Raw genomic sequence first — 113,175 nt, 5'->3', positions numbered from 1 at the left:
ACGACGCGGAACGCCGCCCGGTGGGCGCCTGGGTCCTGGACTGGACCCGCGCCCAGATCGGCGTCCTCCGCGGCGACCCCAAGTCGGGCGCGTTGCGGGGGGTGGTGGCGGATCTGCTGTCCACCCGCGACGGGACTACGTACGCGGTGAAGCAGATCGCGGGCATGACGCAACGGCTCCCCTTGCCGGGGGATCACCCGTGGACGGGCCGCCACGTCCCCGACCTGGTTCTGAGCAACGGCACCCGCCTGGCCGACCACGCCCACGGCGGCGGCTTCCTGCTCCTGGACCGCACCCCGGACGCGCTGTTCGCCAACCTGGCGAAGGACCGGACGAGGGTGATCCGGGACGACGGCACCGGTGTCGTGGGCGCACTGATCCGGCCGGACGGGGTGGTGGCGTGGGCCTCCGACACCACCGACCCCGCCGGCCTGGAACCCGCCCTCCGCCAGTGGGCCGGGGAAGGGTTCTGACCCGGTCAGGCTGACGTCGTGTACTCGTCCGCCGTGGCCAGCGCCGCGTCCAGTGCGGCCAGACCCTCCTTCAGCTCCGGCTCCGTGATGTTGCACGGCGGGACCACGTGGGTGCGGTTCATGTTGACGAAGGGCCAGAGGCCGTTCTTTTTCGCGGTGGCGGCGAAGGCTGCCATGGGGGCGTTGGCCTCGCCGGCGGCGTTGTAGGGGACCAGGGGCTCGCGGGTTTCGCGGTTCCTGACCAGTTCCAGGGCCCAGAACATGCCCGTACCGCGGACCTCGCCCACGCTGGGGTGGCGCTCGGCGAGGGTGGCGAGGGCGGGGCCGAGTACCGTCTCGCCGAGGTGCTTGGCGTTCTCCACGATGCCCTCGCGGGCCATGACGTCGATCGTGGCGACGGCCGCCCCGCAGGCCAGGGGGTGGCCCGAGTACGTCAGCCCGCCGGGGTACGGACGCTTGGCGAAGGTCTCCGCGATGGCACCGGAGATCGCGACACCCCCCAGGGGCACGTACCCCGAGTTCACGCCCTTGGCGAAGGTCATCAGGTCCGGGACGACCCCCGAGAGGTCCGCCGCGAACCACTCACCGGTCCGACCGAACCCGGCCATCACCTCGTCCAGGATGAAGACGATGCCGTGGCGGTCGCAGATCTCCCGGACCCCGGCGAGGTAACCCGGCGGGGGCACCATGATCCCGGCCGTACCGGGGATCGTCTCCAGGATGACCGCCGCGATCGTGCCGGGCCCCTCGAAGGCGATCGTCGTCTCCAGGTGCTCCAGCGCCCGCGCGCACTCCTGCTCCTCCGTCTCCGCGTAGAAACGGGACCGGTACAGGAACGGCGCCCAGAAGTGCACCACGCCCGCGCTGCCGTTGTCCGACGGCCAGCGGCGCGGGTCACCCGTCAGGTTCACCGCCTGCTGGGTGCCGCCGTGGTACGACCGGTACGCCGACAGCACCTTCGGCCGCCCGGTGTGCAGCCGCGCCATCCGCGTCGCGTGCTCCACCGCGTCCGCGCCCGCGTTGGTGAAGAAGATCTTGTCCAGGTCGCCCGGCGTACGCTCCGCGATCAGCCGCGCCGCCTCCGAGCGTGCCTCCACCGCGAAGGCCGGCGCGAACGTCGTCATCTTCGCCGCCTGCTCCTGGATCGCGGCGACGACCTCCGGGTGCTGGTAGCCGATGTTCGTGAACACCAGCCCGCTGGTGAAGTCCAGGTACCGCTTGCCGTCGTAGTCCCAGAAGTACGAGCCCTCCGCGCCCGCGACGGCCAACGGGTCGATCAGGTCCTGCGCGGACCAGGAGTGGAACACGTGCGCCCGGTCGGCGGCCTTCACGGCGGCACCGGTCTCGGGGTCGGGGGTGGGGGTGGGGGTCTGCTCCGGGTTCGGCTGAGGCGTCATGCGGGTGAGGGTAGGCGGTGGGGGCGTCGCCGCGACATCGGCGGACTGTTGCGGGCGGGGGCGGGATGCGCGACAGGTTGTCGTGAGTGGGGACGCTTTTCGCCGGGTGTCAGGCGGGAGGCAGCCCTGTCCCCTATGCCCGCACTATCCTCGGGCCGTTGGCACGCTTCGGGGGAAGGCGGTTGTGTCATGCGGGAGTTGGGGCCGGAGGAGGACTGGGACTGGGTGTTCGGTGCGGGTTCGGGTTCCGGGGCGGGCACCCGGCCTTCGGCCGGGTCCGGGTTACCACCCGCACCACCCGTACAACTTTCGTCGTCGGGGGCGGGTGGCCCCTGTGGGGCGGATTCGCCGTCGGCGGGTGCGGATGCGGGTTCGGGTGTCGGCGGGGCTGGGTTTCTGTCCGCGCCGCCCGGACAGCCTTCGGTGGGTGCTGGTGGGGGGCGGGAGCACACGGCTGTAGGGGATGGGCGGGGGTGGGCCGTAGCCGCGTACGGGCATCCGGAGGTGGAGGGGTGTACGCGGGACCGGCGGTCGACGTGGTTGCTCGTCATGGTCGCGCTGATCGTCGTCCTGGGGGCCGGGGGGACCCTGTTCACGTTGTTACGGGGTGGCGGGGTGTCGGACACGGCGACCGTGGTGCCCGCCTCCGCCGGCGGGGACGTTCCGGAGCGCTACCTCGGCAGGTGGGAATCCCGTGTCGACGGGGCGGGCACGCACCAGCTCACCCTGACCCAGGGGCGGGTCGGCGAGCGCGTACTCACCCTGGTCGCGGACGGGGCCGACCAGCACTGCGTGTTCGCCGCGTCCCTGGCCCGGAAGCCGGGCGCCGAGGGCACCTTGCGGCTCACCGCCGCGACGGTGACCTCCGGAGCCCCCCTCTCCTCCTGCGCACCGGGCACCCCCACCACCCTCACCCTCTCCCCGGACGGCCACCTGAAGCGGACGGGGCCGACCGGTGCGGAAGCCCTGACGTACAGCCGGGTCAGCCCAGTTGGAAGCAGGACTGAATGACGCCGTACTCCGTGTGCTTGACGGCTCGCGGGGCAGCGGTCTCCTGCCGGGATGTCCCAGCACAGCTTCGCCGAACCGGTGGGCCGCACGACCCGCACCCGCCGATGGCGAATCCGCCCCACCGGGGCCACCCGCCCCCCGGCGGAGCCGTCAGCGGGGGTCCGGGGGGCGTTGGCGGGGCATGTTGGGGCGGGCGCCCGGGGGTGAGGAGAGGTAGCGGGAGACGGGGGTGGGCTCGGCGGGCCGGGATGGAGGGGCGGGAGGCGTCACCGGCGGACGCCCGCCGCGGAACTCCTGCATCCAGTCCGACGTCTCCGTACGGACCAGCTCCGTCACGTCCTCCGAGAAGCGGCGCAGAATCCCGAGGCAACGTTCCGCCGCCTCCCCCGCCGTGCCCTCCGCAGGACCCAGCACCTCACGCGCACTCTCCGACGCCCAGTCGAACTGGAGGGCCTGCAAACGCCGTTGGACCGCCTGGGCGGTGGCGAGGGCTCGCATCCACCCCGAGGTCAGCCCGAAGCACCGGTCCACCCCGGCGCACGCGGCCCCCAGCAGCAACGCCAGGTATCCCCACGGCGCACAGCCCGACACCGCCCCGGTCGCGTCCAGCAACGGCAGGGCCGCCCCGACCACCACCCCCGCCGCCGTACCGCCCCGCAACCCCCGCGCGGCCCGCCGTCGCCACACCCGGTCCGCGAGATACCACTCCGCCGTGCGCAGCGCCCCCCGCTCCACCCACCGGTACAGCTCGTCCAGCCGCTGCGCGGGCTCCCCCCAGTCCCCGAGCGGCAACGCCCGCCCCACCAGGTCCCCGGGCAGCGGGCCGGCCGCGTTCCGCCCGGTGCGCCGGGACACGTCCTCACCCGGCTCGTCCGGCCCTGCGGCGTCCGTCCCCCGGTCTTCCGGCCGAGTCCCGCTCACGTCCAGATCACAGGATCGCGCCCCGTCCGCACCTCGGTTCTCCCGCGGTGACCCGTCCGTACCGGGGCCGCCCGACCACGGCCCGTCGGCACCCGAGCCACCCTGCCGCGCCCCGTCCGTACTCCGGTCACCCCGCCACACCCCGTCCCCTCCCGGCCCGCCCGCCGAAGGCCCCTCCGTGCCCGGGCCGCCGCCTGGACCGTCCCGCCGCGCCCCCTGAGCGGATGCGGGATCGTCGGGTTGCTGCTCCGGCTGACCCACCCGGCACTCCCTACTGAACATGAACACCGATCGCGCGGCCGTCACACCCTGGCGGCGCGAAGTCCCCTTCCTACCGCTCAACGGGTGGCGGAGGGCCCCGATCGCGGGGTGGTACGCCCGGAAGAGGGGTTTGATCAGGTAGGGGGCCGGAGGCGATCTCACCCGAAAGAGTGGCAGCGCGGGGGCCGCTCGGACCACGTAGGCTCGTGCCGAGCAGTGAAGCGGCGAAGACAGACAGGAGACACCCCGTGATTCCCGGTGGCGGCCAGCCGAACATGCAGCAGTTGCTCCAGCAGGCCCAGAAGATGCAGCAGGACCTCCAGCGGGCCCAGGAGGAGCTGGCGAACACGGAGGTCGAGGGCCAGGCGGGCGGCGGTCTGGTCAAGGCGACCGTGACCGGCTCCGGCGACCTGCGCGCGCTGAAGATCGACCCGAAGGCCGTGGACCCGGAGGACACCGAGACCCTCGCGGACCTCGTCGTCGCGGCCGTACAGGCGGCGAACGAGAACGCGCAGGCCCTCCAGCAGCAGAAGCTCGGCCCGCTGGCCGAGGGACTCGGCGGCGGCGGCATCCCCGGTCTGCCTTTCTGACGCCGGGGCAACTACCGTACGTATCGCAAGGTCGTGAAGGAAAGGCAGTCCGTTGTACGAAGGCGTGGTCCAGGACCTCATCGACGAGCTGGGGCGGCTCCCCGGCGTCGGTCCCAAGAGCGCGCAGCGGATCGCCTTCCACGTCCTGCAGGCCGAGCCGACGGACGTGAAACGGCTCGCGCACGCCCTGCTGGAGGTCAAGGCCAAGGTCCGCTTCTGCGCGGCCTGCGGCAACGTGGCGCAGGAAGAGCTGTGCAACATCTGCCGCGACCCGCGCCGCGACCTCTCGGTCATCTGTGTGGTCGAGGAGCCCAAGGACGTCGTGGCCATCGAGCGCACCCGTGAGTTCCGGGGCAAGTACCACGTCCTCGGCGGCGCCATCAGCCCCATCGAGGGCGTCGGCCCGGACGACCTGCGGATCAGGGAACTCCTGGCCCGCCTCGCCGACGGCACCGTCACGGAGCTGATCCTGGCCACCGACCCCAATCTCGAAGGCGAGGCCACGGCGACGTACCTCGCCCGCATGATCAAGCCCATGGGTCTGAAGGTCACCCGCCTGGCCAGCGGCCTCCCGGTCGGCGGGGACCTGGAATACGCGGACGAGGTCACCCTCGGCCGCGCCTTCGAGGGGAGACGACTCCTAGATGTCTGACGCCACGCTGCACGCCACCGCGCAGAACCCGGACGACTTCGCGGTCCAGATCGCCGACCAGGTCGAGAGCTTCCTGGTCGCCGTCACCGAGGTCGCCAAGGGCGACGAGCCCGGTTCCACCGTGCCCTTCCTGCTGCTGGAGGTCTCCCAGCTCCTGCTGGCCGGCGGCCGCCTCGGCGCGCACGAGGACTTCCTCCCCGACGAGCGGTACGAGCCCGACCCCGGCCCGGAGCCGGACGCGGACGGCCTGCGCGAGAACCTGGCCCGCCTGCTGGAGCCGGTCGACGTCTACTCCGAGGTCTTCGACCCGTACGCGCCCCGCACCGCGCCGGTCGCCGCCCGGATCTCCGACGACCTGGCGGGCATCATCACCGACCTGCGCCACGGCATGGCCCACTACCGGGCCGGCCGCACCGCCGAGGCGTTGTGGTGGTGGCAGTTCTCCTACTTCTCCAACTGGGGCTCCACCGCCTCCGCCGTACTGCGCGCCCTCCAGTCCGTCCTGATCCACGTCCGCCTCAACCAGCCGCTGGAGGAGCTGGACGGCCTCGACACCGACCAGGACCTGGGCGACGAGGCGCTGGAGGTGGAGGCCGGGCGGGTCATGGCCGAGGAGATCGGCACCCCACTCGGCATCCGCCAGGTGCACTAGCGGCGCCTCTGTGACGCGGGGCACTTTCCGCGTGGCCCGCGTACCGCTGGGCAGGTTCGGGACCGGGCGGACGACGTCTCACCATGCGGGAGCGCGATGGTGGATTTCGGACGCTCGATAGACTGAGCCGACACAAACGAACCGAGCGAGGAGCGCACGTGGGCCTTGTCGTGCAGAAGTACGGAGGCTCCTCCGTAGCCGATGCCGAGGGCATCAAGCGCGTCGCCAAGCGGATCGTGGAAGCCAAGAAGAACGGCAACCAGGTGGTTGTCGTGGTCTCCGCGATGGGCGACACGACGGACGAGCTGATCGATCTCGCCGAGCAGGTGTCTCCGATGCCTGCCGGACGTGAATTCGACATGCTGCTGACCGCCGGAGAGCGTATCTCCATGGCCCTGCTGGCGATGGCGATCAAAAAGCTGGGCCACGAGGCCCAGTCGTTCACGGGCAGCCAGGCAGGTGTCATCACCGACTCGGTCCACAACAAAGCCCGCATCATCGACGTCACGCCGGGCCGCATCCGCACCGCGCTGGACGAGGGCAACATCGCCATCGTCGCCGGTTTCCAGGGTGTGAGCCAGGACAAGAAGGACATCACCACGCTGGGCCGCGGCGGCTCCGACACCACCGCCGTCGCGCTCGCCGCCGCGCTCGACGCCGAGGTCTGCGAGATCTACACCGACGTGGACGGCGTGTTCACCGCCGACCCGCGCGTGGTGAAGAAGGCCCGGAAGATCGACTGGATCTCCTTCGAGGACATGCTGGAGCTGGCCGCGTCCGGCTCCAAGGTGCTGCTCCACCGCTGCGTGGAGTACGCCCGCCGGTACAACATTCCGATCCACGTCCGCTCCTCCTTCAGCGGGCTGCGCGGCACGTGGGTCAGCAGCGAGCCGATCGAGCAAGGGGAACAGCAGGTGGAGCAGGCCATCATCTCCGGTGTCGCGCACGACACCTCCGAGGCCAAGATCACCGTCGTCGGCGTGCCGGACAAGCCGGGCGAGGCCGCGGCCATCTTCCGGACCATCGCGGACGCCGAGATCAACATCGACATGGTCGTGCAGAACGTGTCGGCCGCCTCCACGGGCCTGACCGACATCTCCTTCACCCTGCCGAAGACCGAGGGCCGCAAGGCCATCGACGCCCTGGAGCGCAACCGCCCCGGCATCGGCTTCGAGTCCCTGCGCTACGACGACCAGATCGGCAAGATCTCCCTGGTCGGCGCCGGGATGAAGACCAACCCGGGCGTCACGGCCTCCTTCTTCGAGGCGCTCAGCGACGCGGGCGTGAACATCGAGCTGATCTCGACCTCCGAGATCCGCATCTCGGTCGTCACCCGCGCCGACGAGGTCCCCGAGGCCGTCCGCGCCGTGCACACCGCCTTCGGGCTCGACTCCGACACCGACGAGGCCGTCGTCTACGGGGGCACGGGCCGCTGATGGCACGCACCGGTCGCCCGACACTGGCGGTCGTGGGGGCGACCGGAGCCGTAGGAGCGGTGATGCTCCAGATCCTGTCCCAACGGGCGGACATCTGGGGCGAGATCCGTCTGCTCGCCTCCCCGCGCTCGGCCGGCCGCAAGCTGGCCGTGCGCGGCGAGGAGGTCGAGGTCGCCGCCCTCACCGAGGACGCCCTCGACGGCGTCGACGTCGCCATGTTCGACGTGCCCGACGAGGTCGCCGCCCAGTGGGCGCCGCTGGCCGCCGCGCGCGGCGCGGTCGTGGTCGACAACTCCGGCGCCTTCCGGATGGACCCCGAGGTGCCGCTCGTGGTCCCGGAGGTCAACCCGCACATGGCCCGGATGCGGCCGCGCGGGATCGTCTCCAACCCCAACTGCACGACCCTGTCGATGATCGTCGCGCTCGGCGCGCTGCATGCCGAGTTCGGGCTGCGCGAGCTGGTGGTCTCCTCGTACCAGGCGGTCAGCGGGGCCGGGCGGGCCGGGATCGAGACGCTGCGCGCCCAGTTGTCCCTGGTCGCGGGCACCGACCTGGGCACCGCGCCCGGTGACGTACGCCGTGCGGTGGGCGAGCTGACCGGGCCGTTCCCCGAGCCCGTCGCGCTCAACGTGGTGCCCTGGGCCGGGTCGCTGCGCGAGGACGGCTGGTCCTCGGAGGAGATGAAGGTCCGCGACGAGACCCGCAAGATCCTCGGCCTGCCCGCCCTGCCGGTCGCCGTGACCTGCGTACGGGTCCCGGTCGTCACCACCCACTCCCTCACCGTCCACGCCCGCTTCCAGGACGAGGTCACCGTGGACGGCGCCCGCGAGATCCTCGCCACCGCCCCCGGCGTGGTCCTGTGCGACGACCCGGCCGCCGGGGAGTACCCCACCCCGGCCGACGTCGTGGGCACCGATCCCACCTGGGTGGGCCGGGTGCGCAGGGCGCTGGACGACCCGACCGCGCTCGAACTCTTCGTCTGCGGCGACAACCTGCGCAAGGGCGCCGCCCTCAACACCGCCCAGATCGCCGAGCTGGTGGCCGCTGAAATGATGTGAGAATCCCGCGGTGTTCATGGGATTCTCCTGGGGAATGTGGCCGGAACCATGGTCCAAACCACTTGTACCCGGCCTTCGTCACGACAGAGGATTTCCCTCCCAGTTCTCCGCAACCGCGCGAGCACGGGGAGCGTCTTTGCCCTCACCCTGGTGCGGCGGGACGTGGATTCCGGGCGCGGGGCGTCGCGGTGGGGCGTGGTGACGCCCTTTCAACTAGGCGTAGGGGAAGAGCGGGACGCATGGCGGCACTTGAGGAACTGTCGGTCGTCGTGAATGTGACGCCCGGCACGTACAACCCTGTCGGGGGTACGCGTGTCCAACTGGCGTGGCAGAGGTACTCGAACTCGCACCGACTCTCTTCGAGCCGGGCGTATCCCCAGCAGCCCGCGGCGCGGCGGCGCTCCGGCCGCCCCGTGCGGCACTCCGGCCGCGTGTGCCCGGCGGCATGCCGGTGATCGCGCCGATGCCCGCCGCGCGCCCCACCCGCATACCCGGCCAGCGCGACGGTGCCGACGACACCGCTGGTGACGCGGCCGCCGGCACGACCGTCGACCACCTCACCGAGACCTACCGGGCGCACTACCGCTCCCTGCTCGGTCTCGCGGCCCTGCTCCTGGACGACACCGCCTCTTGCGAGGATGTCGTGCAGGAGGCGTTCATCCGCGTCCACTCGGCCCGCAAACGCGTCCGGGACAAGGAGAAGACCCTGGCCTACCTGCGTCAGACGGTCGTCAACCTCTCCCGGTCCGCGCTGCGCCGCCGCATCATCGGCCTGAAGCTGCTCTCCAAGCCGATGCCGGACATGGCGAGCGCGGAGGAGGGGGCGTACGACCAGCTCGAACGGGACTCGCTCATCAAGGCGATGAAGGGCCTTCAGCGCCGCCAGCGCGAGGTGCTCGTGCTGCGCTACTTCGCGGACATGACGGAGGCCCAGGTCGCCGAGACGCTCGGCATCTCGCTGGGCTCGGTGAAGGCGTACGGCTCACGGGGCATCGCCGCGCTGCGGGTGTCCATGGGGGCGAAGACGTGAGCGAGCACGACGAGCCTGCCGACGAGTCAGCCACGGGGGCCGACCGACACGACAAGCCGACGCACGCTGGGAACGAAACTGTGAACGACGGCATTCGCGGGGAGGAGTCCGCCCGTCCGGACGCCTCCGCCGACGCGGAGACACGGAAGCTCGACGGGCTCGACGGGTTCGAACGGCTGCTGGAGCTGGGCGGCGCGTCCTCCGGCTCCGGGCGGGGCGGCCGGGGCATCGAGGCCGACGGCCTGGACGACGGGCTCGGGGCGGACGAGCAGGCGCTGCGACGGCTGCTGCACTCCGCCGTGGAGGACGTGGAGCCCCGTACCGGCTCGCTGGAGCATCTGCGGCGGGCCGTTCCCGCGCGGCGGGCCCGCAAGCGGCACGCGGCGGTCGGCATGGCGGCGGCCGCGCTGCTGCTCGGCACCGCGATCCCGGCCCTGGTGCACGTCTCCAACGCGAACGGCGCCGACCCCAACACCGCGATGGCCGGCCAGTCCGAGTCGACGCAGGGCACCGAGGGCAAGGGCCGCACCTCCGACGGCGCCACCGGCGACACCCGCGGCACCACGGGCGACACGCCCGGCACCGGCAAGGACAGCGGGGAGAAGGACGAGCCCGGCAAGAAGGGCGGCGGCGAGTCCGGGGCGCCCGGCGCCGTGGACCCCTCGGCGAGCCTCGCCTCCGGCACGCCGAGCTGCACCCCGGCCCAGTTGGGCGTCACGGGCAGCGCGAGCGGGCCCGACTCCGGTGGCGTGGTCTACGGCACCTTCCGCGTCTCCAACGTCTCCGGCACCGCCTGCACGGTCACCGGCGCGGGCCAGGTCGGCGCGGTGGCGGTGGGCGCGGCCGACCAGGCCAAGCTGAGCGTGGCCGCGCATGTGTCCGGCGACGCGGCGAGCGGGCTGCCCGACCCGTCGCTGTCGGTGTCCTCGCTGATGCTGCGGCCGGGCGGCGCGTACGCGGAGAAGTTCGCCTTCGTGCCCTCCGAGACCTGCCCGGTGCCGGGCGGCGGGACCACCACCACCGGCGGCGGCTCGGCCACCGGCGGGCCCTCCCCCGACCCCTCGCCCAGCGGCGACACGGGCACGACCGGCACCACGGACACCGGCGGCACGGTCGGCGCGGCCCCGCAGCTCCTCACCGTCGACGGCCCGGCCGACGGCAGCGTGCAGGTCACCTACAGCGCGGCGTCCGGTGCGGCGGCCACGGCGGCCGTACCCGACGCGTGCGCGGGGACGGTGTACTACACCGGGATGCAGTCCGAGGGGTAGGGGCTCAGACGGTGGTCGGCGTGCCGGCGTCCTCGGGGGCGTCGGCTCCGTCCGTCACCAGGCCCAGCTCGGCGTCGCGGGCGGCCTCGGCCTCGCGGCGCAGCAGGCGGAACCACATGAAGACCACGAAGCCGGCGAAGACGAACCACTCGCCGGTGTAGCCGAGGTTCTGGAACGCCTTCAGGTCGAGACCGGTCCCGACGGGCGCGGTCGCGGGGACGGCCTTCATCCCGGCGTCGCCCCGGTCGAGCGTCACCCAGGCCGCGTACAGCTTGTCCGGCACCAGGTTGACCAGGGAGGCCGGGGCGATGGCGTTGGTCTGCCCGGCGGGCAGACCGCCGGTCGCGGGGACACCGTTGCTGCCCGGCGACTCGGGGGCCTGGAGCGCGCCGGTGACGGTGACCTTCCCGGCCGGGGGCTTCGGCGCCTTCGCCGGGTCCGCCGCACCGGGCAGCCAGCCCCGGACCACGGGGAGGGACTCGCCGGCCGGGGTGCGCAGCAGGGTCACGACGTAGAAGCCGGTCTTCCCGTCCAGCTCACGGCCGGGCGAGAGCAACTGCCTGCCGTACTCGCCGCTGACCACGACCCGGCGTCCCGAGGTGGCCTTGTCCACGGGCAGCATCCGCGCGAGCGGCACCGCCTCCTCGTGGCGCGAGTCCGCCGCCTGTTCGGTGGCGGTGCGATGATCCTGCACCCGCCCCTCGAACCGGCTGAGCTGCCACGACCCCATGAACACGCAGAACGGGATGGCGAGCAGCACGAAGACGTTGATGCCCCACCAGCGGGGTGTCAGCAGAAACCGGTACACACCCCAAAGGTACGGCGCCCCCTTTGTCACCTTCACGGGGGGCCCGGGGCCCCGCCTGCTTCGAACCTCGTTGCCCAGCTCAGGGGTGTCCCGTAGGGCGTCGCGCGGGAGATCCTAGGGGGCATGGACAAAGCTGACGAAGCTGTGGAGATGCCCGACTGGGAGAAGCGGTTCCGCGCGCCGAGGGTCTCGCTGCCGGACTGGGCCGAGGACGCGCCCGACCGCTCGCTGTTCGTGTCGAACGCGACCGGCACCTACGAGCTGTACGCGTGGGACCGAGCGAGCGGTGCGCAGCGGCAGGCCACGGACCGGCCGAACGGCACGACGGACGGCGTGCTCTCGCCGGACGGGGCGTGGATCTGGTGGTTCGACGACAAGGACGGGGACGAGTTCGGGGTCTGGCGCCGCCAGCCCTTCGGGGGCGGCCCCGACGAGACGGCCGTACCGGGCCTCGCGCCCTCCTACCCGGCCGGGCTGGCCCTCGGCCGGGACGGGCGGACGGCCGTGGTCGGCCGGTCGACGGACGAGGACGGTACGACGATCCACCTCGCGCGCGCCGGTGAGGCGCCGGTGGAGATCTACCGGCACCGTGAGTCCGCCGGCGTCGGCGACCTCTCGCACGACGGCACGCTGATCGCGATCGAGCACACCGAGCACGGCGACGCCATGCACAGCGCCCTGCGCGTGCTGCGCCCGGACGGCACGGCCGTCGCCGACCTGGACGACACCCGCGGCGGCACCGAGGAGCTGGGCCTGGAGGTGCTGGGCTTCGCCCCCGTCGACGGCGACACCCGCCTCCTCATCGGCCACCAGCGCCGGGGCCGCTGGGAGCCCCTGGTCTGGGACGTGGCGAGCGGCGCGGAGACGGACCTCCCGCTGGACCTGCCCGGCGACGTGGCCGCCGAGTGGTACCCGGACGGCTCCGCCCTGCTGATCGCGCACGGCTTCGAGGCCCGCAGCGAGCTGTTCCGCTACGACCTCGCCACCCGCGAGCTGGACCGTATCCCCACCCCGCCCGGCACCGTCTCCGGGGCGACCGCCCGCCCCGACGGCAGCGTGGAGTACCTGTGGTCCTCGGCCGCCGAGCCGTCGGTGGTCCGTTCCACCAGCGGGCAGATCGTGCTGGACCCGCCCGGTCTGAAGAGCCCGCCGTCGGTCGCGGTGGAGGACGTGTGGGTGGACGGCCCCGGCGGCCGTATCCACGCCCTCGTCCAGAAGCCCGCCGGGGCCACCGGCCCCCTCCCGACCGTGTTCGACCTGCACGGCGGGCCCACCTGGCACGACAGCGACTCCTTCGCCGCCGGCCCGGCGGCCTGGGTGGACCAGGGGTACGCCGTGGTCCGCGTCAACTACCGGGGTTCCACCGGGTACGGGCGTGCCTGGACCGACGCGCTCAAGCACCGGGTCGGCCTGATCGAGCTGGAGGACGTGGCCGCGGTGCGCGAGTGGGCCGTCTCCTCCGGCCTCGCCGACCCCGAGCGCCTCGTCCTCACCGGCGGCTCCTGGGGCGGCTACCTCACCCTCCTCGGCATCGGCACCCAGCCGGAGGCGTGGACGGTGGGCATCGCCGTGGTGCCGGTCGCGGACTACGTCACCGCGTACCACGACGAGATGGAGGCGCTGAAGGCCATGGACCGCACCCTCCTGGGCGGCACCCCGGAGGAGGTCCCGGACCGCTTCGCCGCGTCCTCCCCGCTGACCTACGTCGACCAGGTCAAGGCCCCCGTCTACATCTCCGCCGGCGTCAACGACCCCCGCTGCCCCATCCGCCAGATCGACAACTACGTCGACCGCCTCCGCGACCGCGGCGCCCCCCACGAGGTCTACCGCTACGACGCGGGCCACGGCTCCCTGGTGGTCGACGAACGCATCAAGCAGGTCCGCCTGGAAATGGACTTCGCCCGGCGGCACCTGGGGGGCTCGGAGCAGTAGGACGGTTCAGCCCAGTTCCGCCAGCCCCCGGCGGGTCGCCGCGATCACCACCCGGTCCTCCTTCGTGAGGAGGTGGTCGGGTGGGGTGTCGGGTGCGTTCTCGACGGCGAGGGCGCGCCAGACGCCGGGTTCGAAGGCGGACGCCAGGGTGCGGCCCTCCAGTTGGGGGCGGTTCGCCACGTCCACCGAGGCGAAGACGAGTACCCGGCGTTCCACCGGGACCGCGCCCAGGACGCGGCGGCCCAGCATGGCTCCGGCGAAGGCGGGGGCCGAGAGGTAGGAGACGCTGCGGCTGCGGGTGGTGGCCAGCGGGTGGGCGACGCGCAGGGTGCGGTAGACGGCGGTGGCGAAGTCGTCGTCGTACAGGCGCAGTACCGCGCGGAGGTCGGGACGGACCCCCCGCGCGTACAGCACGGCCTCCAGGTTGGTGGTGTCCGCGCTGGTCACCGCGAGGAGGGCGTGCGCCCGGTGGATCTTGGCCGCCTCCAGTACGCCCTCCTGCGTGACGTCCCCGATCACCACCGGCACCCGCAGCCGCCGCGCCACCGCGAGCCCGCGCGCCTCCGGGTTGCCCTCCACGCACACCACCGGGACGTGCAGCTCGCGCAGCCGGATCAGCACCCGCGTACCGATCTTCCCCAGCCCCAGCAGGACCACGTGTCCACCGAGCCCACGCGGTGGCTTGCGCAAGGCGGACTGTGTACGGAAGGTGCCCAACCCCTCCAGTACGGCGGCCAGTAGTACGGGGAGCAGCAGCAACCCGACCAGGCCGGACAGGAGTTGCAGGATCTGACGCCCCAACGACTCGCCCAGCGCGGGGTCGTCGATGGCGAAGAGGTCCAGCAGGGTCAGGTAGAAGGCCCGCACGGGATGGATGCCGGTCACGATCGACAGGGCCACCGCGAGCGCGATCACGCAGCCCGCCAGTACCGCCAGCGACCACCTCAACTGCTTGGAGAACAGGGAGGAGAGGGGCGGGACACCGCCCACGCCGAGCCCGTTCCCCGGCGCCGTGCCCTCCGCCGCCGAGAACCGCTCCAGCATCACCCGGGACCGGCCTTCGGCGCGCCGTACCTCCTCGTCGCCGGGCAGCAGCACCGGCCCCTCGTCGCTCCCGTCGGCGGACAGCAGCGCGAGTGTGCACAGGCCGCGCGGCGCGGGGCTCCCGTCCGGGGGCGCGACCCGCTCCACCGCGCGCAGCAGCAGCCCCTCCGCCTGGATCACCTTGCCGGTACCGGCGACGGCGGTCGCCGCGAGCGCGGGCGCGGCGGTGTCGGCGTCGGAGAGCACGGAGGTGGCCGCGTCCCGTACCGCCTCCTCGGACTCGCCCACCAACACGGCGGCCTGATCGAGGAGTTCCTCGATGTGCTGGCCCAATCGCCGGTTGTAGAGCCGAAGTACGAGCCGGAGCCGCGGGTTGAGCCGCCGGGCGGTCAGCGCGGCCCGGATGTTGGTCTCGTCGTCCTCGTACACCAGCGCCAGCGCGGCCGCCCGCTCCACTCCAGCCTCGGCGAGCACCTGCTCGGTGAGGAACTCGGCCTCCAGCACCCGTTCCCCGCCCCGGCGTTGGCCGGCAGCACCGGGCTCACCCCCGCCCGGCACGGGCCCGCCCCGGCCGACCGCCACCGACACCACCCGGTCGAAGAGCGCCGCCGGAGCCGACCGGGGCCGCCCGACCACCGGCCGCCGCGCGGTACGGGCGTTCGGCGGCACGACGAGGACGACCTGCTCGCCGTAGACTCCGCGCAACTCGGCGGACAGCCGGTGCGCGAGACCGTCGTCCCCGCACACCACCATCGGCGCCGACGTGCCACCGGGACCGCCCTGATACGGAACGCTGTTCGCCACGAGGGAAAAGACTGCCCCAAGAAGGCGGCCGGTTCCAGCGATCACCTGAACGGCCCCACCCGCGGCCGCGTACCGCACAGCAGCCGCACCCAGCCGGAGGTACCCCACCCGTGGCCATCACCGAAGACGCCCCGCCCGGCGCGGAACCGGGTACCGAGCCGCCCGGCGAACGGCCCGGAGGCGTCCGGCTCAGCTCCCCCCTCGTCCTGACCCTGGTGCTGCTGCTCGCCGTCCTCGCCCAGGCGCCGATCCGGGGCGCGCTCGGCACCCCGGTGATGCAGAGCTGGACCACGGTGTTCGTCGCCGTCACCGTGCAGGCGCTCCCCTTCCTGGTCCTCGGGGTGCTGCTGTCGGCCGCCATCGCCGTCTTCGTACCGCCCGCCTTCTTCGCCCGCGCCCTGCCCGGCCGGCCCGCGCTCGCCGTACCGGTCGCGGGGCTGGCCGGCGCGGTGCTGCCGGGGTGCGAGTGCGCGTCGGTGCCGGTGGCGGGCGCGCTGGTGCGGCGGGGCGTGACCCCGGCGGCCGCGCTGGCGTTCCTGCTGTCCGCGCCCGCGATCAACCCGATCGTGCTCACCGCCACGGCCGTCGCCTTCCCGAACAACCCCGAGATGGTCCTCGCCCGGTTCGCCGCGAGCCTCCTGGTGGCCTGCGCGATGGGCTGGCTGTGGCAGCGGCTCGGCCGCGCCGACTGGCTGCGGCCGCCCGCGCACGGCGCCCACGAGGGCGAGACGAAGGCGGAGACCTTCTGGAACTCCGTACGCCACGACACCATGCACGCGGGCGGCTTCCTGGTGGTCGGCGCGATGGCCGCGGCCACCCTGAAGGCGGTCGCCCCGGCGGAGTGGCTGCGCACGGCCGCGGGCAACCCGTTCCTCGCGGTGCTCGCCCTCGCCGTGCTCGCCGTGGTGCTGTCCATCTGCTCGGAGGCGGACGCGTTCGTCGCCGCCTCGCTGACCGACTTCTCCCCGACGGCCAAGCTGGTGTTCCTGGTGGTGGGCCCGATGATCGACCTCAAGCTGTTCGCCATGCAGGCCGGCACCTTCGGCCGCGGCTTCGCGCTGCGCTTCGCCCCGGCCACGTTCGCGCTGGCCGTCACGGGCGCGCTGGTCACCGGGGCGGTACTGCTGTGAACCGCCAGGCGCAGGCCGCCGTCATGTTCCTGCTCGGCGGGGCGCTGCTGCACGCGGGGACGACCGATCTGTACCTCCGGTACGTCAAGTCCGGCTTGCGGCCGATGCTGTTGGCGGCGGGGGTGGTCCTCGTGACGGCCGCCCTGGCCACGGTCTGGTACGAGCGGAAACGGGCTGTTGTGGGTCACGCGCACCCCGATCCCGGCGTGGCCTGGCTCCTGGTGCTGCCCGTCCTCGCCCTCATCCTCATCGCCCCGCCCGCCCTCGGCTCCTACAGCGCGGTCCGCACCGGCACGGCACTCCAACCCCCGTACGGCCTGGACCCGTTGCCCGCCTCCGACCCCGTCCGGCTGAGCGTCGTCGACTACGCCTCCCGCGCCGCCTACAGCCACACCCTGCGCGGCCGCACCGTGCGCGTCACCGGCTTCCTCGCCCTCGACGCCCACGGCACCCCCTACCTCGTCCGCATGGCCCTCAACTGCTGCGCCGCCGACGCCCAGCCGGTGAAGATCGGCCTCACCGGCCAGCTCCCGCCGGTCCTAAGGCCGGACGCGTGGATGGAGGTGACGGGGGTGTACGCGCCGCGTGTGACGCGGGACCCGGTGAACAACGGCGTGATCCCGTATCTGCGGGTGACGTCGGCGCGGCCGGTGGCTACGCCGGCCGACCCTTACGACGAGACGTGGAACAAGTGAGGGATGTCTGGCCTGGCTCGGCCGGGAGCGACCGGCTGCGGCGTGCAGGTTCCCTCCCGGTCGTCCGTCCTGGGCCGGGTTGAATCCATGCTCAGCCGAGGCTGCTCCACCGGAAACGGCTGGTGCCCGGCCGAGCCCGCTCACCCCTTGACCGTCGGCTCCGGCTTCAGCCCCAGCGGTCGCCGACCTCGCCGCGTGCTCAGCTCAGGCAGATGACCAGGAGACAGACGTGGGAGGGGGAGGCGGACGGTGATGCGGTGGGGGTGGGGGACTGCGAGGTCGGGGGTGTGGTCGACGGGGCGGGGGTCGACGGGGCCCCGGTGGGCGCGGTGCGCTCGGTGGGGGTGTCCGTCGTGGGGGCGGGGGACTGCTGCGGCGGGGTGAGGGGGGAGGTGGGGGTGGTGGAGACCGGGGCCGGGTCGTGGGGGAGGGGGAGCAGGGAGCGGGAGTGGGGGTGCGTCGAGGAGGACGCGGTGGGGGACGGCTTGGTGGCCTTCGGGGTGGCCTTGTGCCGGGTGGGGGTGCTGGAGCGGGGGTCCGCCGGGGCCTTGGGCTTGGCGCTCGTGCGGGGCGGGGCGCTCGGGGCAGCGGTGGGGCGCCCGGTCGGGGACGCCGTCGGTACCGGGAGGCCGGCCGTGGCCTCGGGGCCCGTACCGCCCATCGGCTGCTCGCCCTGGGCGGCGGTGGGGCGGGTGCGGTCGCCCGGCTGGTGGTTCAGGGCGGCGGCCAGGGTGAGGCCACCGCCGACCAGGGCGACGGCGGTCGCCAGGGCGGCCCTGCGGCGCGTCTTCCTCCAACGGGACTGCTCACGGCGCCGGGCCGCGCGGCCACTGCCCGAGGGCACCTCGGCCGGGCGGTGCGGGGCGGCCGGCGGGGGCACCGACCTGCCGTGGCGGGACGCGGGGACGTCCTCGTCGCCGGGCTGCCGGACGGCGTACGGGCTCGTGCGGACCGGCATCGGGGCCAGGTCCGGGGCGGCGCAGACGCCGCAGCCCGGGCAGACCAGGGCGCCGTTCAGATGCCGACGGCAGGCGGAGCAGTAGTCCATTCGCGGTCTTCCTGGGTCGACGGGCGCGGGTGAGCGCCCGCCACCGTAACGGGACCATCAGCAGACTGTGTGCGCCCCATGTGGCTCTCCTGCACACATTCGCAGCGGATTCCGGGTGGCTGGAACCTGTGTGGCCGGAAGTCGTGTGGGTGGGCCCTCTGGGGTCCCACGCCATGTGGCCGGAAGCCATGTGGTCGCACGCCGTGTGGCCGCACGTCATGTGGCCCGGACCCGTGTCGTCGCACCCCAGGTGCCCACACTCCGCGTGCCCCAGTGACCCAGGTCACACCCCCACATGTCACACCCCCACCGCCCCGCCCGTCGTAACCGTGAATCCAACGGAACCGGCCCACAGGAGCACACCCATGGACGCCCGCCTCAACCCCTTCGCCATCCCCGCCACCGCCAAGATCGTCAAGCACATCAACGCGGCCGGAAAGGTCGTCTCGGACTCCACCCTCCCCGCCGCCACCCAGGAGCTGGTGAAGATCCGCGCCAGCCAGATCAACGGCTGCGGCTTCTGCCTCGACATGCACACCAAGGAGGCCGCGCACGCGGGCGAGACCCAGCTCCGGCTGAACATGGTCGCCGCCTGGCGCGAGGCCACCGTCTTCACCGACGCCGAGCGCGCCGCCCTCGAACTGGCCGAACAGGGCACCCGCCTGGCCGACACCCCGGGCGCCGTCACCGACGAGGCGTGGGCGAACGCGGCCAAGCACTACGACGAGGAGCAGCTCGCCGCCCTGGTCTTCCTCATCGGCCTCATCAACGCCTACAACCGCATGAACGTCATGATCCGCATGCCCGCCGGCGACTACCAGGTCGGCCAGTTCGCCTGAGCCGTAACCTCCTCAGGCATCCGGAGGCGAGACGGCGTGTGCGCCCCGCCGCGCGCACGCCCCTCGCTTATCGTCGGCCAAACACCGACATCCGGAGTGAAAATGGGAAAAACGGATGAGCTGGTGGGAGTGGTCGACAGGGCGGCGCCGGTCGTCACCCCCACCGCTCCACCGGCCCGCCCCAGCCCCGTGCGCCCCCTGCTCGCCTTCACCGCCGCGGCGGCCGTCGGGATCACGGTGCTGCTGCTCGCCCGCGCCGGGGTGCTGGACCGGCCCGCCGTCCAGGCGTGGCGCACGGTCTGCCTGGCGATCACCGTGCAGGCGCTGCCGTTCCTGATCCTGGGTACCGTGCTGTCCGGCGCGATCAACGCCTTCGTCCCGGCCGACCTGTTCACCCGCGTGCTGCCCAAGCGGGCCGCGCTCGCCGTGCCGGTCGCGGGGGTCGCGGGCGCGGTGCTGCCGGGGTGCGAGTGCGCGTCCGTACCGGTCGCGAACAGTCTGATCCGGCGGGGCGTCACCCCGGCCGCCGCCTTCGCCTTCCTGCTGTCCGCGCCCGCGATCAACCCGATCGTGCTCACCGCCACGGCGGTCGCCTTCCCCGGCAACCCCGCGATGGTCGCCGCCCGGCTGGTCGCCTCGCTGGCCACCGCCGCCGTCATGGGCTGGCTGTGGCTCTGCTTCGGCAAGGAGAAGTGGCTGCGCCCGGCCGTACGGCACACCGGCCACCAGCACGGACACAGGCGCTGGGCCGAGTTCCGCCAGGGCTTCCAGCACGACTTCCTGCACGCCGGGGGCTTCCTGGTGCTCGGCGCGATGGCCGCGGCCACCTTCAACGTCGCCGTACCGCGCACCGTGCTCGACACCTTCTCCGGCTCGCCCTGGCTCTCCGTCCTGTTCCTCGCCGGACTCGCCGTCCTGCTCGCGGTCTGCTCGGAGGCGGACGCCTTTGTGGCGGCGTCACTCACAGGCTTCTCCCCTACAGCCCGGCTCGCTTTCATGGTGGTCGGCCCCATGGTGGACCTGAAGCTGATCGCCCTTCAGGCGGGCACCTTCGGCCGTGCCTTCGCCGTACGGTTCTCCGCCGCGACCACGGTCGTCGCCGTCGCCGCCAGCGCCCTGATCGGAGGCGCGCTGCTGTGAGACGCCTCGCCCAGACCGCCCTGCTCGCCCTCATCGGCGCCGGCCTGCTGCACACGGCCCTCTTCACCGACCTCTACCTGCGCTATGTCAAGGAGGGCCTGCGCCCCGTCCTGATCGCCTCCGGCGTCGTCCTGCTGCTCCTCGGCGCGGTGAACGCCTGCCTCGACCTGCGCCGAAGCCAGGAGCCCCACGAGCCTCGCGACCCCCATGCGGACGCCCATTCCCATGGCCACGACCACTCCACCGCCCCCAAGGTCGCCTGGCTCCTCGCTCTCCCCGCCCTGAGCCTCCTCCTCTACGCCCCGCCCGCCCTCGGCGCGTACACGGCGGCGCACTCCAACGGGAAACCGGTGTCCACCACCCTGAAGGAACGTTTCCCCGCCCTCCCCCCGACCTCCCCGCTCCCCCTGACCCTCACCGGCTTCACCCAGCGCGTCCAGCAGGACCCCACGCTGGCGATCAAGGGCCGGCCGGTCCAGCTCACCGGGTTCGTCACCCCGGCCGGGTCCGGCGGCGGCTGGTACCTGACCCGGATCATCTTCACCTGCTGCGCCGCCGACTCCCAGACCGTCAAGGTCCGCGTCCACGGCCCCGATGCCCCGCCCGCCAACACCTGGCTCGCGGTCACCGGCACCTGGCACCCCGCGGGCCGCCTCGGCACGAAGACCGCCGAGGCCGCGCTCGACGTCCAGGAGACTCACCCGATCCCCCAGCCGGTCAACGCGTACACGGACGACCTCCCGCTGACCCCGTCGTAGCCGGACCGCCGCACTGCGCCCCATCCCGCCCCCGCGATACCCTGGTGACCGGCCGCGCCTCACCCGCGCGGCGCGGCGGTGGGGCTCGCCGTACCCGAACCGCGGCATCGACGCCGCCAACAGTCCCTACTTGCGATGGAGTGCGCCCGCGTGCGCGGGCCCCGGCGAGTAGGAGACGTACGCCCATGACAGCATCACGACCCACGGCGAACGAACCCGTCGACCCCGACATCGACCTGCGCTCCCCCGCCCAGTGGCAGGAAGCGTGGCGCGGTCAGGGCCCGGTCGTGGCGGTGGTCGCGGGCGGCGGCGCGATCGGGGCGGCGGCCCGGTACGCGGCGTCGCTGCTGTGGCCCGTGGCGGACCCCGGCTTCCCCTGGACCACCCTGCTGGTCAACGTGACCGGCTGCGCGGTCATCGGCGTCTTCATGGTGCTGATCAGCGAGGTGTGGACGGCGCACCGGCTGGTCCGGCCGTTCTTCGGCACGGGTGTGCTGGGGGGCTTCACCACGTTCTCCACGTACGCCGTCGAGATCGAACGGCTGGTGAACGCCGGTGCTGCGCGCACCGCCCTCGCCTATCTGGCCGCGACCCTGCTGGCGGCCCTCGGCTCGGTCGGACTCGCGGTCGCGCTCACGCGCCGCGTCCTGGCCTGGAGGCAGCGATGACCACGACACGGCTGACCGGTGACGCCCTGCGGGTGACGATCTTCATCGGCGAGCACGACACCTACCGCCACAAGCCGCTCTACAGCGAGATCGTGCACCGCGCGCACGCGGCCGGTCTCGCGGGGGCCAGCGTGTTCCGGGGCATCGAGGGCTTCGGCGCGTCCTCTCTGATCCACACCGCCCGGCTGCTCTCCCTGAACGAGGAACTGCCGGTGGCGATCGTCATCGTCGACACTCCGGAGCGCGTACGGGCGTTCCTCCCGCAACTGGACGAGCTGGTGGAGTCGGGGCTGGTGATCCTGGACGACTGCCAGGTCATCCGCTACGCCGGCAGCCGCTCGGGCCGCCACTCCCGCAAGGAGAAGAAGGCGTGAACTGGCTCCTCGTGATCCTCGGCGGCATGGCCGGAGCCCCCCTGCGCTACCTCACCGACCGCGCCGTCCAGAAACGCCACGACGCGGTCTTCCCCTGGGGCACCTTCACGGTCAACGTCCTAGGCTGCTTCATCCTCGGCCTGTTGACCGGCGCGGTGGTAGCGGGCGCAGCCTCTTCCCACATCCAACTCCTCCTGGGCACCGGCTTCTGCGGCGCCCTCACCACGTACTCCACCTTCTCCTACGAAACCCTCCGCCTCACGGAGGACGGAGCGAGATTCCTGGCAGCGGCCAACGTGGTGGCGAGCGTGGTGGCGGGCCTGGGCGCGGCTTTCGTGGGCACGGCGTTCGCCGAGGCGATCTGGGCTTGACCTCAACTTCCAAGGCATGCAGGTGCCTTACGACACGCCCCCCATCCCGAGTGACCTCCCGTGACAAGGGTGTGACGGGCATGAACTTGTCCGCTCTCGTCGCAGTCGTGATGATGGCGGCATGTCTGAGAACGGGGACCGGGGGGCGGGTTCGGGCATCGCGCCCGCGCAGGCGGCGGAAGTGGCGGCCCGGAGAAGGGAGTTCGCCGAGCTGCTCGGTGAGTTTCGCCGTACTCCCGTTCTCGTGCCGCTGGGCGGTGATCCGGGTGGTGAACAGGCGCTTCTGACCGCCGACTTCAACGGCATCCGCTTCATCCTGGCCTTCTCCGACGAGCAGGCGCTCGCCCGGTACGCCACCGCGCGTGGGGAGTCGGCGCGGGAGTGGGCGTATCAACGCATTCTGGGTGCACGCCTGTTGGATGTGGCGGTGCCCGCCGCGGGCGTGCCGTGCGGGGTGGCGCTGGACTGTGCGGACGGGTCGGACGGGATGGTGTTCCCGCCGGTGGCGGGGATCGTGCCGGACGGCGCGGCGGTGGATCTGGACGACGAGACGCGGCACGGGGGTGCGGTATGAGCGGCGAGGGCGGGATGGATCTCCAGGCGCAGGGCCTGGAGGAGATCGCCAAGGGCCTGACGGAGGCGCTGGGTGAACTGGGCGAGCTGGGCATGGTCGGCCAGGCCGGCGCGGGCCGGGGCTTCTCCGGAATCGCCCTGTCGGGGCTGGAGTTGGGTCATGAGGGCCTCACCGGCGAGCTGAAGACGTTCTGCGAACGCTGGGAGTGGGGCGTACGTGCCCTGATCGCGGAGGGCAACGCCTTCGCGCAGAAGACCAACCTGTCGGCGGGCACGTACTACGAGACCGAGCAGTACCTCAAGGGCAGCGTGAAGGTCGTCGCGAACTCGGCGGTGGGCAACCCGTACGCCTCCGAGGAGGACGTGGAGAAGATGGGCTGGGGCGACATCGCCAAGTCCGGTCGTACGGTGGACTATTCGCAGGAGTCCTTCGAGCAGGCGTGGGAGAACAGCAAGCAGGGCTGGAAGGACGCCGGCCGGGACGCGATGACCGCGCCCCTGATCGGCACGGTCCCCGTCACGCCGGAGAACCTCCACGGCGCGGTGGGCATGTCGGACAAGGAGTACGACCAGTTCCTCGACGACACCTTCGGCCCGTCCCCGGAGGCCCGCGCGAAGGCAGCCGAGCAGCAGGGCGGTGAGGGCTGATGGGGCTGGGGGACATGGGCCCACGCGGCGGAGGCGTGCGGGGCGGCGGCGGCCGTCGAGCTGTACAGGAAGGGCACGAAGGCGTTCGACGACGCGGCGGACGACTTCGAGCGGAAGGCCGCCGCGTACAAGGCCAAGGCTGACGTGGGCGAGGACCCCGGCACGGCCCCGAAGCAGGACATGCAGGCGGGCAAGTCCGACCGCGACGCCGCCGCCACCAAGCTGAACGAGGCCCGCAAGCAGCGCAACACCGCCGCCGACGCCCAGGGGAAGATCAAGGCCGCCCTCGCCCACGCCCCCCCAGAACCCCCGCCTCTCGAACGCCTCGGCCACGACTTCACCGACGGCATTCGGTTAAGCAGTAAGGAACGGAGAGAGTCCCACATGTGGCGAGAGCTCACCTCGGAATTCCCCGAAGTGGAACTCCAGGAGCCGGCGGATCCTCGCGATCTGGCGCTGATCGAGGAGCGACTGGGTCAGCCGCTGCCCGAGCCGTTGCGGGAGCTCCTCCTGGAGACGAACGGGATCGAAGACAGCTACGGAACCGAATTCGTCTGGACCGCCGAAAAGATTCTGGAAGAGAACGAGTCCTTCCGGACCAACGCGCAGTTCCGTGAGCTGTATATGCCGTTCGACGCCCTGATGTTCTTCGGTGACAACGGCGGCGGCGATCAGTTCGCCGTCGTGCGCACTCCGCCCCGCGACGACATCTTCGTATGGGATCACGAAACGGACAGCCGAACCTGGATCGCCCCGTCGCTCGAGAACTATCTGCGGGGCGCGCTCGGCAGCGACGGTGAGGACTGGTACCGCTGGCGGACCCCGAACTAGCCGAGCCCACCGATCCCCTGGAGACCGCGTAGCGCCTCGTGCGGGTCGTCGTAAGGCGTCGTTGTCGGGGCTGGGGTGGTTGGGCTCGGCTCACCATTGCCGTCGTTCTCGCCCCCGGGCCGTTACACAGCCCGAGTCCTGAGGGTGCCTTGGGCCGTGTCAGTCGCTGTCCTTCTCCTCGGTCTCCATGATCTGGATCCCCTTGTGCGTCAGGGTGACCATCGCGGGTGTGTTTCCTCGCGCCCATTCGACCTGGACCAGTTCCTCGGCCGCCAGGTACGTGCAGGCGGCGGCCAGGTCCTCCTCGGGCATGGCGAGATCCTCACGCATCTGCTCTCCGGTGAGGCCGAGGAGACGATTGCCTTCGACGGCCTCGTACAGGGCCTTCATGATCGCCTCGCGGTTGTGCTCCCGCTCGTGCAGTGTCGCCATGGTCGCCCGCCTCTCGTGCGGCACCGACGGAAACCCGTACGTCTGAGGCAGCGTCGCTTCACGCTCACCCCGGCTCGAAGCAGGGCTGGGGCATCAGCGGTTCCCCTGTCGCTGCTCACGACGTGTGGTGCCGGCCGGAGGACTGTTCGACACGGTGGCACGTCTGCTCTTACGGGTCCGCCGACCGATTCCCGGTAGGGCGTCGCTGTAGCGGAACGCCCCGATTCTTTCGGCGTGTTGCACGTTGAGCCGGTGGATCAGGAACATGCCCGCGATGATCACGGCGAGGATCACGGCGATGGTGACGGTCGTCTGCACGTCCTCACCTCCTCAGGGTGGAGGTGGAGATCCCGGTCGCGGCTCCTGCCGTCGAAGCGGCTCCGCCGTCGGTCTCCCATTCCTCTTCCCGGCCCTGAGTATCTGTCATGTCGTGCCTGATGGCCTCATCGGCCATCAGACCGCTGGCGGTGCGGAGCCCTGGCGGAACGGTTGCCGCTGCCATCAGCCGGGCGGCGGCGGCAGGGTCCGTCTCCGGAGGGATCACCAGCAGGTCCAGGCGGCCCACCGTGTAGGACAGGAGGATCACCTTGTTCGGGTCCTGCTCGGCGGCGAACCAGCCGACATGCACCGTGTGGCCCGTGACGGGGACCTTGCGCGGGATGACGGGCCAGTGGGTCGGGTTCACGGTGACGTGGGTGATCCGGCCCCAGCACGCGTCCAGTGCGTCCGTCAGAGTGGGGATCTCGCGCAGGAGATCACGGGAGCGGGGCCACCAGGCGCCGTCCAGGAGACCTGGAGCCGAGCCGGTGGGGGTCAGCGACAGTCTGGCCGGGACCGACAGCGGGCGCTCTTGGATGATCGTGGGTTCGATGGTCGCGGTCATGACGCGGACCTGTCCCCGAGCCTCCTCGCGGAGGCCGGTGTTGTTGCTCGCCGAGAACGAGACCGACATGGCGGCCGGTGTGCGGAGTACTCCCGGTGCTTTCACTCTACGCCGCTGCGGAGGTCCCGGGACGTGTGCGTGAGCAGGCATTTCACCGACAGGCAACGAGGCCCGGAACCGTCGGCGCGGATGCTGTGGCGAGGCACGGCTTACGGTGAGAGGACGAGGTCCCGCGTCCGGCGGCGGCACCGTCTCCCGCAGACAGGCGGACACACCATGAACGAATCCGATACCTCTCGCGCTCCCGGTCTTCTGCCGGACGAGGTCCATCAGGCCGCGAAACCCGGGACGGTCCTTCTACGGCTGGAGACGACACGATCCCGGGAGGGGAACCTCGACGGTGCGTGGTGGCCGCGTTCCCGCGACATCGGTGCCGAGCTGCCCGACCTCGTCCACGCGCTGACCGTGCATCTCGGCCCCATCTTGCGCGTCGGTCTGGACGCCACCGCTTGGGACGAACTTCCCACGCGGCTGGTGATCGGCGGCCAGGTCGTCCGGATCGACTCCTTTCCGGTGGGTGACGACACCGTCCTGATCACTCGGGGCGACCAGGACCACTTCTCCCTTCTCGTGGTCCCGCCGCACGCGACAGTCGAGGCCGCCCATGCCGCGATGGCCAGGGCCGTCCGGGCCGACAACGTCACCGATGCCGCACAGATCCTCATCGACACCGGCACCCGCCAGGCATACACGATTCCCGCGGAGGGCCCGCGGAGCGGCGAGGAACGCCACGAGCTCGAGGAATGACTTCTGGAGCTCCGGCCACCCGTAGGGATGTACGTGCCGGGCGGCGCCTGCAAAGCGATTGAGGCGGTGCCCATCCGTCGGGGTGGATGCCCGGTGGTGTCCGCCGAAGCTCCGCGGGTGCCGTCAGGGTGCGCGTTCACGGGGGTGGGCGAGGAACTCGGTCTGCACGAGCCGGCTCTCGAGGGTATCGACGGCATCAACACCGGGGAGTGGACGCCGCGGGAGCTTCGGCACAGCTTCGTCTCCCGGTTGTCCGACCGGGGCGTGCCGCTGGAGGAGATCTCGCGTCTCGGCGGGCACTCGGGGACCGCCGTGACCGAGGAGGTTCTAACGGAAACAGATCCGGCCCGTGATCAGACCGGAGCCGTGGTCATGGACGGCATTCGGCACGCAGGAACGGCGGCCGTAGGCACGCGGGAAGCGGTAGTCACGCAGATAGACACGCAGACAGAAACAAGAAGACCACCTAGGAACGTTCCTAGGTGGTCTACCTGCTGTCTCGGCTGTCGGGGTGGCGGGATTTGAACCCACGACCTCTTCGTCCCGAACTCTCGGCTGAGTGGTCATTGAGGTCTGTTGGGCTGGTCAATCAGCCGTAGACGGCTGCTGACCTTCGCCTGCGGCCGTTGAGGTTGCTGTACTCCTCTGCTGTACAGCTTGGTCGGCTTGGCGAGCACGAGCGAGGTTGTTGCGGCTGGCCAGGGTCTGGGGGTGGGTGTCGCCCAGGACTTGCTCACGCTGGGCGAGGGTGGCCTCGTACAGGGGGATGGCCCGCCTCAAGTTCCCTGCCGACTCGTGGGCGTAGGCGAAGTTGTTGCGGCTGGCCAGGGTGTCGGGGTGGGCGTCGCCCAAGACTTGCTCACGCTGGGCGAGGGTGGCCTCGTACAGGGGGATGGCCCGCTCCAGTTTCCCTGCCGCCTGGTAGGCGCCGGCGAGGTTGTTGCGGCTGGTCAGGGTCTGGGGGTGGGTGTCGCCCAGGACTTGCTCACGCTGGGCGAGGGTGGCCTCGTACAGGGGGATGGCCCGCTCCAGTTTCCCTGCCGCCTGGTAGGCGCCGGCGAGGTTGTTGCGGCTGGTCAGGGTCTGGGGGTGGGTGTCGCCCAGGACTTGCTCACGCTGGGCGAGGGTGGCCTCGTGCAGGGGGATGGCCCGTCCCGGGTCCCCTGCCGCGTGGTAGGCGCCGGCGAGGTTGTTGCGGCTGGCCAGGGTGTCGGGGTGGGTGTCACCCAGGATCTGCTCACGCTGGGCGAGGGTGGCCTCGTACAGGGGGATGGCCCGCCTCAGGTTCCCTGCCGCCTGGTAGGCGTAGGCGAGGTTGTTGCGGCTGGTCAGGGTGTCGGGGTGGGTGTCACCCAGGATCTGCTCGCACTGGGCGAGGGTGGCCTCGTACAGGGGGATGGCCCGCCTCAGGTTCCCTGCCGCCTGGTAGGCGTAGGCGAGGTTGTTGCGGCTGGTCAGGGTGTCGGGGTGGGTGTCGCCCAAGACCTGCTCACGCTGGGCGAGGGTGGCCTCGTGCAGGGGGATGGCCCGCCTCAGGTCTCCCGCCGACTCGTAGGCGCCAGCGAGGTTGTTGCGGCTGGCCAGGGTGTCGGGGTGGCTGTCACCCAAGACCTGCTCGCACTGGGCGAGGGTGGCCTCGTGCAGGGGGATGGCCCGCCTCAGGTCTCCCGCCGACTCGTAGGCACCAGCGAGGTTGTTGCGGCTGGCCAGGGTGTCGGGATGGGTATCACCCAAGACCTGCTCACGCTTTGCGAGGGTGGCCTCGTACAGGGGGATGGCCCGCCCCAGGTCCCCCGCCGCCCGGTAGGCGCCGGCAAGGTCGTTGCGGCTGGTCAGGGTGTCGGGGTGGGCGTCGCCCAAGACCTGCTCACGCTGGGCGAGGACGGCTGTGCGCAGGGGGATGGTGTGGGCGTCGCGTCCCTGGTGGTGCAGGTACTGGGCGGCGGCGTGGTAGGCGTTGGCGGTGTCAGGCGACGCCGGGCTATGGAACGGTGTGGAGTCGGCGACTGCGACGACGTGAGGCAGGAGCTTTTCCCACTGAAAGGTGTCCGTGTTTTCGCTTGACGTGGCGTGTTGGATGAGGTGTTCGGCGTCTCGCCGGCCGGGCAGGTAGCTGTCGGAGTCGGCGGGCTGGTGGCGCAGGACGGTTTGCACGAGGCGGTGGACGCTGATGGCTTGGCGGTCGGCGCTGTAGGCGATCATGTTGTAGGCGTACAGCGTGCCCAGGGCCTCGCCGAGGGCGAGCGGGTCGGGGCAGAGCGGGGCAAGCAGAGTGCGGGGGATGCCCTCGGGTGCCAGCCAGGCCATGGCGTGCAGCAGGGTGACGGCCTGCGGGTTGCGGCGTTCGACGGCGGTCAGGGTGTGGTGCCAGATGCGGGCGATGGTGCGTTCGGGGTCGATCCCGCCCGCGGCCGCATCCATGACGCGTCCCAGCATCCTCCGGTAGTCGGCCAGCGAGGTCCCGGTCTCGAACAGGTAGGCACCCGCCTGCTCCAGCGCCAGCGGCAGATGGCCGAGGTCAGCGGCAAGGTCCGCCGCGTCCCCGCGCTGTGCCGGCGTGGGGACATGCTCTGGTCCGAAGGCGAGGTTGCACAGCAGGTCCACGGCCGCCTCGGCATCGAGCAGGCCCAGGGGCATGGTGGGGGCGATGGTGTGCCAGCCGGTCGCGGTGCGGCTGGTGGCCAGGTGATGCCCGTCCGGGAGTGTGCCGAGGTAGTGGCGCATGTCGGCGGGATCTTCGACGTTGTCGAAGACGAGCAGCCAGCCGGGATGCCACTGCAGCCACAGCATCGCCCACGCCGCCCGCTCCTGCACCCCTGCCGATGTCGCCCACTGCGGGCACAACCGCACGGCCAGAATGGCCAGGCTGGTGACGATCTGCTCGGTGCTCGCGGCGTTGACCCACCCCACCAGCGTGTACGTACGCCGGTAGGTGTGGGCGTAGTGCAGAGCGAGGGTGCTCTTGCCGATCCCACCCAGGCCGTGGATCGCACGCGCCCCGGAGATCTGAGTGACCGCAGCCTCCCCCTCGGCTGTCAGCAGCCGGCGCAGCTCAGCGAGCTCACCCTTACGTCCGACGAACACTCCGGACGCGGACCCGGGCAGATTCCCGGCCCCCGGCGGTGCCTCCACCTCCCTGGCCCAGCGCACCGCCTCAGCCGGCAGCATCACCACCCGGGCCCCGTCCCCGGTGATCGCCACGCTGACATCGCCGCCCACCGCCATGGACCGGGCACCCGTCGCCTGCAGACCGCCACCCCGCGCTACCGCACCGTCTGTCATGGCCTGATCGTCGTGTGGTCTCCGGTGAAGGCAGTGCCAATGGTCTTGGCGGCGATCGACCGCTCCCCCGACGCCGTCACGGTCACCGTCTCCCCGGCCGCAGGCAGCATCCGGGCCAGCTCGGCCAGCAACTCGGCATCCTCACGCAGCGCACGCTTGACCTGCTGACGCATCGCGGCCGCAGCGTCCGCATCCTCTGGCGCCTCGGCCGCATCCTGGACCGCAGCTTCCAGCTCCGCCCGCCCCTGCGCATTGCGGCGGCGCCACACCGTCTGCAGCATCCGCCGCCCCAGATTCGCCGTGGCATCCACCGCCGCGCTCTCCGCGCGAGAGAACACCGCCACCCCGTACGCGCTCACCGCAGTCGACAGATACGGCCCCGCCTGCTCCACCAACTGCACAATCTCGGCACTCACTTGGTCCCCCAACACTCATCGGCTGCAAGTGACCCAGCGTAAGAACACAACCCCGCTCACACAGCGCAAACGTCCAAAACGCAAGAGCTGTTCCACTGACCGCCGACTGGGAGAACCCACCGGAGGCAACCGATGCCATGGACAGGACAGGCAAGCATCATCAGCTTGGGAAGCTTGGGTTCTATACCGATGGCTACTGAGCTGACCTGTGGTGGAGCGGCCAGGGGGGTCTACCTGGCCGGCGGTCTGGTCCCCGCCATTCGCCGCGGTTGCCCGCGCGAGCTGGCACGCGTCTGGCACGCGCGCGGCCCTCTGGCCTGTGCGCCCGCCACGCCAACGACCACCGATTTAGGAGTTCGATCCGCCCTCGGCCCGGTCGGGACCCGCCTCATGCACCGGCGCCACGACTGGCTGCCGTGAGTTACCGCCGTCCAGGGTCGTTGATGTCAGGGTTGGATGTCAGCCGAAGCGTTCCGACCGGACAACCCCCGAGGGATCGTCCGGTGGGTCGGCCCAGCGCCACCAGATATGCCGACCGGTACACCTCCATGGCCTGGCCCCAACTCTTGCTTGGTACTGGCTGCTTGCCCGAACTCGACTACTCGGCCGCGCCTTGCTGTATCCGCCGCTGGGCCCTTTCGTAGAACTTGTTCGCCATCGGAGTGTCGGTAGAGGTGATTCGTACGTAATCGGCGCTCAGTTCTCGGGTTCTGGCTTCGAGGACCGCCAGATCGGATGTCTCGGTCATGAGGCTGATCTCGGTATCTGCGCGGTGCTTGAGCGCAGTGTAGGCGCGGGCAGATGCGAGATGGTCAGCCGCCGTCTTCGGTGAGCCCAGGAAAGCCGCAGTGGCCGCGATGGCTCCGAAGACGGCACCGAGCCCACTGAAAAAGACTTCCGGGCCGACCTTGATAGCAACCAGAAGGCTGCACGCTGCGGTCATGCAGGCAGGAATGAATACCATCAGCCTCCCCCACCTTTCCGCACTCTTGGCCGCTTCAAAATATCCTTGAGCGGTATAAAGACAGTTGCTTCGAATGCGCGTCAGTTCGGTCGTAATATTCTCGAAGGGTGTGTCAGAAGTAGACATAGGGTCCAATCCGGGGAGGGGTTATGTGCGGTCTTGTGGCAAGGAAGTTGCATAGCCATTCCATGCCGGGGACGGAGGACCTGATCTCGTTGCGGTAACGGGTGGTGAGGTAGCGGGACTCGTACAGCGCGACGAGAATGGCGCGTCGGACGGCAGCGTTGGTTTCCCCCTCGAATCGGTGGCGGAGCATCTGAGCCTCGGTAAGGGATGAGTGCTCTCCGATGTATCGCGCGGCGAACTCGCGGGCGTACTCGGCCCGGTTACGGTCCCCAAGAATGTTCCAAGCTGCTTCTTTTGCTCGTTCATCCTTGATTCCCATGGCGATGAGGTACCGCAGGATGCGCTGCTCAATCAGCGGGTGTGTGGCGCTGTCGCTGGAGTGTAGAAAGCGGACCAGGGCGTTCTCGACCTCGGGCGCTCTTGTCTTAGCTGCGTTCAAGTATTTGAACACGTGCGTGATGGCGTGTGGAAGGCGGATGAGGTGGTCCAGGCACCAGCCGACGGCGCGATCATCTCTAATCATGCGGAGTTGGCCGAGAACGAAACGAACCTGGTTGCCGTTGAACCGACCCTCTTTGGCGATCTTTTCGAAGTAGGCTGCGAGATCTTGGCGAGCGCGTGGGCGCCCACTGCGGATGGCGCCAGCGAGCGAGTCATGACGAATGTCAGTTTCGCGTTCGCGGGCGTCCTGAGGATCGAGAATGGCGGTCTTGCTGGAAGAGATGGCGAGCCTCCTGGAGCGCAGTTGGCTGTTCACGCCGAGGAAAAGATCACGCAGTTCGCTCCAGTCGGGATGGAAGACCTTGATGTCGTCGGAGTAGCGCAGGAACCGGACGCTGTTCTGGGCTAGGTAGGAATCGACAGGGGCCAGGTAGAGATTAGCGAGTATGCCGGAGGCGTCCGGTCCTTGGGGTAGGCCCCAAGCGTGATTGATGGTCTGGAACCGGGTGAGGAAATCGATGACGTGGCCGACGGCCGAACCGTCACCACCGAGGGCCTCTAGATCGTCACCGAGCATGGCCACATCGATATGCTCATAGAAGGCTGCGATGTCGAGGTAGGCGACCTTGAGTGACGTGTCGGAGCGGATAGCCAAAAGCGACTTTTCTCGGTAGGAAGACCAGTTGGACCACCACCCGATGGGTTCGCCCTTCAAGTGGTTCCATCGGTAGCTGAATACGCCGGGGTGAAGCTGGCGGTCGATCTGCTCGGCGATGGTGAACACTAGCGCGTCGTAGATAAGGCGGTCTCGGGTGGAGAAACGGGCCAGTGGTCGCACGGTTAAATCGGTCTTGGGAAAGTCGATGATGCTGGTACCTTCCGGACCGCATGCATTGTTCTCGATCGCGCGTACCAGCATCTCGCGATAGCCGCGCTCCCACTGGTGTTGTACGTCCTGGTACCCGATGACGTCGGGAACCTCTGACTGGTGTTCGCCCGCTATGAGTAGCTCTTTGGCTTTGGTGAGCCTGTTCGGAAGGTCCACCGGTCCCCTTTGTCGAATGAAGGTGCCTTGCATGGGATGCTATGTAAGAGCAGCCGGGGCCTGGTTGCGGTCTGTCTTGTGTACGGCGAGGGCCTTGCCGGGACGACCGCGACCGCCCGCACGGGAGCGACGCGGCGGCGTAGAATCGCTCGCGGAGACGCCGGGACCTGAGCCGCAGTCGGTGCGGTGCCGCTTCAGTGGACGGAAGACCAGTTGGTGACCGAGAAGGGGATCGCCGGACACCTCCGGAGCCGCTGCAACTGGTGCGGGCCGCAGTCGAAGACGCCAACGTTGGTCCAGAGGAAGAACTGGTAGGGATTCGCGGGAAGTCCGCGCACCGCGAATCGTCCCGAAGCATTCTTGATTTCCTGCTGATGCATCCCCAACGAATCCCTGTATTCGGCTTCCAGTAGGAAGTCGCAATCCTGCACTCCGGACGAAAAGCTCGCACGCAGCCCTCCGGGCTCGGCGCCGTTGCCGAGATCGATCTTCTTGTGCGAGAAGTACGGCTTGCCGAAGTAGTCGTCGGGGCTGAGGGAGTACGGCGTCTTCGGCTCGGAGAGATTGAAATGGATTCCGTCGTAGGCGCCCCCGCCCTCGGGGCGGACCAGGATGACCGTCTTCGCGGCGGCGGGGCCGCATCTCAGGTCCTCGGCCCTCATGCCGGTGATCGTCAGGCTCGCCGATCTGTCGCTGAAGAGATCGATGAGCCACGAGGACGAGTATCCGTCGGACTTGTCCCAGCCTGGGGCCTCAAGACCGTGGCCACCGTGGGTCGCGGCCAGTTCTTCCACCTCCTCGAAGTTGGGGCCGTCGTCGGCGCCGGATTCCAGGAAGGTGGCGGCCTCCGTGCGGGTCAGTGGGCGATCCAGTACATAAGCCATGTAAAGCGGGTCCGCGTCCACGCGCGTGGCCGCCGTGAAAGCCGGACCCTCACGGTCGAGGTTCTCCTCAACGTGCTTCGAGTGGCGTGTCGTCGGCTCGGTCGCGAAGTAGTCGAGAGCGGCCGGGACGAGCCAGGCGAGAAGGCCAACGACCGCGCCGCTTGCCAGAGTCCACATGACTCTCCGTCGTCTCTGTCCCGGCGGGCTCTCCAGGATGCCCGGTACGAGAGCCCCAGCGATCAGCTCGCGCCGGCGTGGCCCGGGCAGACTCGGGTCGAGAACTGCGGCCGTGGAGGCGGAAGTCGTCGCGCTCCGGGCCGATGCGGGTGGAGTGGCCGCCGGGGCCGGGGCGGTGCCCGTGCTCTGCGGGGCTGATACGGCTCCGGAAGGCGATGCAGGCCCGGTGGGTGGTGCGGAGTGCGTGCTGCTCGTGCCGGAGGAGGGCGCTGCCGCCGGGTCCGTACTGTGCATGGCGCCCTCACGGAGAATCAGCCGATGGGAAGTGGCCCTCATGATGCCCACTGCCCGGGCCGATTCTCAACGGCCCTTCGAGTGCGCGAGTTTCCGCGAAGTTCTCCGTTCCACCTCGCCGCCCCTCCGCACCTTCATACAGGTGCCGCCGTGCCGTCGTGAAGCGGCGCAGGGCGTCGGGGAGCAGGGTGATGCCGACGCCGGGGGGCGTAGGGACCGAGAGATGGGTCCTGGAGGACGAACGACTCGGTGATGCCCTCGGCGAAGTAGCGGCTGAAGGCGGAGGTGTCGCCGGGGAGGGCGAGGTTGGGGGCGCGACCGATGCCGGCAGCGGCTTGCGGCTTAGAAACCAGCGGAAGCGCTGCACCGCCAACACGCCTTTCAACTGTGTGGGTGGGGGATGGGCTGCGTGCGGGGGCGTTCACCTGCGTTCATGGGCGGCCCGGTGCTGGTGTGGCCACGGCTTCCGGTCTCGTCTGAACGGCCGTGAACGGGCTGAATGAGACGGAAACTGAGACGGACAGGTGTTGCTGCCTCCCAGGTCACGGACGTGGTGTGGCATCGTCGAAGTAGCCAAGGAGCTGACCACACGGGAGCAGCTTCAGCCGCAGACCGCCTAAAGGGGCCATGCGGGTCGTCGAAGGGCAACGCCATCGCTACGGTAGGCACATGCGATGCCTGCTGACTGCTGATCTTGACCTTCCCAGTGAGGGCTTGAGGCGTGTGATGCGTCGCTTGGGGGTCGACATCGTTAAGGTCAGCAAACTGCCCGTCGACTGGCTAACTCAGACACCCGCGCCGCCGGTTGACTTCGTATGTGCCGTCCTTGGTGAGGGGGACAACCGCGACGCTGAAGCAGCCGTATTGGTAGACATCGGTGTTGCTCTCGGCCGCCGCATCCCAGTCTTTTTGATCTTGGAGCCCCCCCGCCGGGCACCACTTGTGCTCGCCGGCGTAACTCTGGTTGAAGCAGACCTCCGTAATGAGGATGCTCTGGAGCTTCATCTCAAACAGTTCCTTCGAACTTTGCGTAGAAAAACGGAAGCTCAGGCAGCAGCGTCAGAAATCCCGCCGCTATCGCGAGAATCAGCTATTCTGGCTCATGCACGTCTGGATGAGATCAGCCAAGCAAGTAACCCCGTCGGCGCGGCTGCACGCTTCGAAAATCTGATGCTTGAGGTATTGGATTCACATGAAGTGGAAGTTTCAGCGCTTCGTTCAACCGGCGATATGGGATACGATGCAGCGCTCTGGGCCAATGAAGCTAGCCCCATCCTTGGCGGTCCAGTGCTTGTACAACTGAAACTATGGAGAGACGCCCCACGCCATGGGCTAACGCGGGCCATAGAGAACTTCTCCGCCCAACTTGACACAAGACAAGTGCCGTTCGGCCTGCTCATTTATCATTGTATGAATAAAGAGCAAAAGACACCCCATGGCTCGGGTCTATCCAATACGCGCGTGGTTACCATTTCGGCGCATGATCTCGTGGACGCGCTCAGTAGCCGGCCACTGAGTAGTCTCCTTGTCTCTATGCGAAACGCAGTGATGCACGGAGTGCCTTACCGTGCCTAACTTCGACAGCTCGGTGCTTAAGTCGCATCTTGATCGTGCAAGCGATCCTACAAATTCGACGCATGTTCGCGGTCGGGCCTTCGAAGACGCCCTTGAGTACATCTTCGCCGCAGTACCGGGTTGTGACGTGCAGCGCAACAGCCTCAACAGGTTCACATCAGAGGAAGTGGATATCTCTGTGATGAACTTTCGGGAGAATAATGGCTTAAGAGCACTGCCAGAGATCTTCCTCGTTGAGTGTAAGAACTGGAGTGATCCAGTTGATTCAGCTACCGTGAATGAATTTGCGTCTAAGATTCGCCATCGCGGTTGTACGCTAGGAATTTTGGTCGCAGCGAATGGGGTGACAGGGAACCCTTACGAGAAAACCGCTGCTTACCAGTCGGCCGCACTTGCACTGGTTGAACGCACGCGAATGCTGCTCCTGACCACTGCGGACTTGACCGCGCTCGCATCCAGTCAGGACATTGTAAGTCTCATACATCGCCGCCTATTGGACCTCATTGCGGCAGGGACATTCACTCTGGGCTAATCAGATTTCGTCTCTGGTAGCTGCCTGCCCAGGTAGCGCTGTGCTGGAGCGGAGTTGGCTACGCGCATGCGTACAGTCGCGCGCCCACTGTCTGCAAATTCACGTTTGGCATCTCGCAAGTTGAGCACCTTATCAACCACAAGGGTTTCAATGCATGGCCCTAGATCCACCTGATGTTCGCCAAAGCTAAGAAGCATGCCTTCATAGGCAGCTGCCAGGGCAAACGTGTCGCTCGTTGTAAGCAGCTCAATAGCCTCTTCTCGAACCACTCCAATAGACACGGTGCTTGCCGCAAGATTCACCTTCTCGCCACGCAGCAAGGAAATAGCTTCCCAGGCATCTCGTCCATCCCGGATGGTGAAATCTGCTGGTGCTGGAAAGAATTGCCCAGTCATCGCCTGAAGGGTGGCCAGAGCCTCGTAGGCATCGGCCCATCCTTCTGCTTCGTCAACATCCCAGCCGCCAGGCGTCATGCCTTGTGAGATGGGTGCGCTAAGTCGTGTTGGCGCGGGACCCTGGAATGCCACCTCCATGATCTGGCCAGCTCGGGCACGACTGATCAGTCTGAGAACGGGGACTAGCGCTTGTGGAAGTGCCTCCTCGGGTGGCGTGAAAGAAAGTGTCTGCCGCCAGGACCTATTGCGATTGTCGTAACGCATCTTTACTTGCATGAAACCCGTAAGGTCATCACCGAACAAGGTTCCACCATCGGTGCCAGTCGTCCGCTGTGTGAACTGGAGGGGCAATGATGCAGTGGGAATCCCGGACGTGGCACGCACGATGAGTTGGGCCCGGAGCGGGGGAGTTAGAGTTTCCCGGTTTGCCTCAATGCGCACCGCCTCAGGAACGAAAGATCCACTAATCCCTAGCTCCGAAGGGGCATCAATTGTCACCCCTTGGATATTTCCACCAGTGAGTTCCACCTCGCCGCCATAGCGCAAAGCGTCCTCAAAACGCCTCAGGCGCCGTTCGTCGTCCGGTTCGTTTTTCCGGAACGCGAATTTGCCAGTGAAGCGGATTGTCGAGTGGTTGCCTGAATCATTGCCCTTCGGTGATAAGTGAATGGCGGTCTCGCCACTTGAATCAAGGGAAGTGCTAATTGCATAATTAGGGGAGATTTCCTGTGCCCGAACCTGCAAAGCGCGATACCGATCGGCCAGATCGGGAATTCCGCCAATTATTAGGTCGCGCTCGGCCCGAGCTTCTGCGATCCGGTCCAGAATGTAATCTCCAGACCCCTGTAGTGCGTATCTAACCAAATCGTCATGCTGGGCAAAGTGCTGATTGAGCCAATTCAGTCCACACCAGTTACGGACGAAGGGGAACTCATCACGCAATCCCTCAAACCAACTCATTTCAGCCGGGTTCGGACTGATTGGAACGAGGAGATCCCAATGATCGGGTTGGTAGCGGGTAGTAGAGATCAGGGAGCGGCGGACTTGTTCTCTGCGGCTCGATGTCATCCGCCCCGTGAATGACTTGGCCTCGTAGTGGATTAGTTCGCCGAATTCTGTGTACTCATAGAGGTCCCGACCGCCATCTCCGCCGGTGCCGTCGACTTCCTGGGCGCGGGACCGTAGTCGCAGTACCAGCATGGTTACCAGGGCTTCGGATACCGTCGGAGTCTTTGCGATTTCCTGCCAGGGCACGCTCACCATAGCCCTAAGCCTACGGGGCCTAGGGGCGCGGAGGAGGGTGCTGAGTGGTTCCTCGCCTGCCTTCTGGCATCTGGCTTGGCCGCGAGGTCGGTGGAGCGGCTTTGGGCTGGAGCTGCTTTGGCGCGAGTGATCATGGCCCCGTAAGCTTCCGGCGCGTCGGGCAGTCTGTGGACCTGCCCGGTAAAGCACGACGTTGGGGCCATGATCTTCGAGGCTCGCGCCAAAGTGGCTGCCTAAAGCCGTGGAGCCGACCGCCCCAGCCACGACGTACCCCTTCTCTGGCATCAGGCGGCTGATTGCTCTGAGCGCGGCACCGGCGCCGGCCGGGCTGGAGCGGGGCGGAGACAGGAGCGCAGGCCCGGCCGGGGGCCGTGCCGCGTGCGGGGAGCGGAGCGAGCCGCCTTGAACCAGTAGAGAAAGTTGTAACTCACTCTGTCCGATGGGGCTTGAAGGTCTGTGCGCAGGCTGGGAGTTCGGCGCCTTGTCGGTGCATGAGTGGCAGGAAGAGCACGGGGCGGATCGTCCAGGTGATCCGCGTGCTGGCGTGGGTCACTGACACCGTGCACGGCTCGGATCGCAGCAGGGCTCGACGGGTCTCGATACGGCCCTCGTACAGCCACTCCCAAGCCTCGTCGGACGCGTCCGCGTCCAGGGCCGGTGAGATTTTCCTCAGCGTGACCGCTACCCAACGGTCGGCCTGGGGTGCGGAGTAGGCGTCGAAAGCTGCCAGCAGTGCAGGCTGCCACCCGTCGGCTAGGTCTTCGGTCCAGCACTCGCACCAGTAGCCCCACTGTGGTGGCTTCATCAGCACGGGTGGCCTCCCCGCCGTGCGTCCGCGTACAACTCCGCGGTGACCGTGTGCCCCTGGTCGCTGTCGTGGACGACGACTCGGTGGGCGATCGCGCTGACCATGCCCAGCCCCCGGCCGTGCTCGGCGTCCTGGTCCTGGTACTTGGCCTTCGGGGCTGTGCCGGTGCCGCCATCGTCCGTGACCGACAGGGCGACCACCTGCGCCGAGACAGCGACGGCCAGGTGGAAGCTGCCGTATGCCTGGCCGCTCGCCGTGTGCAGGATCGCGTTCGCGCTCAGCTCGCTCACGATCAGTTCGGCGTCCTCGGCTAAGGGGGAGCCTCGCAGGATGTCGCGGGTCCATCGGCGGGCCCGGCTCACCTCTTCCGGGAATCCTGGGCAACTCAGCCCCCAGACCCGAGCACTACTCGTATACTCGTGCATACAAGTTCCTTCATGCAGGTAGGCCGCCATGTGCAGCGGGTTCGGACTAGACGAGTTTCACGCCGTCGTGGGCGCGGATGGCCGGCGGGGTCGTCGCGTCGAGTGCGTCCAGGACGCGGATCGCGTACGCCTCGTCGGTGAGTTCGGTGACCTCATCACGGGTGGCCCAGCGAAGGGCTCGGGTCTCGTCTCCCGTGGTGGGGGTGCCGTCGATCGCTTCGCAGCGGAAGACCAGCGAGACGATCAGGCCCGTCATGTTCTTGTAGACGCCGGTGAGAGTCGCCGGAAGGGCGATCTTGATGCCGGTCTCTTCGAGGACCTCGCGCTGGAGGCCGTCGGGGATGGTCTCCTCGGGTTCGAGGACTCCGCCCGGCGGTTCCCAATGGCCGTTGTCGCGGCGCTTGATCAAGAGGGCCCGGCCGCGGTCGTCGACGATGACCCCGGCGACGCTCACGGAGTGCGGGCGTTCTGTGCTCACGTTCCTCGGCCCTCTCGGCTGGCTAGGCTCTCCACCGTAGCAACAACACTCGCCCACTCGTCTAGATACCTAAAGGAGTATCCGTGACCTCTCTACCGAGCGTTCTCGGCGCGCTTGACCCCACGAGTGATCGTGCGGTCTTCCGGCAGATCGCCGACCAGCTGCGCGAGGCCATCGACCGTGGGCGCTTCAAGGAAGGGGAGAAGCTGCCCTCCGAGGCCGAACTGGTCGAGCACTACGGCGTTTCCCGGATGACGGTCCGGAACTCCTTCTCGATCCTCACGGGCGAGGGCCTGGTGCACGCCGAGCACGGCAAGGGCGTCTTCGTCAGGCCCCGTCCGCCCGTGCGCCGGCTCGCCTCCGACCGCTTCGCCCGCCGCCACCGCGAGCAGGGCAAGTCCGCGTTCATCGTGGAGGCCGATGCCGCCGGCAGTCATCCGCAGGTCGACAGCCTGGAGGTCAAGGAGGAGAAGGCGAGCCAGGACATCTCTACGCGGCTCGGCTCGGTACGCCGTGTACTCGCCCGGCGGCGCCGGTACCTGCTGGACGGACGCCCGGTGGAGTTCGCCACGTCCTACCTGCCGCTCGACATCGCCCGCGGCACTCAGATCGCCGAGCCCAACCCCGGCCCCGGCGGCATCTACGCCCGTCTCGAAGAGCTGGGCCACCACCTCGACCACTTCGAGGAGGAGATCCGCGCCCGGATGCCTTCGCCCGCCGAGGTCAAGACGCTGCGTCTGGCCGCAGGCGTGCCGGTTATCCACCTCGTCCGCACCGCCTTCGACACCGAGGGGCGGGCCGTGGAGGTCTGCGACACGGTGATGGCGGCCGACGCCTACGTCCTCTCCTACCAGCTCCCGGCGACCTGATCGGCGGTGCGCGAGGCCACTTCTTCGGACTCGTACACGCCGACAGGCTTACTCGTATAGACGAGTGGGCAAGTTGTGTGGCAAGGTGATCTCGTTCCCGGCGATGACGGGTCCTCAGATCGCATCTTGTATAGACGAGTAGATGGGAAGAAGCCTTGCGCACCATCCGTGTGGAGACCTCGGCCGCGACGATCCTGCTGACCGAGGCACCCGAGCCCAAGGTCCGTGACCGGCAGACGGGCGAGATCGCAAAGGACGCCGTCAGCGGCGAGTCGCTGATGACGATCGGCGTCGTGTACATCGAGGAGGGAGAGTCGTCCCTGATCAAGGTGACCGTTCCGGAGAGCGGGGTGTCGGAAGGGCTCGCGCTCGGTGCGCCGGTCTCGCTGCCCGGCCTGGCCGCCCGGCCGTGGGAGAGCGTCTTCAACGGGCAGCAGCGCCACGGCATCGCCTACCGGGCCGCCGCCGTCACCCCGGCCGCCTTCCCTGCCGCCGTGGGAGCCACGGCCTGATGACCGACCTGACAACGCTCCTGGAGGTGGGTGGCCCCGTCGCAGCACTCGGCGGTGGGGCTGCCTACGCCCGGGCACGACACCCCGGCCTCTACTGGTCCACGGTCGGCTTACCGCTCTCCACAGCCCGGCTGATCGGCTCGTACGGGTCCGTCATGGAAGCCTGTGGCCTCACCGTGACCCCGTCCCGGCTACGCGTCCTGGCGGTCAAGGCCACCAGCCGCCGCGAGGTCCGGCCCGTACCGCCGCGACGCGGAATCATCCGACCCACCACGACCGGACTGCGGCTCCGTCTGCGTCTCGCCCCCGGCCAGGAGCCGGCCGACGTGGCCGCCTCCGCCGAACGACTGCGGCACGCCTGGGGAGTTCACGCCGTCTACGTCACCACGGTGAAGCCGGGCTTGGTCGACCTGCGACTCGTCGGCTTCGACGTGCTGAACCGGGTGCGCATGCCGCGCAAGACTCGGGCCGAATTCCTCCGGGTGCAGGTCGCGCTGCGCGAGGACGCCACACCCTTCCTGCGCGACTACCGCACCGTCCCGCACCAACTCACCCTCGGCGCCACTCTGTCCGGCAAGTCCATGTACCTGCGTCACCTCGTCGCCGGACTCGCCCGGCAGCCGGTCGCCCTGGTCGGCATCGACTGCAAGCGGGGCGTCGAACTTGCGCCCTTCGCCGCGCGGCTCTCGGCCCTCGCCACGAACCCGGAGCAGGCCGCCGAGCTGCTCCCCGCCCTCATCAAGGAAATGGAGGAACGGTACGACCTGATCAAGGCCCGACAGGGCGTCGCCCCCGGCACGCCGGACGAGGAGATCACCTCCGACATCTGGGGCCTGCCCGAGAGCGAACGCCCCGTACCCGTCGTGCTGTTCGTCGACGAGGTCGCCGAACTCTTCCTCGTCGCCACGAAGAAGGACGAGGAACGGCGGGACGAGATGGTCACCCAGCTCATCCGGCTCGCCCAGCTCGGCCGCGCCGCCGGGATCTACCTGGAGGTGTGCGGGCAGCGATTCGGCGCCGAGCTGGGCAAGGGAGCGACCATGCTGCGGGCCCAGTTGACCGGCCGCGTCTGCCACCGCGTCAACGACGAAGCATCCGCCAAGATGGCACTCGGCGACATCGCACCGGAAGCCGTCTTCGCCGCCTGCGCCATCGCTCCCGAACGTCCCGGCCTCGCCGTGGCCGGTGACACCTCCGGCGGCTGGTCCCGCATCCGCACGCCCTATCTGTCCCTCGGTGATGCCGCCGAGATCTGCCACGACTCGGCACATCTGGTCCCCGACCTTCCCGCGCTCAAGCGCTTCCAGCCCGACGTGCCTGTGCGGCCGGTCGGAACCGCGTCTCCGGTCGTGAAGCCACGGCCCGTGACCGACTGACCGCGCTTCCTCCTCACCTCCGGTGGGCGTGACCACCTCGCGCCGTGTCCCTACCCCCGCCATGTCTGATTCCGGAAGGAGCCGCAGCATGCGTGCCCAGCTAGCCCGCGTCGACGCGGTCCTCGTCCAAGCGGTCATCGCCGCCGCGCTGTCCTTCGCCCACCTGCACGACATCGCCTCGGCCGCCGGTCAGGACGGGTGGAAGGCATGGGCCTATCCCGTCTCCGTCGACCTGCTGCTCGTCGCCGCCTGGCGCCGACTTCGGACCAGTGACGCGAAAGCCGCCGGGTGGTGCTGGTTCGTGATCGCGCTGACCGCGTCCCTCGGAGCGAACGTCGCCACCGCCGGACTCCTCGACATCGACCAGGTGCCGGCCTGGCTGCGCATCCTCGTCGCGGGCTGGCCCGCGGTCGCCTTCCTCGGCGGCACACTCCTCGCCCATTCCACACCTGTAGCGGAGGCCCAGCCCGAGGACGCTGACGGACCACAGCCGCTCCCGGCCATCGAGAACCAGGAGAGCGAGCTCGAATCCGCACCTGAGCCCGTCCGCGCGCCGGCCACTGCACCGACTCCCGCTCCACCCCCTGTCCCCGTCCCGGTCGCCCTGATCGAGCACGCCCGCAAGGTCGCCGCCGAGCACCACACCCGAACCGGAGAGGCCATCGACACCCCGACCCTGCGCGCCCGCCTCGGCGTTCCCCTGCCCATGGCCGACGCCATCGCCGCACAGCTCTGAAGGGAGACCACCATGTCCGCCAACCGCCGCTTCCGCGCCGTCACCCGAATCGGCCCCGTCCAGGTCGGCACCTCCTACGACGGACGCGGCCGAGAGAAGCACACCGCCGCCTGCACGGCTCCGCGCTGCGGCTTCTCCGCCGACTACGACAGCCGCGCCGCCGCCGAACTGGCCGCCCGCACCCACCGCTGCCCCGTCCGCTGAAAGGACCCGCCTCCCGTGACCGTCAGCCTCCCGCTCGTCGTCGTCCTCGGCTTCTTCGCCTGGGGAGCGGTCAAGTTCCTCGGCGTCCGCACGTGGATCGTCGTCCTGATCGCCCTCTTCGGCTTCTGGCTCTCGCACACGTTCATGGCCCCGGCCATCGAGTCCGGCACGCGCTCCGGCGTCGGCATCGTCAACGGCTCACATGACTAGACGAGTAGGTAAGGAGAGCTTCGCCGTGTTCCTGCCCAAGTACCCGGACAACCCGACCCCGCCGCCCGCGCACACCCACACCACGGCCGAACCGGCACCCGTGCGACGCCCGGCACCTCAAATCTCCGTCAGCACCGGTGCGGTCGCTGCCGTCCTCGTCGGCGGCGTCGTCCTCACCGCGCTCTTGGCCGCCGTCGCCGTCACGGCCATCTCCGTGGCCGTCGCCGCCGTGGTCCTGCGCTCGATGCTCCGCGAGCAACACCGCCGCTGACGCACCAGGCCCCCGGGTCGGCCTCGATAGCGCCAAGCATCCGCCGCCCTGGGGGCCGTCTCGCCTCCCAGCCCAAGCCAGAAGGAGCAAGCCCATCATCACCCGCGCCACCCCGCCCCCGCTGACCGAACTCGGAGACCTGGCCGCCCTCGGCACCATGCCCGCCCTTCTGCGCCAGCTCTCGGGCCTCGGCGGCTGCACCCACCCGATCCGCCTCGACGGCCACCGCACCGAGTACGACGTGGACACCCGCACCGGCGAGATCGGCGGCGTCCTCCACCACCTCGACTCCGCCGACCTCCCGGCCGGACACCTCCTCGTCCGCTGCAACAACCGCCGCACGACCCGCTGCGCGGCCTGCTCCGAGGTCTACCGCCGGGACACCTTCCACCTGATCACCTCCGGCCTGCGCGGCGGCAAGGGCGTCCCCGAACGCGTCGCCGCACACCCCCGCGTCTTCGCCACCTTCACCGCCCCCGGCTTCGGCCCCGTCCACAACCGCCCCACCGGCCCGGCCGGTTCGGTCCGCCCCTGCCGCTGCGGCACCCTCCACGACCAGGACGACCCCGCCCTCGGCACCCCGCTCGACCCGGACACCTACGACTACGAAGCGGCCATCCTCTGGAACGCGCATGCCGGTCCGCTGTGGCGCCGCTTCTCGACCTACCTGCGCCGCGAGGTCGCCAAGCGCGCCGGCCTCACGCAACGGACCTTCCGCGAGTACGCCCGGGTGTCCTTCGCCAAGGTCGCCGAGTACCAGAAGCGCGGGGCCGTCCACTTCCACGCCGTGATCCGCATCGACGGTCCGGAGGGCGGCGAGACCCCGCCTCCCGCCTGGGCCACCGCCGAGCTGCTGACCGATGCCATCTATGCCGCCGCCACCGCCGCCCGCGTTGACGGGCCTGTCATCGACGGCCGGGCCCACGTCTTCACCTTCGGCCGCCAGCTCGATGTCCGCACGATCCGTTCCGCCGACTTCGACGGCGGCCAGGAGCTGACCGAGCGGGCCGTGGCCGCCTACATCGCCAAGTACGCCACCAAGGGCGCCGAGACCGCCACGGGAGCTCTCGACCGCCCGCTGAAGTTCGCCGCCGAACTCGCCCAGCTCGACATCAGCGACCACGGCCGCCGTCTCATCCGAACGGCCTGGGCCCTCGGTGCCCGCAAGGACCTCGAACACCTCCGGCTGCGGGCCTGGGCCCACATGCTCGGATTCCGCGGCCACTTCTCCACCAAGTCCCGCCGCTACTCCACCACCCTCGGCGCCCTCCGCGACGCCCGCGCCGAATGGCGCCGAGCGCAGGCACCAACCGACGAACGGCAGACGGACACGACGTACGTCCTCGCCCACTGGGTCTTCGCCGGCACCGGCCTCAGCGCCGCCGAAGCCTGGCTCACCGCATCCCTCGAACCTGCCCTCGGGACGGAAGGAGAACCAACCCGATGACTACGACCGCGATTAGTCGGAAGTGGCACACGACAGCTGAGGTCGCCGAGATGCTCGGCTTCAGCCTCTCCAAAACCAAGATGCTCGTACTGACGGGTGAGATCCGTTCCGTGAAGATCGGTCGCAACCGCCGCATCCTTCCCGCCTGGGTCGACGAGTACGTGGAGAGCTGCACAGCAGGGGCGGAGAGGTGGTCCGTGTGAGCGGGAAGCGAGGCAACGGCGAAGGGTCCATCTACCCGTACAGGAACGGCTTCGCAGCTTACGTATGGGTGACCACCCCGGACGGCAACCGCAAACGCAAGTACGTCTACGGCCCCACCCGGAAGGACGTCCACGAGAAGTGGCTCAAGCTCCACAACGAAGCCAAGAAGGGGCCAGTGGCCACCAATACGCCAACGCTCGCGAACTACCTGGCGTACTGGCTCAAGGAGGTCGTGGACCCCAACCTCAGGCCGCTCACCGCTGCCACGTATGAGACGACCGTGCGCTTGTACATCGTCCCGCTTCTCGGCCCCAAGCGGCTCGACCGGCTGACCGTTCAGGACATGCGGAGCTGGCTCAACAGGCTTGCCGAGACGTGCCAGTGCTGCGCACAGGGCAAGGACGACAGGCGGCCCGAGGAGCGGCAACGCTGCTGCGCCAAGGGGGAGTGCTGCCGGCAGACGCTGTCGAAGCGCTCGGTCAATGACGCCCGGACGGTCCTCCGCAGCGCGCTGACCAACGCCATGGTGGAGGAGCGCATCTCCAAGAACGTCGCCCAGCTCGTGAAGGTGCAGCGGGCTCGGCGCAAGCGGCCGGACCCGTGGTCGGTCGAGGAGGCGTGCTCCTTCCTGGAGAACGCGCAGACGTGGCGGGACTACCTCTACGCCGCGTACGTGCTGATCCTCGTCCTGGGCCTGCGCAAGGGTGAGGTTCTGGGACTGACCTGGTCGGACGTGAACCTCGATACAGGCGAGCTGCACGTCCGCCACCAGCTGCAGCGCGTTCGCCGACGCCTGCTCCACACCGACACGGCCAAAACGGAAGCCTCCGAGGCGGTGCTTCCACTGCCGGACATCTGCCTGGCGGCGCTTCGGCTCCGTAAGAAGGAGCAGGAGGTGGCGAGGGAGCGGGCCGCGGATCTCTGGACGGAATCGGACCTCGTCTTCACCACCCGCAACGGCACCCCGGTGGAGCCGCGGAACTTCACCCGCGAGTTCGACCGCCGCTGCGAGCGTGCCGGCGTCCGGCGGATCCGCGTGCACGACACCCGCCACACCTGTGCCTCGCTCCTGGCCGCCCTCGATGTCCACCCTCGGATCGCGATGCAGATCCTCCGCCACTCCGAGATCGCGGTGACCCTGGAGGTCTACACGCACGTCCCCTCGGCGGACACCAGGCGGGCCCTCCGGAAGCTCGGGAAGGTTCTGGGCGGCAGCAAGCAGAGGGACGGCAAGAAGAAGGGCAAACGCAAGCGGGAGGAGCGGCCGGACGGAGACGGCCTTCAAGAGCCATAGCGGTTGCTGTACTCCGCTGCTGTACAAACACTCAGAGGCCCATTCACGATCACGTGAATGGGCCTCTGACCTGTGTCGGGGTGGCGGGATTTGAACCCACGACCTCTTCGTCCCGAACGAAGCGCGCTGCCAAGCTGCGCTACACCCCGATGTCGCTGCTGTCGCGGCGACGTCGTTTACTTTAGCCCACCGGGGGCCGGAGGCGAAATCCGGTTCAGACTCGGCGGCGGACCGGGGTGGGGCGGGCGTGGTCGAGGGTGATCAGCACCAACGCGGAGGCGTAGATCGCCAGGCCCAGGAGGAGGGCGTTGGCCAGAGTATGACGGTAACCGTGGGCCGTGACGTCCAGGAAGGGGTAGAGGGAGCGGGCCCGGGTCAGCGTGAAGATCAGGTACGCCAGCGGGAACAGCAGCCACCCCGCCGCCTGGCGCAGGTGCATCCGTGACGCGGGGGTCAGCAGGAGCCAGTCCAGTACCGCCGCCAGCGGCACCAGCGTGTGCAGGACCTGGAGTGCGGCCCACTGGGCGTGCCACCGCGCCGGCGGCGCCGTCGCACCCGTCATGGTGAACGGCGGCGTCGTGTGGGCCAGCAGTACGTGGTACACCACCGCGCCGATCACCACGTACAGCAGCACGGCCCCCGTCAGCGCGGCCGGCAGGGCACGGCGCGGGCGCCAGGACCGCGAGGCCGATATCAGCATGACCACCGCCAGCAGCACCGTGCTCTGCACGCTGAAGTAGCTCAGCGCGCGGGCCGGGCCGGCCAGGTAGATCTCCAGGGCCACCCCCGCCCCCGCCAGCAGCGCGGTCAGCAGGCGGTACGCGGCCACCAGGGGGCGCCGGACCGGCGCCACCACCGCCGTCACCGGCACGAACGACGGCTTCAGTACGGGCGTGCTCTCCCAGGGGATCGCGGGCAGATCCGGGATCTCCCTGGGCACGGGCGGTATCGGTGCGGTCATGCCCTCACGCTAGGCAGGAGGGCGAAATGCGACCATTCAGAGCACTCCGGTCGGGTTACGCCCGCTCCACCAGCGTCAGCAGCGTCGCCTCCGGGGGGCAGGCGAAGCGGATCGGGGTGTAGCGGTTCGTGCCGCAGCCCGCCGAGACGTGCAGGTAGGACGTGTTGCCCTCCGCCGTATGGGTGGACAGCCCCTTCACCCGGTCGGTGTCCAGGTCGCAGTTGGTGACCAGCGCGCCGTAGAAGGGGACGCAGAGCTGGCCCCCGTGGGTGTGCCCGGCGAGGACCAGCGGGTAGCCGTCCGCCGTGAAGGCGTCCAGGGTGCGCAGGTACGGCGCGTGCACGACGCCCATCGAGAAGTCGTGACCCTCGGAGGGGCCGCCGGCCACGCGGGCATAGCGGTCGCGCTTGATGTGCGGGTCGTCCAGGCCGGTCAGCTCGATGGAGACGCCCTCGACCTTCAGCACACCCCGCTGGTTGGTCAGGTTCAGCCAGCCCGCGGTGTCGAAGCCGTCCCTGAGGTCCTCCCAGGGGTTGTGGACCACGCCGACCGCGGGCGCGTTGCCGTTCAGGCCGTGATTCCCGCTCGCCTTCTCCAGCAAGTACCGCGCGGGGTTGCGGAGTTTGGGGCCGTAGTAGTCGTTGGACCCGAAGACGTACGCGCCGGGGAACTCCATCAGCGGGCCCAGCGCGTCCAGCGTCTCGGGGACGCCCTCGGGGTCCGAGAGGTTGTCGCCGGTGTTGATCACGAAGTCAGGGCGCAGCCCGGCCAGCGACTGGAGCCAGCGCTGCTTCTTGCGCTGCCCGCCCACCATGTGGATGTCGGAGACCTGAAGCATCCGCAGCGGGCGCATGCCCGCCGGGAGGACCGGCACGGTCACTCGTCGGAGGCGGAAGGAGCGGACCTCGAAGCCCGCCGCGTACGCCACTCCGGCGGCGCCTGCCGCCATGATTCCCAGGGGTACTCCGTATCGCGCGCGCATACGCCCATCGTGTCAGACCCCGCCGGAGCCTCAAGAGCGGGCGCCCCTTAATCAAGCCCCTTTAATCAGGGGGCGTTCGGCCGCGGGCACCTGCGACAATCGGTCCATGACCACCACGCTCAAGTCGAAGCTCCACGACGACCTCAACGCCGCGATCCGCGAGCGCGACGAGCTGCGCTCCGCGACGCTCCGGCTGACCCTCGCCGCGATCACCAAGGAGGAGGTCGCGGGCAAGGAGAAGCGCGAGCTGTCCGACGACGAGGTCCTCAAGGTGATCACCAAGGAGGCGAAGAAGCGCCGCGAGGCCGCCGACGCCTTCGCCCAGGGTGGCCGTCCCGAGCAGGCGGAGCGGGAGAAGGCGGAGGGCGAGCTGCTCGCCACCTACCTGCCCAAGCAGCTCTCCGACGACGAGCTGACCACGATCGTGGCCCAGGCCGTCGAGGAGGCCAAGGCGGGCGGCGCCGAGGGGCCGCGGGCCATGGGTGCCGTCATGAAGATCGTGAACCCGAAGGTGGCCGGCCAGGCCGACGGCGGCCGCGTCGCCGCGATCGTGAAGCAGCAGCTCCAGGGCTAGAGACGTGACAGTGGGGCCGCACCTTCGGCGAAGGTGCGGCCCCACTGTCGTACCGGACTCAGTTCCGGCGTCCGCCGTTGGCGTTCCCCTGCACGAGCCCCGACTTCGTCGGCTTCGGCTGCCCGGCGCCCGGACGGCCGCCGTTGTTGCCGCCGTTCCCGCCGGTCAGCCCGCCGAAGAGGCCGCCGATCAGGCCCCCGCCCGGCGTGCCCTGACGCCCGCCGTTGTCATTGCCGTCACCCCGGCCGTTGCCCCCGCCGTCGCCCTTGTCCTGGTCGTCGGGGATGTCGATCGTGTTGAAGTCGGGCGCGTCCTTGCCCACGAGGGCGCCGGACATCGCGTCCCGCCAGATGGGGCCCGGCACGCCGCCACCGAAGACGAGGGGATGGAACGTGCCACCGATGGTGATGTTGCTCATCTGCACGTCCTGCCGGGCGCTGCCGACCCAGACGGCGCCGGACATGTTCGGGGTGTAGCCGACGAACCAGGCGTTCTTCCGCTCGTCCGTCGTACCCGTCTTGCCCGCGCTGTCCCGGTCGTTCAGGCCGGCCTCCTGGCCGGTACCGGAGTCGATCACGTCCCGGAGCAGGGTGTTGACCGTGTCCGCCGTCTTCTCGCTCATCGCCCGCGTGCACGTGGACTTCGGCACCGGCAGCGACTTCTCCTCGTCACCGGACTTCTCGGTGATCGACTCGATGGCGACCGGGGTGCAGTACATGCCGCGCGAGGCGAAGGTGGCGTACGCGTTGGCCATGGTCAGCGGGGACAGGCCGATGGCGCCGAGCGCGATGGCCGGCGTCTGCGGCAGCTTGGAGCCGTCGCCCTGCACCACGTGCAGCTTGTCGGCCATCTTGACCACCGGGCAGAGCCCGATGTCGGCGATGAGCTGCACGAAGTAGGTGTTGACCGACTTGGCCATCGCCTCCTTCATGCGGTACGGGCCCTTCTCGGACTCGTTCTCGTTCTCCGCCGTCTCCTTCTCGGTGTTGCGGTAGGGCGTGGCGCCGCACCGCTGGATGGGGCTCGGATAGTTCATCTTGTACGGCGCGGAGTACGCCTGCGTAGGCGGCTTGCCGCCCTCGATCGCGGCCGCCGCCACGAACGGCTTGAACGTCGAACCCGTCGGGAAACCGAAGTTGGAGCCGCCCAGGTCCCGGTCGACCGAGAAGTTGTACTCGGTCTCGTCCTTGGCGTAGCCGAACGGCTTCGACTGGCCCATCGCCAGCACCTTGCCGTTGCCCGGCTGCACCAGGGTCGCGGCCGCCGCCACCGAGTCGGACTTGTAGACGTGGTCCTTCAGCGAGTCCTGCACCGACTTCTGCGCCTGTGGGTCCAGCGTCGTACGGATCGTCATGCCGCCCTTGTTCCAGAGCTTGGCGCGCGCCTCGCGGGACTTGCCGAAGACCGGGTCGGTGAGGAAGACGTTCTCGACGTACTTGCAGAAGAACGCGGAGTCACGGGTCGCGGTGATGCAGCCGTTCTTGGGGCGGCTGACGTGCAGGCCCAGCGGCTCCTTGCCGGCGCGGTCGGCCTCGGCCTGGGAGATGTCGCCCAGCTCGGCCATGCGCTGGAGCACGGTGTTGCGCCGCTTGGTGGCCTCGGCCTCGTCGTTGACCGGGTCGTAGCGGCTCGGGGACTGCACGATGCCCGCCAGCAGGGCGGACTCCTGGAGGTTGAGGTCCTTGGCGTGCTTGGAGAAGTACCGCTGGGCCGCGGCCTCGACGCCGTACGCCTGCTCGCCGAAGAAGGTGATGTTGAGGTAGTTCTCCAGGATCTTCTTCTTGCCGAGCTTCTCCTCGATCTGGATCGCGTACTTCAGCTCGCGGACCTTGCGGCCGAGGGTCTGCTGGGTGGCCTGGGCGACCTTGGTCGGGTCGTCGCCGGCCTCCTCGATGAAGTAGTTCTTCACGAGCTGCTGGGTGAGGGTGGACGCGCCCTGGGCCACGCCGCCGCTCTGCGCGTTCTTGTTCAGCGCCCGGAGCACACCCTTGAGGTCGATGGCGCCGTGCTGGTAGAAGCGCGAGTCCTCGATGGCGACGATGGACTTCTGCATGTACGGCGAGATGTCCTTCAGCTCCACCACCGTGCGGTCACGGGAGTAGACGCTGGCGATCTGGTTGCCCCGGCTGTCCAGTATGGTCGTCCGCTGGCTGAGCTGGGGGCTCTTGAGGTTGGCCGGGATCTCGTCGAAGCCCTGCACCGAGCCCTTCGCGGCAAGGCCCAGCGCCCCGGCGGCCGGCAGTGCGATCCCCGCCATCACCGCCCCCGCGAGCACGCTGACACCGAGGAACTTGGCGGCCTGCTGCGTGGCCGACAGACCACCGCCCGAGCGCTTCTTTGGCATGGGGGCAGCCTAATCCGTGGTGATAAGCGTTCCGGGGGAGCGACGGGCCCCCGGGCGGTTCGGGTGCAGGATCGTGACGTCCGGTCGGGTGGTGTGACGGCGCGGCAAAGCGGTGGCCCAGGTTGGCATTCGCCGGACACACGCACAGGCATTGGCCTAAGCTGCATTCAACTGTCACAGCGGCGCGGCCAGGTAGCAATACGTCCGGCGACCCCGAATCGCTCCGGCCCCCCTCGATTTTCCGAGGGGGAAGTGTCCGAAACCGCCTCGTGTGTCACCCGGCGCCCCATGTGCCGCGTCACAACCGTCCCGCTTTGCCGGGATGATCACGCATGTCGCCAGCTCACTCCTCCGGGTGATCTGCCGCTTACCCATAGTCCGTTCGGGCCATTCAAGATTGGGCCCGAAGGGGGTGTTGCGCTGTCCGTGCCTTCCGTAACGTCCTCAACTGGCGGCGGTGAATATGCCGCTGCCGCCGTGGGGGAGCCTCGATTCGGGAGAGGACGGCGCCGGTATGGGCTGGGTTACCGACTGGAGTGCGCAGGCCGCCTGCCGCACTACCGATCCGGATGAACTGTTCGTGCAGGGAGCAGCGCAGAACAGGGCCAAGGCGGTGTGCACCGGATGCCCGGTGCGCACGGAGTGCCTGGCCGACGCGCTGGACAACCGCGTCGAGTTCGGCGTGTGGGGAGGCATGACGGAGCGCGAGCGCCGGGCGCTGCTGCGCCGGCGGCCCACCGTGAGCTCCTGGCGGCGGCTGCTGGAGACCGCCCGCTCGGAGTACGAGCGCGGCACGGGAATCGTGCCCCTCGACGACGACGAGGTGTACGAGAACTACGCGGCCGTGAGCTGACGGCTCGCCTCCGGCATAGACCGGCGGCACCGACAGTCCGCACGGGCGCTCTGCACGGGACGGTACGGCGATGGCGCGCGGGGAGCTGGGCGCTGTACGCGCCCGCGCCCGCCGCGCCGCCGTACGTATGGACGGGCGTGCCCGCCCGCGCCCGGGGCCGCTAGGACAGTTCCGTGTGCCCCGCCGCGAGGCGGTCGCCGATGTCGCGCAGGCCCGTGAGGTCGTGGACGTCGCCGGGGAGCGCAGGTACTTCCACGATGGCCACCTCGGGGTGGTGGCTGATGAAACGGTCCCGCGTGCGCCGTTCGCGCGCGAGGAGCCGCATGCGTTCGGCGTGCAGGCGCAGCAGACCCGCGGTCAGTTCGTCCACGGGCCGGTCCGGGTCCGCGGCGGGGGAGCCGTCCTCGGGAGCCGGAGCGTCGGAGTCCGCTGCGACCGAATCTGCTGGGCCGGAATCTGAACTTCCGTCTGTTTCGGGGGAGTTACGAACGTTAGCCTTCCCGTCCGTCTGATCCACAATGCCGGGCTCCGCAAGATTTTCCGCGGCGGCGAGCGCCTGGTCGGCCGACAGCCGGGTGGCGCCGCTGCCGTGGACCCGGTTGAGCACCAGGCCGACCAGCGGCATCTTCTCGGCCGCCAGCCGCTCCACGAAGTACGCGGCCTCGCGCAGCGCGTCCCGCTCGGGTGCCGCCACCACCAGGAACGCCGTCCCCGGCGCCTGCAGCAGCTTGAAGGTGGCGTCCGCGCGGGTGCGGAAGCCGCCGAAGGTGGTGTCCATGGCGGACACGAACGTCTGCGCGTCCTTGAGGAGCTGGCCGCCCAGCAGCTTGCCCAGGGTGCCGGTCATCATCGACATCCCCACGTTCAGGAACGCCATCCCCGCGCGGCCGCCCAGCTTGGCCGGCGCGGTCAGCACCCGGATCAGCTTGCTGTCCAGGAACGACCCGAGCCGCTTGGGCGCGTCCAGGAAGTCCAGCGCGTTGCGGGAGGGCGGGGTGTCGACGACGATCAGGTCCCACTCGTCCTTGGCGCGGAGCTGGCCGAGCTTCTCCATCGCCATGTACTCCTGCGTGCCCGCGAACCCGCCGGAGACCGTCTGGTAGAAGGGGTTCGCCAGGATCTGTGCCGCCCGCTCGGGGTCCGTGTGCGTCTCCACGACCTCGTCGAAGGTGCGCTTCATGTCGAGCATCATGGCGTGCAGTTCGCCGGGCTCGGCGCTCTCGCCGGGGGCCTCCTCCCGGCGGTCCTCGGTGCCCTTGACCCGGCGCGGCACGTTGTCGAGGGAGTCGATGCCCATCGACTGGGCCAGCCGCTTGGCCGGGTCGATGGTGAGGACGACCACCTTGCGGCCGCGCTCGGCGGCCCGGAGGGCGAGCGCGGCCGCCGTGGTCGTCTTGCCGACGCCGCCGGAGCCGCAGCACACCACGATCCGGGTCTCCGGATCGTCCAGCAGCGCGTCCACGTGCAGCGTCGGCGCCGGGGACCGGCCGGAGCGCGCGTCCGGGTCTGCGGCGGTCTGCGGCTCCTGGCTCATGACAACCCCTGCTTCCGCAACTCGGTGGCCAGTTCGTACAGGCCCGTCAGGTCCATGTCCTCGGCGAGCAGCGGCAGCTCGTCCACCGGCAGGTCCAGCTCACTCAGGACCGCGCGCTGCTCCTGCTCCAGGGTGTGCCGCTCGGCGTACTCGGCGGCCTGCGCCAGCAGCGGGTCGACCAGCCGCTCGGCGTGCCCGCCGCGCCGCGCTCCGCCGAGGCCCGCCGAGGACAGCGCGCGGGCGACGGCGGTGTGCGGGACGGTACGGGCCAGGTCCAGCTCGGCCGCGTCCAGCACCTCGGGGCGGACCATGTTCACGATGACGCGGCCCACCGGCAGCCCCGCCGCGCGCAGTTCGGCGATGCCGTCGGCGGTCTCCTGGACCGGCATCTCCTCCAGCAGCGTGACCAGGTGCACGGCCGTCTCCGAGGACTTCAGCACCCGCATCACGGCCTGCGCCTGATTGTGTATCGGGCCGATCTTGGCGAGGCCGGCCATCTCGTCGTTGACATTGAGGAAGCGGGTGATGCGGCCGGTGGGGGGAGCGTCCATCACGACGTGGTCGTAGAGGAACTCGCCGTTCTTGTCCTTGCGGCGCACCGCCTCGCACGCCTTGCCGGTCAGCAGGACGTCGCGTAGGCCGGGCGCGATGGTGGTGGCGAAGTCTATGGCGCCGAGTTTTCTCAGCGCGCGGCCCGCGCTGCCGAGTTTGTAGAACATCTGGAGGTAGTCCAGAAGCGCCTGTTCGGCGTCGATGGCGAGGGCGTACACCTCGCCTCCGCCGGGAGCGGTGGCGATCTTCCGCTCCTCGTAGGGCAGCGCCTCGGTCCCGAAGAGCTGCGCGATGCCTTGCCGGCCCTCGACCTCGACGAGAAGCGTCCGCTTCCCCTCGTTGGCGAGAGCCAGCGCTAGAGCGGCGGCGACCGTCGTCTTTCCGGTCCCGCCCTTGCCGCTGACGACCTGGAGCCTGCTCACGTCTTCGAGCCTAACCAGTCCGGGCGACACTCACGCGGGAGGCTGTGGATAACAGCGACTACAGTCGGCCCATGACCAAGTGGGAATACTCAACTGTGCCGCTGCTCGTCCACGCCACGAAGCAGATTCTGGACAACTGGGGCGAGGACGGCTGGGAGCTCGTCCAGGTGGTGCCCGGGCCCAACGCCGAGCAGCTCGTGGCCTACCTGAAGCGCGAGAAGCAGGCGTGAGCGGGGTCGAGGCCCGGCTCGCCGACCTCGGCCTGACGCTGCCGGAGGTCGTGCCCCCGCTGGCCGCCTACCAGCCCGCCGTGCGCTCCGGGGAGTACGTCTACACCGCGGGCCAGCTCCCGATGGTGGACGGACAGCTTCCGGTCACCGGCAAGGTCGGTGCCGAGGTCACGGCCGAGGAGGCCAAGGACCTGGCCCGGACCTGCGCGCTGAACGCGCTGGCCGCCGTCAAGTCCGTCACCGGCGACCTGGACCGGATCGCCCGCGTGGTGAAGGTCACCGGCTTCGTCGCCTCCGCCGCCGACTTCACCGGCCAGCCCGGTGTCCTCAACGGCGCCAGTGAGCTGCTAGGTGAGGTCCTCGGCGACAAGGGCGTGCACGCCCGCAGCGCGGTGGGCGTCGCGGTGCTCCCGCTGGACGCTCCGGTCGAGGTCGAGATCCTGGTCGAGCTGCTCCCGTAGCCCGCTCGGTCACCGGTCCGGTACCTCTCGAACATCTGCCCTGTTCGGGATAGCCTCCGCCCATGGCGAACGGTCAGTGGTACCCCCCGGAGTGGCCCGACCGCATCCGCGCCCTCGCGGACGGCACGCTCACCCCCGTCGCCCCCCGGCGGGCGGCGACCGTGCTGCTGCTCAAGGACACCCCGGCCGGACCGGCCGTCCACATGCTGCGCAGACGCGCCTCCATGGCCTTCGCCGGAGGCGCGTACGCGTATCCGGGCGGCGGTGTGGACCCGCGCGACGACGACCACCACGTCCGCTGGGCGGGCCCCACGCGCGCGTGGTGGGCGAACCGGCTCGGTGTCGATGAGACGGCCGCCCAGGCGATCGTCTGCGCGGCCGTGCGCGAGACGTACGAGGAGGCCGGTGTCCTGCTCGCCGGGGCCGACCCCGGCACGGTCGTCGGCGACACCAGCGGCGACGACTGGGAGGCGGACCGGCTCGCCCTGGTCGCGCACGAGCTGTCCTTCGCGGAGTTCCTGGACCGCCGGGGGCTCGTACTCCGCTCCGACCTGCTGGGCGCGTGGACCCGGTGGATCACCCCCGAGTTCGAGTCCCGGCGCTACGACACCTGGTTCTTCGTCGCCGCCCTGCCCGAGGGGCAGCGCACCCGCGACCTGTCCACCGAGGCCGACCGCACGGTGTGGACCCGGCCCGCCGAGGCCGCCGCCGGGTACGACAGGGGCGAACTGCTGATGATGCCGCCCACCATCGCCACCCTGCGCCAGCTGCTGCCCTACGGCACCGCCGCAGAGGCCCTCGCCGCCGCGCCGGACCGCGATCTCACGCCGGTGCTCGCGCGGGCCCGGCTGCTGGACGGCCGGGTGGAGCTGAGCTGGCCGGGGCACGAGGAGTTCACCAAGCACGTCCCGGCCGCTCCGGGCCCGCGGGGAGGGGCGGCATGACCGACGCCGCCGCCCTGCCCGGCCAGCCCCGCGACGCGGTCCGCTCGGGCCCGGCCACCGAGCGCGCCGTCAACGTGCTCGCGCCCAACGCCTCGCCCATGACGCTGGACGGCACCAACACCTGGATCGTCGCGGAGCCTGACTCCGACCTCGCCGTGGTCATCGACCCCGGCCCGCTGGACGACGGTCACCTGCGCCAGGTCGTCGACGCCGCAGAGAAGGCCGGCAAGCGGATAGCGCTCACCCTGCTGACCCACGGGCACGCCGACCACGCGGAGGGCGCGTCCCGGTTCGCGGAGATCACCGGCACGCGCGTGCGTGCGCTCGATCCGGCGCTGCGGCTCGGGGACGAGGGACTGGGCGCCGGGGACGTGGTCACGGTCGGCGGGCTCGAGCTGCGGGTCGTACCGACGCCCGGCCACACCGCGGACTCCCTGAGCTTCCATCTCCCGGCCGACCGGGCCGTGCTCACCGGCGACACCGTCCTCGGGCGCGGCACGACCCTGGTCGCCCATCCCGACGGGCGCCTCGGGGAGTACCTGGCCTCCCTGCGCCGGCTGCGTTCGCTGACCGTGGACGACGGCGTGCACACCGTCCTGCCGGGCCACGGGCCGGTGCTGGACGACGCCCAGGGCGCCGTCGAGTTCTACCTCGCCCACCGCGCCCACCGCCTCGCCCAGGTCGAGACGGCCGTCGAGAACGGCCACCGCACCGCCGAGGCCGTCGTCGCCCACGTCTACGCCGACGTCGACCGCTCCCTGTGGCCGGCGGCCGAACTGTCGGTACGGGCCCAGTTGGACTACCTGGGCGAGCACGGGCTCATCTAGGACGCGTTCTTCGCGCCGTGCACGCGCGCGTACTCCCCGGCCAGCCACGGGCCCAGGTCGTCCACGTAGCCGTGCAGGATCGCGGCGTCCCCGACGGGCTCGTGGCCGTAGCGGGCCGCCACGCGCATCTGGGCGGCCCGGCGGGGGTGGTAGGCGCCGAAGACCTCCGCCATCTCGGCCAGGTCGCTCGTCCAGCCGTTCCAGCGGGGCATGACCAGGGTGAAGCCGGTGCGCACCAGGTGCCGGGACATGAACCGGACCAGCGGACGCCGGGCCTCCTCCGTGTCGGCGGCGCCCGCGATCCGCTCGCGCCAGCGCGGGAGCAGATCGGCCAGGTCGCCGTTGGTCTCGCGGGCGAGCCGGGGAGTGGGCCGGTAACGGGGCAGACGCCCGGCGAGGTCCTCCCCGAGCAGCGGGGTGCACAGGCAGGCCAGGAACCAGCCCATGTCGTACCGCTCGCCCTCGCTCAGCAGCCGGGCCTCGCTGTACAGCAGCGGGCCCACGCCGTCGATCTCGGGGAACTGCCGGTCCAGGGCCGTGGCGAGGGCCGCCAGGGCGCTGCGGTCGGCGTCGGTGGGCTCGTCGCGCAGGGCGACCAGGAGGTCCAGGTCGCTGCGCCCCACGCGCGCGGTGCCGCGCGGGACGGACCCGTAGAGGTAGCCGCTGTGCAGCCGCGCCCCGAAGGTCTCCGCCAGCCCCTCCCGCGCGGCGGCCACCACGGGACGGAACGCGTCCTGCACGCGCGCGAGGGAGCCTTCACGGGCGATGAATCCCTCGGCGTCGAGGCCGTGGGGGACTGGCGGTCCGGACATGCGGACACTGTGCACCGCCCGAGGCGGCGGTGCAGGTCAATTACGGGCAGGCGTCAGCGGGACCGCTTGGCGAGGCGCTCCACGTCCAGCAGGATCACCGCGCGGGCCTCCAGGCGGAGCCAGCCGCGCTGGGCGAAGTCGGCCAGGGCCTTGTTGACCGTCTCGCGGGAGGCGCCGACCAACTGGGCCAGCTCCTCCTGGGTGAGGTCGTGCACCACGTGGATGCCCTCCTCGGACTGCACGCCGAAGCGGCGCGAGAGGTCCAGCAGGGCGCGGGCGACACGGCCGGGCACGTCGGAGAAGACCAGGTCGGACATGGCGTCGTTGGTCTTGCGCAGCCGGCGGGCGACGGCACGCAGCAGGGCGCCGGCGACCTCCGGGCGGACGTTCAGCCAGGGCTGGAGGTCGCCGTGGCCGAGACCGAGCAGCTTGACCTCGGTCAGCGCGGTCGCGGTGGCCGTACGCGGGCCCGGGTCGAACAGCGACAGCTCACCGATCAGCTCGCTGGGGCCGACGACGGCCAGCATGTTCTCCCGCCCGTCGGGCGAGGTGCGGTGCAGCTTGACCTTGCCCTCGGTGACGACGTACAGCCGGTCGCCGGGGTCGCCCTCGTGGAACAGGGAGTCGCCACGGGCGAGGGTCACCTCGCTCATGGAGGCGCGCAGCTCCGCGGACTGCTCGTCGTCAAGAGCCGCGAAGAGCGGGTTGCGCCGCAGAACGTCGTCCACGAGTTCTCTCCTTGTCGAGCTGCTCAGGGGATGTTCCTCCCCAGCGTGCCAGGGGACCGTGTTCCCCGTTTTCCCGGACGGTCCAAACAGTGTGATCTGTCACAAGGATGCCGCACAGGTGTCCCGGGGTATGCGGCAGGGGTCCAATCGGGGGCCGATCTTCCGGGTCCGGCGCGGATGTCGGTGCCGGGCTCTAGGCTGGCCGGGTGTCCAAATCGCCGGTGAGAGCACAGGCCGAGGGGGCTGCGCGGGTGGTTGCACGACGTGATTCCGCCGTGGGCGAACAGGATTCCGATGGAAGTGGCAAAAAGGTGAAATCCATAAAAAAGGACCCCGCGAAGACGACCGGTGCGACGACCGGCGAATCGCACACCGCCCTGGTCCGCCGCGCCCGCCGGATCAACCGCGAACTCGCCGAGGTCTATCCGTACGCCCACCCCGAGCTGGACTTCGAGAACCCCTTCCAGCTCCTGGTCGCCACGGTCCTGTCGGCCCAGACCACCGACCTGCGCGTCAACCAGACGACCCCGGCGCTGTTCGCCAAGTACCCCACCCCGGAGGACCTCGCGGCGGCCGACCCCGCCGAGGTGGAGGAGATCCTGCGCCCCTGCGGCTTTTTCCGGGCCAAGACGCGCTCGGTCATAGGGCTGTCCAAGGCGCTCGCGGAGGACTTCGGCGGCGAGGTCCCCGGAAAACTGGAGGACCTGGTCAAGCTGCCCGGCGTCGGCCGCAAGACCGCCTTCGTCGTCCTCGGCAACGCCTTCGGCCGGCCCGGCATCACCGTGGACACCCACTTCCAGCGGCTCGTGCGGCGCTGGAAGTGGACCGAGGAGACCGAGCCCGAGAAGATCGAGGCCGCGGTCGGCGCACTGTTCCCCAAGAAGGACTGGACCGACCTCTCCCACCACGTCATCTGGCACGGCCGCCGCATCTGTCACGCCCGCAAGCCCGCCTGCGGCGCCTGCCCGATCGCCCCGCTCTGCCCGTCCTACGGCGAGGGCGAGACCGACCCGGAGAAGGCCCGCAAGCTCCTCAAGTACGAGAAGGGCGGCTTCCCCGGCCAGCGGCTCAACCCGCCCCAGTCCTACCTGGACGCGGGCGGCATCCCGGCCCCGCCGCTGGGGGCCGGATGACGGGAACGATCAGGGGGCAGGCGGGCGTTGGACACGGCAGCAGGGGGTGGCATGACGTACACGCGTGACACGCACGAGGGCCCGGTGGCGCTGCGCAGGGAGGGACTGCCGGGCTGGCTGGAGCCGGTGGCGCGGGCCGCCGAGACGGTCCAGCCGCTCCAGCTCAGCCGCTTCCTGCCGCCCGAGGACGGTGGGGGCCGCCAGTCGGCGGTGCTGATCCTGTTCGGCGAGGGCGAGCGCGGCCCCGAGCTGCTGCTGATGGAGCGCTCCGGCTCGCTGCGCTCCCACGCCGGCCAGCCCTCCTTCCCCGGCGGCGCCCTCGACGCCGTGGACGGCGACCCCAAGACCGACGGCCCGCTGCGGGCGGCCCTGCGCGAGGCGGAGGAGGAGACCGGGCTCGACCCGGCCGGCGTCCAGCTCTTCGGTGTGCTGCCCGCCCTCTACATCCCGGTCAGCGAGTTCGTCGTCACCCCCGTCCTCGGCTGGTGGCGCGAGCCCAGCCCGGTCGGGGTCGTCGACCCCAATGAGACGGCCCGTGTCTTCACCGTCCCCGTGGCGGATCTCACGGACCCCGCCAATCGCGCGACCACCGTGCACCCCAGCGGGTTCCGCGGCCCGGCATTCCTGGTCGAATCGGCCCTCGTGTGGGGGTTCACGGCCGGGGTCATCGACCGGCTGCTGCATTACGCGGGCTGGGAGCGCCCCTGGGACCGGACCCGGCAGGTCCCGCTCGACCGCTGGTCATGACAGGGTGTCGTGCGTGTTCGTTACCGCGGGGGAAGTCGATGGGCGGGGCCTGAAGCGTTGAACGTGCTGGACATCCTGTTGCTGCTGGCCGCCGTCTGGTTCGCGGTCGTCGGCTACCGCCAGGGCTTCGTCGTCGGCATCCTGTCGGTGATCGGCTTCCTCGGCGGCGGCCTGCTCGCCGTCTGCGCGCTGCCCCCGGTCTGGGACGCGGTGACCGACAACGCCGAGGTCGGCACCGTGGCCGCCGTCGTCGCGGTCGTCGTCGTCATCGTGATCGCCTCCGTCGGGCAGGCCCTCACCACCCACCTGGGCAACAAGCTGCGCCGCCACATCACCTGGTCCCCGGCCCGCGCGCTGGACGCCACCGGCGGCGCCCTGGTCAACGTGGGCGCCATGCTGCTGGTCGCCTGGCTGATCGGCTCCGCGCTCGCCCAGACGACGCTGCCCACCCTCGGCCGGGAGGTCCGCGGCTCCAAGGTGCTGGTCGGGATGGACCAGGTGCTGCCCGTTCAGTCCAACACCTGGTTCAAGGACTTCGGCTCGGTCCTCGCGCAGAACGGCTTCCCGCAGGTCTTCAGCCCCTTCTCCGACGAGCAGATCCGCGAGGTCCAGCCGCCGGACCCGGCCCTGGCGAGCAGCGCCGTGGCCACCAGGGCCCAGCGCTCCATCGTCAAGGTCACCGGCACCGCCCGCAGTTGCGGCAAGGTGCTGGAGGGCACCGGCTTCGTCTTCGGCGACCGGCGCGTGATGACCAACGCCCATGTCGTCGGCGGCGTCGACGAACCCACCGTGCAGATCGGCGGCGAGGGCCGCACGTACGACGCCACGGTGGTCCTCTACGACTGGCGGCGCGACATCGCCGTCCTGGACGTGCCCGACCTCAAGGCGCCCGTGCTGCGGTTCGCCTCCGAGGACGCCGGCAGCGGGGACGGCGCCATCGTGGCCGGCTTCCCGGAGAACGGCGCGTACGACGTGCGCGCGGCGCGGGTGCGCGGGCGCATCACGGCGAACGGCTCGGACATCTACCGCCGGGGCACCGTCGGCCGTGACGTGTACTCACTCTTCACCACCGTCCGCGAGGGCAACTCCGGCGGCCCCCTGCTGACCCCTCAGGGCGCGGTGTACGGCGTGGTGTTCGCCAAGTCGCGGGACGACGCCGAGACCGGCTACGCCCTCACCGCCGACGAGATCCGCCCGGACATCGCCCGGGGGCGTACGGCGAACAGCCAAGTAGGTACGGACAACTGCGCCCTGTGAGGTGACGCGGGTTCAGGTGCGCGCGGTGTGACGCAGGCGTACGGAGACCCAGCGGGCCCGGCGGCGCAGGATACGCGGAATCCCCACCCTCGGGTCCGCCTCCGCGAGTTGCGGCGTTCCTGGTTGCGGCGAATCGGGCCCGGAGACCGAGCGTCGTTCGCGGGGTGCGTCACCGTAGTCGTGCGTCCAGCCCATACCCCGACGTGTGCCCCCGCCCCAAGGTCGATAATCGCGTCCGCGCCCCCCGATCGGCCTATGCGTCAGGCATGTGGCAGTTGGGTGAGCAAACGGTCGGAAACGGTCGGGAAAACGGACACTCGGCACATCCGAACGGTCACCGGTCGGGTTCGGGGTCCTTCAGCCAGTTGACCAGCTCGGTGGAGAAGGCCACCGGGTCCTCCTCGTGCGGAAAGTGACCCAGCCCGTCGAACAGCCGCCAGCGGTACGGCGCCTCCACGTATTCGCCCGAACCGGCCGCGCTGCGCGTGCGGGTGACCGGGTCCAGCGAGCCGTGCAGATGCAGCGTGGGCACCCGGACCGGCCGTTTCATCCGCCGGTTGAACTGGATGCCGTCCGGCCGGGCCAGCGACCGCACCAGCCAGCGGTACGGCTCGATCGAGCAGTGCGCCGTCGACGGGATGCACATCGCCCGCTGGTACGCCTCCACTTCGGCGTCTTCCGGCAGGCGCGGTCCGGACCAGTTCCGGATCAGCTCGCCCACCAGCGCGCCGTCGTCGGCGGTGAGCTGCCGCTCGGGAATCCACGGCCGCTGGAAGCCCCAGATGTAGGAGCTGGCCGCCGTCTGCCGGGCGTCCCGCAGCATCGCCGCGCGCCAGCGCCGGGGGTGCGGCATCGACACCACCGCGAGCCGGCGCACCAGCTTGGGCCGCATCGCCGCCGCCGTCCACGCCAGGTAACCGCCCAGGTCGTGGCCGACCAGCGCGGCGTCCGGCTCGCCGAGCGAGCGGATCACCCCGGTGACGTCCAGCGCGAGATTGGCCGGGTCGTACCCGCGCGGGGTGCGGTCGCTGCCGCCGACGCCCCGCAGATCCATGGCCACGGCCCGGTAGCCCGCCTCCGCCAACGCGGACAACTGGTACCGCCAGGTCCACCAGAACTGCGGGAAGCCGTGCAGCAGCAGCACCAGGGGGCCGTCGCCCAGCTCGGCGATGTGGAAACGCGCGCCGTTGGCGGCGACGTCCCGGTGCGTCACCCGCTCCCCGGAGGGCAGGTCGAGGCGTACGGCCGGTGCGGCGGCGGGTTCCGTCATGAGGACGAGCGTGCCACAGCCTTGTGCGCCCGGTCCGCCGGAGGCAGCTCACGCGGGTGCGGCTTGGCCTTCTGGAGGACGCCCGCCGACTGCTTCACGGACGCGGCGACCTTCTGCGGGCCCTTGCTCTTCTTGGCCTTCTTGGCGAACACCACACCGATCAGGGCGAGCAGACCGGCCACCAGCACATTGGCGGCGAAGGACAGCAGGAAGCACACCGCCAGGTTCCAGTGGCTCCAGGTCCGGATGCCGTACGCCAGTGCGAAGTTCAGCATCGGCAGCGAGAACACCAGCACCGCGCCCGCGCCCGAGAAGGCGCCGCCGCTCGCCGCGCCGCGCTTCACGTCCCGCTTGAGCTGCGCTTTGGCCAGCGCGATCTCGTCGTGCACCAGCGCCGACATCTCGGTCGTCGCCGAGGCGACCAGCTGGCCGATGCTGTGTTCGGCGCCGACCGGCCTGCCGTCGGGTGCGCTCATCGCGTTCTCTCCCTCTGCTTGTGGTGCCGTCTTGTTTTGTACCGTCTCGTCAGATCATGCCGGACGACCGTTCTCCTCGCCTGCCCCGCCCGGCACTTCGGCACGCGCGTGGCGCGCGGCGGCGGACAGCCCGGCCGCGATACGCCGGTGCTCGGCGGCCTTCCCCTCATGGATCTCGGCCATGCGCAGGTGGTACGCCGGGTCGTCCTGCTCATAGACGTCGGGGATGCCGTCCTGGTCCTCGTCGCGCTCCTCGTCCTCGCACAGCCGCCGGTACTTGGCGTTGCGCACCTTCAGCAGCACCGTCGCACAGATGGCCGCGATCAGCGATCCGACGAGGACGGACGCCTTCACCTCCTCGGTGAGCACGGTGTCGCCGGTGAAGGCCAGCTCGCCGATGAGCAGGGAGACGGTGAAGCCGATCCCCGCGAGCGTGGCGACCGCGAAGACATCGGCCCAGGCCAGGCCCTCGCTCAGCGAGGCGCGGGTGAAGCGCACGGTCAGCCAGGTCCCGCCGAATACGCCGATCGTCTTGCCGACGACCAGCCCGAGCACGACGCCGAGCGTCTCCGGCCGCGTGAACACCTGGGCCAGCGCCCCGCCGGAGATCGGTACCCCGGCGCTGAACAGGGCGAAGAGCGGCACGGCAAGCCCGGCCGACAGGGGCCGCACCAGATGCTCCAGCCGTTCACCCGGCGACCGCTCCTCACCCTCACGGGTGACGCAGCGGAGCATCAGGCCCATCGCCACCCCGGCGATGGTCGCGTGGACGCCGCTGTTGTACATCAAGGCCCAGATCACCAGCGCCAGCGGCACATACACGTACCAGCCGCGCACGCCCTTGCGCAGCAGCAGCCAGAACAGCGCCAGCGCGGCGACGGCCCCGCCGAGCGCGGCGAAGTCGATCCGGCCGGTGAAGAAGACCGCGATGATCAGGATGGCGAAGAGGTCGTCGACCACGGCGAGGGTCAGCAGGAAGGCGCGCAGCGCGCTGGGCAGGGAGGTGCCGATGACCGCGAGGACGGCGAGCGCGAAGGCGATGTCGGTGGCGGTCGGCACCGCCCAGCCGGCCAGGGAGCCGCCGCCGGTGAGGCTGGTGAGCGTGTACACCAGCGCGGGTACGGCCATGCCGCACAGCGCGGCCACCACGGGCAGCACCGCCGCCTTGGGGTCGCGCAGATCCCCGGCGACCAGTTCCCGCTTCAGTTCGACCCCGGCGACGAAGAAGAACACCGCGAGCAGGCCGTCGGCCGCCCAGTGGGCGACGGAGAGGTCCAGGCCGAGGGCGGCGGGGCCCAGGCGGAAGTGGCTGACGGTTTCGTACGCGTGACTCAGCGCGGGGATGTTGGCCCAGATCAGCGCCGCGACGGCGGCGGCGAGCAGGAGGACACCGCCCAGGGTCTCGGTGCGCAGCGCGTCCGCCACGGCGGTCCGCTCCGGCAGCGACAGCCGGTCGAGTGCCTTGCGGGCGGCGTTGGGGGTGCGGGGCGCGGCCACGGTGGGAACCTCCGGCTGGTGGGCATGACAGAACGCTTGCCGACCAGACTTCCCGGCGCACCTCGAGGCACGGACTGGTGCCGTACTTTGTTTACTTTACCTAAGATCGGGTGTTCCGGCGCGGTCACCGGAACACCCGATCCGGATGCCGCTCAGTCCTCGCTGGACGAAGACGGCAGCTTGGACTGGATGAGCGTCATAACCGTGGAGTCGGTCAGGGTGGTGACGTCTCCGAGCTGACGGTTCTCCGCCACGTCCCGCAGCAGCCGCCGCATGATCTTGCCGGAGCGGGTCTTGGGCAGCTCCGCGACCGGCAGGACGCGCTTGGGCTTGGCGATCGGACCGAGGGTCGCGCCGACATGGTCGCGCAGTTCGGCGACCAGCTTCTCGTCCTCGGCGGCCGAGCCGCGCAGGATGACGAACGCGACGATGGCCTGTCCGGTCGTCTCGTCGGCGGCGCCCACGACGGCCGCCTCGGCGACCGCAGGGTGCGACACCAGCGCCGACTCCACCTCGGTGGTGGAGATGTTGTGGCCCGACACCAGCATCACGTCGTCCACGCGGCCGAGGAGCCAGATGTCCCCGTCGTCGTCCTTCTTGGCGCCGTCGCCGGCGAAGTACTTGCCCTCGAAGCGCGACCAGTAGGTGTCCAGGAAGCGCTGGTCGTCGCCCCAGATGGTGCGGAGCATCGACGGCCACGGCTCGGTGAGGACCAGGTAGCCGCCGCCACCGTCCGGCACCTCGTGCGCCTCGTCGTCGACGACGGTGGCGCTGATGCCGGGCAGCGGCCGCTGCGCGGAACCGGGCTTGGTCTCGGTGACGCCGGGCAGCGGCGAGATCATCATCGCGCCGGTCTCGGTCTGCCACCAGGTGTCCACGACCGGGGTGCGGTCGGCGCCGATGTTCTTGCGGTACCAGACCCACGCCTCGGGGTTGATGGGCTCGCCCACCGAACCGAGCACCCGCAGCGAGGTCAGGTCGAACTGCGCGGGGATCTCGTCGCCCCACTTCATGAACGTCCGGATCGCGGTCGGCGCGGTGTACAGGATCGACACCCGGTACTTCTCGACGATCTCCCAGAAGCGGCCCTGGTGCGGGGTGTCCGGGGTGCCCTCGTACATCACCTGCGTCGCGCCGTTGGCCAGCGGGCCGTACACGATGTACGAGTGGCCGGTGACCCAGCCGACGTCGGCCGTGCACCAGTAGACGTCCGTCTCCGGCTTGAGGTCGAACACCGCCCAGTGGGTGTAGGCGGTCTGGGTGAGGTAGCCGCCCGAGGTGTGCAGGATGCCCTTGGGCTTACCCGTGGTGCCGGAGGTGTAGAGGATGAACAGCGGGTGCTCCGCGCCGAACGCCTCCGGGGTGTGCTCGGCCGACTGGCGCCCGACCAGCTCGTCCCACCACACGTCCCGCTCGGCGTCGAACGCCACGTCCTGCCCGGTACGGCGCACCACCAGCACGTGCTCGACGGTGCCGGCCTTGGCGACCGCGTCGTCCACGGCGGGCTTGAGCGCGGACGGCTGGCCCCGGCGGTAGCCGCCGTCGGCGGTGATGACGACCTTGGCGTCCGCGTCCTTGATGCGGGTGGCCAGCGCGTCGGCCGAGAAGCCGCCGAAGACCACCGAGTGCGCGGCGCCGATGCGGGCCGAGGCCAGCATGGCGATGGCGGTCTCGGGGATCATCGGCATGTAGATGGCGACCCGGTCGCCCTTGCGGACACCCAGCTCCAGCAGCGCGTTGGCCGCCTTGGAGACCTCGTCCTTCAGCTCGGCGTAGGTGAGGGAGCGGCTGTCGCCCGGCTCGCCCTCGAAGTGGATGGCGACCCGGTCGCCGTTCCCGGCCTCCACGTGCCGGTCCACGCAGTTGTAGGCGACGTTCAGCTCGCCGTCCTCGAACCACTTGGCGAACGGCGGGTTCGACCAGTCCAGCGTCTTCGTCGGCTCCTTGGCCCAGCTCAGCCTGCGGGCCTGCTCGGCCCAGAAGCCGAGCCGGTCCGCCGCGGCCTGTTCGTACGCCTCGGCCGTGACGTTGGCGTTCGCGGCCAGGTCGGCCGGCGGCGCGAAGCGTCGCTCCTCCTTCAAGAGGTTGGCCAGGCTTTCGTTGCTCACGACATCTCCCTTTCCCAGGGTGTCCGTTGTGTCCCAGGCCACACCTCATCAGACGTCGGCGCTGATGACAAGGGTGGACCGCAGAATTGGTTTAGACCTTTCTGCGGTCCCGCGCGAGTGGCCGCTCAGACCAAGCTGCCCACCTCCGGCACCTCTCGCACCTCCTCCCTCACGTCCTCTCTGACGTCGTGGAACACCGCGCCTTCCGCCTCGTCCCCCTCGGCTCCTTCGTCGCCGAGCAGGTACGCCCGCGCCTCTCCGACGTGGAAGTACATGCCGTGCAGCTCCAGCGCACCGGCCGCCAGAGCGCGCGCGACCGACTCGTGCGCCCGCAGATGTGCCAACTGCTGCACCACGTTGGCCAGCGACAGTTCCTCCACCGCGTCGGCCACCGGGCGCGGGGCGAGCCGGGGCCGCTCCGGGTGCCCGTCGGCCAGCCGGGCCAGGCTCGGCTCCCCGTACCTCAGCCACCGGCGCAGCGGGGTGGGGGCGCCGCCGGGCTCGGCGGCGAGCAGGGCCTGCATCGCCCCGCACCCGGAGTGCCCGCACACGGTGATCGACCTGACCCCGAGCACGTCCACCGCGTACTCGATGGCGGCGGCCACCGAGTCGTCTGCGTGCTCCTGGCCGGGCGGCGGCACCAGGTTGCCGACGTTGCGCACCACGAACAGGTCGCCGGGGCCGCTGGCGGTGATCATCGAGGTGACGAGCCGGGAGTCGGCGCAGGTGAGGAAGAGCTGCGAGGGCCGCTGTCCCTCCCTGGCCAGCCGGGCCAGCTCCTCCCGCACCAGCGGGGCGGTGTTCCGCTGGAACGAGCTGATGCCACGGGCGAGTTCATGGGTGTCGGGACGTGAGTCGCCCGCGCTGTCGGCGGCGACGGTGCTCCTTCGCGCGGCCGCCGGCATGTCACACCGGTGGTTGCGCCACGGTGTCCAGGGCCGGCACCGGCAGACGGCGGAGGACGGGGCGCCCGCGCTCCGCACCCCGGTGCGCCGGTCCTTCAGCTCGGCGGAGCCGCCCCGCGCGGTGTGGGAACTCCGCCAGTCCTGGAGCGACTCGTACGCCGCGTGGTCCATGAACGAGCCGTCCAGCTCGACGACGGCACGGGTGCCGTGGGGGACGTGGTGCAGGGTTCTGCTGAGCCGGGGCACGGCGAGGAACGTCAACTGGCCGCGCACCCGGACGTGATGGACTCCTTCCTTCTCCTCGTGCGTGATGCGGGTGTGGGTGAGGCGGTGCAGGGCGAGGGCGACGGCCACGGCGATCCCGAGGAGCACGCCCTGAAGGACACCGAGGCAGACCACGCCGAGGGTGGTCGCGGCGTACACCGGCACCTCTCGGTGGCGGGTCACCGTGCGGATGTGGTTCAGGGACACCATCTGGATGCCGACGGCCATCACCAGGGCGGCGAGCGAGGCGAGCGGGATCTGCTCCAGGAGCGGGACCAGCAGCAGGGCGGCGATCACTACGAGAGCGCCGTGCAGCATCGTGGAGTTCCGGCTCACCGCGCCTGAGTTGACGTTCGCCGTGCTCCGTACCGCCACCCCCGCGACCGGCAGTCCGCCGAGCGCGCCGGAGACGATGTTGGCCGCGCCCTGGCCGAGCAGTTCACGGTCGAGGTCGGAGCGCGCGACGCGGGCGGCCCCGGTGCGGCCGGCGGCCAGCTTGTCCACGGCCACCGCGCCGAGCAGCGACTGCACGCTGCACACCAGGGTGGTGGTGAGCACCGCGGCGACGATGCCGAGCGTCGGACCCTGGGGGAGTCCGGCCAGGGCGTGGCTGCGCCAGGACGGCAGGTCGACGCGGGGCAGGGTGAGCCCGGTCAGCGCCGCCGTCACGGTGGCCCCGACGACGGCGACCAACGCGGCCGGAACCTTGCGCAACAGGCTGCCCACGGGGTCGGGGATGCGGGGCCACGCCAACAGCAGGGTCAGCGTCAGTGCGCTGATCACCAAGGCGGCCGGGTCGAGGTGGGCCAACTGTGCCGGGAGCGCGCGCAGGTTGGTCAGGACGGAGCTGTCCGGCCGGCCGCCGAGCACGATGTGCACCTGGGCCACGGCGATGGTGATGCCGATGCCCGCGAGCATGCCGTGCACGACCGCAGGGCTGACGGCGAGCGCGCCGCGCGCGACCTTCAGGCAGCCGAGGCCGAGCTGGGCGAGTCCGGCGAGGACGGTGATGCCGCAGGTCGCCCGCCAGCCGTACTGATGGATGAGGTCGGCGGTGACCACGGTCAGACCGGCGGCGGGCCCGCTGACCTGCAACGGACAGCCGCCGATCCGGCCGGCGACGATCCCGCCGACCGCCGCGGCGACCAGGCCCGCCTGGAGCGGGGCGCCGGTGGCCAGGGCGATGCCGAGCGAGAGCGGCAGGGCGATGAGGAACACCGCGATGGACGCGGAGAAGTCGGCGCTCTCGACGCGGAAACGGTGGCGCCGGGGTGGTGGGGTGGGGTGGGGCGAGGAGTGCTCGGTACGGGGTGGTGCGCAGGCTGACATGTTCCCGTCTCCTCCGGGGCAGCGCGGTCGCGGTCTGGGGGGTCCCGCCAGGGGCGGGGGGTTCGGTCGCGGCCGTGGGTCACGGCGTACAGCGGCGGGATGGTTCAACGTTCGGTAAACGAACCGTAATCCAGAGTAAAGGCTCGGCATATCTTTTCGAAGCAAATGGCACATATGTGCACTCGGTCGGGTGACGCAGGCATTTCATCGGCTTGTCGTACTAATTCCTTCTCGACCCCATGCGACTTTGACGGCACCGCCGGGAGGAATCCGGCGCATCACCAGAAAACGCCCTCATCGGCGTTCGCCTGAGAGTTCGCCCGAGAGAAGGAAGAAGGTGGGCGGAACATGGCCGCCACCCAGAGGATCGCCGTCTGTGCCATGGTCGCCGCTGCCGGTGCCGCGTCCCTCGCCGGTTGCGCCGCCGACTCCGACGGAGCACGGGAAGGCGCGTTCGGCCCGCAGAAAGGCGCCCCGGCTCCCCAGAGCGTCGTCCGGCTGATCGGCGACGGGTCCACCGCGTACACCGGCGCGCAGCCGCACCTGCCCAGGCCCGAGAAGCTGAAGCCCGGTCAGAAGCCGCCGCAGTTCGTGGTGTTCTCCTGGGACGGCGCGGGTGAGGACAGCCAGAAGCTGTTCTCGCACTTCCGCAAGGTCGCCAAGGACAACCGCGCCAACATGACGTTCTTCCTCAGTGGCGTCTACATGCTGCCGGAGGAGAAGCGGGACCTCTACAAGCCACCGCAGCACTCGCCGGGCCGCTCCGACATCGGCTTCAACGACGAGCAGGGCATCGCCGACACCGCCAAGCAGGCGCGCCTGGCCTGGCTGGAGGGCAACGAGATCGGCACCCACTTCAACGGTCACTTCTGCGGCCCCGACGGCGGGGTCGGCCAGTGGTCCGTGGCCGAGTGGAAGAGCGAGATCAGCCAGGCCAAGGAGTTCGTGAAGACCTGGAAGTCCAATTCGGGTCTGAAGAAGTCCTCGCCGCTGCCCTTCGACTACGACAAGGAACTCATCGGCGCCCGCACCCCCTGCCTGGAAGGGCAGAAGAACTTCGTCAAGGCGGCGAGCGAGATGGGCTTCCGCTACGACTCCAGCGGTGTCAACGACCAGGTCTGGCCGAAGAAGAGGGAAGGTCTCTGGGACCTGTCCATGCAGCTCGTGCCCTTCCCCGGCCACACCTTCGAGCAGCTCACCATGGACTACAACTTCATGGTCAACCAGTCCGGCACCCGGACCCAGGGCGATCCCGACAAGTTCGCCCTGTGGGGCGACGAGATGCGCGACGGCCTCCTCAAGGGCTTCGACCGCGCCTACGACGGCAACCGCGCGCCCCTGATCATCGGCAACCACTTCGAGTCCTGGAACGGCGGCACGTACATGCGCGCCATCGAGGACGTCGTCAAGAACGTGTGCAACAAGCCCGACGTCCGCTGCGTCTCGTTCCACGAGCTGACCGACTGGCTGGACGCCCAGGACCCGCAGACCCTGGCCAAGCTGCGCACCCTCGAGGTGGGCGAGGCGCCCAAGCAGGGCTGGGCGTCCTTGCTCTCCGGCCGCCCGGCCCCGGCGCCGAAGGGCGTCCCCGGGGCGCCGGCCGCCAGGCAGTAGGCGTCAGACGGGAGTCGCCACGCTCTCGCCGAGCACGAAGCCGGGGTCGATCTGCGCCGCCAGGTCGGCCCCGGTGCGCTCGTTGCCCCATGACTGGGCGTTGCGCAGATGGAAGTGGACCATCTGCCGGGTGTAGCGCTCCCAGTCCCGCAGCTCGTAGGTCGCGTCGGCGGCGGCCCGGAGCGTCTCCAGCGCGCGGACGTTGCCGTCCTCCAGCAGGCCGAAGCGCGGCGGGCGCCCCTTCTCCATGGCGCGCACCCAGTCCGAGTGCCCGACCGTCACCAGCAGGTCGTCCCCGACCTCCTCGCGCAGGAAGTCGACGTCGTCCGGTCCCTGGACCTTGTTGCCGACGACCTTCAGCGTGACGCCGAAGTCGCGGGCGTACTCCTTGTACTGGCGGTAGACGGAGACCCCTTTCCGGGTCGGCTCGGCGACGAGGAACGTCATGTCGAAGCGGGTGAACATGCCGGAGGCGAAGGAGTCCGAGCCGGCGGTCATGTCGACCACCACGTACTCGCCGGGGCCGTCGACGAGGTGATTCAGGAACAGCTCCACCGCTCCGGTCTTGGAGTGGTAGCAGGCGACCCCCAGGTCGGCGTCGGTGAAGGGGCCGGTGACCATCAGACGGACGGCGCCGCCGTCGAGTTCCACCGGACGCGCGCAGGCGTCGTAGACCGCGTCGGGCTCGCTGATCCGGACCAGCCGTGAACCCGTGCCGGGCGGGGTGGTCTTGATCATCGTCTCGGCCGAGGCGATGCGGGGGTTGGTGCCCCGCAGATGGTCCTTGATCAGCGGCAGCCGGTCGCCCATCGCGGGCAGCGCCGCCGCCTGGTCCTCGTCGAGGCCGAGGGCGGGTCCGAGGTGCTGGTTGATGTCCGCGTCGATGGCGACCACCGGGGCTCCGGCGGCGGCGAGATGGCGGATGAAGAGGGAGGAGAGCGTGGTCTTGCCGCTGCCGCCCTTCCCGACGAAAGCAATTTTCATGTTCACGAAGGGTAGTCAGGCCGTAGCTGTATGTGCCAGGAAGAAGGTGAACGTCACTCCTTCGAGGGGTGTGAGGGCCGAAGAAGGGGTGCCGGTCGGCCAAAGGCGCGGGCGCGTAGGGTCGACCTCATGAGTACGACAGGAGCGACCGCAGATCCGCTCGCGGCACTGGGCTCGCTGCCCGGCGTGCCCGACTCCGTGGAGTCCGTGCGCAAGGCCGTGGACCGGGTGTACGGACACCGGATCATGCGCCGTCGCAGCAACGCCATCACCTCCGAGGCGGCCCTGCGCGGCGCCCGCGGCTCGGCGGCGCTGTCCGGCGCCGACTGGGCGCTGGAGGAGGTGCGGCGGCGCACCGACTTCAGCACCGGCGACGAGGCGCGCGTCATGGGCGCGGCCCTCCGGCTCACCGCGGAGGCCGGGCAACTGCTGTCCATCTGGCGGCAGTCCCCGCTGCGGGTGCTGGCCCGGCTGCACATGGTGGCCGCCGCGAGCGACACCGACGAGGTCGGCCGGCCCCGCCAGGCGGGCGAACTCGCCGACGAGCCCCTCATCGAGCTGCCGCTGCCGGACGCTCCGGAGGTGTCCGGACGCCTGGACGGCCTCGCGGAGCTGATCATCGCCGGGTCCTCCGCGCCCGCGCTGGTGACGGCCGCCGTGGTGCACGGCGAGATCCTCGCGCTGCGTCCCTTCACCTCCCACAACGGGCTGGTGGCGCGCACGGCCGAGCGGATCGTCCTGATCGGCAGCGGCCTGGACCCCAAGTCGGTGTGCCCGGCCGAGGTCGGCCACGCCGAACTGGGCCGCGCCTCCTACCTCGCCGCGCTCGACGGGTACGTCTCCGGCACCCCTGGCGGCATGGCGGCCTGGATCGCCCACTGCGGGCGGGCGGTCGAGCTGGGCGCACGCGAGTCGACGGCGGTCTGTGAAGCCCTCCAGCGCGGAGCGGCCTGACCCCTCACACATGGTTGCGGCGGTACGAGTTCTCGTACCGCCGCTGGCATGTCCACCTGGTTACCAAGCGTCCTCGATATGTTGCTCATCAGGTCGGGGTCTTTGCCCGGCCCTGGTGAAGCAGGCCCGTAATCGACGGTCCGACGTCGCGTGGGTGCCCAGTGTTCATGCAAGGTCCGTGGGGCCAGATGCGTAGTGGTAGGGAATCCTCGCGGATGTCCTTGGTCCCGCAGGCCGTAATCCCTTTGTACTGCAACTTCGTGACAAGCGGTACCCCTGCCCGTATTTCTTTACTTTCACCTTCAAATATGGGCGAATCGGGCAGGGGGAGGGGCTGCTCAGACTGTGGCGCCCCGGCGCTTGCTGGCGTACCAGACGAGGCCCGCGGTCGCGGCCGCCGCGCCCAGGGCCGCCGCCGCGACGACCGCCGGGCGGGGTGCGTGGAGCGAGGGCAGGCGCTGCTTGAGCCGGACCGGCTTGCGGAACTCCAGCACCGGCCAGCCGCGGGAGACGGCCTCCCGGCGCAGCGCGCGGTCGGGGTTCACGGCGTGCGGGTGACCGACGGCCTGGAGCATCGGCAGGTCGGTGGCCGAGTCGCTGTAGGCGAAGCTGCGGTCGAGGTCGTACCCCTCGGAGGCGGCCAGCTCCCGGATCGCCTCTGCCTTGGTGGGACCGTACGCGTAGTACTCCACCTCGCCGGTGAAGCAGCCGTCCTCGCCGACCACCAGGCGGGTGGCCACCACCCGGTCGGCGCCGAGCAGCTCGCCGATCGGCTCCACGACCTCCGCGCCCGACGTGGACACGATCACGACGTCCCGGCCCGCCGTGTGGTGCTCCTCGATCAGGGAGGCGGCCTCGTCGTAGATGATCGGGTCGATCAGGTCGTGCAGGGTCTCGGCCACGATCTCCTTGACCTGGCGCACGTTCCATCCCCGGCAGAGCGCGGAGAGGTACTCCCGCATGCGCTCCATCTGGTCATGGTCCAAACCGCCGGCCAGGAAGACGAACTGGGCATATGCGGTGCGCAAGGCCGCTCTGCGGTTGATCAGTCCGCCTTGGTAGAAGGACTTGCTGAAGGTGAGCGTGCTGGACTTCGCAATGACCGTCTTGTCCAGGTCGAAGAAGGCCGCTGCGCGAGGCAAGGAGTGGTTTTCCACGTCCCTGAGCATAGGCGCCCACCATTCGGCGTAAGGTGTGGCGTGTGGGTTTGCCTGAGAAGCCTCTCGGGTACACCATGGAAGTCACGGATCGTTCGCGACCGTGCTAACCCCGGTCCGACTCCTCCCCCCCCGAGTCGGCCGTGGGGACGACCCCCGCTCTCCCCCCCGGCGGGGGTCGTCGCATGTCCGGACGCGTTTTCCCTCTCCTTCGGCTGGTACGAGACCGGCATCGGGCGGCTGCGGCCGCCCTTTCGTCATGCCCACGATTGATTACTTACGGTAATCATCAGGGTGCGCTCGGAAACTCGTACACAGTCCGTGCCGACGTCACCGGTATGAGTGACGAAGTTATTCACAGGCGCTCGGTCGTCCACAGTTTTTGACCAAGATCCACACGATTTCGCGGTTCGCCCCATCGTGATTCCAGCGCTCCTGATCCGGACCCGTTCATGGCCGGATCGCAATGCGGAGTGCGTTTGGCCGGTTTCTGTCGGCCGTTCATATGGAGGCCGTTACCGGTTCTCCACATCTTCGGAATCGCGCGGCCGAGAGAGCGGCGCGGAAGTCGCAGTGAAGGGGGAACACCATGACCGGAACCGTCGCGCACGATCCGCCTCCGGCCACGGCCGGACGACCGGGACGGCCGCTCATCGTCACCGAGGACGCGGCGCTCCTCGACGATCTGCTGCGCCTGTGCGCGGCGGCCGGCGCCACACCCGAGGTCCACCACGGCGTCCCGGACCACGGCGGGGGATGGGACGGCGCGCCGCTCGTCATGGTCGGGGACGACGCCGCCCGCCGGGTGTGCGGAGCCACGCGGCGGCGGGGAGTGGTCCTGGTCGGCCGTGACCAGGACGACCCGGACGTGTGGAAACGCGCGGTCGGGATCGGCGCCGACCATGTGCTGATGCTGCCCGACGGCGAGCAGTGGCTCATCGACCGCATCGCCGACGTGGCGGAGGGCGTCGGCCGCCCCGCCCTCACCGTCGGCGTCATCGGCGGCCGGGGCGGCGCCGGAGCCTCCACCCTGGCCTGCGCCCTCGCCGTCACCTCCGCCCACCAGGGCCTGCGCACCCTGCTCGTGGACGCCGACCCGCTCGGCGGCGGACTCGACGTGCTCCTCGGCGGCGAGACCGCGGAAGGGCTGCGCTGGCCCGCCTTCGCCGCCTCACGCGGCCGAGTCGGCGGCGGCGCACTGGAGGAATCCCTGCCCGAACTGCACGCGCTGCGCGTGCTGAGCTGGGACCGGGGTGACTGCGTGGCCGTACCGCCCCAAGCCGTCCGCGCGGTGCTCGCCGCCGCCCGGCGGCGCGGTGGCACGGTGGTCGTCGACCTTCCGCGCCGCCTGGACGACGGTGTCGCGGAAGCCCTGGCCCAGCTCGACATGGCGGTGCTCGTCGTCCCGGCCGAGCTGCGCGCGCTGGCCGCCGCCGGCCGGGTCGCCTCCGCCCTGGGCATGGTCGTGCGGGACCTTCGGGTCGCGGTCAGAGGGCCGTACGGGCCGGGGCTGGACGAGGACGAGGTGGCCCGGCTGCTCGGGCTGCCGCTGATCGGCACCGTGCCCGCCGAGCCCGCGCTGCTGCGGTCCCGGGCCACCGCCAGGCCGCCCGGCGTGACCGGACGCGGCCCGCTGTCCCGGTTCTGCACCGCCTTCTGGGAGCAGGCGCTGACCGACGCGGGAGGCCCCCGATGACGCTTCCCGGACTCGACCGGGCCGACGGCGCGGCCCTCCTCGACGGCGTCCGGCGCAGCCTCGCGGAGAGCGGCGCCGACCCCACCCCCGCGCGCGTGGCGCAGGCGCTGCGCGAACAGGGCCGGGTGCTGGGCGACGCCGAGGTCCTGGGCGCGGCCGAGCACCTGCGCTCCGAACTCGTCGGCTCCGGCCCGCTGGAGCCACTGCTGGCCGACCCGAGCGTCACCGACGTGCTGGTCACCGCGCCGGACCGGGTGTGGGTCGACCGGGGCGGCGGCCTGGAACTGACCCCGGTCACCTTCCCGGACGCCCCGGCGGTCCGACGGCTCGCGCAACGGCTGGCCGCCGTCGCCGGGCGCCGCCTGGACGACGCCCGGCCCTGGGCCGACGCCCGCCTCCCCGACGGGACGCGGCTGCACGCGGTGCTGCCCCCGGTGGCGGTCGGCTGCACCTGCCTGTCGCTGCGCGTGGTCCGGCCCCGTGCCTTCACCCTCGGCGAGCTGGCCCGCGCGGGCACGCTTCCGCCGGGCGGGGAGGGGCTGCTGCGGGCGCTGGTGGGGGCGCGGCTGTCCTTTCTCGTCAGCGGCGGAACGGGCACCGGCAAGACGACGCTGCTGAGCGCGTTGCTCGGGCTGGTCGGGCCCGGTGAACGGATCGTGCTGGCCGAGGACTCGGCCGAGCTGCGGCCCGACCACCCGCATGTCGTCCGGCTGGAGACACGGCCCGCGAACCAGGAGGGCGCCGGACTGGTGACGTTGGAGGACCTGGTCCGGCAGGCGCTGCGGATGCGGCCCGACCGGCTGGTCGTCGGGGAGGTGCGCGGCCCCGAGGTGGTGCATCTGCTGGCCGCGCTCAACACCGGCCACGAGGGCGGCTGCGGCACCGTGCACGCCAACGCGGCCGCCGACGTACCGGCCCGCCTGGAGGCGCTGGGCACGGCGGCCGGGCTCGACCGGGCCGCGCTGCACAGCCAGTTGGCGGCGGCGCTCTCGGTGGTGATCCACCTGGTACGGGACCGGGCCGGGCGGCGCCGGATCGCGGAGGTCCATGTGCTGGAGCGCGACACCTCGGGGCTGGTCCGGACGGTACCGGCGCTGCGGTGGGGCGAGCGGGCCTTCGTGCCGGAGCGCGGCTGGGAACGCCTGCGGGAGCTGCTGTCCGACGGGTCCGGGAGCGAGGGGGCCGGCGATGCCTGACGTCGGCGTGGGAGAGACGGCACTGGGCGCGGGGCTGGCCTGCGCCGGGGGCGTGGCCTGGGTGCTGAACACACGGCACCAGGGGGTGCGGCGGGCCAGGCTGCTGTTCGCGGGCGGTGGAGTGGTGGACCCCGGGCCGACGCCTTGGGAGCGAAGCCTCGGTGAACTGCGGCGGCTGCACGAGCGGGTGGGCGCAGAGTGGTGGTCGCTCGTGGCGGGGCTGGTGCTGGCGCTGCTGGGGGCCTCGGTCATCCCGGTGGTGGCGGGGGCCGCCGGGGTGCCGGTGCTGCGCCGGGTCGGGAAGGCGCGGCGGGCCCGGCTGGTGCGGGAACGCCGGGCGGACGCGGTGATCGCCCTGTGCGGGGTGCTCGCCGGGGAGGTCCGCGCCGGCCAGCAGCCCGGCGAGGCCCTGCTGCGGGCCGAACGGGACTCCGGGGGCCTGGGCGAGGCGCAGGCGGCCGCGATCGCGGCGGCGCGGTTCGGCGGCGATGTGCCGGGCGCGCTCGCCCTGGCGGCCCGGCAGCCGGGCGCCGAGGGGCTGCTGGGACTGGCCGCTTGCTGGCGGGTGGCGGTGGACCAGGGAGCGGGGCTGGCGGCCGGTCTCGACCGGCTGGAGAGCGCCCTGCGCGCGGAACGGGACCAACGCGCAGACCTGCGCGCCCAGTTGTCCGGTGCTCGCGCCACGGCTGTGCTGCTGGCGGTACTGCCCCTGTTCGGGCTGCTGCTGGGCGCGGCCATGGGCGCCGATCCACTCCGGGTGCTGCTGCACACCGGGGCCGGGCTGGGCTGTCTGGTGGCGGGAGCGGTGTTCGAGGGCGCCGGGGTGTGGTGGGCGGCCCGGATCGTGCGGGGAGCTGAGGCGGCATGAGCGGGGAGTTCGTCCACAGCCTGGGGGTGGCCGTGGGGATGACCGTCGCCCTCGGCTGGACGGGCCACCGGCTGGAGCTGGTGCGGCAACGGCGCCTGGCGCGGCGGAGGGTGGCGGGGCTGCTGGCCGTGGAGCCGCCCGGGGCGGGTCGTCCCCTCGCGGTCGCCGACGCGGCCCGGAAGTGGCTGCCGGTGGCCGGGGTCGGGTGCGGGGCGTGGGCGGTGGTCGGCGGGGTCTTCGGGGCGTTGGCGGGGCTCGGGGCCGGTGTGGCGCTGTGGCGGTGGCAGGAGCGCCGGGCGGCGGCGCGGCCTGCTGCGGAGCTTCTTGATACGGCCGCCGCGTCTCGCCAACTCCCGCTGGCTGCCGAACTGCTGGCCGCCTGCATCGAGGCCGGGGCCGGGCCCGTGGTCGCCGCCCAGGCAGTCGGGGAGGCGCTCGGGGGCCCGGTCGGCGACGCGCTGGCGCGGGGCGCGGCGGAAGCCCGCCTCGGCGGGGAACCAGCCGATGCCTGGGCCCGGTTGACCGCCCTGCCCGGCGCCGGAGCCCTCGCCCGCCTGCTGGAGCGGGCCGACCGGTCCGGGCTCCCGGCGGCCGAACCCGTGGCCCGGCTCGCCTCGGACGCCCGATCGGAGTCGATACGGGCGGCCACGGTCCGGGCGCGCCGGGCGGCCGTACTGATCTCGGCGCCGGTCGGGCTGTGCTTCCTCCCCGCCTTCATCGCGGTCGGCGTCCTGCCCGTGGTGATCGGCCTCGCGGGCGGCGCGATGGGAGGAGGTGGGCCCTGACCGACCGGAGCGACGTGCATGAAATCGACAACCAAGCTGTGAAGGAAGGAATTTGAGATGCGAGAGAAGGCCGGCAGGGCATGGGCGCTGCTGCGGGAGCGGTGCCGCAAGGACGCCGGAATGGTGACCTCCGAGTACGCCATGGGGATCATCGCGGCGGTCGGATTCGCCTTGCTGCTCTACGAGGTCGTCACCAGCGGCCAGGTCAAGGCGGAACTCCAAGGCATCGTGAAACGAGCGCTCAGTGCGCGCATGTGAACGGGGCGCGGACCGTGGGTTCGTGACGGCGGAGGCGGCCGTGGTGCTGTCGGTGCTGGTGGCGTTCACCATGGCGCTGGTCTGGGGGCTGCTCGCCGTGGCCGCTCAGATCCAGTGCGTGGACGCCGCCCGCACCGGGGCGCGGGCCGCCGCCCGCCAGGACGCGCCCGACGCGGTGGTCATGCTGACCAGAGAGGCGGCACCGAGCGGGGCGACGGTCAGCGTCGCCCGCGAGGGCGAGCAGGTCCGCGTGACGGTGGTGGCGAAGCCGCCGGTGCTGACGGGGCTGCCGTTCGAGGTGCGGGAGGAGGCCGTGGCCGCCGCCGAGGAGGCGGTGGGGCCGGAAAGGAGGGGCCATGAGGTGCCGGGGCGGTGACCGGGGTTCCGCCACCGTCTGGAGCCTCGGGGTGATCGCCCTGCTGTGCGTGGTGTTCGGCGCCGTGCTCGGTCTGGGGCACGCGGTCGTCGTACGGCACCGGGCGGCGGGTGCGGCCGATCTGGCGGCGCTCGCGGCGGCGGACCACTGGGCCGAGGGCGCGGAGGCGGCGTGCGCCGCGGGGCGCCGGGTGGCGTCGGCGCAGGGCGCGCGGCTGGTGTGGTGCGCGATCGTCGGCGAGACCTCGGACGTGAGCGCGGGCTCGGGACACGGGCCGTTCGCGGCGGAGGTACGGGCCAGGGCGGGGCCTCCTGATCCGTCGGTCAGGGAGGCGGCCCCGGCGCTCGCATCGCAGGGTCTCAGCCCCTAGCCCGGCTCGCCCTCCCCGGACGCCCCCGCCCCCGTCCCGGCCGCCTCCTCCGGCGCCCCCCGCAACAGCGTCGTGAGGAGCCGTACCGCCCCTCGCTTGTGCAGTGGCTCGTTGCCGTTGCCGCACTTGGGGGACTGGATGCAGGACGGGCAGCCGGCCTCGCACTCGCAGGAGGCGATGGCCTCGCGGGTGGCCGTCAGCCAGGCACGGGCGGTGTGGAAGGCGCGCTCGGCGAAGCCCGCCCCACCGGGGTGGCCGTCGTAGACGAAGACCGTGGGGAGCAGCGTGTCGGGATGCAGGGGGACCGAGACCCCGCCGATGTCCCAGCGGTCGCAGGTGGCGAAGAGGGGCAGCATGCCGATCGAGGCGTGTTCGGCGGCGTGCAGGGCGCCGCCGAGGATCTCCGGGTTGATCCGGGCCTCGTCGAGCTGGTCCTCGGTGACCGTCCACCACACCGCGCGGGTACGGAGCGTGCGCGGAGGGAGATCGAGTTTCGTCTCGCCCATCACCTCACCGGTGATCAGGCGTCTGCGCAGGAAGGAGACGACTTGGTTGGTGACCTCGACCGAGCCGAGGCACAGACGGCCGGAGCCCCACGGGATCTCGGTGTCCGTCTCCAGGACGGCGATGGAGGTGGTGTCGCGGGCGGCGGTCGAGTACGGCGGGTCGGCCTGCTCGACCAGGGCGACGGAGTCCTTCAGGTCGAGCGAGCGCACCAGGTAGGTGCGGCCCTGGTGGAGGTGGACCGCGCCCTCGTGGACCGCGGAGTGCGCGGCCTCCGCGTCGACCGTGCCGAGCAGGCGCCCGGTGCCCTCCTCCACGATCTGCACCGGAGGACCGCCGGTGCCGCGGATGTCGGTCAGGTCGGCGGCGCGTTCCCGGCGCGTCCAGTGCCAGGCACGGGTACGGCGGCGCAGCAGCTTCGCGGCCTCCAGTTGGCCCAGTACGTCGGCGCTCACGGGGCCGAAGAGTTCGAGGTCGGCCTCGGTCAGCGGGATCTCGGCGGCCGCGGCGCACAGGTGCGGGGCGAGGACGTACGGGTTGTCCGGGTCGAGGACCGTGGACTCCACCGGGCGGTCGAACAGGGCCTCCGGGTGGTGGACGAGGTAGGTGTCCAGCGGGTCGTCGCGGGCCACCAGGACCGCCAGCGCGCCCTGCCCGGAGCGCCCGGCACGGCCCGCCTGCTGCCACAGGGAGGCGCGGGTGCCGGGATACCCGGCGATCACCACCGCGTCCAGGCCGGAGATGTCCACGCCCAGCTCCAGGGCGGTCGTGGCGGCGAGACCGAGGAGCTCGCCGGAGTGCAGGGCGCGTTCCAGGGCGCGGCGTTCCTCGGGGAGGTAGCCGCCGCGATAGGCGGCGACACGCCGGACCAGTGAGCGGTCGACCTCGGCGAGCCGTTCCTGCGCGATCACCGAGATCAGCTCGGCGCCGCGCCGGGAGCGGACGAAGGCGACCGAGCGCACGCCCTGCACGGTGAGGTCGGTCAGCAGGTCGGCGGTCTCGGCCGTGGCGGTGCGGCGCACCGGGGCGCCCTTCTCGCCGTGCAGCTCGGTGAGCGGGGGCTCCCAGAGAGCGAAGACGAGTTCCCCGCGCGGAGAGGCGTCGTCGGCGACCTCGACCACCGGCAGCCCGGTCAGCCGGCGGGCGGCCACGGAGGGCTCGGCGGCCGTGGCGGAGGCCAGCAGGAAGACGGGCGACGCGCCGTAGCGGGCGCACAGTCTGCGCAGCCGGCGCAGCACCTGGGCGACGTGGGAGCCGAAGACGCCCCGGTAGGTGTGGCACTCGTCGATGACGACGTACTTGAGCGACTTCAGGAAGGAGGACCAGCGGGGGTGGGAGGGCAGGATGCCCCGGTGCAGCATGTCGGGGTTGGTCAGGACGTAGTTGGCGTACTGCCGGACCCACTCGCGTTCCTCGAACGGGGTGTCGCCGTCGTAGACCGCTGGGCGCACGGCGTTGCCCAGGGGCGCGGCGAGTTCCCGTACCGCGCGGCACTGGTCGGCGGCCAGGGCCTTGGTCGGGGAGAGGTACAGGGCGGTGGCGCCCCGGCCGTTCGGGGCCTCGGAGCCGTCCAGCAGGGCGGACAGCACCGGCATCAGGTAGGCCAGGGACTTGCCGGAGGCGGTGCCGGTGGCGACGACCACCGAGTCGCCGTCCAGGGCGTGCTCGGCGGCGAGCGCCTGGTGGGCCCAGGGGTGCTCGATCCCGCGCTCCTGGACCGCCGCGATCACCTCGGCACGAATCCGGTCCGGCCAGACGGCATGGCGGCCCGCACGCGGGGGCAAGTGCTCCGTATGAGTGATGCGCGCGGACCTGCTCGGACCGGAGGCGAGCCGGTGCAGAACCGTCTCCGGAGACGGGCGGGACGCCGGGTCCGGCTGGGGGTGATCGGGTCGGTGATTCTTGGCCATCGGCACCGAGTGTGTCACCGGCTTGACGGACAATGGAGCCAAGGCGTCGTGCACACCTGCCGGTAAGTGATTGAATGCCATGGCGGCTGGCGATGTGTTCCAAGGGCCGTAAGCCGGGATGTCCCGAGGGATGACCGCTCGATAGCAAGGTGCTGGAGGATTCGTGGACCTGTCCCTGTCGACCCGTACCGTCGGCGATCGTACGGTCGTCGAGGTCGGTGGCGAAATCGATGTGTACACCGCGCCCAAGCTGCGCGAGCAGTTGGTCGAGCTGGTGAACGACGGCAATTTCCATCTTGTCGTCGACATGGAGGGCGTGGACTTCCTCGACTCCACCGGGCTCGGCGTGCTGGTCGGTGGCCTGAAGCGGGTGCGTGCCCATGAGGGCTCGCTCCGTCTGGTCTGCAACCAGGAGCGCATTCTGAAGATTTTCCGTATCACCGGCCTCACCAAGGTGTTCCCGATCCACACCTCGGTCGAGGAAGCGGTGGCGGCCACCGACTGACCAGGGTCGTACGCCGGGTCCGGGCCGTCCTGACGGTCCGGGCGCCGGTCGACTCCGCCTCGGTCCCGTAGCGGTCTGGGGCGCGGAAGTTTCATCGTGGGGGTGCGGGCTTTTGGCGGCCCCGGCCCCGCACCGCACGCCCGAAGTACGCGAGGGGGATGCATGGCCACCGTCGAACTCCGCTTCAGCGCGCTGCCCGAGCACGTCCGGACCGCCCGTCTGGTGGCGGCCGCGGTGGCGCGCAGGGCCGGAGTGGACGAGGCCGTACTCGACGAGGTCCGCCTCGCGGTCGGTGAGGCGTGCTCCCGCGCGGTCGGGCTCCACCAGAGCGTGGGCATCACCGCGCCGGTCAAGGTGGCGCTGATCGAGGAGGAGAAGCAATTCTCCATCGAGGTCGGCGACGAAGCCCCGCACGCCGTGCCCGCCGAGCGGGTCGCGGGCGGCGCGGCTGCCGACGCGGACGTGGAGGCCGAGGAGGACGAGATGGGCCTCGCGGTCATCAGCGGCCTCGTGGACGACGTACAGGTCACCACCGGCGAGAACGGCGGACTGATCCGCATGTCCTGGCCGACCGTCCCGCCGCCGACCGTACTGATCTGAACCGCGCGCCACGCGCGCCGGACGACTTCCGAGGGGCCCTGCACCGCAGGGCCCCTCGCGCCGTTCCGGCCACTTTCGGCCGAACCGCCGGCCGCCCCGAATACGTGAAGGAATTCACGACCGGAAACCCCGCAGATCGCGCCGGTGAAGACGTGATCTTAAATGCCTCAGGGGTATTACTCCGTCCGGGTTTCGTGCTCTGGTCCTCCACTCGATCGTTTGCTAAAGGGTTAGAGGCGGGCAATTCTGTTTACCGTGCCGGTCGGGATCACCATCGGGCAGCTACAAGTCCGTCCACAGCTTGAGTTCGGCCCAAGCGTCAAGGAGGACGAATGGCGGGGCTTCTAATCCCTGGTCAGGCGGGTCACTCCGCATCCAACTCCGCGTCCCTCGCGGTCGTCGTCCTGACCGACGGCAACCGCGCCCTGGTCGCCGTGATCGCGGCGGTGGCCCTTGCGGCGCTGGTCGTCGCGGGCGTCCTGGTGCGCCAGGTGCTGTCGGCGGGCGAGGGCACCCCACGCATGCGGGAGATCGCGGAGGCGGTCCAGGAAGGCGCGAAGGCGTATCTGGCGCGGCAGTTGCGCACCCTCGGCATTTTCGCCGTCGTGGTGTTCTTCCTGCTTCTGCTGCTTCCCGCGGACGACTGGAATCAGCGGGCCGGACGATCGGTGTTCTTCCTGATCGGCGCGGTTTTCTCGGCGGCCACCGGCTATATCGGCATGTGGCTCGCCGTACGCAGCAATGTGCGCGTCGCCGCGGCCGCCCGGGAGGCCACTCCGGGAGAGGGCGAGGCGGAAACGGATCTCACCGTCGTCTCGCACAAGGCGATGAAGATCGCATTTCGCACCGGTGGTGTCGTCGGCATGTTCACCGTGGGCCTCGGCCTGTTCGGCGCCTCCTGCGTGGTGCTGGTCTACGCGGCCGACGCGCCCAAGGTGCTGGAGGGATTCGGCCTGGGCGCCGCCCTGATCGCCATGTTCATGCGAGTCGGCGGCGGCATCTTCACCAAGGCCGCCGACGTCGGCGCCGACCTGGTCGGCAAGGTCGAGCAGGGCATCCCGGAGGACGACCCGCGCAACGCCGCGACCATCGCGGACAACGTGGGCGACAACGTCGGGGACTGCGCGGGCATGGCCGCCGACCTCTTCGAGTCGTACGCCGTCACCCTGGTGGCCGCGCTGATCCTCGGCAAGACCGCCTTCGGCGACGCCGGGCTCGCCTTCCCGCTGCTGGTCCCGGCCATCGGCGTCATCACCGCGATGATCGGCATCTTCGCGGTCGCCCCGCGCCGCGCCGACCGCAGCGGTATGAGCGCCATCAACCGGGGCTTCTTCGTCTCGGCCGTGATCTCCCTCGCGCTGGTCGCCGTCGCCGTCTACACCTACCTGCCCGCCCACTACTCCGAGCTGGCCGGCGTGACCGACCCGGCGATCAGCGGCAAGGACGGCGACCCCCGGGTGCTGGCGCTGGTCGCCGTCGCCATCGGCATCCTGCTCGCCGCCGTCATCCAGCAGCTCACCGGCTACTTCACCGAGACCACCCGCCGCCCGGTCCGCGACGTCGGCCGCACCTCGCTCACCGGCCCCGCCACCGTCATCCTGTCCGGTATCTCGCTGGGCCTGGAGTCCGCCGTCTACACCGCGCTCCTGATCGGCCTCAGCGTGTACGGCGCCTTCCTGCTCGGCGGCACCTCGATCATGCTGGCGCTGTTCGCGGTGGCGCTCGCCGGCACCGGGCTGCTGACCACGGTCGGGGTGATCGTCGCCATGGACACCTTCGGCCCGGTCTCCGACAACGCGCAGGGCATCGCCGAGATGTCCTCGGACGTGCAGGGCGCCGGCGCCCAGGTGCTCACCGACCTGGACGCGGTCGGCAACACCACCAAGGCCATCACCAAGGGCATCGCCATCGCCACCGCCGTCCTCGCGGCGGCGGCCCTCTTCGGCTCGTACCGGGACGCGATCACCACCGGGGTGCGGGACGTGGGGGAGCAGCTCAGCGGGCCGGGCTCGCCGCTGACCCTGTCGATGGACATCTCCCAGCCCAACAACCTGGTCGGCCTGATCGCGGGCGCGGCGGTCGTCTTCCTCTTCTCCGGGCTCGCCATCAACGCCGTGTCGCGCTCGGCGGGGTCGGTGGTGTTCGAGGTGCGCAGGCAGTTCCGGGAACGGCCGGGGATCATGGACTACACGGAGAAGCCCGAGTACGGCCGGGTCGTCGACATCTGCACCCGCGACGCCCTGCGCGAGCTGGCCACGCCCGGACTGCTCGCCGTGATGGCGCCGATCTTCATCGGGTTCACCCTCGGCGTCGGCGCTCTCGGTGCCTTTCTCGCCGGTGCCATCGGCGCGGGCACGCTGATGGCGGTGTTCCTCGCCAATTCCGGCGGTGCCTGGGACAACGCCAAGAAACTGGTGGAGGACGGCCACCACGGCGGCAAGGGCAGCGACGCCCACGCGGCCACGGTGATCGGCGACACGGTCGGCGACCCCTTCAAGGACACCGCGGGCCCGGCGATCAACCCGCTGCTGAAGGTGATGAACCTGGTCGCCCTGCTCATCGCGCCCGCGGTGATCAAGTTCTCCTACGGAGGCAGCAGCAGCATGCTCGTCCGCGTCCTGGTCGCGGCGTTCGCGCTGCTGGTGATCGTCGTCGCGGTGTACGTGTCCAAGCGGCGCGGGATCGCGGTGGGGGACGAGGACGCCGGCGAGGTCTCCAACTCCACGCCCCCGGCTGTGGTTCCGTAAGCGAGGCTCCGCCAACGGGCGGGCGGACGGCGCGTGCTGACGCGTCGCCGCCCGCCCGCTTGTGTGCGGACGCCCGGCGCGGCCCCTTCGGCGCCCGGCGGCCGTGAGCCTTCTCTCGCATGGTGTGAAGCACCGCAAAAGTCTGCTTATAGGGCACCGGTCGTGTGGATGGTCTCGTTCCGCCGTGTAGATTCCGGTGGCCGATAGCCATGGAAGGGACCGATCCGGTGAACAAGAAGCTCGCGGCCGCCCTGTCCGGCGGCGCGGTACTGATAACGGCGCTGACGGGATGCGGCAGCGACGGCGGCGGCCCCGACCCCAAGCTGGGTGTCTGGGCGAAGAAGGTGTGCGACGCGGTGCCCGCGCAGTACACCAAGATCAAGGCGGCCAACGCCGGGATCGCCAAGATCGCCAGCGACAGCGACCTCCCGCCCAAGACGGCCAAGGAGACGTACGCGCAGGCGTTCCAGGACATGTCCGACGGCTACAAGGCCATCGCCACCGCCATCAACGGCGCCGGTGCGCCCCCCGGGGTCGACGGCGGGGCCAAGCGGCAGCAGGACGCCGTCAGGAACCTCAACAGCCTGGCCACCTCCTACGCCGACCTGAAGAAGAAGGTCGACGGGCTGGACACCAAGGACCAGGGCAAGTTCGCCAAGGGCCTGCACGAGGTCGCCGACCAGACCAAGGAGATCGGCCGCCAGAGCAGCAGCGGCACCGAGGCGCTGAAGCGGCTGGAGCAGGGCGACGTCAAGGAGGCCATCGCCGAGCAGCAGAGCTGCAAGGTCTCCGCCTCGGCGCCGCCCGCCGCCAAGAGCTGACGACGCCCGCGCCGCCGACCGGGCGCGGCGGACCCGGGGCGGTGCGGCGGGCCACAATGGGGTCGTGACTGACTCCGGCTCCGCCCCCCTGCCCGCCACCGACCGGCCCGAGGCGGCCGCCCGCCTGCGCGACGCCCTGCTGGCGGCCTCCTTCACCGCGGACGGCCTGCTCGACCTGCTCGGCGCCCCCGCCTACGCGGCGCTGGCCCGCAGCGAGACCGTGCCCGCCCTGCGCGCGACCCGTGGCGACACACCGCTCGAGGCCCTGGTGCGGCTGTTCCTGCTCCAGCAGCCGGTGCCCCGCGCCCGCCTGACGGACGTACTGCCGGTCGAGGACGCGGTGGACGCCGGTTGGCTCGCGCCCGTGGGCGGCGACGAACTGGCCGCCACCGTCGACGTCCGCCCCTACGGCGGGCCCGACGGCGAGGACTGGTTCATCGTGTCCGACCTCGGCTGCGCGGTCGGCGGGGCGGGTGGCATCGGCAGCCGGGACGAGGACGTGGTCCTCGGCGTCGGCGGTGCCTCGACCACCCTCGCCGGCATCACCGTGCGCACCCCCGTCGCCGCCGCGCTCGACCTCGGCACCGGCTCCGGCATCCAGGCGCTGCACGCCGCCCAGCACGCGACCCGGGTCACCGCCACCGACCTCAACCCGCGCGCCCTGCACGTCACCGCGCTCACCCTCGCCCTCTCCGGCGCGCCCGCCGCGTCCCTGCGCGAGGGCTCGCTGTTCGAACCGGTCCCGGGCGACGAGACGTTCGACCTGATCGTGTCCAACCCGCCCTTCGTCATCTCGCCCGACGCCCGGCTCACCTACCGCGACGGCGGGATGAGCGGGGACGATCTGTGCCGCTCGCTCGTTCAGCAGGCGGGGGAGAGGCTGAACGAGGGCGGGTTCGCGCAGTTCCTCGCCAACTGGCAGCGCGTGGAGGGGGAGGACTGGCAGGACCGGGTGCGCTCCTGGGTGCCGCGCGGATGTGACGCGTGGATCGTGCAGCGCGAGGTCCAGGACATCACGCAGTACGCCGAGCTGTGGCTCAGGGACGCCGGGGACCACTGCGAGGACCGGGCGGAGTACCAGTCGCGGTACGACGCGTGGCTGGACGAGTTCGAGGCGCGGAAGGTGCGGGCGGTCGGCTTCGGCTGGATCACCCTGCGCCGCACCGGCTCGGCCGAGCCCTCCGTCACCGTGGAGGAGTGGCCGCACCCGGTGGAACAGCCGCTCGGCGACACCATCCGGGACCACTTCGAGCGCGTCGACCACCTGCGCGCGCACGACGACGCGGCCCTGCTGGAGGGCCACTTCAGGCTCGCCGCGGAGGTCGTGCAGGAGCAGGTCGGCCTGCCCGGCGCCGAGGACCCCGAGCATGTGGTGCTCCGTCAGCACCGGGGCATGCGCCGGGCGACGAAGGTGGACACCATCGGCGCGGGCTTCGCGGGCGTGTGCGACGGCTCGCTGAGCGCGGGCGTCATCCTGGACGCCATCGCCCAGCTCGTCGGGGAGGACCCCGTGGTGCTGCGCGACCGCACGCCCGCGCAGATCCGGCTGCTGGTGGAGCAGGGCTTCCTGGTACCGCTGGGCTGAGCCGCACCGGTGGGACACGTCGGCTGATCCGACTGTCGTACCCGGCGTACCCGGACCGGTGGACGGGCGGCCGGATCAACGTCGTATGCCGGGGGCACGCAGCGGAACGGCAAAAAGGCCGGAAAGTGATGTGTGCCGCCCGGACGGCGACAGAGCCGGCCCCTGCCGTTCACCCCGACGTCGCCCCGCCGTTCTCCTGGCGTGGCAGCCTCCCCGCGCTGGAGCAGTGCGGACCGCGCCGGGCGCGCGGGAGGGGCGGACGGATCATGGAGAGCGTGCCGGCGGTGTTCGCGGGAGCGGTGTTCGCGCTGTTCGGAGGGGCTCTGATGGTGTGGACCGGGGTGCGGGTGCGCCGTGCCGAACCGGTCGCCGTCGGTGTGAACCGGGTCGCATCGGCGGTGTTCGCGACGGCCGCCGCCTTCGTCTCGCTGGGGCTGGCCGCGTACTGCCTGATGCGTCCCTGAACCCGTCGGCCGGGTCGGCGCGGCGGAGGGCTCCGGGCATGGGGTGAGCGCTCGGCGGGTACTCCGGGCGGCAGGAATGGCGGTAGTCGGGTTACCGTTCGAGTGGCCGTTGTGGGCTTTTCCCGTTTGACACGGGGGCGGGATGTACCGTCACACTCCGCAGCGTCACACCAGCCACCACACGCCGCGACCCCAGGGACGAGCGCCCGGGGGAGGACCCCAGCGCCGACCGGAGAGAAGAGCGAAGTTGTCCCCGACCAGCGAGACCGCACAGGGCGGCCGCCGACTCGTCATCGTCGAGTCGCCTGCCAAGGCGAAGACGATCAAGGGCTACCTCGGCCCCGGATACGTAGTCGAGGCGAGCGTCGGGCACATCCGGGACCTTCCCAGCGGCGCCGCCGAGGTGCCGGAGAAGTACACCGGTGAGGTCCGCCGCCTCGGTGTGGACGTGGAACACGACTTCGCGCCGATCTATGTCATCAACGCGGACAAGAAGGCGCAGGTAAAGAAGCTCCGGGACCTGATGAAGGACTCCGTCGAGCTCTTCCTCGCCACCGATGAGGACCGCGAGGGCGAGGCCATCGCCTGGCACCTGCAGGAGGTCCTCAAGCCGAAGATCCCCGTCAAGCGGATGGTCTTCCACGAGATCACCAAGGACGCGATCCGCGAGGCCGTCGCCAACCCGCGCGAGCTGAACAAGAAGCTGGTCGACGCCCAGGAGACCCGCCGTATCCTCGACCGCCTCTACGGCTACGAGGTCTCGCCGGTCCTGTGGAAGAAGGTCATGCCGAAGCTGTCGGCGGGCCGTGTCCAGTCCGTCGCCACCCGCCTCGTCGTCGAGCGGGAGCGCGAGCGCATCGCCTTCCGCTCCGCCGAGTACTGGGACCTGACCGGCACCTTCGCCACCGGCCGCGCGGGCGACGCCTCGGACCCGTCCTCGCTGGTCGCCCGCCTCCAGAGCGTCGACGGCCGGCGTGTCGCCCAGGGCCGCGACTTCGACTCCCTCGGTCAGCTCAAGAGCGCGAACACCCTCCACCTCGACGAGGCGAACGCCCGTGCGCTCGCCGCCGCCCTGGAGACCACCCGGTTCTCCGTGCGCTCGGTGGAGTCCAAGCCGTACCGCCGCTCGCCGTACGCCCCGTTCCGTACGACGACCCTCCAGCAGGAGGCCAGCCGCAAGCTCGGCTTCGGCGCGAAGGCGACCATGCAGGTCGCCCAGAAGCTGTACGAGAACGGCTACATCACGTACATGCGTACCGACTCCACGACGCTGAGCGAGACGGCCATCGGTGCCGCCCGCGCCCAGGTCACGCAGTTGTACGGCGCCGACTACCTCCCGCCGCAGCCGCGCTCCTACGCGGGCAAGGTCAAGAACGCGCAGGAGGCGCACGAGGCGATCCGCCCCTCCGGCGACCGCTTCCGCACCCCCGCCGAGACCGGTCTGACCGGCGACCAGTTCAAGCTCTACGAGCTGATCTGGAAGCGGACCGTCGCCTCCCAGATGAAGGACGCGACCGGCAACAGCGTGACCGTCAAGATCGGCGGCACCTCCGCCGACGGCCGGGACGTCGAGTTCAGCGCCTCCGGCAAGACGATCACCTTCCACGGCTTCCTGAAGGCGTACGTCGAGGGCGCCGACGACCCGAACGCCGAGCTGGACGACCGCGAGCGCCGGCTGCCGCAGGTCTCCGAGGGCGACCCGCTGGCCGCCGACGAGATCACGGTCGACGGTCACGCCACCAAGGCCCCGGCCCGCTACACCGAGGCGTCCCTGGTCAAGGAGCTGGAGGAGCGCGAGATCGGCCGCCCGTCGACCTACGCGTCGATCATCGGCACGATCCTGGACCGCGGCTACGTCTTCAAGAAGGGCACGGCCCTCGTGCCGTCCTTCCTGTCCTTCGCCGTGGTCAACCTGCTGGAGAAGCACTTCGGCCGGCTCGTCGACTACGACTTCACCGCCCGTATGGAGGACGACCTCGACCGCATCGCGCGCGGCGAGGCGCAGTCCGTGCCGTGGCTCAAGCGCTTCTACTTCGGCGAGGGCACGCACACCGGCGCCGCCGCGGACGCGGGCAACGGCGACGGCGACCACCTCGGCGGCCTGAAGGAACTCGTCACCGACCTGGGCGCGATCGACGCCCGCGAGGTCTCCTCCTTCCCGGTCGGCGACGGCATCGTGCTGCGCGTCGGCCGCTACGGCCCGTACATCGAGCGGGGCGAGAAGGACACCGAGCAGCACCAGCGTGCCGACGTCCCCGAGGACCTGGCGCCGGACGAGCTGACCGTCGAGCTGGCCGAGGAGCTGCTGGCCAAGCCCAGCGGCGACTTCGAGCTGGGCACCGACCCGGTCAGCGGCCACCAGATCATCGCCAGGGACGGCCGCTACGGCCCGTATGTCACCGAGGTGCTCCCCGAGGGCACCCCGAAGACCGGCAAGAACGCGGTCAAGCCGCGTACGGCCTCCCTCTTCAAGTCCATGGCGCTCGACACGGTCACCCTTGAGGACGCCCTGAAGCTGATGTCGCTGCCCCGCGTGGTCGGCACCGACGCCGAGGGCGTGGAGATCACCGCGCAGAACGGCCGCTACGGCCCGTACCTGAAGAAGGGCACGGACTCGCGCTCGCTCACGGCGGAGGAGCAGCTCTTCACGATCACGCTGGAGGAGGCGCTGGCGATCTACGCCCAGCCCAAGCAGCGTGGCCGGGCGGCCGCCAAGCCGCCGCTGAAGGAGCTGGGCGAGGACCCGGTCTCCGGCAAGCCGGTCGTGGTCAAGGACGGCCGCTTCGGTCCGTACGTCACCGACGGGGAGACCAACGCCACGCTGCGCTCCGGCGACAGTGTGGAGGAGATCACCCCCGAGCGCGGCTTCGAGCTGCTCGCCGAGAAGCGGGCGAAGGGGCCCGCCAAGAAGACGGCGAAGAAGGCCACCGCCAAGAAGACGGCCCCGGCGAAGAAGACGGCGGCCAAGAAGACGGCCGCCAAGAAGACGACGACCGCCGCCAAGAAGACGGCCGCCAAGAAGACCACGGCGGCCAAGGCGACGGGCTCCGGCTCGGAGGACTGACGCCTACCTCTGGCTTCCGCGTTTGCGAACACCCCGGTACCGGCCTCGGTACCGGGGTGTTCCGCACTCCGGCGTGCGCCCCTTAGGGGATCAAGAAGTGAGGGTCAGGGAAGGGGTGGGGACAAGGGGGGCATGGGGGTGGGTGGCTGCGGATAGGCTGAACGCATGACGCGAGCCGAGCAGCCAACGGCCCCCAATCCAGCACCGGACGACGCCCTCGTCGCGGATTCCCGCGAGCGCGCCGTCCGTTCACTGCTGCGCCGACCCGACCTGCGCCGCCTCTGGAGCGCGCAGCTCGTGAGCGGCGTCGGTGACGCCCTCGCGCTGCTCGTGCTGGTGGTGCTCGTCCTCCAGGCGGCCGTCACCCAGGGCTCCTTCGGCGGGGGCTACCGGGGCGCGGCGTTCGCAGTGGCGACGGTCTTCGGGGCCCGGGTGCTGGCCACCGTGCTCTTCGGCGCCGTCCTGCTCGGCCCGCTGACCACCCTCACCGCCCCGGACGGCCCGCTCGACCGGCGCTGGACCATGGTCGGCGCCGACGGCGTGCGGGCCGCGCTGCTGATCGTGGCGCCCCTGTGGATCGACTGGACGCCGGGCAACGCCCTGACCGTCCTGCTGGCCACCGCCTTCGTCACCGGCGTGGCCGAGCGGCTGTGGACGGTGTGCCGGGAGAGCGCGGCCCCCGCGCTGCTGCCCGCCCCGCCCCCTGAGGGCGCGTCGGTGCGGCCGCTGCCGGACCACCTGGACGCGCTGCGCCGCCTGTCGCTGCGCACCGGCTTCGTGGCGCTGCCGCTGGCCGCCGCCGCCCTGGTCACCGCCTCCCTGTTCAACAACCTGCTGGGCACCGGCGTCGCATGGTTCGACCAGCACCACGCGGCCCTCGCGGCCTATGTCGCGGCCGGCCTGTTCGCCGCCTCGGTGTCCGTGCTGACCGCCCTGAAGCTGCCCGGCACGCGCACCCCGCGGCCGCGCTCCCCCCTGGAGGGCCTGCGCCGCCCGCGTTCCGGCACCGCCGTCGACAAGGGCCGCACGGGTGCCGTGCTGCTGCTGGTCATCGCCTGCGCCGCCGTGGCCGGGGCCATCTCCGCCGCCGTCGCGGTGTGCGTGCTGCACGCCTCCGACCTGGGCGGCGGCCCGGTGCTCTACGGCCTGCTGGTGCTGGGCCTCACGGGCGGTGTCGGCATCGGCATCCGTACCGCGCCCTCGCTGCTGCCCTCGCTGTCCCGGCGCCGGCTGCTCGCCCTGGCCATCGCGCTCACCGGCATCGCCCTGCTGGCCGCCGGACTCGTCCCGGACGTCACCACCGTCCTGCTGATCCTCACCCTGGCCGGCATCGGCGCGGGCATCTCCGCCAACACCGGGCACGCCCTGCTCGACCAGGAGACCGAGGACTCCCGCCGCGCCCGGATCACCGAGCACCTGCACGCCGTCGTCCGGGTCTTCATGGCGCTCGGCGCCCTGATCGCCCCGGTCGTCGCCGGGCTCATCGGCCGCCACCGGCTGGAGAACGGCCGCTTCGTCTTCGCGCACGGCGGTGCCTCCTTCACCCTGATGCTGGTCGGCGCGCTGCTGCTCCCGGTGGCCGTGCTGGTCCTCGCCAAGGTCGACGACCGCTCCGGCATCCCGCTGCGCCAGGACATCAAGGACGCCCTGCTCGGCGGCGACGACCCGGTCACCGCCCCCGCGGGGAACGGTTTCTTCATCTCCCTGGAGGGCGGCGACGGCGCGGGCAAGTCCACCCAGGCCGAGGCCCTCGCCGAGTGGATCCGCGCCAAGGGCCACGAGGTCGTCCTCACCCGCGAGCCCGGCGCCACCCCGGTGGGCAAGCGGCTCCGCTCGATCCTGCTGGACGTGTCCGAGGCCGGCCTGTCGCACCGCGCGGAGGCGCTGCTGTACGCCGCCGACCGCGCCGAGCATGTCGACACCGTCGTACGGCCCGCCCTGGAGCGCGGCGCGGTCGTCATCTCGGACCGGTACATCGACTCCTCCGTCGCCTACCAGGGCGCGGGCCGGGATCTGTCGCCGACCGAGATCGCCCGTATCAACCGCTGGGCCACCGGCGGTCTCGTCCCGCACCTGACCGTCCTGCTGGACGTGCCGCCGGAGGTCGCGCGGGAGCGGTTCACCGAGGCGCCGGACCGGCTGGAGTCGGAGCCGGCGGAGTTCCACGCGCGCGTGCGGGCCGGTTTCCTCACCCTCGCCGCCGCCGACCCCGGCCGCTACCTGGTCGTGGACGCGGGCCAGGAGCCCGAAGGCGTCACCAGCGTGATCCGGCACCGGCTCGACACCGTGCTGCCGCTCTCCGAGGCCGAGATCAAGGCCCAGGAGGAGGCGCGGAAGAAGGCCGAGGAGGAGGCCCGCCGCAAGGCCGAGCTGGAGGCCGCCCGCAAGGCCGAGGAGGAGCGGGTGGCGCGCGAGCGCGCCGAGCAGCTCGCCCGCCTGCGCGCCGAGGAGGAGGAGCGCAAGCGCCGCGAGCTGGAGGAGGCGCAGCGCCGCGAGGCGGAGCGGCAGGAGGAGGAGGCCCGGCGTCGCGCCGAGGAGGCGCACCGCCGTGCCGAGGAGGAGCGTCAGCGTCTCCTCGCCGAGGAGAAGGCCCGCGCCGAGGAGGAGGCCCGCCGCAGGGCCGAGGAGGAGCGGCGCCGCAAGCAGGCCGAGGAGGAGGCCCGGCAGCGTGCCGAGGCCGAGGCCCTGCGCCTGGAGAAGCAGCGCAAGGCCGAGGACGCGTTGCTGCGCGCCGAGGAGGCCCGCAGGCGCGCGGCCGAGGCCGCCGCGGCGGCCGACACCGCGGCCCGCAAGCCGTCCGAGCGCGAGCGGCCCGTCCCGGACGCCCCGGCGCCCCGCGCGGGCGACGACACGGCAGTGCTGCGCCCGGTGCGCGACGGCGGCTCCGAGTCCGAGGTGACGGCCGAGCTGCCGCAGCCGCCCGCCCCGCAGGGTGCGGCCGACGAGACGGCGCTGCTGCCGAAGTTCTCCGACCGGGACGCCGACGAGACCGCCGTGCTCCCCCCGGTGAGCCCCGCCGAGGAGACGGCCGTCCTGCCGCCCGTCCGCGACGAAGCGGAGGACCGCACGCGGGAGATCCCGCAGCTCGGTGCCGATGGCAAGCCCCGGCGCCCGCGCCCCGACTGGGCCGAGGAGACCCCGCTGGACGATCTGCCGTCGCTCGCGGACGAACTCCTCGGGTCCTACGACGAGCACGACGAGCACGACGACGGCGGCCGGCGCGGCCGGGGCCGGCGTAGCTGACCAGGCGGAAAGCGAGGGGCGGTGTCCACCGGGCGCTTCGGCGCGGCGGAGGGTGCCGCCCTTCGCCGTGCGGGCGCTGTCGGTGGCCGCCCGCACAATGGAGGACGGAACACGAAGTGACGGAAAGGGCGGCGTGACCCATGAGCGTCTGGGACGACCTCGTCGGGCAGGAGAAGGTGAGCGCGGCGCTGGAGGCGGCCGCGCGGGACGCCGACGCGCTCGTCACGGCCGCCGCGGCCGGCCAGCCGCCGCCCGAGGCGTCGAAGATGACCCACGCCTGGCTGTTCACCGGTCCGCCCGGCGCGGGCCGGAACCAGGCGGCGCGCGCCTTCGCCGCCGCCCTCCAGTGCGTGAGCCCCGACCGCGCCCTCGGCGGCACCCCCGGCTGCGGCTTCTGCGACGGCTGCCACACCGCGCTGCTCGGCACCCACGCGGACGTGTCCTCGGTGGCGGCCGTGGGCGCGGAGATCCTGGTCAAGGACATGCGGGACACGGTCCGCAAGTCGTACACCAGTCCGGCGACCGGCCGCTGGCAGATCATCCTGGTCGAGGACGCCGAGCGGCTGAACGAGAAGTCGGCCAACGCCGTCCTCAAGGCCGTCGAGGAGCCCGCCCCGCGCACGGTGTGGCTGCTGTGCGCGCCCTCCATCGAGGACGTGCTGCCGACCATCCGCTCCCGCTGCCGCCACCTGAACCTGCGCACCCCGCCGGTCGCGGCCGTCGCCGACATGCTGGTGCGCCGCGACGGGGTGGAGCCCGACGTCGCCGCGGCCGCCGCCCGCGCCACCCAGGGGCACGTCGACCGCGCCCGGCGCCTGGCCACCGACCCGGAGGCCCGGCGTCGCCGCGCCTCGGTGCTGAAGCTGCCGCTGCGCGTCGAGGAGGTCGGCGGCTGCCTCAAGGCCGCCCAGGAGCTGGTCGACGCCGCCGCCGAGGACGCCAAGCAGCTCGCCGAGGAGATGGACGGCAAGGAGACCGACGAGCTGAAGGCGGCGCTGGGTGCCGCCCAGGGCGGACGGCTGCCGCGCGGCACGGCAGGGGTGATGAAGGACCTGGAGGACATGCAGAAGCGGCGCCGCACCCGCACCCAGCGCGACAGCCTCGACGTCGCCCTGGGCGACCTCACCGGCTTCTACCGCGACGTCCTCGCCCTCCAGCTCGGCTCCCGCGTGGCCATCGCCAACGAGGACGCCGAGGACGCCCTCCAGCGCATCGCCGGCGCGGGCTCCCCGGAGTCCACCCTGCGCCGTATCGAGGCCATCGCCGCCTGCCGCGACGCCCTGGACCGCAATGTGGCCCCGCTGCTGGCGGTGGAGGCGATGACAATGGCCCTGCGCGCGGGGTGAGCGTGTGCTGACGCCACAACCTGGACGCAGAGCACCCGAGGCATCGCGCAGCGTTACGCTCGCCTGATGGACACCAGGCCCTCCTCGTCGCCCTCGCCCGCCCGGCCGCCCCTGGCGCGCCGCTCGTCCCGGCCACCGATCGCCTCCCGCGCCACGGCCCGGATCGCGGCGGCCCTCCTCGCGGCGTCCACGCTGCTCGTGTCCGGCTGCGGCGCGAGCGGTACGGGTTCGGGCGGCACGGTGGTGGCGGCGCTGGCCGCGCTGCCGATGTCGACCCCGTCGGCGCTGTCGCCGTACTACACGCAGAAGCTGAGCTGGCGGGAGTGCGGCGCCCCCGGCTTTCAGTGCGCCACGATGAAGGTGCCGCTCGACTACGACAAGCCCGGCTCCGGCGACATCAAGCTGGCCGTCGCCCGCAAGAAGGCCACCGGCAGGGGCAAGCCGCTCGGCTCCCTGCTGGTCAATCCGGGCGGCCCCGGCGGCTCCGCGATCGGCTACCTCCAGAGTTACGCGGGCATCGGCTACCCGGCCGAGGTCCGCGCCCGCTACGACATGGTCGCCGTCGACCCGCGCGGGGTGGCCCGCAGCGAGCCCGTGGAGTGCCTGGACGGCCGCGAGATGGACGCGTTCACGCAGACGGACCTGACCCCGGACGACGCCAAGGAGAGGGACGCGCTGGTCGGCGCCGACCGGAAGTTCGCCGAGGGCTGCGGGGAGCACTCCGCGAAGCTGCTCCGGCACGTCTCCACCGTCGAGGCGGCCCGCGACATGGACGTCCTGCGTGAACTGCTCGGCGACAAGAAGCTGAACTACGTCGGCGCGTCGTACGGCACGTTCCTCGGTGCGACCTACGCCGGGCTGTTCCCGCACCGCACCGGCCGGCTGGTGCTGGACGGTGCGATGGACCCCTCGCTGGATGCCCGGCAGATCAACCTGGACCAGACGGCGGGCTTCGAGACGGCGTTCCGGGCGTTCTCGGCGGACTGCGTCAAGCATGCCGACTGCCCGCTGGACGGCAAGGACGCGAACCCCTCGCAGGTCGGTGACCGCTTGGAGAAGTTCTTCCGCACGGTGGACGCCCACCCGATCCCGGCCGGCGACGCGGACGGCCGCCGCCTGACCGAGTCGCTGGCGACCACCGGCGTGATCGCCGCGATGTACGACGAGAGCTCCTGGGAACGGCTCCGCGAGGCGCTGAACTCCGCGATGGACGAGAACGACGGCGCGGGCCTGCTGGCCCTGTCCGACAGCTACTACGAGCGTGACGCCCGCGGCCACTACAGCAACCTGATGATGGCCAACGGGGCCGTGAACTGCGTCGACCTGCCGCCCGCCTTCGAGAGTCCCGAGCAGGTGGAGCAGGCGCTGCCCCAGTTCGAGAAGGCGTCCCCGGTGTTCGGCCCGAGCCTGGCCTGGTCCGCCCTGAACTGCACGTACTGGCCGGTCAGGGCCACTGGCGAGCCGCATCGCATCGAGGCGAAGGGCGCGGCGCCCATCGTGGTCGTCGGCACCACCCGCGACCCGGCGACCCCCTACCGCTGGGCCCAGTCCCTGACCCGCCAGCTCTCCTCGGGCCGCCTCCTCACCTACGAGGGCGACGGCCACACCGCCTACGGCCGCGGCAGCGCCTGCATCGACTCCGCGATCAACACCTACCTCCTCCACGGCACCCCGCCCGCCCAGGGCAAACGCTGCACCTGACGCCCCGCCCACCGGGCCCCTCGGGGCCGGGGCCCGGTACGAACCACCCTCCGAACCTGTGTAGACTTACCGACGTTGCCGATCGCACCCCGGTGCGTCCAACACGCCGCTTTAGCTCAGATGGCCAGAGCAACGCACTCGTAATGCGTAGGTCTCGGGTTCGAATCCCGAAAGCGGCTCCGCTGAGAAACCCCAGGTCGGATGGCCTGGGGTTTTCTGTTGCCCGCAGAGCTTTCTCAGCCCTCCAGGGTGATGGAGAGGATCGCTCCGATGAAGCCGCCGGTGGCGAGCTGGGTGCCGTGCCAGGTGTCGCCGGAGTCGGGGCGGGTGCCGTACATCTTGAAGTAGAAGAGAGGGTCGCCGCTGGAGGCGGTGACGTTGCCGACGCCGGGGTCGCGGCGGGCGTAGTTCTCCATGGTGACGTAGTCGTTGCCGCTGGTCGCCACGGTGGCGCCGAAGTGGTACTCGAAGGTGTTGTCGCGGTCGCGGGACTCCTCCTGGCCGGCGTCGCCGTAGCCGACCGTCACCAGGGCGGAGCCGGGCGGCGGGGGCGGCAGGAACTCGTTGAGGCCCAGCTCGCGCAGAGCGGCGTCGAGTTTCGGCGAGTTGGCCGTCTTCAGGTCCTGGAAGGTGCGGCTCATCGTCTGGGAGTAGGACAGATACGCGTCCTTGTCCCCGGCGACACCCTTCTGGAACGCCTCCTTGACCCCGTCCAGATGCGCGCTGCCGCCGCCGTCGACGAGGTCGAGGACCCTGGCCAGGAAGTTCTCCCAGGCGCCGATGCCCTGGGAGGAGAGGCCCTTCTTGCCGGTGACGAACTCGGCCATCTCGTTGCAGCGTTGCGGGGTGAGGATCGACAGGCCGGTCGCCTTCTTCGTCATGCCCAGCGCCCCGGCCGCACCGGTCCGCTTCGTCTCCACCACCGGCTTGACCTGATAGAGCCGCAGCTCACCGGACTCGCCCGTCACCTTCAGGAAGCGGGAGCCCTGGCGCAGCCGTACCCTGCCGGCGAGCGCCTCGTTCGCGGCGCGGATGTGGTCCTCGGTGGCGAAGAAGACCTTCGACTCGCCGGGCCCCTGCTCGATCGCCAGGTCGAAGCTGTCCGAGAGGCGCAGCGGGACACTGCCGTTGAAGGTGATGTTGGCCGTGCGTGTCTGCGCGTCGGAGAAGTAACTCCCGCCCGCCTCCTGCTGGCTGGGGAAGAAGTGGTCGTCGCTCTCGGCGCTCCTGTTGGAGCCGATGGACGAACGGCGATGCTTGGAGGGGTAGTTGTCCTCGCCGGGGGCGATCTCGACGTACCGCTGGACGGGCGCCCGTCCGCCCTCGGGTGCCGGGCCGGTCGGCGTCGTGCAGCGGTGGCCGCCGCCCGCCATGACGCGGTGGGCGTTGGCCTCGGCCTCCCGCTCGAACCGGTCGGAGGGGTCGCTGAGGCGCAGGCCCTGACCGGTGTCCGTGCCGGCGACCGGGCCCGAGCGCTGCTGGACGACATGGGTCAGCTCGTGCGCCAGCGTGTGCTTGTCCGAACCGTTCTCGCCGATGACGATGTGCCGCCCGGAGGTGTACGCGCGGGCGCCTATCTCCGCCGCCGAGCGCTGCGCCGCCGCGTCCTTGTGCACGCGTACGTCACCGAAGTCGGTGCCGCCGAACCGGCTCTCCATCTCGGCACGGACGCCGGGCTCCAGCGGCCGGCCGGAGGAGCGCAGCACGTCGTGGACGCCGGACCGCCGCTGTACGGAGGGGTCGTCGGCCGTCTCGCCGCGCCGCGAGAGCATGCGGGCCACCGTCGCGTTCCCCACGCTGCGTTGCAGCGCGCGCAGCGATTGCGGGGCCTGCGCCGGAACGGCGGGGCGGACGGCCGGGCGGCGGGACCGGGCCGGTGCGGTGTCGGGCTCCTCGTGCTTGCGCACGCTGCTCCTTCGGCAGGGGGATGACACGTTCCCGCGCAGTATCTCCACACCCGCGGTCGGCGCGAAAGAACCCGAAGGGCAGCCTCGGGGGCACATCCGGCCGTCCGGAGAACCGCTCAGTGCGTCAGCTTCAGGCCCGCCACGCACGCGATGATCCCGAGCAGCAGCAGGATCTTGACGGTGCCGGCCGGCTCGCCGTCGAAGAGCATCGCGTAGGCCGCCGTGAGGGCCGCTCCGATGCCGACCCAGACCGCGTAACCGGTGCTGACGGGGACCGTGCGGAGGGCGAAGGCGAGGCCGGACATGCTCAACAGCAGGCCCAGGACGAAGACGACGGACGGCAGGAGGCGGCTGAAGCCCTGTGACTTGCCGAGGGCCGTCGCCCATACCGCTTCCAGCATTCCGGAGATCACGAGCGCGATCCACCCCATGTCGAACTCCCACGCGCCGTCTTGTCGTGGGCTGGGTACGGCGCACTCGTCCAGGAGCCGCGTTCGAGCTCTGTCCGCCATGGTCGCACAGGGAGCGCGCGCTCACTTGGCGTCGGCGTAGCACTCCACCACGGCCGTGCTGAAGGGGAAGCGGACCGGGGTGTCGCCGAAGGTGAGGCGGGCCGCCAGGGCGGAGGCTTCCCGGATGGCCGCCGCGACCTGCTCGGTCTCCTCGGCGGGGCAGTGCACGATCACCTCGTCGTGCTGGAAGAAGACCAGCTCGGCGGCGAGGTCCGCGCACGCACGCCGCAGGGCCGCGAGGAGCAGCAGGGCCCAGTCGGCCGCGCTGCCCTGGACGACGAAGTTGCGGGCGAACCGCCCCCGTCCTCGATCGGCGGCCGTTTCCCCGCGCTCCTCGGCCGACGGGATGCCCGCCTCCTCCGCCGCGTCCGCGCCCGTCCCCGCCGCCGGCGGGCAGGTGCGGCCCAGCCAGGTGCGGACCAGGCGCCCCTCCTCGCCCGCACGGGCGGCCTCGTCCACGTAGGCGACCGCCTTGGGGTAGCGGCGGCGCAGCGCGGCCAGGTTCTTCAGGCCGTCGCCCGCGGTCTGGCCGTAGACCGCGCCGAGGACGGCCAGCTTGGCCTGGTCGCGGTCGCCGGAGAAGGTCCGTTCGGACACCGCCTGGTAGAGGTCGCCCTCGCGGGAGGCCACCTCCATCAGGCCGGGGTCGCGGGAGATCGCCGCCAGCACCCTGGGCTCCATCTGGGCCGCGTCGGCCACCACCAGCCGCCAGCCGGGGTCGGCCACCACGGCACGGCGGATCACCTTGGGGATCTGCAGCGCGCCCCCGCCGTTGGTGACCCAGCGCCCGGTGACCGTGCCGCCCGCGTGGAACTCCGGCCGGAACCGCCCCTCGCGCACCCAGTCCCGCAGCCAGGACCAGCCGTGCGCCACCCAGATGCGGTACAGCCGCTTGTACTCCAGCAGCGGGGCCACGGCCGGGTGGTCCAGGGAGCGGAGCTCCCAGCGGCGGGTGGAGCCCACCTTGATCCCGGCCCGCGCGAAGGCCCTGATCACATCGGCCGGGAGGTCGGGGCGGACCCGGTGGCCGAAGGCGGCGGACACCTCGTCGGCCAGCTCGGCGAGCCGGCGTGGTTCACCGCCGCCCGCGTACCGCTCGCCCAGCAGGTCGGTGAGCAGGGCGCGGTGCACGTCCGCGCGCCAGGGCAGGCCCGCGCGGTTCATCTCGGCGGCCACCAGCATCCCCGCCGACTCCGCGCTGGTCAGCAGGCGCATCCGGTCGGGGTGGGCGGTCCGCTCGTGTCTTCGCTGCTGCTCGGCGTAGACCTCCAGGAGGTCCGCCAGCGGCATCCGGGTGCCGGTCGGCTCGAACAGTGAGGACTGTGCGCCCGGTTCGGCCGCGCGCTGCGGCGGGTCGGGCGGTACGGCGCCGCCCCGGAGGCGGGCCAGGGCGGCGGCGGCCGAGCGTGGTTCGCCGTGCCGTCCCTCGTGGCCCAGGAGCAGGGTCTCGGCGTCCTCGACGTCGTAGCACCGCTCTACTCGCACCCCCGTGGCGAGCAGGCGCGGGTAGACCTCGGCGGTCGACCTCCACACCCAGCGTCCGGTCTCCGGGCGGCTCCGCACCGCCTGGGCGAGATCGCTCTCGCGCCGGACCGGACCCGCGGGCAGCCCGTCCCGGCCGAGGGGGGCGACGTCCACGCCACCGTCCTCGGCCGGTGCGAGCGCCCACCGGTCGGTCATGCGTTTGAGTGTGGCAGGGGGGTCTGACAACGGGCCTGAGCTGCGCTTCCGCCGCGCGGTCAGTCTTCCTGCTCGTCGTCCGGGTGGGTGGCCGCCTGCTGGGCCGTGGTGGCGGCCTTCTTCTGCTCCAGGAGCAGGGCCAGCGCCCGGTTCACGTACTCCTCGGTGCCCTCCTTGGTGATGCCGAGGCCGGCGAGGACGCCGGTGCCGTTCTCCTGCTCCAGCAGGGCCAGCAGGATGTGCTCGGTGCCGATGTAGTTGTGGCCGAGCCGGAGCGCCTCGCGGAAGGTGAGTTCCAGGGCCTTCTTGGCCTCGGGGCCGTACGGGACCAGGTCGGGGGTGGCTTCGGTGGCCGGGGGGAGCGCGGCGGTCGCGGCCTGGCGTACGGCGTCGGCCGCTACGCCCTGCGCCTCCATGGCCTTCACCGCGAGGCCCTCCGGTTCGGCCAGCAGGCCGAGGACCAGGTGCTCGGGGCGGCCCTCGGCGTTGCGGGCGGTCACCGCGGCGTTGTGCGCCGCCATGACGACGTTGCGGGCGCGGGGGGTGTAGCGGCTGAAGCCCTGGCTCGGGTCGAGGTCGGCCGACTCCTTGGAGACGAACCGCTTCTGCGCCGCCTGCCGGGTCACCCCCATGCTCTTGCCGATGTCGGTCCAGGACGCGCCCGAGCGGCGGGCCTGGTCCACGAAGTGCCCGATCAGATGGTCCGCCACGTCGCCCAGGTGGTCCGCGGCGATCACCGCGTCCTGGAGCTGGTCGAGGGGCTCGGCGTGGGCGGTCTTGATGGCCTCGATGAGGTCGTCGAGGCGTACGGATGCCGTGACTTTCGGGTTGGTCGCCATGTGACAACCGTAGGTTGACAGTGCAGAGGTGTCAACCGATGGTTGACAGTCGTGGGCGAAGGGAGTCCGTCAGGTTTTCCACAGGCTGTGGACGGCTTCGGCGGGCCGTCGGCCCGCCGTGGCACGATCGACCACGTGACCAGCACTGCCAGCACCGTCGAACGCGCCTTCGCGGCCGCTCTCTACGACGACACCGACTCGGGACTCGACACCGGCGCGTCCCTGCTCGCCGCCGACACCGGTGCCGACGCCGAACTCGCCCGGCGCGGCGAGGAGTTCGTGGCAGCCGCCTGGCAGCGCGGGTGGCAGCCCGCCGACGTGGTGCGGTTGGTGCGCCGGGAGCTGGAGGACACCCACCTCGGCCTCGCCGCCGCGCTGATCCGTGCCCAGGCCGCCAAGGACCGGCCACGCGGCCCCCGTTGGACCGCCCAGCTCGACGCCCTCGCCGACCAGCCCGGCCCCCGCCCCGCCGACCGCTTCTCGCACGCCACCACCGTCCTGGAGCTGTACCGGCTGCTGCTGCGCCTGCCCACGCTGGAGCCGCTGGAGGAACCCCGTCGGCCCGCCGGACCCGGCACGTCCCGGACGCTCGGCCGTATCCGTGCCCTGCTCGCCAAGGCCGAGGGGACCGGGTATCCGGAGGAGGCCGAGGCGCTCACCGCCAAGGCGCAGGAGCTGATGGCCCGGCACAGCGTCGACGAGGCGCTGCTCGCCGCCTCCGCCCCGGCACCGGACGCGCCCGGTGCCTGCCGGATAGGTGTCGAGCCGCCGTACGAGCAGGCCAAGGCCGTACTGCTGGACGCGGTCGCCCGGGCCAACCACTGCCGCGCGGTGTGGAACGAGCCGTACGCCTTCTCCACGGTCGTCGGCTTCGAGGCCGACCTGGAGGCGGTCGAGCTGCTGTACACCTCGCTGCTCGTGCAGGCCACGCACGCGATGGCCAGGGCCGAGGCCGCCCAGCGGGCCGGGGGCCGCAAGCGGACCAAGACCTTCCGGCAGTCCTTCCTCGCCGCCTACGCCCACCGCGTCGGCGACCGGCTCACGACCGCCGCCGAGAGCCAGGTCACCCAGGACCTGCTGCCGGTACTGGTCACCCGCGAGACCGCCGTGACCGATCGTCTGGAGACCATGTTCCCGCGCACCACCACCACCCGCCTGCGCGGCATCAACGACGAGGCCGGCTGGACGGAGGGAGCAAAAGCGGCGGACGAGGCCCAGGTGAGGTCCCGCCGACGGCTGCCGTGAGGACGGCACCGCCGAACCGAGACCGGTCACGCCAGAGCCGCTGACCACTGTCCGGGCGACGGCCCGTCGCCCCCGAGCGGAGCGCGGGCGCGCCGGAGCCGACCGAGGTGGCTCCGCCCGGCCGCGCCGGACCAGCCGCAGGCCCTCGGTCCCCGTGCCGCCGCACCGAGGCCGGTCGTGCCCGAGCCGCTGACCGTTTCCCCGGACGGCGGCCCCCCGAGCGGAGCGCGGGCGCGCCGGAGCCGACCGAGGTGGCGCGCCCGCCGTGCCCGCAGCGGCCGCAAACTCTCGGACTCCGCCCGGCGAGCCTCCCGCCCCCGGGCGGAGCCCTAGTCGCCGACCTGCTGGAACGCGCTCACCGACGCGTTCACCGAGTCCCCGCCCTTGGCCGCGACCGGGCCGAACTTCCAGGGGAAGCTCTTCGCGTCGCCGCCGCCCGGCAGGGTGACCTCGATGGTGCTCGCCTTCAGCGCCGCGGCGTCGCCGTCCGCGCCGCGCGTGTAGGAGACGGTGAAGGTCGCCGACGCGCCCTTGGCCAGCTTCAGGGTCTGGGCCTGCGCGCCCTCGCTGGCCGGCAGCTTCACCGACCGGTCGCCCTGGCGCAGGGTGACGCCGGGGAAGTGGTCCAGGGTGCAGGGCGCGCTCTGGTTGGTGATGCTGACCGGCACCTCGCCGGTGTCCCCCGCGGCGGGCGCGACGCTCGCCGAGCCGACCTCCAGGGCCACCGCGCCGGTCGCGCAGCCCGATCCGGCCTTGCTCTTGGCACCGTCCGCGCCGCCACTGCCGCCGTCGTCGCAGGCGGTCAGGGCGAGGGCGGCGGCGAGAGCGGTGAGGGTGAGCGGAATGACGCGGCGCATGTACTGGTCCCATCGAGGTCGTGACGTCTCCCCGCATCATGGCGCCTCGGCGCGGCGACCGAGCACCCACCCCCGCCGATTCACCAGGACGAGGAGTGCCTACGACGGCTGGAGACTCGTCGGCAGCCCGGTGGGCAGCTTGCCGCCCTCCGCCCTGGTGTACGACTCCGACCCGGCACTGCCCTTCCAGGTGACCTTCAGCGCCTTGCCGCTGACGGAGTCGACCGTGCCCTCGGCCCGGCTGTCGTCGCCGCCCTGGCAGGTCAGCCGGATCACGCCCTGACCCGCCTGCTCGCCCGCCGTACCGCTGCACACCGTGCCGCCGGTGACGAAGAGCCCGGCCTGCTTGCCGGTGATGACCAGGGCGACGATCTTGCCGCCGCCGGTGGTGATCCAACTGCCCTGGAGCCGGTCGGAGGCGCCCGCGCCGCCGGAGCCGTCCGAGCCGGAGGGGGCCGGGGCCGCACTGCTCGTGCTGGGGGAGTCGTCCGGTGAGCCGTCCCCGCCGCACGCCGTCACGGTCAGCGCGAGCGCGCCCACCAGCCCCGCCGCCGCAGCGGCCCGTACCTTCGCCGTCGTCACGTCAAGCTCCCAACCAGTAGCCGGTCGCCCCGCCGGCCGTGCGCGAGGCCCCCCTGAGCCGGAGGTCCGCAGCAAGTTACCAGCCGTTACCCGGGGGAATCCGGGACACCGCGCAACAGGAAGGGCCTGGCGCGCGTCTCCTCCCGAGGCGGGACGTTCCGATCCGGACGACCTGGCGCGGAAGCGCGGGCGCGGCGCCCGTTCGCGCATGCCCGGAGCCGCTTTCGGGCAGACGCGTCAACACCACCTGCCCCAGAAGCTCGGGTAAAGCGGACGTCAAAGCTGTAACCGCGGGAACACCCGCCGTGCACGTGCATCTGCTCATTCATCTGCACATGAACAAGGTTATGATCCGGGTCGATCGACCATGGCCACATCAGACAGTGCACAGCGGGGAGCGACCTGTGGACCGCTACGTTGACGGCGTGTACGGGGGGTACGACGTGTACAACGGCATGGCTGCCACGCAGTTGGACGGCGTGGCCTGGCAGAAGAGCCGCCACAGCAACTCCCAGGGCTCCTGCGTGGAGTTCGCGCGGCTGCCCGGCGGCGAGGTCGCGGTGCGCAACTCGCGCTTCCCGGACGGGCCCGCGCTGGTCTACACCCGCGCGGAGATCGAGGCGATGCTGCTCGGCATCAAGGACGGCGAGTTCGACCACCTCATCGCCGGCTGACCCCGCCACCGGCGGGCCCGGGCGGCAGCCGGTCCGGCAACGATGTCAACGCCTCCGACCAGCAGGGGAGCCGGGCGCCCTCAGTCGTCCTTGCCGAGCCGGAACAGCGCCCACACCAGCTTGCCGCCGGCCTCACCCGCGGCCGGGTGCCAGCCCCAGCCGTCCGCGAAGGACTCCACCAGCAGCAGCCCGCGCCCGGACTCGGCGGAGAAGTCGTCCTCGGTCTCACGCGGCACCGGGCTCTCGTCGCTCGGGTCGCGCACCGCGCACACCAGCCGCCCGGTCCAGCGCAGCAGATGCAACCGGACGGGCGCGGACTGCCCGGCGCCGGGCGGGAGTTCGGCGGGCAGGGCGTGGCGCAGCGCGTTGGTGACGAGTTCGGAGACGACCAGGGCGATGTCGTCGAAGCGGTCGCCGACGTCCCAGGGCCCGAGGGTGGAGCGGGTGAAGTTCCGCGCCTCGCGGACGGCCTCGTAGCGGGCGGGCAGCGCGCAGGAGGCGGCATCGGACACGGCCGAGGGGTCCAGCGGAGGAAGGCCCTGCCGTAACGGCTTGAGCATGGTCGATCCATTCGTCCCCATGCGAGGCACTCCCGGAATTCGCGGTCGTTGCGAGGCAGCGGTGGCGCGGCACCCATGGTTTCGGATGCGCACAGCAGATGCAAGGGCAGATGCACGTGCACGCGGCCGAAATCGCCCTGCGCGTACCGCTTCTTGGCCATTTTTTCCGCCATCGGGGCGCACATCGGCGCCAGTGGTCGTGACCTATGGCGGGCAGAAACGGTTCACCTCTTTCCGTTTCCGTAACCGTACGAGTACTGCTTGAAGTGTTTTAGTGGCAGACTCAGGCACTTGCGGATGGTTGGGGAGGCGACGTACGTGAGCGCGGGAGAGCCCGGATCGGTGGTGCGGCGGATGCTGCTCGGCTCGCAACTCAGGCGGCTGCGTGAAGCGCGGGGGATCACACGCGAGGCGGCGGGTTACTCGATCCGCGCCTCCGAATCGAAGATCAGCCGGATGGAACTGGGCCGGGTGAGCTTCAAGACCAGGGACGTCGAAGACCTGTTGACGCTCTACGGCATCGACGACGAGGCGGAGCGCGAATCGCTGCTCTCCCTCGCCCGGGAGGCCAACGTGGCGGGCTGGTGGCACAGTTACTCCGACGTGCTGCCGAGCTGGTTCCCCACCTATGTGGGCCTGGAGGGCGCCGCGCACCTCATCCGGGTCTACGAGGTGCAGTTCGTGCACGGCCTGCTCCAGACCGAGGACTACGCCCGCGCGGTCGTCCGGCGCGGCATGCGCGGCGCGAGCGCGGCGGACGTGGAGCGCCGGGTGGCGCTGCGCCTGGAGCGGCAGAAGCATCTGCTCGGCGACCACGCGCCCGAGTTCCACATCGTGCTCGACGAGGCCGCCCTGCACCGCCCCTACGGCGACCGCGAGGTCATGCGCGGCCAGCTCCGGCACCTGATCGAGGTCTCCGAGCGGCCCAACGTACGCCTCCAGGTCATGCCCTTCGCCTTCGGCGGACACTCCGGGGAGAGCGGTGCCTTCACCCTGCTCAGCTTCCCCGAGTCGGACCTCTCCGACGTGGTCTACCTGGAGCAGCTCACCAGCGCGCTCTACCTGGACAAGCGCGAGGACGTCGCCCAGTACGAGCACGCCCTCAAGGAGCTCCAGCAGGACAGCCCCGGCCCGGAGGAGAGCCGCGAACTCATCGCGAGACTCGCTGAACAAGCGTGACGCACAAGGGAGTTGAGGAGCCGAGCGCTCCTCGCTCTCCGTAGCGCACCAGTACGATGGCCCGTGATCAGCACCTGGCGTGACTCAGCCGTACGCTCACGATTGAGGGATCACATGGCGGCCTTTTTCAGCGACCTGGCCCAGCAGTACATCGACGGCGAATGGCGGCCGGGCACCGGCTCCTGGGACGTCATCGACTTCAACCCCTACGACGACGAGAAGCTGGCGTCGATCACCGTGGCCTCGGTCGACGAGGTCGACCAGGCGTACCGGGCCGCCGAGCGCGTCCAGAAGGAATGGGCGCGCACCAGCCCCTACGCGCGTCGCGCGGTCTTCGAGCGGGCCCTCGCCCTGCTCCAGGAGCGCGAGGAGGAGATCGCCGAGCTGATCGTCGCGGAGCTGGGCGGCACCCGGGTGAAGGCGGGCTTCGAGCTGCACCTCGCCAAGGAGTTCCTGCGCGAGTCGGTCCACCTGGCGCTGCGCCCCGAGGGCCGCATCCTGCCCTCCCCGCTGGAGGGCAAGGAGAACCGCCTCTACCGGGTCCCGGTCGGCGTGGTGGGCGTGATCAGCCCCTTCAACTTCCCCTTCCTGCTGTCGCTGAAGTCGGTCGCCCCGGCGCTCGCGCTCGGCAACGGCGTGGTCCTCAAGCCGCACCAGAACACCCCGATCGCGGGCGGCACCGTCATCGCCAAGCTCTTCGAGGACGCGGGCCTGCCCGGCGGACTGCTCAACGTGGTCGTCACCGACATCGCGGAGATCGGCGACGCCTTCATCGAGCACCCGGTGCCCAGGGTCATCTCCTTCACCGGCTCCGACGGCACCGGCCGCCATGTCGCCACCGTGTGCGCGGCCAACTTCAAGCGGGCGGTGCTCGAACTCGGCGGCAACAGCGCCCTGGTGGTGCTGGACGACGCCGACCTCGACTACGCGGTGGACGCGGCCGTCTTCAGCCGGTTCGTGCACCAGGGGCAGGTCTGCATGGCCGCCAACCGGGTGCTGGTGGACCGTTCGGTGGCGGACGAGTTCACCGAGAAGTTCGTCGCCAAGGTGCGCTCGCTGCCGGTCGGCGACCCGCGCGACCCGGCCACCGTCATCGGCCCGGTCATCAACTCCACGCAGGCGAACGCCCTTTCCTCGGTGGTCGAGCAGGCGCTCGCGGAGGGGGCCACGGCGCTGGTGCACGGCTCGGTTGAGGGGAACCTGGTCGAGCCCAGCGTGCTCACCGACGTGCCCGAGGGGTCGGAGCTGCTGCGGCAGGAGGTCTTCGGGCCGGTCGTCTTCCTCGTCCCGTTCGACGGCGAGGAGGAGGCCGTCCGCATCGTCAACGACACCCCCTATGGGCTCAGCGGCGCCGTCCACACGGGTGACATCGAGCGCGGGGTGGCCTTCGCGCAGCGGATCGACACCGGGATGTTCCATGTGAACGACGGCACCGTGCACGACGAGCCGATCGTGCCCTTCGGCGGGGAGAAGCACTCCGGCGTCGGCCGGCTGAACGGCGAGACGACCCTGGAGGCGTTCACGACCACCAAGTGGATCTCGGTGCAGCACGGGCGCAGCGGCTTCCCGTTCTGAGCGGTCGCGAGAAACTTCCGCCGCCACGGGCCATTGAGGACAGGATCTGACCTCGATGGCCCGTAGCTTCGTCGGTGTCGGGGCGGACGGCCCCGGCGGGAGCCGGAGAAGAGGCGGACGGTCATGGTCACTCATGTGGGAGCCGAGGCGCCGGGCGACGAGCGCGGGGCACTGCTGGCGTTCCTGGAGGAGCAGCGTGGCGGCATCCGCCGGGCGCTGCTTGGCGTGACGGAGGAGCAGGCGCGCACCCGGCCCAGCGCGAGCGAACTGTCGCTGGGCGGGCTGCTGAAGCACGTCGCCGAGGTCGAGCAGGCGTGGCAGGCCCGCGCCCGGCAGGAGCCGCCGGCGGTGCACCGGGACGAGTCGAACTGGCACGAGTGCTTCCGGCTCACCGACGACGAGACGGTCGCCGGGCAGCTCGCGTACTGGGCGGAGCTGGCCGCGGAGACGGAGAAGCTGATCCGCTCGGCGCCCAGCCTCGACGACACCTTCCCGCTGCCCTCGGCCCCCTGGTTCCCGCCGGACGGCGCGGTCTCGCTGCGCTGGCTCTGTCTCCACCTGATCCGCGAGATGGCCCGGCACGCCGGCCACGCCGACATCATCCGCGAGTCCCTGGACGGAAAGACGGCGTTCGAACTGGTCGCGCTGGAGGAGCGGCAGACCGCCTCCTAGGGGCTCGTACGCGTCCCCGGGGCTCAGTGGTGGAACCCGGTGGCCGCCTCCTTCTCACCGGTCGGCCCCTGCTGGCGGCGCAGGCCGGGCAGGGCGCGGGTGAGGTCGGCGAGGAAGAGGTCGGCCAGGTCGTGGGAGAACCCGTTGCGGCACACCACCCGCAGCACGGAGAGGTCCTCCCGGTCGGGCGGGAAGGTGTACGCGGGCACCAGCCAGCCGTACTCGCGCAGCTTCCGGGAGACGTCGAACACGTCGTACGCGGTGACGTGCTCGGCGGTGGTGAAGGCGAACACCGGTAGCTGGTCGCCACGCGTCAGCAGGCGGAAGTCGCCGAGCTTCTCGATCTTGCCGGCGAGGTAGGTCGCCACGCTCCGGGTGGAGCGCTGCACCGCGCGGTAGCCCTCGCGGCCCAGGCGCAGGAACGTGTAGTACTGGGCCGCGACCTGGGCGCCGGGGCGGGAGAAGTTCAGCGCGAAGGTGGGCATGTCGCCGCCGAGGTAGTTCACCCGGAACACCAGCTCCTCGGGGAGCGCGTCCGCGTCCCGCCACAGTGCCCAGCCGACGCCGGGATAGACGAGCCCGTACTTGTGCCCCGAGGTGTTGATCGAGGCCACGCGCGGGAGGCGGAAGTCCCAGACGAGGTCCTCGTCCAGGAAGGGGGCGACCATCGCGCCCGAGGCGCCGTCCACGTGGACGGGGATGTCGAGGCCGGTGCGCTCCTTCAGGGCGTCCAGTTCGGCGCAGAGGGCGGCGATGGGCTCGTAGGAGCCGTCGAAGGTGGAGCCGAGGACGCCGACGACCCCGATGGTGTTCTCGTCGCACAGCTCGGCCGCCGCGCGCGGGTCGAGGTGGAAGCGGTCGCCCTCCATGGGGACGAGCCGGGGCTCCACCTCCCAGAATTCGCAGAACTTGTCCCAGCAGACCTGGACGTTGACGCCCATCACCAGGTTCGGGCGGGCCCCCGGATACCGGTCGGCGTTCCGCTTGGACCAGCGGCGCTTGAGCGCCATGCCGGCCAGCATGCACGCCTCGCTGGAGCCGGTGGTGGAGCAGCCGACCACGGCCGAGGGGTCGGGGGCGTTCCAGAGGTCGGCGAGGATCGCCACGCAGCGCCGCTCCAGCTCGGCGGTGCGCGGGTACTCGTCCTTGTCGATCATGTTCTTGTCCAGGCACTCCGCCATCAGCACCCCGGCCTGCGGCTCCATCCAGGTGGTGACGAAGGTGGCCAGGTTCAGCCGGGCGTTGCCGTCCAGCATGAGTTCGTCGTGCACGACCTGGTAGGCCGTGGCCGGGGCCAGCGGCTTCTCCGCCATCCGGTGGGTGGGCGGGGCCTCGGTCATCCCGCTCACGGGGTCGGCGTCCCCGAAGAACGGGTTGACGGATATGTGATGTTCCCCGTGCTTCCTGGAACCTCGGTGCAGCGCCATGGACCATGCCTCCATCAGAGGGAACTCAGGGAAACCTCAGCGGATCGGGGTCCCGTCCGCGTGCAACTGCATCTGGGGGCGCCCGGTCACCAGCAGCCAGGCGGGCAGCGAGGCGATGCACAGCAGGGCGAGCACCGAGGGGGAGGCGACCAGCGCGGCGGCCGTGAAGAGGCTGACCCAGCCCTGCCGGGTGATCGCCAGCAGCATGCCCAGGACGCCCGTGGCCACCGCGACGGCGGGCTGCACGGCCGGGACCAGCGCGTGCGCGCACAGGCCCAGCGCGGCCCCGATGAACACGGCGGGGAAGATCCGGCCGCCCCGGAACCCGCAGGAGGCCGCCACCACCAGCGCGGCCAGCTTCACCACCGCCATCACCGCGAACTGGCCCGCTGACCAGCCGCCGGGGTCCCGCGCCAGCTCCCCGACCTCGGTGAGCCCCTTGAACAGCGTCAGATGCCCGCCCGCGGCCGCCAGCGCGCCCAGCACCAGCCCGCCCGCGGGGAGCATCAGCATCGGGTGCCGCAGCCGGCGGAAGGCGGCGTGCACCGAGGGGAAGACGTAGACCGCGCACATGCCGAGCAGCGCGGACGCCGAGGCGATCACCATGGCGGCCACCACGTCGTTCCACCGGGGGTGGCCGAAGGGCGGCAGGCCCAGGTCGAAGGTGGGGCGGGCGACCAGGGTGGTGGTGATGGCGCCGCATGCGGCGGCGGTCAGCGGGGCGAAGAGGTTGTCCCAGAGCCGTC

General features: G+C 71.0%; 109 protein-coding genes, 2 tRNA genes, 1 pseudogene and 1 riboswitch (2 of these 113 running past the window's edge). Of the genes and pseudogenes, 69 read left to right on the top strand and 43 right to left on the bottom strand.

Annotated features, from left to right (window positions below):
* On the top strand, positions 1-473 hold the 3' end of the coding sequence (locus OG448_RS14120; RefSeq protein WP_405553981.1) for an FAD-dependent monooxygenase. It extends 994 nt beyond the left edge of the window; 473 of the gene's 1,467 nt are visible here — the last part of the coding sequence; its start codon lies beyond the left edge, outside the window; the stop codon is at positions 471-473.
* A gap of 5 nt (positions 474-478) precedes the next feature.
* Here OG448_RS14120 and OG448_RS14115 read toward each other — a convergent pair whose 3' ends face one another.
* Positions 479-1,870: an aspartate aminotransferase family protein gene (locus tag OG448_RS14115; RefSeq protein ID WP_405553979.1), complete on the bottom strand. Its 1,392-nt coding sequence runs from the start codon at positions 1,868-1,870 to the stop codon at positions 479-481.
* A 549-nt stretch (positions 1,871-2,419) separates the two neighbouring features.
* Here OG448_RS14115 and OG448_RS14110 point away from each other — a divergent pair.
* Positions 2,420-2,881 (top strand): hypothetical protein, encoded by a 462-nt coding sequence (locus tag OG448_RS14110; protein ID WP_405553977.1) that lies wholly within the window; start codon positions 2,420-2,422, stop codon positions 2,879-2,881.
* Between the two features lie 150 nt (positions 2,882-3,031).
* Here the strand turns inward: OG448_RS14110 and OG448_RS14105 are convergent, their stop codons facing one another.
* Positions 3,032-3,736 (bottom strand): SLATT domain-containing protein, encoded by a 705-nt coding sequence (locus OG448_RS14105; RefSeq protein WP_405558799.1) that lies wholly within the window; start codon positions 3,734-3,736, stop codon positions 3,032-3,034.
* A gap of 575 nt (positions 3,737-4,311) precedes the next feature.
* On the opposite strand from OG448_RS14105, the gene OG448_RS14100 reads away from it, so the two are divergent.
* From OG448_RS14100 to OG448_RS14070, 7 genes are all read left to right on the top strand, one after another.
* Positions 4,312-4,653, top strand: coding sequence for a YbaB/EbfC family nucleoid-associated protein (locus OG448_RS14100; protein ID WP_391297503.1), 342 nt, complete (start codon positions 4,312-4,314; stop codon positions 4,651-4,653).
* A gap of 52 nt (positions 4,654-4,705) precedes the next feature.
* Positions 4,706-5,305 carry a recombination mediator RecR gene (gene recR, locus OG448_RS14095; RefSeq protein WP_356425516.1) on the top strand — a complete coding sequence of 200 codons (600 nt, stop codon included), beginning with the start codon at positions 4,706-4,708 and terminating at the stop codon, positions 5,303-5,305.
* A complete protein-coding gene (locus OG448_RS14090) occupies positions 5,298-5,957 on the top strand; it encodes a DUF5063 domain-containing protein (protein WP_405553975.1) in 660 nt (219 codons plus the stop codon). The genes recR and OG448_RS14090 overlap by 8 nt, the downstream gene beginning before the upstream one ends.
* Positions 5,958-6,115: 158 nt before the next feature.
* The gene (locus OG448_RS14085) at positions 6,116-7,393 is read left to right on the top strand and encodes an aspartate kinase (RefSeq protein WP_030817256.1); all 1,278 of its coding nucleotides are present in this window, start codon (positions 6,116-6,118) and stop codon (positions 7,391-7,393) included.
* Positions 7,393-8,451 carry an aspartate-semialdehyde dehydrogenase gene (locus OG448_RS14080; RefSeq protein WP_391297508.1) on the top strand — a complete coding sequence of 353 codons (1,059 nt, stop codon included), beginning with the start codon at positions 7,393-7,395 and terminating at the stop codon, positions 8,449-8,451. The genes OG448_RS14085 and OG448_RS14080 overlap by 1 nt, the downstream gene beginning before the upstream one ends.
* A gap of 445 nt (positions 8,452-8,896) precedes the next feature.
* On the top strand, positions 8,897-9,481 hold the full coding sequence (locus tag OG448_RS14075) for a SigE family RNA polymerase sigma factor (RefSeq protein WP_350901140.1): 585 nt from the start codon (positions 8,897-8,899) through the stop codon (positions 9,479-9,481).
* A gap of 80 nt (positions 9,482-9,561) precedes the next feature.
* Complete coding sequence (locus OG448_RS14070; protein ID WP_405553972.1) at positions 9,562-10,749, top strand: hypothetical protein; 1,188 nt, start codon at positions 9,562-9,564, stop codon at positions 10,747-10,749.
* Between the two features lie 4 nt (positions 10,750-10,753).
* Here OG448_RS14070 and OG448_RS14065 read toward each other — a convergent pair whose 3' ends face one another.
* On the bottom strand, positions 10,754-11,557 hold the full coding sequence (locus OG448_RS14065) for an SURF1 family protein (protein WP_405553970.1): 804 nt from the start codon (positions 11,555-11,557) through the stop codon (positions 10,754-10,756).
* 123 nt (positions 11,558-11,680) lie between these two features.
* On the opposite strand from OG448_RS14065, the gene OG448_RS14060 reads away from it, so the two are divergent.
* Positions 11,681-13,489 carry a prolyl oligopeptidase family serine peptidase gene (locus tag OG448_RS14060; RefSeq protein WP_405553968.1) on the top strand — a complete coding sequence of 603 codons (1,809 nt, stop codon included), beginning with the start codon at positions 11,681-11,683 and terminating at the stop codon, positions 13,487-13,489.
* A 6-nt stretch (positions 13,490-13,495) separates the two neighbouring features.
* Here the strand turns inward: OG448_RS14060 and OG448_RS14055 are convergent, their stop codons facing one another.
* Positions 13,496-15,286: an NAD-binding protein gene (locus OG448_RS14055; RefSeq protein ID WP_405558798.1), complete on the bottom strand. Its 1,791-nt coding sequence runs from the start codon at positions 15,284-15,286 to the stop codon at positions 13,496-13,498.
* Between the two features lie 161 nt (positions 15,287-15,447).
* Between OG448_RS14055 and OG448_RS14050 the strand changes: the two genes are divergently transcribed.
* Both OG448_RS14050 and OG448_RS14045 read left to right on the top strand, forming a co-directional pair.
* The gene (locus OG448_RS14050) at positions 15,448-16,467 is read left to right on the top strand and encodes a permease (RefSeq protein WP_405553966.1); all 1,020 of its coding nucleotides are present in this window, start codon (positions 15,448-15,450) and stop codon (positions 16,465-16,467) included.
* Complete coding sequence (locus OG448_RS14045) at positions 16,464-17,162, top strand: TIGR03943 family putative permease subunit (RefSeq protein WP_405553964.1); 699 nt, start codon at positions 16,464-16,466, stop codon at positions 17,160-17,162. The genes OG448_RS14050 and OG448_RS14045 overlap by 4 nt, the downstream gene beginning before the upstream one ends.
* A gap of 199 nt (positions 17,163-17,361) precedes the next feature.
* Here OG448_RS14045 and OG448_RS14040 read toward each other — a convergent pair whose 3' ends face one another.
* Positions 17,362-18,210 (bottom strand): hypothetical protein, encoded by an 849-nt coding sequence (locus tag OG448_RS14040; RefSeq protein ID WP_405553962.1) that lies wholly within the window; start codon positions 18,208-18,210, stop codon positions 17,362-17,364.
* A 365-nt stretch (positions 18,211-18,575) separates the two neighbouring features.
* On the opposite strand from OG448_RS14040, the gene OG448_RS14035 reads away from it, so the two are divergent.
* From OG448_RS14035 to OG448_RS13990, 10 genes and pseudogenes are all read left to right on the top strand, one after another.
* Positions 18,576-19,049: a carboxymuconolactone decarboxylase family protein gene (locus tag OG448_RS14035; protein ID WP_405553960.1), complete on the top strand. Its 474-nt coding sequence runs from the start codon at positions 18,576-18,578 to the stop codon at positions 19,047-19,049.
* 102 nt (positions 19,050-19,151) lie between these two features.
* Positions 19,152-20,189, top strand: coding sequence for a permease (locus tag OG448_RS14030; protein ID WP_405553959.1), 1,038 nt, complete (start codon positions 19,152-19,154; stop codon positions 20,187-20,189).
* Positions 20,186-20,947 carry a TIGR03943 family putative permease subunit gene (locus tag OG448_RS14025; RefSeq protein ID WP_405553957.1) on the top strand — a complete coding sequence of 254 codons (762 nt, stop codon included), beginning with the start codon at positions 20,186-20,188 and terminating at the stop codon, positions 20,945-20,947. Before OG448_RS14030 ends, OG448_RS14025 begins: the two co-directional genes overlap by 4 nt.
* Before the next feature lie 185 nt (positions 20,948-21,132).
* Positions 21,133-21,615 carry a fluoride efflux transporter FluC gene (locus tag OG448_RS14020; RefSeq protein WP_405553955.1) on the top strand — a complete coding sequence of 161 codons (483 nt, stop codon included), beginning with the start codon at positions 21,133-21,135 and terminating at the stop codon, positions 21,613-21,615.
* A complete protein-coding gene (locus OG448_RS14015; protein ID WP_405553953.1) occupies positions 21,612-21,989 on the top strand; it encodes a DUF190 domain-containing protein in 378 nt (125 codons plus the stop codon). Before OG448_RS14020 ends, OG448_RS14015 begins: the two co-directional genes overlap by 4 nt.
* The gene (gene crcB / locus OG448_RS14010; RefSeq protein ID WP_405553951.1) at positions 21,986-22,360 is read left to right on the top strand and encodes a fluoride efflux transporter CrcB; all 375 of its coding nucleotides are present in this window, start codon (positions 21,986-21,988) and stop codon (positions 22,358-22,360) included. Before OG448_RS14015 ends, crcB begins: the two co-directional genes overlap by 4 nt.
* Positions 22,361-22,481: 121 nt before the next feature.
* On the top strand, positions 22,482-22,934 hold the full coding sequence (locus OG448_RS14005; RefSeq protein WP_405553949.1) for a hypothetical protein: 453 nt from the start codon (positions 22,482-22,484) through the stop codon (positions 22,932-22,934).
* A complete protein-coding gene (locus tag OG448_RS14000; RefSeq protein ID WP_161203594.1) occupies positions 22,931-23,581 on the top strand; it encodes a hypothetical protein in 651 nt (216 codons plus the stop codon). The genes OG448_RS14005 and OG448_RS14000 overlap by 4 nt, the downstream gene beginning before the upstream one ends.
* Positions 23,582-23,632: 51 nt before the next feature.
* Positions 23,633-23,878 (top strand): annotated as a pseudogene (locus OG448_RS13995) (putative T7SS-secreted protein); the annotation flags it as partial.
* An 87-nt stretch (positions 23,879-23,965) separates the two neighbouring features.
* Positions 23,966-24,412 carry an SMI1/KNR4 family protein gene (locus OG448_RS13990; protein ID WP_405558796.1) on the top strand — a complete coding sequence of 149 codons (447 nt, stop codon included), beginning with the start codon at positions 23,966-23,968 and terminating at the stop codon, positions 24,410-24,412.
* 159 nt (positions 24,413-24,571) lie between these two features.
* On the opposite strand, the gene OG448_RS13985 is transcribed toward OG448_RS13990, so the two are convergent.
* The 3 genes from OG448_RS13985 to OG448_RS13975 form a co-directional block, all read right to left on the bottom strand.
* On the bottom strand, positions 24,572-24,844 hold the full coding sequence (locus tag OG448_RS13985; RefSeq protein ID WP_405553947.1) for a hypothetical protein: 273 nt from the start codon (positions 24,842-24,844) through the stop codon (positions 24,572-24,574).
* Between the two features lie 93 nt (positions 24,845-24,937).
* Entirely contained in the window at positions 24,938-25,162 is a 225-nt protein-coding gene (locus tag OG448_RS13980; protein ID WP_405553945.1) for a hypothetical protein, read from the bottom strand.
* Positions 25,163-25,166: 4 nt separating this feature from the next.
* The gene (locus OG448_RS13975; protein ID WP_405558794.1) at positions 25,167-25,727 is read right to left on the bottom strand and encodes a DUF5994 family protein; all 561 of its coding nucleotides are present in this window, start codon (positions 25,725-25,727) and stop codon (positions 25,167-25,169) included.
* Positions 25,728-26,003: 276 nt separating this feature from the next.
* On the opposite strand from OG448_RS13975, the gene OG448_RS13970 reads away from it, so the two are divergent.
* On the top strand, positions 26,004-26,534 hold the full coding sequence (locus tag OG448_RS13970; protein WP_405553944.1) for a DUF5994 family protein: 531 nt from the start codon (positions 26,004-26,006) through the stop codon (positions 26,532-26,534).
* A gap of 585 nt (positions 26,535-27,119) precedes the next feature.
* On the opposite strand, the gene OG448_RS13965 is transcribed toward OG448_RS13970, so the two are convergent.
* The 5 genes from OG448_RS13965 to OG448_RS13945 form a co-directional block, all read right to left on the bottom strand.
* Entirely contained in the window at positions 27,120-29,816 is a 2,697-nt protein-coding gene (locus OG448_RS13965; RefSeq protein WP_405553942.1) for a tetratricopeptide repeat protein, read from the bottom strand.
* The gene (locus OG448_RS13960) at positions 29,813-30,232 is read right to left on the bottom strand and encodes a hypothetical protein (RefSeq protein WP_161150884.1); all 420 of its coding nucleotides are present in this window, start codon (positions 30,230-30,232) and stop codon (positions 29,813-29,815) included. Before OG448_RS13960 ends, OG448_RS13965 begins: the two co-directional genes overlap by 4 nt.
* A gap of 598 nt (positions 30,233-30,830) precedes the next feature.
* Complete coding sequence (locus OG448_RS13955) at positions 30,831-31,322, bottom strand: SLATT domain-containing protein (protein ID WP_161150885.1); 492 nt, start codon at positions 31,320-31,322, stop codon at positions 30,831-30,833.
* On the bottom strand, positions 31,309-32,841 hold the full coding sequence (locus OG448_RS13950; protein ID WP_405553939.1) for a reverse transcriptase domain-containing protein: 1,533 nt from the start codon (positions 32,839-32,841) through the stop codon (positions 31,309-31,311). Before OG448_RS13950 ends, OG448_RS13955 begins: the two co-directional genes overlap by 14 nt.
* 161 nt (positions 32,842-33,002) lie before the next feature.
* Positions 33,003-33,869: a hypothetical protein gene (locus OG448_RS13945; RefSeq protein ID WP_161150888.1), complete on the bottom strand. Its 867-nt coding sequence runs from the start codon at positions 33,867-33,869 to the stop codon at positions 33,003-33,005.
* Between the two features lie 963 nt (positions 33,870-34,832).
* Here OG448_RS13945 and OG448_RS13940 point away from each other — a divergent pair.
* Positions 34,833-35,738, top strand: coding sequence for a hypothetical protein (locus OG448_RS13940; RefSeq protein WP_405553937.1), 906 nt, complete (start codon positions 34,833-34,835; stop codon positions 35,736-35,738).
* A complete protein-coding gene (locus tag OG448_RS13935) occupies positions 35,731-36,270 on the top strand; it encodes a restriction endonuclease (protein WP_161150890.1) in 540 nt (179 codons plus the stop codon). The genes OG448_RS13940 and OG448_RS13935 overlap by 8 nt, the downstream gene beginning before the upstream one ends.
* On the opposite strand, the gene OG448_RS13930 is transcribed toward OG448_RS13935, so the two are convergent.
* The 4 genes from OG448_RS13930 to OG448_RS13915 all read right to left on the bottom strand — a co-directional run bounded on the left by OG448_RS13930 (position 36,267) and on the right by OG448_RS13915 (position 39,615).
* Entirely contained in the window at positions 36,267-37,928 is a 1,662-nt protein-coding gene (locus OG448_RS13930; protein WP_405553936.1) for a hypothetical protein, read from the bottom strand. The genes OG448_RS13935 and OG448_RS13930 overlap by 4 nt on opposite strands.
* A gap of 427 nt (positions 37,929-38,355) precedes the next feature.
* Positions 38,356-38,733 (bottom strand): hypothetical protein, encoded by a 378-nt coding sequence (locus OG448_RS13925; protein ID WP_405558792.1) that lies wholly within the window; start codon positions 38,731-38,733, stop codon positions 38,356-38,358.
* On the bottom strand, positions 38,733-39,161 hold the full coding sequence (locus OG448_RS13920; RefSeq protein WP_405553934.1) for an ATP-binding protein: 429 nt from the start codon (positions 39,159-39,161) through the stop codon (positions 38,733-38,735). The genes OG448_RS13925 and OG448_RS13920 overlap by 1 nt, the downstream gene beginning before the upstream one ends.
* Before the next feature lie 46 nt (positions 39,162-39,207).
* Positions 39,208-39,615: an NUDIX domain-containing protein gene (locus tag OG448_RS13915; protein WP_161150898.1), complete on the bottom strand. Its 408-nt coding sequence runs from the start codon at positions 39,613-39,615 to the stop codon at positions 39,208-39,210.
* 107 nt (positions 39,616-39,722) lie between these two features.
* On the opposite strand from OG448_RS13915, the gene OG448_RS13910 reads away from it, so the two are divergent.
* The 10 genes from OG448_RS13910 to xerC all read left to right on the top strand — a co-directional run bounded on the left by OG448_RS13910 (position 39,723) and on the right by xerC (position 46,762).
* Positions 39,723-40,508 (top strand): GntR family transcriptional regulator, encoded by a 786-nt coding sequence (locus OG448_RS13910; RefSeq protein WP_400887731.1) that lies wholly within the window; start codon positions 39,723-39,725, stop codon positions 40,506-40,508.
* Positions 40,509-40,663: 155 nt separating this feature from the next.
* The gene (locus OG448_RS13905; protein ID WP_161150893.1) at positions 40,664-41,020 is read left to right on the top strand and encodes a hypothetical protein; all 357 of its coding nucleotides are present in this window, start codon (positions 40,664-40,666) and stop codon (positions 41,018-41,020) included.
* On the top strand, positions 41,020-42,396 hold the full coding sequence (locus OG448_RS13900) for an FtsK/SpoIIIE domain-containing protein (RefSeq protein ID WP_405553932.1): 1,377 nt from the start codon (positions 41,020-41,022) through the stop codon (positions 42,394-42,396). The genes OG448_RS13905 and OG448_RS13900 overlap by 1 nt, the downstream gene beginning before the upstream one ends.
* A gap of 88 nt (positions 42,397-42,484) precedes the next feature.
* On the top strand, positions 42,485-43,132 hold the full coding sequence (locus OG448_RS13895) for a DUF2637 domain-containing protein (protein WP_161150894.1): 648 nt from the start codon (positions 42,485-42,487) through the stop codon (positions 43,130-43,132).
* Positions 43,133-43,144: 12 nt separating this feature from the next.
* Positions 43,145-43,336 carry a mobile element transfer protein gene (locus OG448_RS13890; RefSeq protein ID WP_405553930.1) on the top strand — a complete coding sequence of 64 codons (192 nt, stop codon included), beginning with the start codon at positions 43,145-43,147 and terminating at the stop codon, positions 43,334-43,336.
* Between the two features lie 15 nt (positions 43,337-43,351).
* On the top strand, positions 43,352-43,546 hold the full coding sequence (locus OG448_RS13885) for a hypothetical protein (RefSeq protein WP_131567478.1): 195 nt from the start codon (positions 43,352-43,354) through the stop codon (positions 43,544-43,546).
* A 25-nt stretch (positions 43,547-43,571) separates the two neighbouring features.
* Positions 43,572-43,817, top strand: a complete 246-nt coding sequence (locus tag OG448_RS13880; protein ID WP_405553929.1) for a SpdD protein — start codon at positions 43,572-43,574, stop codon at positions 43,815-43,817.
* A 157-nt stretch (positions 43,818-43,974) separates the two neighbouring features.
* A complete protein-coding gene (locus OG448_RS13875) occupies positions 43,975-45,264 on the top strand; it encodes a replication initiator (RefSeq protein ID WP_405553927.1) in 1,290 nt (429 codons plus the stop codon).
* On the top strand, positions 45,261-45,467 hold the full coding sequence (locus OG448_RS13870) for an excisionase family DNA-binding protein (RefSeq protein WP_131567485.1): 207 nt from the start codon (positions 45,261-45,263) through the stop codon (positions 45,465-45,467). The genes OG448_RS13875 and OG448_RS13870 overlap by 4 nt, the downstream gene beginning before the upstream one ends.
* Positions 45,455-46,762: a tyrosine recombinase XerC gene (gene xerC, locus OG448_RS13865; protein WP_405553925.1), complete on the top strand. Its 1,308-nt coding sequence runs from the start codon at positions 45,455-45,457 to the stop codon at positions 46,760-46,762. The genes OG448_RS13870 and xerC overlap by 13 nt, the downstream gene beginning before the upstream one ends.
* Positions 46,763-46,837: 75 nt before the next feature.
* Here the strand turns inward: xerC and OG448_RS13860 are convergent.
* The 3 genes from OG448_RS13860 to OG448_RS13850 form a co-directional block, all read right to left on the bottom strand.
* Positions 46,838-46,911 (bottom strand) — tRNA-Pro (locus tag OG448_RS13860).
* 65 nt (positions 46,912-46,976) lie between these two features.
* A complete protein-coding gene (locus OG448_RS13855) occupies positions 46,977-47,723 on the bottom strand; it encodes a Pr6Pr family membrane protein (protein WP_405553923.1) in 747 nt (248 codons plus the stop codon).
* 55 nt (positions 47,724-47,778) lie between these two features.
* Positions 47,779-48,705 (bottom strand): metallophosphoesterase, encoded by a 927-nt coding sequence (locus OG448_RS13850; protein ID WP_405553921.1) that lies wholly within the window; start codon positions 48,703-48,705, stop codon positions 47,779-47,781.
* 106 nt (positions 48,706-48,811) lie between these two features.
* Between OG448_RS13850 and OG448_RS13845 the strand changes: the two genes are divergently transcribed.
* The gene (locus OG448_RS13845; RefSeq protein ID WP_030811466.1) at positions 48,812-49,279 is read left to right on the top strand and encodes a GatB/YqeY domain-containing protein; all 468 of its coding nucleotides are present in this window, start codon (positions 48,812-48,814) and stop codon (positions 49,277-49,279) included.
* A gap of 58 nt (positions 49,280-49,337) precedes the next feature.
* Here OG448_RS13845 and OG448_RS13840 read toward each other — a convergent pair whose 3' ends face one another.
* The gene (locus tag OG448_RS13840; protein WP_405553920.1) at positions 49,338-51,623 is read right to left on the bottom strand and encodes a transglycosylase domain-containing protein; all 2,286 of its coding nucleotides are present in this window, start codon (positions 51,621-51,623) and stop codon (positions 49,338-49,340) included.
* 514 nt (positions 51,624-52,137) lie between these two features.
* Between OG448_RS13840 and wblA the strand changes: the two genes are divergently transcribed.
* Positions 52,138-52,476 (top strand): transcriptional regulator WblA, encoded by a 339-nt coding sequence (wblA, locus tag OG448_RS13835; RefSeq protein WP_030811461.1) that lies wholly within the window; start codon positions 52,138-52,140, stop codon positions 52,474-52,476.
* Positions 52,477-52,636: 160 nt separating this feature from the next.
* On the opposite strand, the gene OG448_RS13830 is transcribed toward wblA, so the two are convergent.
* Both OG448_RS13830 and OG448_RS13825 read right to left on the bottom strand, forming a co-directional pair.
* Positions 52,637-54,010 (bottom strand): ArsA family ATPase, encoded by a 1,374-nt coding sequence (locus OG448_RS13830; RefSeq protein ID WP_405553917.1) that lies wholly within the window; start codon positions 54,008-54,010, stop codon positions 52,637-52,639.
* On the bottom strand, positions 54,007-54,984 hold the full coding sequence (locus OG448_RS13825; protein WP_405553916.1) for an ArsA family ATPase: 978 nt from the start codon (positions 54,982-54,984) through the stop codon (positions 54,007-54,009). Before OG448_RS13825 ends, OG448_RS13830 begins: the two co-directional genes overlap by 4 nt.
* A gap of 71 nt (positions 54,985-55,055) precedes the next feature.
* Between OG448_RS13825 and OG448_RS13820 the strand changes: the two genes are divergently transcribed.
* The 4 genes from OG448_RS13820 (at position 55,056) to OG448_RS13805 (ending at position 57,446) form a co-directional block, all read left to right on the top strand.
* Positions 55,056-55,214 carry a DUF4177 domain-containing protein gene (locus OG448_RS13820; RefSeq protein ID WP_086694324.1) on the top strand — a complete coding sequence of 53 codons (159 nt, stop codon included), beginning with the start codon at positions 55,056-55,058 and terminating at the stop codon, positions 55,212-55,214.
* The gene (locus OG448_RS13815; RefSeq protein WP_405553913.1) at positions 55,211-55,675 is read left to right on the top strand and encodes a RidA family protein; all 465 of its coding nucleotides are present in this window, start codon (positions 55,211-55,213) and stop codon (positions 55,673-55,675) included. The genes OG448_RS13820 and OG448_RS13815 overlap by 4 nt, the downstream gene beginning before the upstream one ends.
* 62 nt (positions 55,676-55,737) lie before the next feature.
* On the top strand, positions 55,738-56,619 hold the full coding sequence (locus OG448_RS13810; RefSeq protein WP_405553912.1) for an NUDIX hydrolase: 882 nt from the start codon (positions 55,738-55,740) through the stop codon (positions 56,617-56,619).
* Positions 56,616-57,446: an MBL fold metallo-hydrolase gene (locus OG448_RS13805; RefSeq protein ID WP_405553911.1), complete on the top strand. Its 831-nt coding sequence runs from the start codon at positions 56,616-56,618 to the stop codon at positions 57,444-57,446. Before OG448_RS13810 ends, OG448_RS13805 begins: the two co-directional genes overlap by 4 nt.
* Here OG448_RS13805 and OG448_RS13800 read toward each other — a convergent pair.
* Together OG448_RS13800 and OG448_RS13795 are read right to left on the bottom strand one after the other, a co-directional pair.
* Positions 57,443-58,258, bottom strand: a complete 816-nt coding sequence (locus tag OG448_RS13800) for a nucleotidyltransferase (protein WP_405553909.1) — start codon at positions 58,256-58,258, stop codon at positions 57,443-57,445. The genes OG448_RS13805 and OG448_RS13800 overlap by 4 nt on opposite strands.
* A 53-nt stretch (positions 58,259-58,311) precedes the next feature.
* A complete protein-coding gene (locus OG448_RS13795) occupies positions 58,312-58,986 on the bottom strand; it encodes a Crp/Fnr family transcriptional regulator (RefSeq protein ID WP_030811441.1) in 675 nt (224 codons plus the stop codon).
* A 311-nt stretch (positions 58,987-59,297) separates the two neighbouring features.
* On the opposite strand from OG448_RS13795, the gene nth reads away from it, so the two are divergent.
* The 3 genes from nth to OG448_RS13780 are packed head-to-tail and all read left to right on the top strand — an operon-like array spanning position 59,298 to position 62,123.
* Entirely contained in the window at positions 59,298-60,119 is an 822-nt protein-coding gene (gene nth, locus OG448_RS13790) for an endonuclease III (RefSeq protein ID WP_405553907.1), read from the top strand.
* 51 nt (positions 60,120-60,170) lie between these two features.
* Positions 60,171-60,866: an NUDIX hydrolase gene (locus OG448_RS13785; RefSeq protein ID WP_399569589.1), complete on the top strand. Its 696-nt coding sequence runs from the start codon at positions 60,171-60,173 to the stop codon at positions 60,864-60,866.
* Positions 60,867-60,923: 57 nt separating this feature from the next.
* Positions 60,924-62,123, top strand: coding sequence for a MarP family serine protease (locus OG448_RS13780; RefSeq protein WP_405553904.1), 1,200 nt, complete (start codon positions 60,924-60,926; stop codon positions 62,121-62,123).
* Between the two features lie 12 nt (positions 62,124-62,135).
* On the opposite strand, the gene OG448_RS13775 is transcribed toward OG448_RS13780, so the two are convergent.
* The 6 genes from OG448_RS13775 to OG448_RS13750 all read right to left on the bottom strand — a co-directional run bounded on the left by OG448_RS13775 (position 62,136) and on the right by OG448_RS13750 (position 69,972).
* The gene (locus tag OG448_RS13775) at positions 62,136-62,318 is read right to left on the bottom strand and encodes a hypothetical protein (RefSeq protein WP_405553902.1); all 183 of its coding nucleotides are present in this window, start codon (positions 62,316-62,318) and stop codon (positions 62,136-62,138) included.
* 139 nt (positions 62,319-62,457) lie between these two features.
* Positions 62,458-63,393, bottom strand: coding sequence for an alpha/beta fold hydrolase (locus tag OG448_RS13770; RefSeq protein ID WP_405553901.1), 936 nt, complete (start codon positions 63,391-63,393; stop codon positions 62,458-62,460).
* On the bottom strand, positions 63,390-63,869 hold the full coding sequence (locus OG448_RS13765; RefSeq protein ID WP_161191980.1) for a phage holin family protein: 480 nt from the start codon (positions 63,867-63,869) through the stop codon (positions 63,390-63,392). The genes OG448_RS13770 and OG448_RS13765 overlap by 4 nt, the downstream gene beginning before the upstream one ends.
* A 54-nt stretch (positions 63,870-63,923) precedes the next feature.
* On the bottom strand, positions 63,924-65,366 hold the full coding sequence (gene nhaA / locus OG448_RS13760; protein ID WP_405553898.1) for a Na+/H+ antiporter NhaA: 1,443 nt from the start codon (positions 65,364-65,366) through the stop codon (positions 63,924-63,926).
* Between the two features lie 152 nt (positions 65,367-65,518).
* Positions 65,519-67,474 carry an acetate--CoA ligase gene (gene acs / locus OG448_RS13755; protein WP_405553897.1) on the bottom strand — a complete coding sequence of 652 codons (1,956 nt, stop codon included), beginning with the start codon at positions 67,472-67,474 and terminating at the stop codon, positions 65,519-65,521.
* A 125-nt stretch (positions 67,475-67,599) separates the two neighbouring features.
* Positions 67,600-69,972: a bifunctional SulP family inorganic anion transporter/carbonic anhydrase gene (locus OG448_RS13750; RefSeq protein ID WP_405553895.1), complete on the bottom strand. Its 2,373-nt coding sequence runs from the start codon at positions 69,970-69,972 to the stop codon at positions 67,600-67,602.
* A gap of 348 nt (positions 69,973-70,320) precedes the next feature.
* Here OG448_RS13750 and OG448_RS13745 point away from each other — a divergent pair, with 348 nt between their 5' ends.
* A complete protein-coding gene (locus tag OG448_RS13745) occupies positions 70,321-71,586 on the top strand; it encodes a hypothetical protein (RefSeq protein ID WP_405553893.1) in 1,266 nt (421 codons plus the stop codon).
* Between the two features lie 3 nt (positions 71,587-71,589).
* On the opposite strand, the gene OG448_RS13740 is transcribed toward OG448_RS13745, so the two are convergent.
* Positions 71,590-72,570 (bottom strand): ATP-binding protein, encoded by a 981-nt coding sequence (locus tag OG448_RS13740; RefSeq protein WP_405553891.1) that lies wholly within the window; start codon positions 72,568-72,570, stop codon positions 71,590-71,592.
* Positions 72,571-72,699: 129 nt separating this feature from the next.
* Here OG448_RS13740 and OG448_RS13735 point away from each other — a divergent pair, with 129 nt between their 5' ends.
* Positions 72,700-73,524 (top strand): oxidoreductase, encoded by an 825-nt coding sequence (locus tag OG448_RS13735; RefSeq protein ID WP_405553889.1) that lies wholly within the window; start codon positions 72,700-72,702, stop codon positions 73,522-73,524.
* A 338-nt stretch (positions 73,525-73,862) separates the two neighbouring features.
* Here OG448_RS13735 and OG448_RS13730 read toward each other — a convergent pair whose 3' ends face one another.
* On the bottom strand, positions 73,863-74,693 hold the full coding sequence (locus OG448_RS13730; protein WP_405553888.1) for an HAD family hydrolase: 831 nt from the start codon (positions 74,691-74,693) through the stop codon (positions 73,863-73,865).
* A 577-nt stretch (positions 74,694-75,270) separates the two neighbouring features.
* On the opposite strand from OG448_RS13730, the gene ssd reads away from it, so the two are divergent.
* The 7 genes from ssd to OG448_RS13695 are packed head-to-tail and all read left to right on the top strand — an operon-like array spanning position 75,271 to position 80,230.
* The gene (ssd, locus tag OG448_RS13725) at positions 75,271-76,377 is read left to right on the top strand and encodes a septum site-determining protein Ssd (protein WP_405553886.1); all 1,107 of its coding nucleotides are present in this window, start codon (positions 75,271-75,273) and stop codon (positions 76,375-76,377) included.
* Positions 76,374-77,573, top strand: a complete 1,200-nt coding sequence (locus tag OG448_RS13720; RefSeq protein WP_405553884.1) for a TadA family conjugal transfer-associated ATPase — start codon at positions 76,374-76,376, stop codon at positions 77,571-77,573. Before ssd ends, OG448_RS13720 begins: the two co-directional genes overlap by 4 nt.
* Positions 77,566-78,441, top strand: a complete 876-nt coding sequence (locus tag OG448_RS13715; protein ID WP_405553882.1) for a type II secretion system F family protein — start codon at positions 77,566-77,568, stop codon at positions 78,439-78,441. The genes OG448_RS13720 and OG448_RS13715 overlap by 8 nt, the downstream gene beginning before the upstream one ends.
* Entirely contained in the window at positions 78,438-79,226 is a 789-nt protein-coding gene (locus OG448_RS13710) for a type II secretion system F family protein (RefSeq protein WP_405553880.1), read from the top strand. The genes OG448_RS13715 and OG448_RS13710 overlap by 4 nt, the downstream gene beginning before the upstream one ends.
* Positions 79,227-79,283: 57 nt before the next feature.
* Positions 79,284-79,484, top strand: coding sequence for a DUF4244 domain-containing protein (locus OG448_RS13705; RefSeq protein WP_086690392.1), 201 nt, complete (start codon positions 79,284-79,286; stop codon positions 79,482-79,484).
* A gap of 22 nt (positions 79,485-79,506) precedes the next feature.
* Positions 79,507-79,860: a TadE family type IV pilus minor pilin gene (locus OG448_RS13700; protein WP_405553878.1), complete on the top strand. Its 354-nt coding sequence runs from the start codon at positions 79,507-79,509 to the stop codon at positions 79,858-79,860.
* Positions 79,841-80,230: an Rv3654c family TadE-like protein gene (locus OG448_RS13695; protein ID WP_405553876.1), complete on the top strand. Its 390-nt coding sequence runs from the start codon at positions 79,841-79,843 to the stop codon at positions 80,228-80,230. Before OG448_RS13700 ends, OG448_RS13695 begins: the two co-directional genes overlap by 20 nt.
* On the opposite strand, the gene OG448_RS13690 is transcribed toward OG448_RS13695, so the two are convergent.
* Entirely contained in the window at positions 80,227-82,725 is a 2,499-nt protein-coding gene (locus OG448_RS13690) for a DEAD/DEAH box helicase (RefSeq protein ID WP_405553875.1), read from the bottom strand. The two genes, OG448_RS13695 and OG448_RS13690, sit on opposite strands and share 4 nt — an antisense overlap.
* Positions 82,726-82,807: 82 nt before the next feature.
* Between OG448_RS13690 and bldG the strand changes: the two genes are divergently transcribed.
* From bldG to OG448_RS13635, 11 genes are all read left to right on the top strand, one after another.
* On the top strand, positions 82,808-83,149 hold the full coding sequence (gene bldG, locus OG448_RS13685) for an anti-sigma factor antagonist BldG (RefSeq protein ID WP_010986038.1): 342 nt from the start codon (positions 82,808-82,810) through the stop codon (positions 83,147-83,149).
* A 162-nt stretch (positions 83,150-83,311) separates the two neighbouring features.
* Positions 83,312-83,749, top strand: a complete 438-nt coding sequence (locus OG448_RS13680; protein WP_405553874.1) for an ATP-binding protein — start codon at positions 83,312-83,314, stop codon at positions 83,747-83,749.
* A gap of 332 nt (positions 83,750-84,081) precedes the next feature.
* On the top strand, positions 84,082-86,496 hold the full coding sequence (locus OG448_RS13675) for a sodium-translocating pyrophosphatase (RefSeq protein ID WP_405553872.1): 2,415 nt from the start codon (positions 84,082-84,084) through the stop codon (positions 86,494-86,496).
* Between the two features lie 227 nt (positions 86,497-86,723).
* Positions 86,724-87,317, top strand: a complete 594-nt coding sequence (locus OG448_RS13670) for a small secreted protein (protein ID WP_405553870.1) — start codon at positions 86,724-86,726, stop codon at positions 87,315-87,317.
* A gap of 64 nt (positions 87,318-87,381) precedes the next feature.
* Entirely contained in the window at positions 87,382-88,902 is a 1,521-nt protein-coding gene (locus OG448_RS13665) for a methyltransferase (RefSeq protein WP_405553868.1), read from the top strand.
* A 266-nt stretch (positions 88,903-89,168) separates the two neighbouring features.
* A complete protein-coding gene (locus OG448_RS13660) occupies positions 89,169-89,366 on the top strand; it encodes a hypothetical protein (RefSeq protein WP_405553866.1) in 198 nt (65 codons plus the stop codon).
* Between the two features lie 247 nt (positions 89,367-89,613).
* Positions 89,614-92,430: a type I DNA topoisomerase gene (topA, locus tag OG448_RS13655; protein ID WP_405553864.1), complete on the top strand. Its 2,817-nt coding sequence runs from the start codon at positions 89,614-89,616 to the stop codon at positions 92,428-92,430.
* Between the two features lie 165 nt (positions 92,431-92,595).
* The gene (gene tmk / locus OG448_RS13650) at positions 92,596-95,673 is read left to right on the top strand and encodes a dTMP kinase (protein WP_405553862.1); all 3,078 of its coding nucleotides are present in this window, start codon (positions 92,596-92,598) and stop codon (positions 95,671-95,673) included.
* Between the two features lie 140 nt (positions 95,674-95,813).
* Positions 95,814-97,019 carry a DNA polymerase III subunit delta' gene (locus tag OG448_RS13645; RefSeq protein WP_405553861.1) on the top strand — a complete coding sequence of 402 codons (1,206 nt, stop codon included), beginning with the start codon at positions 95,814-95,816 and terminating at the stop codon, positions 97,017-97,019.
* A gap of 66 nt (positions 97,020-97,085) precedes the next feature.
* Positions 97,086-98,720, top strand: a complete 1,635-nt coding sequence (locus OG448_RS13640) for an alpha/beta hydrolase (RefSeq protein WP_405553859.1) — start codon at positions 97,086-97,088, stop codon at positions 98,718-98,720.
* Between the two features lie 105 nt (positions 98,721-98,825).
* Positions 98,826-98,899, top strand: a tRNA-Thr gene (locus OG448_RS13635).
* A 57-nt stretch (positions 98,900-98,956) separates the two neighbouring features.
* On the opposite strand, the gene OG448_RS13630 is transcribed toward OG448_RS13635, so the two are convergent.
* The 4 genes from OG448_RS13630 to OG448_RS13615 all read right to left on the bottom strand — a co-directional run bounded on the left by OG448_RS13630 (position 98,957) and on the right by OG448_RS13615 (position 103,658).
* A complete protein-coding gene (locus tag OG448_RS13630) occupies positions 98,957-100,627 on the bottom strand; it encodes a DUF4157 domain-containing protein (RefSeq protein WP_405553857.1) in 1,671 nt (556 codons plus the stop codon).
* Between the two features lie 116 nt (positions 100,628-100,743).
* Entirely contained in the window at positions 100,744-101,058 is a 315-nt protein-coding gene (locus OG448_RS13625) for a DMT family transporter (protein ID WP_405553855.1), read from the bottom strand.
* A 10-nt stretch (positions 101,059-101,068) separates the two neighbouring features.
* A riboswitch (guanidine-III (ykkC-III) riboswitch) is annotated at positions 101,069-101,132 on the bottom strand.
* Positions 101,133-101,160: 28 nt separating this feature from the next.
* Positions 101,161-102,819 (bottom strand): bifunctional 3'-5' exonuclease/DNA polymerase, encoded by a 1,659-nt coding sequence (locus OG448_RS13620; protein WP_405553853.1) that lies wholly within the window; start codon positions 102,817-102,819, stop codon positions 101,161-101,163.
* Between the two features lie 59 nt (positions 102,820-102,878).
* Positions 102,879-103,658: a Clp protease N-terminal domain-containing protein gene (locus OG448_RS13615; RefSeq protein ID WP_405553852.1), complete on the bottom strand. Its 780-nt coding sequence runs from the start codon at positions 103,656-103,658 to the stop codon at positions 102,879-102,881.
* 135 nt (positions 103,659-103,793) lie between these two features.
* Between OG448_RS13615 and OG448_RS13610 the strand changes: the two genes are divergently transcribed.
* On the top strand, positions 103,794-104,903 hold the full coding sequence (locus OG448_RS13610) for a DUF2786 domain-containing protein (protein WP_405553850.1): 1,110 nt from the start codon (positions 103,794-103,796) through the stop codon (positions 104,901-104,903).
* Between the two features lie 329 nt (positions 104,904-105,232).
* Here the strand turns inward: OG448_RS13610 and OG448_RS13605 are convergent, their stop codons facing one another.
* Both OG448_RS13605 and OG448_RS13600 read right to left on the bottom strand, forming a co-directional pair.
* The gene (locus OG448_RS13605) at positions 105,233-105,760 is read right to left on the bottom strand and encodes a DUF4232 domain-containing protein (RefSeq protein ID WP_405553849.1); all 528 of its coding nucleotides are present in this window, start codon (positions 105,758-105,760) and stop codon (positions 105,233-105,235) included.
* 99 nt (positions 105,761-105,859) lie between these two features.
* Entirely contained in the window at positions 105,860-106,342 is a 483-nt protein-coding gene (locus tag OG448_RS13600) for a hypothetical protein (protein WP_405553847.1), read from the bottom strand.
* Between the two features lie 455 nt (positions 106,343-106,797).
* On the opposite strand from OG448_RS13600, the gene OG448_RS13595 reads away from it, so the two are divergent.
* Positions 106,798-107,016 carry a DUF397 domain-containing protein gene (locus tag OG448_RS13595; RefSeq protein WP_202440822.1) on the top strand — a complete coding sequence of 73 codons (219 nt, stop codon included), beginning with the start codon at positions 106,798-106,800 and terminating at the stop codon, positions 107,014-107,016.
* A gap of 80 nt (positions 107,017-107,096) precedes the next feature.
* Here the strand turns inward: OG448_RS13595 and OG448_RS13590 are convergent, their stop codons facing one another.
* Entirely contained in the window at positions 107,097-107,597 is a 501-nt protein-coding gene (locus OG448_RS13590) for an ATP-binding protein (protein WP_405553846.1), read from the bottom strand.
* Between the two features lie 333 nt (positions 107,598-107,930).
* Between OG448_RS13590 and OG448_RS13585 the strand changes: the two genes are divergently transcribed.
* The 3 genes from OG448_RS13585 to OG448_RS13575 all read left to right on the top strand — a co-directional run bounded on the left by OG448_RS13585 (position 107,931) and on the right by OG448_RS13575 (position 111,002).
* Positions 107,931-108,755, top strand: coding sequence for a Scr1 family TA system antitoxin-like transcriptional regulator (locus OG448_RS13585; protein ID WP_391297776.1), 825 nt, complete (start codon positions 107,931-107,933; stop codon positions 108,753-108,755).
* 114 nt (positions 108,756-108,869) lie between these two features.
* Entirely contained in the window at positions 108,870-110,330 is a 1,461-nt protein-coding gene (locus OG448_RS13580) for an aldehyde dehydrogenase family protein (protein WP_405553844.1), read from the top strand.
* Between the two features lie 123 nt (positions 110,331-110,453).
* Positions 110,454-111,002 carry a DinB family protein gene (locus tag OG448_RS13575; protein WP_405553842.1) on the top strand — a complete coding sequence of 183 codons (549 nt, stop codon included), beginning with the start codon at positions 110,454-110,456 and terminating at the stop codon, positions 111,000-111,002.
* Positions 111,003-111,025: 23 nt separating this feature from the next.
* Here the strand turns inward: OG448_RS13575 and OG448_RS13570 are convergent, their stop codons facing one another.
* Positions 111,026-112,429, bottom strand: a complete 1,404-nt coding sequence (locus OG448_RS13570; protein ID WP_405553840.1) for a glutamate decarboxylase — start codon at positions 112,427-112,429, stop codon at positions 111,026-111,028.
* Between the two features lie 36 nt (positions 112,430-112,465).
* Positions 112,466-113,175, bottom strand: the 3' portion of a protein-coding gene (locus tag OG448_RS13565; RefSeq protein WP_405553838.1) for an ion channel protein. 577 nt of this gene lie beyond the right edge of the window; 710 of the gene's 1,287 nt are visible here — the last part of the coding sequence; the start codon falls outside the window, past its right edge; the stop codon is at positions 112,466-112,468.

This window comes from Streptomyces sp. NBC_01171 (assembly GCF_045039805.1).
Lineage (GTDB): Bacteria > Actinomycetota > Actinomycetes > Streptomycetales > Streptomycetaceae > Streptomyces.
This window is presented reverse-complemented; position numbering and strand designations above follow the sequence as displayed.

Coding starts and splice junctions, on each gene's coding strand:
- OG448_RS13845 (WP_030811466.1), top strand. CDS start 48,812: ATGACCACCACGCTCAAGTCGAAGCTCCACGACGACCTCAACGCCGCG.
- OG448_RS13705 (WP_086690392.1), top strand. CDS start 79,284: ATGCGAGAGAAGGCCGGCAGGGCATGGGCGCTGCTGCGGGAGCGGTGC.
- OG448_RS13590 (WP_405553846.1), bottom strand. CDS start 107,597: ATGGGGACGAATGGATCGACCATGCTCAAGCCGTTACGGCAGGGCCTT.
- OG448_RS13645 (WP_405553861.1), top strand. CDS start 95,814: ATGAGCGTCTGGGACGACCTCGTCGGGCAGGAGAAGGTGAGCGCGGCG.
- OG448_RS13605 (WP_405553849.1), bottom strand. CDS start 105,760: ATGCGCCGCGTCATTCCGCTCACCCTCACCGCTCTCGCCGCCGCCCTC.
- OG448_RS13770 (WP_405553901.1), bottom strand. CDS start 63,393: ATGACGGAACCCGCCGCCGCACCGGCCGTACGCCTCGACCTGCCCTCC.
- OG448_RS14035 (WP_405553960.1), top strand. CDS start 18,576: ATGGACGCCCGCCTCAACCCCTTCGCCATCCCCGCCACCGCCAAGATC.
- OG448_RS14015 (WP_405553953.1), top strand. CDS start 21,612: ATGACCACGACACGGCTGACCGGTGACGCCCTGCGGGTGACGATCTTC.
- OG448_RS13575 (WP_405553842.1), top strand. CDS start 110,454: ATGGTCACTCATGTGGGAGCCGAGGCGCCGGGCGACGAGCGCGGGGCA.
- OG448_RS13900 (WP_405553932.1), top strand. CDS start 41,020: ATGACCGACCTGACAACGCTCCTGGAGGTGGGTGGCCCCGTCGCAGCA.
- OG448_RS14000 (WP_161203594.1), top strand. CDS start 22,931: ATGAGCGGCGAGGGCGGGATGGATCTCCAGGCGCAGGGCCTGGAGGAG.
- OG448_RS13585 (WP_391297776.1), top strand. CDS start 107,931: ATGCTGCTCGGCTCGCAACTCAGGCGGCTGCGTGAAGCGCGGGGGATC.
- OG448_RS13730 (WP_405553888.1), bottom strand. CDS start 74,693: ATGCTCAGGGACGTGGAAAACCACTCCTTGCCTCGCGCAGCGGCCTTC.
- OG448_RS13895 (WP_161150894.1), top strand. CDS start 42,485: ATGCGTGCCCAGCTAGCCCGCGTCGACGCGGTCCTCGTCCAAGCGGTC.
- OG448_RS13595 (WP_202440822.1), top strand. CDS start 106,798: ATGGCTGCCACGCAGTTGGACGGCGTGGCCTGGCAGAAGAGCCGCCAC.
- OG448_RS13970 (WP_405553944.1), top strand. CDS start 26,004: ATGAACGAATCCGATACCTCTCGCGCTCCCGGTCTTCTGCCGGACGAG.
- OG448_RS13800 (WP_405553909.1), bottom strand. CDS start 58,258: ATGTCCGGACCGCCAGTCCCCCACGGCCTCGACGCCGAGGGATTCATC.
- OG448_RS14110 (WP_405553977.1), top strand. CDS start 2,420: ATGGTCGCGCTGATCGTCGTCCTGGGGGCCGGGGGGACCCTGTTCACG.
- OG448_RS13690 (WP_405553875.1), bottom strand. CDS start 82,725: ATGGCATTCAATCACTTACCGGCAGGTGTGCACGACGCCTTGGCTCCA.
- tmk (WP_405553862.1), top strand. CDS start 92,596: ATGACGCGAGCCGAGCAGCCAACGGCCCCCAATCCAGCACCGGACGAC.
- OG448_RS13950 (WP_405553939.1), bottom strand. CDS start 32,841: ATGCAAGGCACCTTCATTCGACAAAGGGGACCGGTGGACCTTCCGAAC.
- OG448_RS13985 (WP_405553947.1), bottom strand. CDS start 24,844: ATGGCGACACTGCACGAGCGGGAGCACAACCGCGAGGCGATCATGAAG.
- OG448_RS14005 (WP_405553949.1), top strand. CDS start 22,482: ATGTCTGAGAACGGGGACCGGGGGGCGGGTTCGGGCATCGCGCCCGCG.
- OG448_RS13925 (WP_405558792.1), bottom strand. CDS start 38,733: ATGAAGCCACCACAGTGGGGCTACTGGTGCGAGTGCTGGACCGAAGAC.
- OG448_RS13870 (WP_131567485.1), top strand. CDS start 45,261: ATGACTACGACCGCGATTAGTCGGAAGTGGCACACGACAGCTGAGGTC.
- OG448_RS13695 (WP_405553876.1), top strand. CDS start 79,841: ATGAGGTGCCGGGGCGGTGACCGGGGTTCCGCCACCGTCTGGAGCCTC.
- OG448_RS13940 (WP_405553937.1), top strand. CDS start 34,833: ATGCGATGCCTGCTGACTGCTGATCTTGACCTTCCCAGTGAGGGCTTG.
- OG448_RS13775 (WP_405553902.1), bottom strand. CDS start 62,318: ATGGGCTGGACGCACGACTACGGTGACGCACCCCGCGAACGACGCTCG.
- OG448_RS13570 (WP_405553840.1), bottom strand. CDS start 112,429: ATGGCGCTGCACCGAGGTTCCAGGAAGCACGGGGAACATCACATATCC.
- OG448_RS13745 (WP_405553893.1), top strand. CDS start 70,321: ATGGCCGCCACCCAGAGGATCGCCGTCTGTGCCATGGTCGCCGCTGCC.
- OG448_RS13625 (WP_405553855.1), bottom strand. CDS start 101,058: ATGGGGTGGATCGCGCTCGTGATCTCCGGAATGCTGGAAGCGGTATGG.
- OG448_RS13820 (WP_086694324.1), top strand. CDS start 55,056: ATGACCAAGTGGGAATACTCAACTGTGCCGCTGCTCGTCCACGCCACG.
- OG448_RS13955 (WP_161150885.1), bottom strand. CDS start 31,322: ATGTCTACTTCTGACACACCCTTCGAGAATATTACGACCGAACTGACG.
- OG448_RS13715 (WP_405553882.1), top strand. CDS start 77,566: ATGCCTGACGTCGGCGTGGGAGAGACGGCACTGGGCGCGGGGCTGGCC.
- OG448_RS13765 (WP_161191980.1), bottom strand. CDS start 63,869: ATGAGCGCACCCGACGGCAGGCCGGTCGGCGCCGAACACAGCATCGGC.
- OG448_RS13660 (WP_405553866.1), top strand. CDS start 89,169: ATGGAGAGCGTGCCGGCGGTGTTCGCGGGAGCGGTGTTCGCGCTGTTC.
- OG448_RS13945 (WP_161150888.1), bottom strand. CDS start 33,869: ATGTGGACTCTGGCAAGCGGCGCGGTCGTTGGCCTTCTCGCCTGGCTC.
- OG448_RS14075 (WP_350901140.1), top strand. CDS start 8,897: ATGCCGGTGATCGCGCCGATGCCCGCCGCGCGCCCCACCCGCATACCC.
- OG448_RS13785 (WP_399569589.1), top strand. CDS start 60,171: ATGACGTACACGCGTGACACGCACGAGGGCCCGGTGGCGCTGCGCAGG.
- wblA (WP_030811461.1), top strand. CDS start 52,138: ATGGGCTGGGTTACCGACTGGAGTGCGCAGGCCGCCTGCCGCACTACC.
- OG448_RS13920 (WP_405553934.1), bottom strand. CDS start 39,161: ATGCACGAGTATACGAGTAGTGCTCGGGTCTGGGGGCTGAGTTGCCCA.
- OG448_RS13840 (WP_405553920.1), bottom strand. CDS start 51,623: ATGCCAAAGAAGCGCTCGGGCGGTGGTCTGTCGGCCACGCAGCAGGCC.
- OG448_RS14030 (WP_405553959.1), top strand. CDS start 19,152: ATGGGAAAAACGGATGAGCTGGTGGGAGTGGTCGACAGGGCGGCGCCG.
- OG448_RS13750 (WP_405553895.1), bottom strand. CDS start 69,972: ATGTCAGCCTGCGCACCACCCCGTACCGAGCACTCCTCGCCCCACCCC.
- OG448_RS13720 (WP_405553884.1), top strand. CDS start 76,374: ATGACGCTTCCCGGACTCGACCGGGCCGACGGCGCGGCCCTCCTCGAC.
- OG448_RS13740 (WP_405553891.1), bottom strand. CDS start 72,570: ATGAAAATTGCTTTCGTCGGGAAGGGCGGCAGCGGCAAGACCACGCTC.
- OG448_RS13620 (WP_405553853.1), bottom strand. CDS start 102,819: ATGACCGACCGGTGGGCGCTCGCACCGGCCGAGGACGGTGGCGTGGAC.
- OG448_RS13850 (WP_405553921.1), bottom strand. CDS start 48,705: ATGCGCGCGCGATACGGAGTACCCCTGGGAATCATGGCGGCAGGCGCC.
- OG448_RS13710 (WP_405553880.1), top strand. CDS start 78,438: ATGAGCGGGGAGTTCGTCCACAGCCTGGGGGTGGCCGTGGGGATGACC.
- OG448_RS13990 (WP_405558796.1), top strand. CDS start 23,966: ATGTGGCGAGAGCTCACCTCGGAATTCCCCGAAGTGGAACTCCAGGAG.
- OG448_RS13965 (WP_405553942.1), bottom strand. CDS start 29,816: ATGACAGACGGTGCGGTAGCGCGGGGTGGCGGTCTGCAGGCGACGGGT.
- OG448_RS13975 (WP_405558794.1), bottom strand. CDS start 25,727: ATGACCGCGACCATCGAACCCACGATCATCCAAGAGCGCCCGCTGTCG.
- OG448_RS14060 (WP_405553968.1), top strand. CDS start 11,681: ATGGACAAAGCTGACGAAGCTGTGGAGATGCCCGACTGGGAGAAGCGG.
- OG448_RS14055 (WP_405558798.1), bottom strand. CDS start 15,286: ATGGTGGTGTGCGGGGACGACGGTCTCGCGCACCGGCTGTCCGCCGAG.
- OG448_RS13675 (WP_405553872.1), top strand. CDS start 84,082: ATGGCGGGGCTTCTAATCCCTGGTCAGGCGGGTCACTCCGCATCCAAC.
- OG448_RS13810 (WP_405553912.1), top strand. CDS start 55,738: ATGGCGAACGGTCAGTGGTACCCCCCGGAGTGGCCCGACCGCATCCGC.
- OG448_RS13830 (WP_405553917.1), bottom strand. CDS start 54,010: ATGAGCCAGGAGCCGCAGACCGCCGCAGACCCGGACGCGCGCTCCGGC.
- OG448_RS13890 (WP_405553930.1), top strand. CDS start 43,145: ATGTCCGCCAACCGCCGCTTCCGCGCCGTCACCCGAATCGGCCCCGTC.
- OG448_RS13930 (WP_405553936.1), bottom strand. CDS start 37,928: ATGGTGAGCGTGCCCTGGCAGGAAATCGCAAAGACTCCGACGGTATCC.
- ssd (WP_405553886.1), top strand. CDS start 75,271: ATGACCGGAACCGTCGCGCACGATCCGCCTCCGGCCACGGCCGGACGA.
- OG448_RS13875 (WP_405553927.1), top strand. CDS start 43,975: ATGCCCGCCCTTCTGCGCCAGCTCTCGGGCCTCGGCGGCTGCACCCAC.
- OG448_RS13735 (WP_405553889.1), top strand. CDS start 72,700: ATGAGTACGACAGGAGCGACCGCAGATCCGCTCGCGGCACTGGGCTCG.
- OG448_RS13855 (WP_405553923.1), bottom strand. CDS start 47,723: ATGACCGCACCGATACCGCCCGTGCCCAGGGAGATCCCGGATCTGCCC.
- OG448_RS14080 (WP_391297508.1), top strand. CDS start 7,393: ATGGCACGCACCGGTCGCCCGACACTGGCGGTCGTGGGGGCGACCGGA.
- OG448_RS13680 (WP_405553874.1), top strand. CDS start 83,312: ATGGCCACCGTCGAACTCCGCTTCAGCGCGCTGCCCGAGCACGTCCGG.
- OG448_RS13580 (WP_405553844.1), top strand. CDS start 108,870: ATGGCGGCCTTTTTCAGCGACCTGGCCCAGCAGTACATCGACGGCGAA.
- OG448_RS14020 (WP_405553955.1), top strand. CDS start 21,133: ATGACAGCATCACGACCCACGGCGAACGAACCCGTCGACCCCGACATC.
- OG448_RS13615 (WP_405553852.1), bottom strand. CDS start 103,658: ATGGCGACCAACCCGAAAGTCACGGCATCCGTACGCCTCGACGACCTC.
- OG448_RS13805 (WP_405553911.1), top strand. CDS start 56,616: ATGACCGACGCCGCCGCCCTGCCCGGCCAGCCCCGCGACGCGGTCCGC.
- OG448_RS14115 (WP_405553979.1), bottom strand. CDS start 1,870: ATGACGCCTCAGCCGAACCCGGAGCAGACCCCCACCCCCACCCCCGAC.
- OG448_RS13640 (WP_405553859.1), top strand. CDS start 97,086: ATGGACACCAGGCCCTCCTCGTCGCCCTCGCCCGCCCGGCCGCCCCTG.
- OG448_RS14040 (WP_405553962.1), bottom strand. CDS start 18,210: ATGGACTACTGCTCCGCCTGCCGTCGGCATCTGAACGGCGCCCTGGTC.
- OG448_RS14090 (WP_405553975.1), top strand. CDS start 5,298: ATGTCTGACGCCACGCTGCACGCCACCGCGCAGAACCCGGACGACTTC.